This is a genomic window from Jatrophihabitans sp. sgz311053 (genome assembly GCF_056135305.1).
Window position 1 is genome coordinate 1699131 of the sequence record NZ_JBWAXP010000002.1, and the last position, 112372, is coordinate 1811502.

The 112372-nt window shown below is 71.4% G+C and carries 109 protein-coding genes and 1 tRNA gene (2 of these 110 only partly in view); 56 read left to right on the forward strand and 54 right to left on the reverse strand.

From position 1 onward, the window contains the following. The 4 genes from AC0NZQ_RS16940 to AC0NZQ_RS16955 all read left to right on the forward strand — a co-directional run. On the forward strand, positions 1 to 992 hold the 3' end of the coding sequence (locus tag AC0NZQ_RS16940) for a Pls/PosA family non-ribosomal peptide synthetase (RefSeq protein WP_474531149.1). It extends 2980 nt beyond the left edge of the window; only the last 992 of its 3972 coding nucleotides appear in the window; the start codon falls outside the window, past its left edge; the stop codon is at positions 990 to 992. A gap of 58 nt (positions 993 to 1050) precedes the next feature. Further along, entirely contained in the window at positions 1051 to 2301 is a 1251-nt protein-coding gene (gene ectB, locus AC0NZQ_RS16945; RefSeq protein ID WP_474531150.1) for a diaminobutyrate--2-oxoglutarate transaminase, read from the forward strand. Between the two features lie 126 nt (positions 2302 to 2427). Then, positions 2428 to 2940 (forward strand): hypothetical protein, encoded by a 513-nt coding sequence (locus AC0NZQ_RS16950; protein WP_474531151.1) that lies wholly within the window; start codon positions 2428 to 2430, stop codon positions 2938 to 2940. Positions 2941 to 3020: 80 nt separating this feature from the next. Continuing rightward, positions 3021 to 3527 (forward strand): phenolic acid decarboxylase, encoded by a 507-nt coding sequence (locus AC0NZQ_RS16955; RefSeq protein ID WP_474531153.1) that lies wholly within the window; start codon positions 3021 to 3023, stop codon positions 3525 to 3527. On the opposite strand, the gene AC0NZQ_RS16960 is transcribed toward AC0NZQ_RS16955, so the two are convergent. Genes AC0NZQ_RS16960 through AC0NZQ_RS16975 form a run of 4 tightly spaced genes read right to left on the reverse strand, consistent with a single transcriptional unit; the run spans position 3512 to position 6018 of the window. Then, positions 3512 to 4213 carry a GntR family transcriptional regulator gene (locus AC0NZQ_RS16960; protein WP_474531154.1) on the reverse strand — a complete coding sequence of 234 codons (702 nt, stop codon included), beginning with the start codon at positions 4211 to 4213 and terminating at the stop codon, positions 3512 to 3514. The genes AC0NZQ_RS16955 and AC0NZQ_RS16960 overlap by 16 nt on opposite strands. Beyond that, entirely contained in the window at positions 4194 to 5150 is a 957-nt protein-coding gene (locus AC0NZQ_RS16965; RefSeq protein WP_474531155.1) for a DMT family transporter, read from the reverse strand. The genes AC0NZQ_RS16960 and AC0NZQ_RS16965 overlap by 20 nt, the downstream gene beginning before the upstream one ends. Before the next feature lie 29 nt (positions 5151 to 5179). Continuing rightward, positions 5180 to 5512, reverse strand: a complete 333-nt coding sequence (locus AC0NZQ_RS16970) for a CHY zinc finger protein (RefSeq protein ID WP_474531156.1) — start codon at positions 5510 to 5512, stop codon at positions 5180 to 5182. After that, positions 5509 to 6018: a pyridoxamine 5'-phosphate oxidase family protein gene (locus AC0NZQ_RS16975; RefSeq protein WP_474531157.1), complete on the reverse strand. Its 510-nt coding sequence runs from the start codon at positions 6016 to 6018 to the stop codon at positions 5509 to 5511. The genes AC0NZQ_RS16970 and AC0NZQ_RS16975 overlap by 4 nt, the downstream gene beginning before the upstream one ends. Before the next feature lie 91 nt (positions 6019 to 6109). Between AC0NZQ_RS16975 and AC0NZQ_RS16980 the strand changes: the two genes are divergently transcribed. After that, on the forward strand, positions 6110 to 7582 hold the full coding sequence (locus AC0NZQ_RS16980; protein ID WP_474531158.1) for an NCS2 family permease: 1473 nt from the start codon (positions 6110 to 6112) through the stop codon (positions 7580 to 7582). Positions 7583 to 7607: 25 nt separating this feature from the next. Here AC0NZQ_RS16980 and AC0NZQ_RS16985 read toward each other — a convergent pair whose 3' ends face one another. Together AC0NZQ_RS16985 and AC0NZQ_RS16990 are read right to left on the reverse strand one after the other, a co-directional pair. Further along, positions 7608 to 8243, reverse strand: a complete 636-nt coding sequence (locus AC0NZQ_RS16985) for a pyridoxamine 5'-phosphate oxidase family protein (RefSeq protein ID WP_474531159.1) — start codon at positions 8241 to 8243, stop codon at positions 7608 to 7610. A gap of 41 nt (positions 8244 to 8284) precedes the next feature. After that, entirely contained in the window at positions 8285 to 9112 is an 828-nt protein-coding gene (locus AC0NZQ_RS16990) for a DNA-formamidopyrimidine glycosylase family protein (RefSeq protein ID WP_474531160.1), read from the reverse strand. Between the two features lie 374 nt (positions 9113 to 9486). Here AC0NZQ_RS16990 and AC0NZQ_RS16995 point away from each other — a divergent pair, with 374 nt between their 5' ends. From AC0NZQ_RS16995 to AC0NZQ_RS17020, 6 genes are all read left to right on the forward strand, one after another. Beyond that, the gene (locus AC0NZQ_RS16995) at positions 9487 to 10503 is read left to right on the forward strand and encodes a glycosyltransferase (protein ID WP_474531162.1); all 1017 of its coding nucleotides are present in this window, start codon (positions 9487 to 9489) and stop codon (positions 10501 to 10503) included. Between the two features lie 109 nt (positions 10504 to 10612). Continuing rightward, positions 10613 to 11038 carry a hypothetical protein gene (locus AC0NZQ_RS17000; protein ID WP_474531163.1) on the forward strand — a complete coding sequence of 142 codons (426 nt, stop codon included), beginning with the start codon at positions 10613 to 10615 and terminating at the stop codon, positions 11036 to 11038. 45 nt (positions 11039 to 11083) lie between these two features. Next, a complete protein-coding gene (locus AC0NZQ_RS17005) occupies positions 11084 to 12346 on the forward strand; it encodes a hypothetical protein (protein ID WP_474531166.1) in 1263 nt (420 codons plus the stop codon). Continuing rightward, positions 12343 to 14760, forward strand: coding sequence for a hypothetical protein (locus tag AC0NZQ_RS17010; RefSeq protein ID WP_474531167.1), 2418 nt, complete (start codon positions 12343 to 12345; stop codon positions 14758 to 14760). Before AC0NZQ_RS17005 ends, AC0NZQ_RS17010 begins: the two co-directional genes overlap by 4 nt. Beyond that, positions 14757 to 16055, forward strand: a complete 1299-nt coding sequence (locus AC0NZQ_RS17015) for a lipopolysaccharide biosynthesis protein (protein ID WP_474531168.1) — start codon at positions 14757 to 14759, stop codon at positions 16053 to 16055. The genes AC0NZQ_RS17010 and AC0NZQ_RS17015 overlap by 4 nt, the downstream gene beginning before the upstream one ends. Beyond that, positions 16052 to 18382: a glycosyltransferase family 4 protein gene (locus AC0NZQ_RS17020; RefSeq protein WP_474531171.1), complete on the forward strand. Its 2331-nt coding sequence runs from the start codon at positions 16052 to 16054 to the stop codon at positions 18380 to 18382. The genes AC0NZQ_RS17015 and AC0NZQ_RS17020 overlap by 4 nt, the downstream gene beginning before the upstream one ends. 20 nt (positions 18383 to 18402) lie before the next feature. Here AC0NZQ_RS17020 and AC0NZQ_RS17025 read toward each other — a convergent pair whose 3' ends face one another. After that, the gene (locus AC0NZQ_RS17025) at positions 18403 to 19656 is read right to left on the reverse strand and encodes a GH39 family glycosyl hydrolase (RefSeq protein ID WP_474531172.1); all 1254 of its coding nucleotides are present in this window, start codon (positions 19654 to 19656) and stop codon (positions 18403 to 18405) included. 154 nt (positions 19657 to 19810) lie between these two features. On the opposite strand from AC0NZQ_RS17025, the gene AC0NZQ_RS17030 reads away from it, so the two are divergent. Further along, positions 19811 to 22147 carry a LamG-like jellyroll fold domain-containing protein gene (locus AC0NZQ_RS17030; protein WP_474531173.1) on the forward strand — a complete coding sequence of 779 codons (2337 nt, stop codon included), beginning with the start codon at positions 19811 to 19813 and terminating at the stop codon, positions 22145 to 22147. 111 nt (positions 22148 to 22258) lie between these two features. Here the strand turns inward: AC0NZQ_RS17030 and AC0NZQ_RS17035 are convergent, their stop codons facing one another. After that, positions 22259 to 23068 carry an alpha/beta fold hydrolase gene (locus AC0NZQ_RS17035; protein WP_474531174.1) on the reverse strand — a complete coding sequence of 270 codons (810 nt, stop codon included), beginning with the start codon at positions 23066 to 23068 and terminating at the stop codon, positions 22259 to 22261. Between the two features lie 196 nt (positions 23069 to 23264). Between AC0NZQ_RS17035 and AC0NZQ_RS17040 the strand changes: the two genes are divergently transcribed. The 5 genes from AC0NZQ_RS17040 (at position 23265) to AC0NZQ_RS17060 (ending at position 28542) form a co-directional block, all read left to right on the forward strand. Continuing rightward, a complete protein-coding gene (locus AC0NZQ_RS17040; protein WP_474531437.1) occupies positions 23265 to 24260 on the forward strand; it encodes a glutathione S-transferase family protein in 996 nt (331 codons plus the stop codon). A 78-nt stretch (positions 24261 to 24338) separates the two neighbouring features. Then, positions 24339 to 24704: an STAS domain-containing protein gene (locus AC0NZQ_RS17045; RefSeq protein WP_474531176.1), complete on the forward strand. Its 366-nt coding sequence runs from the start codon at positions 24339 to 24341 to the stop codon at positions 24702 to 24704. 137 nt (positions 24705 to 24841) lie between these two features. Next, entirely contained in the window at positions 24842 to 26566 is a 1725-nt protein-coding gene (locus AC0NZQ_RS17050; RefSeq protein WP_474531177.1) for an SDR family oxidoreductase, read from the forward strand. Positions 26567 to 26576: 10 nt separating this feature from the next. Beyond that, entirely contained in the window at positions 26577 to 27479 is a 903-nt protein-coding gene (locus AC0NZQ_RS17055) for a metal-dependent hydrolase (RefSeq protein WP_474531178.1), read from the forward strand. 7 nt (positions 27480 to 27486) lie between these two features. After that, positions 27487 to 28542, forward strand: a complete 1056-nt coding sequence (locus AC0NZQ_RS17060; RefSeq protein WP_474531179.1) for a PDR/VanB family oxidoreductase — start codon at positions 27487 to 27489, stop codon at positions 28540 to 28542. A gap of 19 nt (positions 28543 to 28561) precedes the next feature. On the opposite strand, the gene AC0NZQ_RS17065 is transcribed toward AC0NZQ_RS17060, so the two are convergent. Beyond that, positions 28562 to 29932: a WS/DGAT/MGAT family O-acyltransferase gene (locus tag AC0NZQ_RS17065; protein ID WP_474531182.1), complete on the reverse strand. Its 1371-nt coding sequence runs from the start codon at positions 29930 to 29932 to the stop codon at positions 28562 to 28564. A 57-nt stretch (positions 29933 to 29989) separates the two neighbouring features. Further along, complete coding sequence (locus AC0NZQ_RS17070; protein ID WP_474531183.1) at positions 29990 to 31441, reverse strand: GuaB1 family IMP dehydrogenase-related protein; 1452 nt, start codon at positions 31439 to 31441, stop codon at positions 29990 to 29992. Between the two features lie 25 nt (positions 31442 to 31466). Between AC0NZQ_RS17070 and AC0NZQ_RS17075 the strand changes: the two genes are divergently transcribed. Together AC0NZQ_RS17075 and AC0NZQ_RS17080 are read left to right on the forward strand one after the other, a co-directional pair. Continuing rightward, positions 31467 to 31961 (forward strand): phosphatase domain-containing protein, encoded by a 495-nt coding sequence (locus AC0NZQ_RS17075; RefSeq protein WP_474531184.1) that lies wholly within the window; start codon positions 31467 to 31469, stop codon positions 31959 to 31961. 181 nt (positions 31962 to 32142) lie between these two features. Beyond that, positions 32143 to 32406, forward strand: a complete 264-nt coding sequence (locus AC0NZQ_RS17080; protein WP_474531185.1) for a DUF5999 family protein — start codon at positions 32143 to 32145, stop codon at positions 32404 to 32406. A gap of 55 nt (positions 32407 to 32461) precedes the next feature. Here AC0NZQ_RS17080 and AC0NZQ_RS17085 read toward each other — a convergent pair whose 3' ends face one another. Genes AC0NZQ_RS17085 through AC0NZQ_RS17095 form a run of 3 tightly spaced genes read right to left on the reverse strand, consistent with a single transcriptional unit; the run spans position 32462 to position 35726 of the window. Next, a complete protein-coding gene (locus AC0NZQ_RS17085) occupies positions 32462 to 33490 on the reverse strand; it encodes a crotonase/enoyl-CoA hydratase family protein (RefSeq protein ID WP_474531186.1) in 1029 nt (342 codons plus the stop codon). Beyond that, on the reverse strand, positions 33487 to 35127 hold the full coding sequence (locus AC0NZQ_RS17090) for an acyl-CoA dehydrogenase family protein (RefSeq protein ID WP_474531187.1): 1641 nt from the start codon (positions 35125 to 35127) through the stop codon (positions 33487 to 33489). The genes AC0NZQ_RS17085 and AC0NZQ_RS17090 overlap by 4 nt, the downstream gene beginning before the upstream one ends. Further along, a complete protein-coding gene (locus AC0NZQ_RS17095; protein WP_474531188.1) occupies positions 35124 to 35726 on the reverse strand; it encodes a TetR/AcrR family transcriptional regulator in 603 nt (200 codons plus the stop codon). Before AC0NZQ_RS17095 ends, AC0NZQ_RS17090 begins: the two co-directional genes overlap by 4 nt. Positions 35727 to 35786: 60 nt before the next feature. Between AC0NZQ_RS17095 and AC0NZQ_RS17100 the strand changes: the two genes are divergently transcribed. Further along, positions 35787 to 36266 carry a DinB family protein gene (locus AC0NZQ_RS17100; protein WP_474531189.1) on the forward strand — a complete coding sequence of 160 codons (480 nt, stop codon included), beginning with the start codon at positions 35787 to 35789 and terminating at the stop codon, positions 36264 to 36266. Between the two features lie 21 nt (positions 36267 to 36287). Here the strand turns inward: AC0NZQ_RS17100 and AC0NZQ_RS17105 are convergent, their stop codons facing one another. The 3 genes from AC0NZQ_RS17105 to AC0NZQ_RS17115 are packed head-to-tail and all read right to left on the reverse strand — an operon-like array spanning position 36288 to position 37856. After that, positions 36288 to 36707, reverse strand: a complete 420-nt coding sequence (locus AC0NZQ_RS17105; RefSeq protein ID WP_474531190.1) for a hypothetical protein — start codon at positions 36705 to 36707, stop codon at positions 36288 to 36290. Positions 36708 to 36720: 13 nt separating this feature from the next. After that, on the reverse strand, positions 36721 to 37188 hold the full coding sequence (locus tag AC0NZQ_RS17110; RefSeq protein WP_474531191.1) for an SRPBCC family protein: 468 nt from the start codon (positions 37186 to 37188) through the stop codon (positions 36721 to 36723). Further along, positions 37185 to 37856 (reverse strand): pyridoxamine 5'-phosphate oxidase family protein, encoded by a 672-nt coding sequence (locus AC0NZQ_RS17115; protein WP_474531192.1) that lies wholly within the window; start codon positions 37854 to 37856, stop codon positions 37185 to 37187. The genes AC0NZQ_RS17110 and AC0NZQ_RS17115 overlap by 4 nt, the downstream gene beginning before the upstream one ends. Before the next feature lie 111 nt (positions 37857 to 37967). Here AC0NZQ_RS17115 and AC0NZQ_RS17120 point away from each other — a divergent pair, with 111 nt between their 5' ends. Together AC0NZQ_RS17120 and AC0NZQ_RS17125 are read left to right on the forward strand one after the other, a co-directional pair. Next, positions 37968 to 39560, forward strand: a complete 1593-nt coding sequence (locus tag AC0NZQ_RS17120) for a globin domain-containing protein (protein WP_474531194.1) — start codon at positions 37968 to 37970, stop codon at positions 39558 to 39560. Positions 39561 to 39600: 40 nt separating this feature from the next. Then, a complete protein-coding gene (locus AC0NZQ_RS17125; RefSeq protein WP_474531195.1) occupies positions 39601 to 39873 on the forward strand; it encodes a DUF2277 domain-containing protein in 273 nt (90 codons plus the stop codon). 75 nt (positions 39874 to 39948) lie between these two features. Here AC0NZQ_RS17125 and AC0NZQ_RS17130 read toward each other — a convergent pair whose 3' ends face one another. Next, positions 39949 to 40230 carry a Fe-S cluster assembly protein HesB gene (locus AC0NZQ_RS17130; protein WP_474531196.1) on the reverse strand — a complete coding sequence of 94 codons (282 nt, stop codon included), beginning with the start codon at positions 40228 to 40230 and terminating at the stop codon, positions 39949 to 39951. 285 nt (positions 40231 to 40515) lie between these two features. Between AC0NZQ_RS17130 and AC0NZQ_RS17135 the strand changes: the two genes are divergently transcribed. Continuing rightward, positions 40516 to 41244 (forward strand): methyltransferase domain-containing protein, encoded by a 729-nt coding sequence (locus AC0NZQ_RS17135; protein ID WP_474531197.1) that lies wholly within the window; start codon positions 40516 to 40518, stop codon positions 41242 to 41244. A gap of 39 nt (positions 41245 to 41283) precedes the next feature. Here AC0NZQ_RS17135 and dop read toward each other — a convergent pair whose 3' ends face one another. Next, positions 41284 to 42825, reverse strand: a complete 1542-nt coding sequence (dop, locus tag AC0NZQ_RS17140) for a depupylase/deamidase Dop (protein ID WP_474531198.1) — start codon at positions 42823 to 42825, stop codon at positions 41284 to 41286. Positions 42826 to 42878: 53 nt separating this feature from the next. Here dop and AC0NZQ_RS17145 point away from each other — a divergent pair, with 53 nt between their 5' ends. After that, the gene (locus tag AC0NZQ_RS17145; protein WP_474531199.1) at positions 42879 to 44846 is read left to right on the forward strand and encodes a S9 family peptidase; all 1968 of its coding nucleotides are present in this window, start codon (positions 42879 to 42881) and stop codon (positions 44844 to 44846) included. 69 nt (positions 44847 to 44915) lie between these two features. On the opposite strand, the gene AC0NZQ_RS17150 is transcribed toward AC0NZQ_RS17145, so the two are convergent. Genes AC0NZQ_RS17150 through arc form a run of 6 tightly spaced genes read right to left on the reverse strand, consistent with a single transcriptional unit; the run spans position 44916 to position 50691 of the window. Beyond that, positions 44916 to 46823, reverse strand: coding sequence for a M48 family metallopeptidase (locus AC0NZQ_RS17150; protein WP_474531200.1), 1908 nt, complete (start codon positions 46821 to 46823; stop codon positions 44916 to 44918). A gap of 13 nt (positions 46824 to 46836) precedes the next feature. Further along, on the reverse strand, positions 46837 to 47439 hold the full coding sequence (locus AC0NZQ_RS17155) for a LemA family protein (RefSeq protein WP_474531201.1): 603 nt from the start codon (positions 47437 to 47439) through the stop codon (positions 46837 to 46839). A 53-nt stretch (positions 47440 to 47492) separates the two neighbouring features. Beyond that, on the reverse strand, positions 47493 to 48254 hold the full coding sequence (locus AC0NZQ_RS17160; protein WP_474531202.1) for a sulfite exporter TauE/SafE family protein: 762 nt from the start codon (positions 48252 to 48254) through the stop codon (positions 47493 to 47495). Positions 48255 to 48281: 27 nt separating this feature from the next. Further along, positions 48282 to 48572 carry a GNAT family N-acetyltransferase gene (locus AC0NZQ_RS17165; RefSeq protein WP_474531203.1) on the reverse strand — a complete coding sequence of 97 codons (291 nt, stop codon included), beginning with the start codon at positions 48570 to 48572 and terminating at the stop codon, positions 48282 to 48284. Next, entirely contained in the window at positions 48565 to 48924 is a 360-nt protein-coding gene (locus AC0NZQ_RS17170) for a VOC family protein (RefSeq protein ID WP_474531204.1), read from the reverse strand. Before AC0NZQ_RS17170 ends, AC0NZQ_RS17165 begins: the two co-directional genes overlap by 8 nt. 3 nt (positions 48925 to 48927) lie before the next feature. After that, positions 48928 to 50691 carry a proteasome ATPase gene (gene arc / locus AC0NZQ_RS17175; RefSeq protein ID WP_474531205.1) on the reverse strand — a complete coding sequence of 588 codons (1764 nt, stop codon included), beginning with the start codon at positions 50689 to 50691 and terminating at the stop codon, positions 48928 to 48930. Positions 50692 to 50875: 184 nt separating this feature from the next. On the opposite strand from arc, the gene AC0NZQ_RS17180 reads away from it, so the two are divergent. Further along, complete coding sequence (locus AC0NZQ_RS17180; RefSeq protein ID WP_474531206.1) at positions 50876 to 51151, forward strand: ferredoxin; 276 nt, start codon at positions 50876 to 50878, stop codon at positions 51149 to 51151. A 9-nt stretch (positions 51152 to 51160) separates the two neighbouring features. Here the strand turns inward: AC0NZQ_RS17180 and AC0NZQ_RS17185 are convergent, their stop codons facing one another. Both AC0NZQ_RS17185 and AC0NZQ_RS17190 read right to left on the reverse strand, forming a co-directional pair. Next, positions 51161 to 52060, reverse strand: coding sequence for a tRNA (adenine-N1)-methyltransferase (locus AC0NZQ_RS17185; RefSeq protein WP_474531207.1), 900 nt, complete (start codon positions 52058 to 52060; stop codon positions 51161 to 51163). Positions 52061 to 52067: 7 nt separating this feature from the next. Continuing rightward, the gene (locus tag AC0NZQ_RS17190) at positions 52068 to 53201 is read right to left on the reverse strand and encodes a site-2 protease family protein (protein ID WP_474531208.1); all 1134 of its coding nucleotides are present in this window, start codon (positions 53199 to 53201) and stop codon (positions 52068 to 52070) included. Between the two features lie 62 nt (positions 53202 to 53263). Between AC0NZQ_RS17190 and lepB the strand changes: the two genes are divergently transcribed. Next, complete coding sequence (lepB, locus tag AC0NZQ_RS17195) at positions 53264 to 55330, forward strand: signal peptidase I (protein WP_474531209.1); 2067 nt, start codon at positions 53264 to 53266, stop codon at positions 55328 to 55330. A gap of 51 nt (positions 55331 to 55381) precedes the next feature. Beyond that, a complete protein-coding gene (locus AC0NZQ_RS17200; RefSeq protein WP_474531210.1) occupies positions 55382 to 56281 on the forward strand; it encodes a RecB family exonuclease in 900 nt (299 codons plus the stop codon). A gap of 96 nt (positions 56282 to 56377) precedes the next feature. On the opposite strand, the gene AC0NZQ_RS17205 is transcribed toward AC0NZQ_RS17200, so the two are convergent. From AC0NZQ_RS17205 to AC0NZQ_RS17215, 3 genes are read right to left on the reverse strand one after another with little or no spacing between them, the layout of a single operon-like run. Further along, positions 56378 to 57013, reverse strand: coding sequence for an HAD family hydrolase (locus AC0NZQ_RS17205; RefSeq protein ID WP_474531211.1), 636 nt, complete (start codon positions 57011 to 57013; stop codon positions 56378 to 56380). A 19-nt stretch (positions 57014 to 57032) separates the two neighbouring features. Beyond that, positions 57033 to 57350, reverse strand: coding sequence for an STAS domain-containing protein (locus AC0NZQ_RS17210; RefSeq protein WP_474531212.1), 318 nt, complete (start codon positions 57348 to 57350; stop codon positions 57033 to 57035). A 38-nt stretch (positions 57351 to 57388) separates the two neighbouring features. Next, positions 57389 to 57841, reverse strand: a complete 453-nt coding sequence (locus tag AC0NZQ_RS17215) for a PGPGW domain-containing protein (RefSeq protein WP_474531213.1) — start codon at positions 57839 to 57841, stop codon at positions 57389 to 57391. A 537-nt stretch (positions 57842 to 58378) separates the two neighbouring features. Between AC0NZQ_RS17215 and AC0NZQ_RS17220 the strand changes: the two genes are divergently transcribed. Next, a complete protein-coding gene (locus AC0NZQ_RS17220) occupies positions 58379 to 60649 on the forward strand; it encodes an EAL domain-containing protein (RefSeq protein WP_474531214.1) in 2271 nt (756 codons plus the stop codon). On the opposite strand, the gene metH is transcribed toward AC0NZQ_RS17220, so the two are convergent. Further along, positions 60614 to 64438 carry a methionine synthase gene (gene metH, locus AC0NZQ_RS17225; protein ID WP_474531215.1) on the reverse strand — a complete coding sequence of 1275 codons (3825 nt, stop codon included), beginning with the start codon at positions 64436 to 64438 and terminating at the stop codon, positions 60614 to 60616. The two genes, AC0NZQ_RS17220 and metH, sit on opposite strands and share 36 nt — an antisense overlap. Positions 64439 to 64604: 166 nt before the next feature. Here metH and AC0NZQ_RS17230 point away from each other — a divergent pair, with 166 nt between their 5' ends. Next, complete coding sequence (locus AC0NZQ_RS17230) at positions 64605 to 65513, forward strand: PAC2 family protein (RefSeq protein ID WP_474531216.1); 909 nt, start codon at positions 64605 to 64607, stop codon at positions 65511 to 65513. Positions 65514 to 65533: 20 nt separating this feature from the next. Here AC0NZQ_RS17230 and AC0NZQ_RS17235 read toward each other — a convergent pair whose 3' ends face one another. The 7 genes from AC0NZQ_RS17235 to AC0NZQ_RS17265 all read right to left on the reverse strand — a co-directional run bounded on the left by AC0NZQ_RS17235 (position 65534) and on the right by AC0NZQ_RS17265 (position 71861). Further along, complete coding sequence (locus tag AC0NZQ_RS17235) at positions 65534 to 66091, reverse strand: helix-turn-helix transcriptional regulator (protein ID WP_474531217.1); 558 nt, start codon at positions 66089 to 66091, stop codon at positions 65534 to 65536. A gap of 460 nt (positions 66092 to 66551) precedes the next feature. Continuing rightward, a complete protein-coding gene (gene mshC, locus AC0NZQ_RS17240) occupies positions 66552 to 67859 on the reverse strand; it encodes a cysteine--1-D-myo-inosityl 2-amino-2-deoxy-alpha-D-glucopyranoside ligase (protein WP_474531218.1) in 1308 nt (435 codons plus the stop codon). Positions 67860 to 67883: 24 nt separating this feature from the next. Then, positions 67884 to 68663: an SCO1664 family protein gene (locus AC0NZQ_RS17245; RefSeq protein ID WP_474531219.1), complete on the reverse strand. Its 780-nt coding sequence runs from the start codon at positions 68661 to 68663 to the stop codon at positions 67884 to 67886. A 1-nt stretch (position 68664) separates the two neighbouring features. Next, positions 68665 to 69228 (reverse strand): DUF3090 domain-containing protein, encoded by a 564-nt coding sequence (locus tag AC0NZQ_RS17250; RefSeq protein WP_474531439.1) that lies wholly within the window; start codon positions 69226 to 69228, stop codon positions 68665 to 68667. Between the two features lie 20 nt (positions 69229 to 69248). Then, a complete protein-coding gene (locus AC0NZQ_RS17255; protein WP_474531220.1) occupies positions 69249 to 69959 on the reverse strand; it encodes a histidine phosphatase family protein in 711 nt (236 codons plus the stop codon). Between the two features lies 1 nt (position 69960). Then, positions 69961 to 70809 (reverse strand): undecaprenyl-diphosphate phosphatase, encoded by an 849-nt coding sequence (locus AC0NZQ_RS17260; protein ID WP_474531221.1) that lies wholly within the window; start codon positions 70807 to 70809, stop codon positions 69961 to 69963. Then, positions 70806 to 71861 carry an LLM class F420-dependent oxidoreductase gene (locus AC0NZQ_RS17265; protein ID WP_474531223.1) on the reverse strand — a complete coding sequence of 352 codons (1056 nt, stop codon included), beginning with the start codon at positions 71859 to 71861 and terminating at the stop codon, positions 70806 to 70808. Before AC0NZQ_RS17265 ends, AC0NZQ_RS17260 begins: the two co-directional genes overlap by 4 nt. Positions 71862 to 71959: 98 nt before the next feature. Between AC0NZQ_RS17265 and AC0NZQ_RS17270 the strand changes: the two genes are divergently transcribed. Genes AC0NZQ_RS17270 through AC0NZQ_RS17285 form a run of 4 tightly spaced genes read left to right on the forward strand, consistent with a single transcriptional unit; the run spans position 71960 to position 75776 of the window. Further along, entirely contained in the window at positions 71960 to 72928 is a 969-nt protein-coding gene (locus AC0NZQ_RS17270) for an aldo/keto reductase (RefSeq protein WP_474531225.1), read from the forward strand. Between the two features lie 8 nt (positions 72929 to 72936). Next, on the forward strand, positions 72937 to 74850 hold the full coding sequence (locus tag AC0NZQ_RS17275) for an AAA family ATPase (protein ID WP_474531227.1): 1914 nt from the start codon (positions 72937 to 72939) through the stop codon (positions 74848 to 74850). A gap of 28 nt (positions 74851 to 74878) precedes the next feature. Then, positions 74879 to 75547: an acetoacetate decarboxylase family protein gene (locus AC0NZQ_RS17280; protein ID WP_474531228.1), complete on the forward strand. Its 669-nt coding sequence runs from the start codon at positions 74879 to 74881 to the stop codon at positions 75545 to 75547. Between the two features lie 4 nt (positions 75548 to 75551). Continuing rightward, on the forward strand, positions 75552 to 75776 hold the full coding sequence (locus tag AC0NZQ_RS17285) for a DUF5703 family protein (protein ID WP_474531229.1): 225 nt from the start codon (positions 75552 to 75554) through the stop codon (positions 75774 to 75776). Between the two features lie 21 nt (positions 75777 to 75797). Here the strand turns inward: AC0NZQ_RS17285 and AC0NZQ_RS17290 are convergent, their stop codons facing one another. From AC0NZQ_RS17290 to AC0NZQ_RS17310, 5 genes are all read right to left on the reverse strand, one after another. Continuing rightward, complete coding sequence (locus AC0NZQ_RS17290; RefSeq protein ID WP_474531230.1) at positions 75798 to 76412, reverse strand: hypothetical protein; 615 nt, start codon at positions 76410 to 76412, stop codon at positions 75798 to 75800. A 634-nt stretch (positions 76413 to 77046) separates the two neighbouring features. Next, positions 77047 to 78570 (reverse strand): ATP-dependent DNA ligase, encoded by a 1524-nt coding sequence (locus AC0NZQ_RS17295; protein WP_474531231.1) that lies wholly within the window; start codon positions 78568 to 78570, stop codon positions 77047 to 77049. Positions 78571 to 78610: 40 nt separating this feature from the next. Beyond that, on the reverse strand, positions 78611 to 78976 hold the full coding sequence (locus AC0NZQ_RS17300) for a VOC family protein (protein WP_474531232.1): 366 nt from the start codon (positions 78974 to 78976) through the stop codon (positions 78611 to 78613). Further along, positions 78976 to 80274, reverse strand: coding sequence for a M20/M25/M40 family metallo-hydrolase (locus AC0NZQ_RS17305; protein ID WP_474531233.1), 1299 nt, complete (start codon positions 80272 to 80274; stop codon positions 78976 to 78978). The genes AC0NZQ_RS17300 and AC0NZQ_RS17305 overlap by 1 nt, the downstream gene beginning before the upstream one ends. 30 nt (positions 80275 to 80304) lie before the next feature. Then, positions 80305 to 80988, reverse strand: coding sequence for a hypothetical protein (locus AC0NZQ_RS17310; protein WP_474531234.1), 684 nt, complete (start codon positions 80986 to 80988; stop codon positions 80305 to 80307). A gap of 157 nt (positions 80989 to 81145) precedes the next feature. Between AC0NZQ_RS17310 and AC0NZQ_RS17315 the strand changes: the two genes are divergently transcribed. Continuing rightward, positions 81146 to 81230: transfer RNA gene (locus tag AC0NZQ_RS17315), tRNA-Leu, on the forward strand. A 71-nt stretch (positions 81231 to 81301) separates the two neighbouring features. On the opposite strand, the gene AC0NZQ_RS17320 is transcribed toward AC0NZQ_RS17315, so the two are convergent. The 3 genes from AC0NZQ_RS17320 to AC0NZQ_RS17330 are packed head-to-tail and all read right to left on the reverse strand — an operon-like array spanning position 81302 to position 83717. Continuing rightward, entirely contained in the window at positions 81302 to 81859 is a 558-nt protein-coding gene (locus tag AC0NZQ_RS17320) for a hypothetical protein (RefSeq protein WP_474531235.1), read from the reverse strand. Beyond that, positions 81856 to 83067, reverse strand: coding sequence for a tyrosine-type recombinase/integrase (locus tag AC0NZQ_RS17325; RefSeq protein ID WP_474531236.1), 1212 nt, complete (start codon positions 83065 to 83067; stop codon positions 81856 to 81858). Before AC0NZQ_RS17325 ends, AC0NZQ_RS17320 begins: the two co-directional genes overlap by 4 nt. Further along, positions 83064 to 83717 carry a DUF6214 family protein gene (locus tag AC0NZQ_RS17330; RefSeq protein ID WP_474531237.1) on the reverse strand — a complete coding sequence of 218 codons (654 nt, stop codon included), beginning with the start codon at positions 83715 to 83717 and terminating at the stop codon, positions 83064 to 83066. The genes AC0NZQ_RS17325 and AC0NZQ_RS17330 overlap by 4 nt, the downstream gene beginning before the upstream one ends. A gap of 146 nt (positions 83718 to 83863) precedes the next feature. Between AC0NZQ_RS17330 and AC0NZQ_RS17335 the strand changes: the two genes are divergently transcribed. From AC0NZQ_RS17335 to AC0NZQ_RS17345, 3 genes are all read left to right on the forward strand, one after another. After that, positions 83864 to 84109 (forward strand): helix-turn-helix domain-containing protein, encoded by a 246-nt coding sequence (locus AC0NZQ_RS17335; RefSeq protein ID WP_474531238.1) that lies wholly within the window; start codon positions 83864 to 83866, stop codon positions 84107 to 84109. A gap of 543 nt (positions 84110 to 84652) precedes the next feature. Beyond that, positions 84653 to 84814 (forward strand): hypothetical protein, encoded by a 162-nt coding sequence (locus AC0NZQ_RS17340; protein ID WP_474531239.1) that lies wholly within the window; start codon positions 84653 to 84655, stop codon positions 84812 to 84814. A gap of 131 nt (positions 84815 to 84945) precedes the next feature. After that, on the forward strand, positions 84946 to 86367 hold the full coding sequence (locus tag AC0NZQ_RS17345; RefSeq protein WP_474531240.1) for an ATP-binding protein: 1422 nt from the start codon (positions 84946 to 84948) through the stop codon (positions 86365 to 86367). 578 nt (positions 86368 to 86945) lie between these two features. Here the strand turns inward: AC0NZQ_RS17345 and AC0NZQ_RS17350 are convergent. Both AC0NZQ_RS17350 and AC0NZQ_RS17355 read right to left on the reverse strand, forming a co-directional pair. Continuing rightward, positions 86946 to 87482 (reverse strand): hypothetical protein, encoded by a 537-nt coding sequence (locus tag AC0NZQ_RS17350; RefSeq protein ID WP_474531241.1) that lies wholly within the window; start codon positions 87480 to 87482, stop codon positions 86946 to 86948. A gap of 3 nt (positions 87483 to 87485) precedes the next feature. Further along, positions 87486 to 87968, reverse strand: a complete 483-nt coding sequence (locus tag AC0NZQ_RS17355; protein WP_474531242.1) for a hypothetical protein — start codon at positions 87966 to 87968, stop codon at positions 87486 to 87488. A 62-nt stretch (positions 87969 to 88030) separates the two neighbouring features. On the opposite strand from AC0NZQ_RS17355, the gene AC0NZQ_RS17360 reads away from it, so the two are divergent. The 9 genes from AC0NZQ_RS17360 (at position 88031) to AC0NZQ_RS17400 (ending at position 96249) form a co-directional block, all read left to right on the forward strand. Then, positions 88031 to 88324 (forward strand): WhiB family transcriptional regulator, encoded by a 294-nt coding sequence (locus AC0NZQ_RS17360; protein ID WP_474531243.1) that lies wholly within the window; start codon positions 88031 to 88033, stop codon positions 88322 to 88324. Then, complete coding sequence (locus tag AC0NZQ_RS17365) at positions 88321 to 89106, forward strand: hypothetical protein (protein ID WP_474531244.1); 786 nt, start codon at positions 88321 to 88323, stop codon at positions 89104 to 89106. Before AC0NZQ_RS17360 ends, AC0NZQ_RS17365 begins: the two co-directional genes overlap by 4 nt. After that, positions 89103 to 89447 (forward strand): hypothetical protein, encoded by a 345-nt coding sequence (locus tag AC0NZQ_RS17370; RefSeq protein ID WP_474531245.1) that lies wholly within the window; start codon positions 89103 to 89105, stop codon positions 89445 to 89447. The genes AC0NZQ_RS17365 and AC0NZQ_RS17370 overlap by 4 nt, the downstream gene beginning before the upstream one ends. Next, positions 89444 to 89785 carry a hypothetical protein gene (locus tag AC0NZQ_RS17375; RefSeq protein WP_474531246.1) on the forward strand — a complete coding sequence of 114 codons (342 nt, stop codon included), beginning with the start codon at positions 89444 to 89446 and terminating at the stop codon, positions 89783 to 89785. The genes AC0NZQ_RS17370 and AC0NZQ_RS17375 overlap by 4 nt, the downstream gene beginning before the upstream one ends. Then, positions 89782 to 90180 carry a helix-turn-helix transcriptional regulator gene (locus AC0NZQ_RS17380; protein ID WP_474531247.1) on the forward strand — a complete coding sequence of 133 codons (399 nt, stop codon included), beginning with the start codon at positions 89782 to 89784 and terminating at the stop codon, positions 90178 to 90180. Before AC0NZQ_RS17375 ends, AC0NZQ_RS17380 begins: the two co-directional genes overlap by 4 nt. Continuing rightward, entirely contained in the window at positions 90177 to 90455 is a 279-nt protein-coding gene (locus AC0NZQ_RS17385; protein ID WP_474531248.1) for a hypothetical protein, read from the forward strand. Before AC0NZQ_RS17380 ends, AC0NZQ_RS17385 begins: the two co-directional genes overlap by 4 nt. Further along, positions 90452 to 91012 (forward strand): E3 binding domain-containing protein, encoded by a 561-nt coding sequence (locus tag AC0NZQ_RS17390; protein WP_474531249.1) that lies wholly within the window; start codon positions 90452 to 90454, stop codon positions 91010 to 91012. Before AC0NZQ_RS17385 ends, AC0NZQ_RS17390 begins: the two co-directional genes overlap by 4 nt. 131 nt (positions 91013 to 91143) lie before the next feature. Next, positions 91144 to 91473: a hypothetical protein gene (locus tag AC0NZQ_RS17395; RefSeq protein WP_474531250.1), complete on the forward strand. Its 330-nt coding sequence runs from the start codon at positions 91144 to 91146 to the stop codon at positions 91471 to 91473. Positions 91474 to 91476: 3 nt separating this feature from the next. After that, positions 91477 to 96249 carry a phage tail tape measure protein gene (locus AC0NZQ_RS17400; RefSeq protein ID WP_474531251.1) on the forward strand — a complete coding sequence of 1591 codons (4773 nt, stop codon included), beginning with the start codon at positions 91477 to 91479 and terminating at the stop codon, positions 96247 to 96249. A 5-nt stretch (positions 96250 to 96254) separates the two neighbouring features. On the opposite strand, the gene AC0NZQ_RS17405 is transcribed toward AC0NZQ_RS17400, so the two are convergent. Both AC0NZQ_RS17405 and AC0NZQ_RS17410 read right to left on the reverse strand, forming a co-directional pair. After that, positions 96255 to 96509 (reverse strand): hypothetical protein, encoded by a 255-nt coding sequence (locus tag AC0NZQ_RS17405; protein WP_474531252.1) that lies wholly within the window; start codon positions 96507 to 96509, stop codon positions 96255 to 96257. Positions 96510 to 96580: 71 nt separating this feature from the next. Then, the gene (locus AC0NZQ_RS17410) at positions 96581 to 97372 is read right to left on the reverse strand and encodes a hypothetical protein (protein WP_474531254.1); all 792 of its coding nucleotides are present in this window, start codon (positions 97370 to 97372) and stop codon (positions 96581 to 96583) included. 125 nt (positions 97373 to 97497) lie between these two features. On the opposite strand from AC0NZQ_RS17410, the gene AC0NZQ_RS17415 reads away from it, so the two are divergent. Continuing rightward, the gene (locus tag AC0NZQ_RS17415; RefSeq protein WP_474531255.1) at positions 97498 to 98007 is read left to right on the forward strand and encodes a hypothetical protein; all 510 of its coding nucleotides are present in this window, start codon (positions 97498 to 97500) and stop codon (positions 98005 to 98007) included. A gap of 86 nt (positions 98008 to 98093) precedes the next feature. On the opposite strand, the gene AC0NZQ_RS17420 is transcribed toward AC0NZQ_RS17415, so the two are convergent. From AC0NZQ_RS17420 to AC0NZQ_RS17430, 3 genes are all read right to left on the reverse strand, one after another. Continuing rightward, a complete protein-coding gene (locus tag AC0NZQ_RS17420) occupies positions 98094 to 98303 on the reverse strand; it encodes a helix-turn-helix domain-containing protein (protein ID WP_474531257.1) in 210 nt (69 codons plus the stop codon). Beyond that, on the reverse strand, positions 98300 to 98842 hold the full coding sequence (locus tag AC0NZQ_RS17425; protein ID WP_474531258.1) for a hypothetical protein: 543 nt from the start codon (positions 98840 to 98842) through the stop codon (positions 98300 to 98302). Before AC0NZQ_RS17425 ends, AC0NZQ_RS17420 begins: the two co-directional genes overlap by 4 nt. Positions 98843 to 99302: 460 nt before the next feature. Next, positions 99303 to 100742 carry a threonine/serine exporter family protein gene (locus tag AC0NZQ_RS17430; RefSeq protein ID WP_474531259.1) on the reverse strand — a complete coding sequence of 480 codons (1440 nt, stop codon included), beginning with the start codon at positions 100740 to 100742 and terminating at the stop codon, positions 99303 to 99305. A gap of 138 nt (positions 100743 to 100880) precedes the next feature. On the opposite strand from AC0NZQ_RS17430, the gene AC0NZQ_RS17435 reads away from it, so the two are divergent. From AC0NZQ_RS17435 to AC0NZQ_RS17445, 3 genes are all read left to right on the forward strand, one after another. Further along, entirely contained in the window at positions 100881 to 102311 is a 1431-nt protein-coding gene (locus AC0NZQ_RS17435; protein ID WP_474531260.1) for an MFS transporter, read from the forward strand. A gap of 204 nt (positions 102312 to 102515) precedes the next feature. Beyond that, positions 102516 to 103901 (forward strand): serine/threonine-protein kinase, encoded by a 1386-nt coding sequence (locus tag AC0NZQ_RS17440; protein ID WP_474531261.1) that lies wholly within the window; start codon positions 102516 to 102518, stop codon positions 103899 to 103901. Beyond that, on the forward strand, positions 103898 to 106387 hold the full coding sequence (locus tag AC0NZQ_RS17445) for a DEAD/DEAH box helicase (RefSeq protein ID WP_474531262.1): 2490 nt from the start codon (positions 103898 to 103900) through the stop codon (positions 106385 to 106387). The genes AC0NZQ_RS17440 and AC0NZQ_RS17445 overlap by 4 nt, the downstream gene beginning before the upstream one ends. 15 nt (positions 106388 to 106402) lie before the next feature. Here AC0NZQ_RS17445 and AC0NZQ_RS17450 read toward each other — a convergent pair whose 3' ends face one another. After that, complete coding sequence (locus AC0NZQ_RS17450; protein ID WP_474531263.1) at positions 106403 to 106843, reverse strand: GNAT family N-acetyltransferase; 441 nt, start codon at positions 106841 to 106843, stop codon at positions 106403 to 106405. 13 nt (positions 106844 to 106856) lie between these two features. After that, positions 106857 to 107918 (reverse strand): aldo/keto reductase, encoded by a 1062-nt coding sequence (locus AC0NZQ_RS17455; protein ID WP_474531265.1) that lies wholly within the window; start codon positions 107916 to 107918, stop codon positions 106857 to 106859. Between the two features lie 58 nt (positions 107919 to 107976). Here AC0NZQ_RS17455 and AC0NZQ_RS17460 point away from each other — a divergent pair, with 58 nt between their 5' ends. From AC0NZQ_RS17460 to AC0NZQ_RS17485, 6 genes are all read left to right on the forward strand, one after another. Continuing rightward, on the forward strand, positions 107977 to 108483 hold the full coding sequence (locus AC0NZQ_RS17460) for an SRPBCC family protein (protein ID WP_474531267.1): 507 nt from the start codon (positions 107977 to 107979) through the stop codon (positions 108481 to 108483). A gap of 56 nt (positions 108484 to 108539) precedes the next feature. Then, a complete protein-coding gene (locus AC0NZQ_RS17465) occupies positions 108540 to 110051 on the forward strand; it encodes a flavin-containing monooxygenase (RefSeq protein ID WP_474531270.1) in 1512 nt (503 codons plus the stop codon). Positions 110052 to 110116: 65 nt separating this feature from the next. Beyond that, complete coding sequence (locus tag AC0NZQ_RS17470) at positions 110117 to 110791, forward strand: sensor domain-containing protein (protein WP_474531271.1); 675 nt, start codon at positions 110117 to 110119, stop codon at positions 110789 to 110791. A gap of 96 nt (positions 110792 to 110887) precedes the next feature. Further along, the gene (locus tag AC0NZQ_RS17475) at positions 110888 to 111616 is read left to right on the forward strand and encodes a hypothetical protein (RefSeq protein WP_474531272.1); all 729 of its coding nucleotides are present in this window, start codon (positions 110888 to 110890) and stop codon (positions 111614 to 111616) included. A gap of 87 nt (positions 111617 to 111703) precedes the next feature. After that, entirely contained in the window at positions 111704 to 112126 is a 423-nt protein-coding gene (locus AC0NZQ_RS17480) for a PaaI family thioesterase (RefSeq protein WP_474531273.1), read from the forward strand. 96 nt (positions 112127 to 112222) lie between these two features. Further along, positions 112223 to 112372, forward strand: partial view of a citrate synthase gene (locus AC0NZQ_RS17485; protein WP_474531274.1) — the start only. 1143 nt of this gene lie beyond the right edge of the window; only the first 150 of its 1293 coding nucleotides appear in the window; the start codon lies at positions 112223 to 112225; its stop codon lies beyond the right edge, outside the window.

The window sequence follows — 112372 nt, forward strand, 5'->3', positions numbered from 1 at the left end:
CCACCCACCGGCACGACGTTCCCACCCTCACCGGTGTCGGCCGGGGAACCATGATCAGCGACGGCCTCTCGGTCGCCAACGTGCAGTGGTCCAGCACCGGTTTCCGCGTCGCGCACGTCGCCATCGGCGATCGCAACTTCCTCGGTAACAAGATCGTCTTCCCGGTCGGTGCGGCGGTCGGTGAGAACGTCCTGCTCGCGACGAAGGTGCTCGTGCCGGCCGACGGCGAGCTGCGTCGGGACACCGGCCTGCTGGGGTCCCCGGCCTTCGAGATCCCCCGCTCCACCGGCGCGCCGCACGTCCTCGACCTGCCGGCCGAGGAGCTGGCACGTCGGCTCCGGGCCAAGCGCCGGCACAACCTGGCGAGCATGGCGCTGCTGCTCGGTGTCCGGTGGCTGGAGCTCGTCCTGCTCGGGGCCCTCGCTGCCCTGGGTGTCCGGCTGTACCCGCTGCTGGGGTCGGGGGCGCTGGCGGTGGCGGCGTTGCTCGCCGTCCCGTCCAGCCTGCTCCTGCTCGCCCTCGCCGAGCGGTCGGTGCGGCGGTGGCGGCCGCTCGAACCGCGCACCTGCTCCATCACCGAGCCGGCGTTCTGGCGTCACGAGCGTCTGTGGAAACTGCTCACGCCCTACCTCGCCGTACTCGACGGCACTCCGTTCAAGGCCTGGGCACTGCGACTGGTCGGCGTTCGGGTGGGTCGTCGCCTCTTCGACGACGGTGCCGCCATGCCCGAGCACACCCTGGTCCGTCTCGGGGACGACTGCACCCTCGGCGCCGGTGCCGTGATCCAGTGTCACTCGCTCGAGGACGGCACCTTCACCTCCGACCGCACCACCCTCGGCGACGGGGTGACGCTCGGCGCCGGCGCCTTCGTCCACTACGGGGTGGAGCTCGCCGACGGCGTCACGATCGCCCCGGACTCCTTCGTCATGAAGGGCACCCGCGCGACCGCCGGCGCGCGCTGGCACGGCAATCCCGCCGTCCCCACCAGCTGAACTGCTCATTTCGCGCACCTCCGCGCAAACCCATGCCGTCATCATCGAAGGGACAGCCATGACCATCTACGACCAGCTCGAGTCCGAGGTCCGCAGCTACTGCCGGCAGTGGCCGGTGGAGTTCGACACTGCGCAGGGGAGCACCCTCGTCGATGTCGACGGCCGGGAGTACCTCGACTTCTTCGCCGGCGCCGGAGCGCTGAACTACGGGCACAACCCGGCCCGCCTCAAGCACGCGCTGCTCGCCCACATCGACCGGGACGGGGTGACCCATGGCCTGGACATGCACACGGCGGCCAAGCGTGAGTTCCTGGAGACCTTCCGCGATGTCGTCCTGGAGCCCCGCCACCTGCGCTACAAGGTGCAGTTCCCCGGCCCGACCGGCACCAACGCGGTGGAGGCGGCGCTGAAGCTCGCCCGCAAGGTGACCGGACGGCAGACCGTCGTCCACTTCACCCACTCGTTCCACGGCATGACCCTGGGAGCGCTGGCGGTCACCAGCAATCCCCGAAAGCGCAAGGGCGCCGGCGTCGCCCTCACCCACACTGTCCCCATGCCCTTCGATGGCTACCTCGGCGAGGGGCACCGGCCCTTTGCCTGGTTCGAGTCGCTGCTGTCCGACCGCGGTTCCGGCCTGGATCGCCCGGCCGCCGCCATCGTCGAGACGGTGCAGGGGGAGGGGGGTCTCACCGCCGCCAGCGTCGCGTGGCTGCAGGAGCTCGCCGCCATCTGCGCTCGTCACGACATCCTGCTCATCGTCGACGACGTCCAGATGGGCGTGGGACGGACCGGCCCGTTCCTTTCCTTCGAGGTCGCCGGGATCGAGCCCGACCTGGTCTGCCTGTCCAAGTCGATCTCGGGTTTCGGGCTGCCGATGTCGCTGCTGCTCATCAAGCCCGAACACGATCAGTGGACGCCCGGCGAGCACAACGGCACGTTCCGCGGCAACAACCACGCCTTCGTGACGGCCACCGCAGCGCTCGACGCCTTCTGGCGCGACGACGCCCTGCAGCAGGGGACGCTGCGCAAGGGCGAGCACGTCGCCGAGCGCCTCAGCCGGGTCATCGGCGACCGTCCCGGCCTTGCGGCTCGGTTGAAGGGCCGCGGCCTGGCCCGTGGCCTGGAGTTCGCCGACGCCCCGCTGGCGGACAAGATCTCGGCCGCTGTCTTCGAAGCCGGCCTGCTCATCGAGACGGCGGGGCCGGACGATCAGGTCCTCAAGCTCATGCCGCCGCTGGTCATCACCGACGACGAGCTCGATCGTGGCCTGGACATCGTCGTGGAGGCCATCGATCGCGTCACCGGGTGAGGATGCCCCTCACGTTATGTCAACTTCTCGGGTAGCGGCCCCGGGGAGCGGGGAGCGGGGAATCTCCACCCCGCCTCCACCCCGGGGCCGATGCGAGGTCCGCGTTCGCCGACGAGCATCGACGGCATGGTCAACACGCTCCTCGGGCTCGCCGTCCTGGTCCTGCTCGTCGTTCGGCAGACCGTCCCGCGCCGCGTCAAGGAGGACGGCTCGCTGCGACCCGCGCTGATCCTCGGCGGCATCGGCTTGGTGCAGACGATCGGCGCCGTCCGCGCGGCCGGCAGCGTCCCCGCGGCAGCCGTCGGCCTGCTCGTCCTCAGCCTCGCCGTCGGTGCCGGTTTCGGCGTGTGGCGCGCGACGACCGTCAGGCTGTGGCGCGACTCGGCGGGTGCACTGTGGCGACGCGGGACGACGTGGACGGCGACACTCTGGATCGTCGGAATGGCCGTACACCTTGCCGGCGATGTCGTGATCGACAGGATGGCCGGCGCGCCGCACCATCTCGCCGGGGCGACGGTCATGCTCTACCTGGGCGTCTCGCTCGGTGCGCAGGCCGAGGCCATCCGTGCTCGGGCCACCCGGGCGGAACCTCGTTCCCTTGCGCCGATAATGCACATTATGTCATTCCGAGAGGATTGATCCGGCACCGCGGGTGGCTCTGCCGGTGGGCGGCAATACCCGACCGAGGCCGTTCGTCCGCTTCGTGCCAGTCTGGCCTCATGGTCCAGAACCTCTTCCCCGCGCAGGATCTCTCCGGACTGGTGGGGCATCGTTTCGTCTACACCTACGCCAACGGCTGGCAGTACGAGATGTACGTCAAGAACGCGACGACCATCGACTACCGCATCCACTCCGGCCACGTCGGCGGCCGGTGGGTGAAGGACCAGACCGTCGACCTGGTGAGGCTGGACGACGACTGCTACAAGGTCTCCTGGACCGAACCCACCGGCACCTGCGTCGCCGTCAACGTCCTGCCGCACCGCGGGATCATCCACGGCGTGATTTTCTTCCCGCGGTGGATCGAACTGGACGGACAACGCACGGTGCTGTTCCAGAACGACCACCTGGAGCTGATGCATCGCTACCGCGATGCCGGCCCGACCTACCCGATCCACGTCGTCCCGGAGTTCGCGCAGATCACGCTGTTCGAGCAGGTCGGGGTCGACGACGACGAGGTGATCGCCTGCGCGCCGCAGGACCTGCCGGCCGGCTACTTCGACCGCTGAGGCGGCGACGGTGACGCTCGGTGAGCATCCGCCGCGCGCGCCTTCACGATGAGCGCGGTGCTGTGGTCGAGATGGTCCCGGACGGCGTCGGGGCCGCGGGACATCAGCTCGTCCAGGTAGCCCTCGTGCTCCGCGGCCAGCCCGGCGACCGTGTAGTCGGGCCGGACGTGCACCAGCAGCAGCAGCATCTCCGAGTGCAGGCGGCGGTAGGCGTCGGTGATGCGCGGACTGTCCGCGGCGGCGACGACGGCGGTGTGCACCGCGGCGTGGGCGGTGGCGACGGCGGGCCAGTCGTCGCCGGCCGTCCCCCGCATCGCGGCGATGGCTGCCAGGATCGGCGCCAGAACGGCGTCGGGCCAGTCGTCGCCGTGTCGTTGCCGCAGCAGCCGGACGGCCTCGCTCTCCAGCGCCCCGCGCAGCTCCTGCAGCGCGCGGACGTCGGCGTCACTGAAGCTGGTGACACGCACGCCCCGATACGCCTCGGCGAGGACGAGCCGCTCGTCGGCGAGACGAGCCAGCGCGGCGCGCACCGTGTGTCGCGAGACGTCATGAGCCGCAGCGAGTTCCTCCTCCCGCAACGGCGTCTCCGGCGGCATCTCGCCGGCGAGGATCTGCCGCCGCAGCTGGTCGGTCAGCAGCGCCGTGCCGGTGGGACCCGGCGGCGCGTCACGCCGGCGCGGGGACACCGGACTCCCCCGGTACGCGTCGACGGGCCCCGAGGACGGCCAGCCCGGCACCCAGGACGACGACTCCCAGTGCCGCCGGCGCGCTCACGTGCTCGTCGAGGACGACGACGCCGAGGACGGCGGCACAGAGCGGCTCGGCGAGCGTCAGCGTGGCGACGGTGCTCGCCGCCAGCGTGCGGAGCCCGAAGCCGAAGAGCAGGTAGGCGACGGTGGTGGTGACGATTCCGAGCCAGAGGACGAGGGCGATCCCGCGACCGGTGAGCAGCCAGCCGGGGCCCGAGGCCAGCAGCACCGGGACGGCGACGACGCCTGCCCAGCCGAAGAGCGCCGCCATCGCCCCCTCGGACGACCAGCCGCGGTCCACCAGTTCCTTGGCCGCGACCGCGTAGAGGGAGTACGAGATCCCGGCGGCCAGCGACCAGACGATCCCGGCGTGGACGTCGGCGAGCCCGCCGTCGGCCACGCCGGCCACGAGGGCCAACCCGACGAGGGCCAGGGCTGTGGCCAGATACCAGCGCGGCTGAGGCCGCTGACCACGCAACAGCGCATCCAGGACGCCGGTCGCCACTGGCGCGGAACCGAGTGCCACCACCGTGCCGATGGCCACGCCGTTGGACGACGTCCCGGCGAAGAAGGCGGGCTGGTATGCCAGCACCCCCAGCGCCCCGCCGACCACGACGAGACGGCTCGGCACCCGCGCCAACGCTCCGTATGCCGACGGTGGCGCTCCCCCGGCGACGATGCCGCCGACTCCGGCGACGGTCCTGTCGCTGCGAGCGCGCCGCAGCAGGACGAGGGCTGCGAGCAAGCCACCGCCCAGGGCGATGCGTCCCGCGCCGATCGACAGCGCCGACGCGCCGGTGTCGGCAAGGGCCTTGGACGTTCCCGTGGTGGCAAAGCACACCGCCGCCGCCAGCACAGCCAGGATCGATCTCACCGGAACATTGTTACACAATGCTCGGAGGATCAGAACTCGAAGTAGCGGTCGTGATGCAACCGGCAGCCGGGATTGAACCCCGCCCCGCACGCCGGACAACGGTCGTCGGCGGCCAGGTAGCCGGCCACCGTCATCACCTCGCCGCAGACCCCGCAGAGGACGGCCGGCTCGTCGCGTCGGGCCAGCGGCCACGGCCGGGAAGGGTGATCCGCCTCCCCGGCGTGGCAGGCGTCGCAGGGATAGAAGCGGTCGCAGCAGGCGAAGCGCAGCGCGATGACGTCCAGCGGCGAGTGCCAGTGGGCGCACCGTGTCTCATCGTCGAGGATGGCCCCGTGCACCGTCGGCCGTGGCGTGGACGTCACCGGCTCGGGAAGACGAAGCGAGTGCAGTCGGTCGGGAAGGTGAACCACGCTAGCGCCCGCGTGGGAACGATCACCCGCAGCCCGCCGCCCGCCTCGTCGGACCAGGCGTCGGCCGCCGGCGCATAGTCCGGGTGGTACTTGCCGAAGGCCACCGAGAGCCGCTCCCCCAGCTCGTCTGGCTCGGCCCGGGTCGGCCTCGACCGTCCCTCGACGATGACGACCTCGGTGCCGCTCTCCAGCGTCAGCGTCACCGCCGGGTTCTGCGCCACGTTCCGGGCGTGCCGGGTCGTCGGCGCCCCGTCGTAGTAGAAGCGGTCGTCCAGCCAGACACCCCAGCGCGGCACCGAGTGTGGCGTCCCGTCCGGCCGGACGGAGGCCAACCAGTAGTGCTTCGCCCGGATCAGCCGCGTCGCGACGACGTCCCAGGCGAGCAGACCGTCGCTCGTCTCGGGCAGGCCGTAACCCGCCGGCATCGCGGGACGGTCGGCATTCGGGACGGCGATCATGACCCCGAGATTAGGCAGCGGGTCCGACAACGCGCCCCCGGGCGAGCCCACGACATCCGCGCGCCCGGGGTGTCAGGCATGATTCCTGCCCGTGAGCGAGGTACGCACCGATGCGACATCCACCCCGGCCCCCCGCAACCGAGTCGATCGGTACTTCTCGATCACCGAGCGCGGCAGCACCGTCGCCCGCGAGCTGCGCGGCGGCCTGGTCACCTTCGTGGCGATGGTCTACATCGTCGTGCTGAACCCGATCATCCTGGGTAACGGCATCGACGCCAACGGCAACCACCTCGGCGGCGGCAGCAACGCCGCCAACGTCGCGGGCATCGCCGCCGTCACCGCGCTCGTCGCCGCCTTCTTCACCCTGCTCATGGGCATCGTCGGCCGGTACCCCTTCGCGCTCGCCACGGGGCTGGGCCTCAACGCCTTCGTCGCGTTCCAGGTCGCCGCGAAGATGTCCTGGCCCGCCGCGATGGGCATGGTGGTCCTCGAGGGCCTGGTCATCACCCTGCTGGTGATCACCGGGTTCCGGACGGCGGTCTTCCACGCCATCCCGCGCGAGCTGAAGTCGGCTATCGCCGTCGGCATCGGGCTCTTCATCGCCCTGATCGGTTTCGTGGACGCCGGGTTCGTCCGACCCGGCTCGCCGGTGCTGCAGATCGGTGGCCCGAAGGGGCTCGGCGGCTGGCCGCTGCTGGTCTTCGTGCTCACGCTCCTGCTCATCGCGGTGCTCATGATCCGCAAGGTCAGGGGCGCGCTGCTCATCGGCATCGCGGCCGCGACGGTCCTCTCGGTGATCATCGAGGCCATCGCCCACGTCGGACGCTTCGACACCAAGACGAACCCCTACGGCTGGCAGCTCAACGTCCCCAGCTTCGACGGAAAGCATTTCGGCGCACCCGACCTGAGCCTCTTCGGCACCTTCTCCCTCGGCGGTGGCGTCAGCGCCGTCGGCATCGTCTCGGCCATCGTCATCATCTTCTCGCTGGTGCTCTCGGACTTCTTCGACGTCATGGGGACGACGATCGGCCTCGGCAGCGAGGGCAAGTTGCTCGACGAGAAGGGCAACCTCCCCCGCATCGGACCGGTGCTCTTCGTCGACGGCGTCGCGGCCGTCGGCGGCGGTGTCGCCGGCGCCTCGTCGGCCACGACCTACGTCGAGTCCGCCGCCGGCATCGGCGACGGGGCCCGCACCGGGCTGGCCAGCGTCGCCACCGGGCTGCTCTTCGCGGTGACGATCTTCCTCTCCCCGCTCGCGCAGCTCGTGCCCTCGGAGGCCGCGACCCCGGCACTCGTCGTGGTCGGCGTGCTGCTCATGGGGCAGATCCGCGAGATCGACTTCCGCGACCTGTCGATCGCGATCCCCGCATTCCTCACCATCGTGCTGATGCCCTTCACCTACTCGATCACCAACGGCGTCGGCGCCGGCTTCATCAGCTGGGTGGTCATCCGGGTCGCCACCGGCAAGGCACGCTCGATCCACCCGCTGCTCTGGGTCGTCGCCGTCCTCTTCACCGTCTACTTCGCCATCGCGCCGATCAAGACGCTCTTCGGCATCAGCTGAGGCGGCTCGGCACGGCCAGACGGCGTCAGGCCGAGGGGTACAGCCCCTCGGTGTAGGACGGCCCGTAGTAGGCGTCGAGGTCGGCAAGGGTGTCGTCCTGCCGTTCGAGGGCCTTGGCCAGGACGGCGCGGCGGGGCACCGCGTCGGGCTCCCACGTCGTCGGGTCCCAGAGCGAGGAACGCAGGAAGGCCTTCGAGCAGTGGTGGAAGACCTCCTCGACCGTGACGACGAGGGCCAGCAGCGGACGGTGACCGCGCACCACCAGCTCGTCGAAGTAGGGGGCGTCTGCCACGATCCGGGCCCGGCCGTTGACCCGCAGCGTGTCGCCCCGGCCGGGAACGAGGAAGATCAGTCCGACCTGCGGGTTCTGCAGCAGGTTGCGGAAGCCGTCGGCGCGACGGTTGCCGGCACGCTCGGGGAGGACGATCGTCCGGTCGTCGAGGACGTGCGCGACGCCGCCGCGCGGTCCCACCGGATCGCCCTTGGGTGAGACGTCGCAGCGACCGGACGCATCGGCGGTCGCCACCAGGCACAGCGGCGACGCCGCCAGCCACTGCCGGTCCAGCTCGTGCAGCACCGGACGGTCCTTGGCCAGCACCCTCGGCGCGGGCCGGCCGAGCAGGGCCTCGAGCTGATCGACGTCGGTGATCTCGGTGCTCACCGCTCCACTCTGGCGCGTCGGTCAACCCGACCTGCGCCGGCTCACTGCTCCTTGCTGCAGCGCCAGGTGGTCCGTCCGCCGACGGTGTCCCGCGTCATCTCGGCCCCGCACCGGGGACAGTGGCCGCCCCGGACGCGGTGCTCGATGATCTCGCCGGTGTGGACGCCGCCCTTCGCGATCGCAGCGCGGATGCCCTTGCGCAGCTCGCGGTGCAGTCCGGTGAGCTCGTCCGCGCTCAGCTCGGCGGCGGACCGCCGGGGATCGACGGCGGCCTGCCACAACACCTCGTCGGCGAGGAGGTTCCCGACGCCGGCGATGGCGTGTTGGTCCATCAGCCGCGCCTTCACTGGTGCGGTGCTGCGACCGATGATGTCGCGGAACTCGCCGACACCCACCTCGCCGGCGTCGGGGCCGAGAGCATCGACGTCCGGATCGAGGTAGACGCGGCCGAGACGGCGCTTGTCGAAGAGCCGCAGCGTCCCGCCGTCGGCGAAGGTGAGGGTGAAGCGATCCCACTCCGGCTTGTGCGCCGATGATCGCACCGGCTTGCCGTTGCGTGCGTAGTCACCGCCCTCGCGGGTCTCGCCGGAGTCGCGACTGACGAAGATCCGTCCCGCCATCCCCAGATGGACGGCCAGCAGCGGCCCGGCTGCCCGCGACCGTCCCGACCCGGAGGTCTCGCACCACATCAGCTTGCCGCGCCGATGCGCGGCGACCAGGCGGCGGCCGACGAGGGCCCGGCCGATCTCCCCCGCGGCGTGCGGCCGACAGACATACGTGTCGTTGTCATCCACGTCGACAATGCGCCGCTGCAATGCGTGATCGGCGATGACCGTGCGCGCTGATTCGACCTCGGGGAGTTCTGGCACAGGCCCAGCCTGCCCCCGCCGGCGGCGGCTCTCACCGGCAGCAGAGGCCGGCGCCGAGTCCGCTGGACGCAGCCGGAGCCGCGTTTTCCGGCCCTCTGCAGCATTTGGATGTCGCCCTGCGGCATGCGTCCATGATCGACACCACAGCCTCGTTGATCAACATCGGGACCTTCGTCAGGGGGGTCTCGGGGACCTCGGACCCGGCCCGTTCTCCGTTAGCCCCGCGTTAGGCAATTGGGCGTGCGAATCGATGAATTGGGCGCAATAGTTCTCGATAACAAACACGAACCGAACAGGTTCCGGGTGCTCTCCCCCGCGGGGAGCCTGACCCGGGTGGGGCCTAGCGGTCACGAGCGAAGGGGCAGCGGCGAGACATGACGAACACCGACATCCAGCACCGGCCAGCCGAGCGCACCGGGGTCAGCTTCCCCGGCTACGCCATCGCCGCGATCGTCCCGTGCTTCAACGAGGAGGCCGCGATCGAGAAGGTCGTCCGCGACCTGCGCGCCAGCGTGCCGGGCATGGAGATCTACGTCTACGACAACAACAGCACCGACCGGACCGCCGAGGTCGCCCGCAGGGCCGGCGCGATCGTCCGCCGCGAGCTGACCAAGGGCAAGGGCAACGTCGTCCGCCGCGCCTTCGCCGACATCGACGCCGACATCTACCTCATGATCGACGGCGACGACACCTACGACGCCGCCGCGGCGCCGGCCATGATCCAGAAGCTCATCGACGGCCCCTACGACCACGTCCTCGGCGTCCGCGAGCCGGAGACCACCGGCGACTCCGCCGACAGCGCGTACCGCCCCGGCCACGAGCGCGGCAACCAGCTGCTCAACGCCGTCGTCGGCAAGGTCTTCGGCACCAACGTCGAGGACATGCTCTCCGGCTACCGCGTCTTCTCCCGTCGTTTCGTCAAGAGCTTCCCGGCGGCTTCGCGCGAGTTCGAGATCGAGACCGAGCTGACCGTGCACTACCTCTCGACCCGCGTCCCGGCCGCCTCGGTGAAGGTCGGCTTCCGCGACCGGCCCGCCGGCAGCGAGTCCAAGCTGCGCACCTACCGTGACGGCTTCAAGATCCTCAGCCTCATCGTCAACCTGGCCCGGCACGAGCGCCCGGTCCCCTTCTACGGGGCTATCGCCGCCTTCTTCGGACTGCTGCTGCTCGCCGACCTCCCGCTGGGGCTGCACGCCGTCGCCGCGACCTGCGCCGCCCTGGCCGGCATCTCCCTGATGCTGGGTCTCGTCCTCGACGGGACGCGCAAGAGCCGCTACGAGACGAGCCGGCTGAGCTACCTGGGCCACGCCGCGGTCGAGGTCCGGCCGGAGCTGCTCATGAACGACGCCGTCAACGACGCGCTGCTCCGTCCGGTCGCCGCTGCGGTCTGACCCCCTCCCCCCGGCTGCGGTCCGCCGCGTGTCGCGCCATGATCGACGGGTGACGACACGCGGCGGTTCCGTGGCCGGACGCCGTTCGGGCCGGCGACACGGTCTTCGCGTGCTGCCGACCCTGGCAGTGCTGCTGGCCGCCGGGGGCATCGCGACGGCGGTCTCGCCCGATCTGCGACAGCAACTCACTGACTCCGTCACCAGGCAGGACGCGGGATACCTCGAAATCTTCTTCGTCGACGAGCAGCGCGCCCGCGCCTGTCCGGTCGACGGGGACGGCCGGGTACAGGTCGATGTCGCTGTCCGCAGCCACTACGACGACGCCCGGACGCTCGACTGGACGGTGACCGTCACGCCCGATGGCGGCACCGTCCGGGCGCAGCGCGGCCGCGTGGAGCTGCCGGCCCGCGGCGATGCCGAGTTCACCGCCCGCGTGCCGGTACCGTCACCAAGCGCAACCGGAGGCACACCGCCGCCGTACACGGTATCGGTGGTCCTGGCCGGTTACCGGGAACGTCTTCTGCTGCACTGCTGACCACGACGAGTACGAACCAGCTCGACCAGGAAGGCCCGAGTCGTCATGAACGCCACCGCCCTGCGGCCGGTCGACGCGATCGATCGTGCCTGGGCCGGTGTCTGGTACTCGCGGTCGGTGCTCCGGGTCGACATGCCGGGCTTCGAGCAGCTGCGGGCGGCGCTGGGCTCGCTGGTGGCCTCGGCCTCGGGGCTGGCCCGGTGGACCACCGCCGACCAGCTGCGCTGGCAGCCGGTCACGCGCTTCGAGCTCGACGACTGGCTCGACGAGACGCTGGTGAGCCACCCGGCAGCCGACCCCACCCCCGACGCCGTGCTGCGCCATCACCCGCGGCAGCTGACGCGAACGCCCTTCCGACTGCTGGCCGGTGCGGATTGGCTCAGCATCCGCGCAACCCATGCCTTCGGCGACGGCTGGAGCAGCGATCACCTCTTCGGCGAACTGCTGCGGCGGGCCCGCATCCTCGCCGAGGGGGGCATCCTCGCCGACGACCCGCCGTGGCAGGTGCTCTCCGGACGGCAGCGGGACCGCCTCATCCGCGGTCAGGTGTGCCGGCACCTGCGTACCGTCGCGTGGGCGCTGCGGCATCGCGACGAGCTCGCCGGCGGCGTCTACGAGCCCGCCGGTCCGGACGTCGCCCCCGGCCGCGACGCGCTGCTGGAGATCAGCAGCGGTCCCGGCTTCCCGAAAGTGCTGCGACGGTTGCGCGACGAGCTCTTCCCCGGCATCTCGGCGGCTGCCGTCGGCATGGTCGGCCTCCGGGCCGCGATGGCCGCCGTCCTCCCCCCGCCCCGTCCCGGCTTCGAATGTCTCTTCAACACCCGCAGCGCCGAGGCGGGGACCGCAGACGCCTTCGGCAACTGGTCCGCCGGGGTTTTCGTGCGGCCGTCCGACGACTACGACCCGGCCGCGGTCTCGGCCGAAATTCAGCGGGTGCGGGCCTCGGGACTGCCGGAGCTGGCCCACGCCTCGCTGCGGCGACGCGGTGGCTCCGCCGCCGACGCCCCGGTCCTCATGCCGCGCGCCGAGGGTGCGCCGCGCCTGACGATGTCCTACATGCAGGCCCACACCATCGACCCGGTCATCCCGGGCCTGCGCCACAACGAGTCGGTGCTGAGCACCTCGACGCGACCCAACGGCGCCGACTCGGTCTCGGTGCAGCAGTTGGAGGCAGCGGGTCGATCCCACATCTCGGTGGCCTACTTCCCCCATGCGGTCTCCGGTGACGCGCTGCGGACGGCGGTGGAGAACTTCCTGACCGATCCCCGCGGCTGCCTTCTCGAGCGGCCGACGGCGCGGCTGCGATGACCGCGGTGGTCGACCGTCCGACAGCCGGGCAGCCCCGGCTGTCGTCCGGCAGGGCGGTCGCCACGCTCGCCGCCTGGCTGCTCGCGGTGGCGGTCGGGCAGACGCTGGTGTTGATCGACATCGGTGTCCCCGTGCTGCGGCAGGCCGCGGGTGCGGCCGTGCTGGTGGGCCTACCGGTCGCGCTGCTCACCCGACGCTGGCGCGAGCGGTTGGGCACTTTGCCTGCCTTCCTCTACGCCGTGGGGGCCACCTGCTTCGCGCTGCTCGCGGTACCGCTGGTGATCAACACGGCGCTGCCGTGGCTCGGCGTCGATCGGCCGCTGTCCCGGCCGGCCCTCGTCGCGGCCTGGACCGTGGTCGACCTCGCCCTCGTCGTGCGCTACCGGCCGGGACTGCCCCGGCGGCAGACACTGCGACGGGTCGGCGGCATCGTGTGGCGAGCGCGACTGCAGCCCGCCGTCACGCTCGCAGCGGTCGCGGTGCTCCTCGCCGTTACGGGGGCCGTCCGCCTCAACAACGGGCACGGCGGCGCCGTGGCCGTCCTCGCCCACGCCGCCGCCATCCTCGCGGCCGCCGCGGTGACGCTGCGCCGCGGCTCCCGAGCGCGCGACGTCACCGTCATCTATCTCAGCGGGCTCGCGCTGCTGCTGGGGACGTCGCTGCGCGGCTGGTACATCACCGGTCACGACATCCAGAACGAGTACCTGGCCTACCTGTACACCCACCGCGACGAGCACTGGGTGATGTCGGCCTACCCGACGCCGTACAACGCCTGCCTCAGCGTCAACATCCTGCCGCACACGCTCGGGGTGTACCTCGGCCTGGACGGCGTCGTGGTCTTCAAGGTCGTGCTGCAGGCGCTCTTCGCGCTCGTGCCCGTCTGCGTCTACGTCATCGCCCGTCGCGTGGTGCCCGCGCGGCTGGCGGCGCTGTCGGTCCTGCTCTTCATGGCCTTCCCGACCTTCTACACCGACATGCCGTTCCTGGTCCGGCAGGAGGTCGCCTACGTCTTCGTCGCGCTGGTGCTGCTGGCCGCGACCCAGGACGGCTGGAGCGTCCGCCGCTGCCGGATCGCCAGCTACGGCTTCGCCGTCGGCGTGATCATGTCGCACTACGCCACGACGTACCTGCTCGTCATCACGCTGGTCATCGGCCTGGCCGGCGTCGGGCTCGGCCGGATCAGGCGACGGTTCGGACGTCGGCGCGAGCGGCTGGCCGTCGCCCGCGCGCCCCGGCCAGACCGACCCCGCCACGCCCACCGCGGCGCGCAGATCCGGCGGCACGGTCCGCTGATCCTGCTGCACCCGCTGGTGGTGATCGCCGCCGCCGCGACGGCCTGGACCTGGAGCACGCCGCTGACGCACTCCGGCGGGCACCTCGCCGAGACCGTCAACACCCTCGCCTCGGCGCTGATCAAGGGCGACTCGCTCGCCGGTTCGTCGGACCTGAAGTACAGCGTGGTCTTCGGCAGCGGGCCGACCGAGGCCGAACGTCTCGCCGACTACGTCGCCGACGTCCGCGCCGAGCGGGACAAGGAGAAGGCCGCGGACTTCGTCTTCCCGCGGCCGACCGGGGACGTCGCCGAACCGCAGGTCGCCGAGCGCGAACCGCTCCCGCTGACACCCGTCGGCCGCGCGCTGGACGGCGCCGGCCTGCCGGTCGGCGCCCTCAACGCTCTGCTGCGGCTCGGCAGCGCCGCGGTGATCCAGCTGTCGCTGCTGCTGGGGCTGCTCGCCCTCGTCTTCTACTCCACGGTGACGCGGACCTTCTCCCGCGAGATGTTCTGGCTCGTGCTGGGCAGCATCGGCGCGCTCGCCAGCGTGGCGGTGGTGCCGGGACTGTCGGCCAGCTATGGCGTGCTGCGCGCGTTCCAGCAGACATTGATCTTCGCCGCGCCCGTCGTCGCGATCGGGCTGATGTCGGTGACCGCGCCGCTGCGACGGGTCCGTCCCGCCCTGCCGACGGTCGCTGCGACGGGCGTCGGGACGCTGGTCGGCGTCACCCTCACCGGTGCGCTGCCGGCGACCCTCGGCGACTACGACGCGGTGCTCTCGCAGAGCAACAGCGGCGCCTATTACGAGCAGCTCTACACCGCCGCACCCCAGCTGGCGACGGCCCGCTGGCTCGCCTCGGCCACCCGGGGCAAGGGACTGCAGTACGCCAACGCCTCCGACATCGTCGCTGTCACCCGGTTGCAGATGTACCTGCCCCGCTCGGTCACCGTGGACAGCCAGTTCCTGCCGCTGCAGCTGCGCAAGGGCGTCTACCTGGTGCTGGGGCCGCAGACCGTGGACGACGGCACCGCCGGCGTCTTCTACACCGGCGACGTCTTGACGTACCGCTACCCCACCGCGGCGGTGGAGCGGCGGCTCGACGTCGTCTACAGCACCCCCGGCAACCGGGTGCTGCGGTGATCGCGCGTGCCCGCGCGGCGCTGCGCGATCCGCTGATCCGCAACTCGGTGCTGATGCTGCTCACGACGCTGTCGATGGCCGGTGTCGGCGCGATCTTCTGGGTGGTGGCGGCGCGGGTGGCCTCCCGCACCGAGATCGGTCTGGCCAGCTCGCTGGTGGCGACGACGGAGGCCCTGGCCATCTTCGCCCAGCTCGGATTGAACGTCAGCCTGCTGCGGGTGCTCCCGCGAAGTGACGAGCGCGCCTCCGACGTGCTCGTGACCTGCAGCGTCGTCGGCGCCGTCGCGACCCTGCTCGGCCTCGGTTACGCCACCCTGCTGCCGGCGGTCGCCCCCGATCTCGCCGACGTCGTGACCTGGCCCTGGCTGGCACCGTTGTTCGCCGTCCTGGTCGCCGGCACGGCCTTGAACCAGCTGACCGACTCGATCTTCCTCGGCATCGACCGGGTGCTGTCGAACCTGTGGGTCAACGGCGTCATGCTCAGTGCGGTCCGGCTGGTCGTGCCCTTCCTGCTCGGCGGTGCCGGCGCCTTCATGATCTTCGGCGCCGTGGCCGGCTCGGCGCTGCTGGCGGCCGTGGTGAGTCTGGTGTCGATCCTGCGCCACCTGCCCGACCGGCCCCGCCGCAGGCTGTCGCGCGAGCTGCGGAGCTCGGCCCGACTCTCCGGAGCCAGCTACCTGTCCAACGTCCTGTACATCGCGCCGCAGCTCGTCTTCCCGGTGCTGATCATCAACGCGCAAGGCCCGGCCCAGAGCGCGGTCTTCTTCATCAGCTTCCAGATCGTCACGCTGCTCAACCACGCCGTCTACATGATCAGCAACTCGATGTACGCCGAGGTCTCGCGCGAGCCGCAGCGGGTCGCCGAGATCGTCGCGAAGGCCGGCCGGACCATCGCGGTCGCCTCCTTCGGCGGGATCGCGATCCTGCTGCTCGCCGCGCCGCTGGTCCTGGCGATCTTCGGCGGCGGCTACAGCAGCGCCGGCGCGACGACGCTGCGGGTCCTCGCGTTGGGGACCGTCGGCGTCGGCTTCAACTACTGGTCCGCGGTGCGGCTGCGGATCGCGCAACACGTCACGGCGATGGTGTCGGTGCAGCTCTTCGCCACCGTCGCGGTGATCGCCCTCGCCGCTGCCGCGGCGCCGCACGGCATCGCGTGGGTGGCCGCGGCCTGGGGCGCCGGCCAGCTCGCCGGTGGTGCGCTCGGCTATCTGGTGAGCCGCACCGTGGCGCCGATGACCGACGGCGCGGACCATCTGCCGCTCCCGAACCTCGACTCCCCCGAGGCGATCGCGTGACCGGGCCGTCCCGGCGCCGGACGGTGGCGATCGTCGCCCCGCGCTACACCGAGCTCGGCGGCATGCAGAACTACGCCCGCCGGGTCGCGGCGTGGCTGCGCGAGCGCGACGACGAGTTCGACATCGTCGTCATCTCCACCAAGGACGGCCTGCGCCGCGACGAGACCGTCCTCGACGGGGTGCGGGTGATCCGCCTCGGCACCTGGCTGACGCTGTCGAACACGCCGGTGAACCCGCTCTGGGCGCCGCAGCTGCGACGCCTCTTCCGGCGGCTCGACGTCGACATCGTCAACGCCCACTCCCCGGTCCCGTTCCTGGCCGACCTCGCCGTCCTCACAGCGGGCGGGCGACCCAGCGTCCTGACGTATCACGCCGGCTCCCTGGTCAAGGGCAGCGGCGGCCTCGTGGACGCCGTGCTGCGCGGCTACGAGCGGCTGGTGCTCCCCCGCGTCTTCGCCCGCGCCGACCGGCACATCGCCGTCTCGCCCGTCGCCGCCAACCTCGCCACCGGCCGCGCGGTGACGATCACCCCGGGCGTCGACACGTCGGTGTTCCGGCCGGGTGAGGGTCGGGGCCGGAGCGTGGTCTTCACCGGCCGCATCGAGCGGACGTCGCGCTGGAAGGGCGTCCACGTCCTGCTCGAGGCCTTCGCCGCGGCCGCGACCCGGCTCCCCGACGCCACGCTGGAGCTCGTCGGGGACGGCGACGACGTGCCGCAGCTGCGGCGTCGCGCCGTCGAGCTCGGCATCGCCGACCGCATGCGGTGGCACGGCGCGCTGCCGCCGGCGGAGGTGGCGGCCGTCCTCGCCGATGCCGGCGTGGCGGTGCTGCCCTCGCTCACCGAGGCCGAGTCGTTCGGGATGACGCTGATCGAGGCGATGGCGGCGGGGCGGCCCGTCATCGGCTCCGACGTCGGCGGCATCCCGCATGTCGTCCGCGACGGGGTGGACGGGCTGCTGGTGCCGCCCGGTGACGTCCCCGCCCTGGCCGACGCCCTCGTCCGGGTGCTGGACGAGCCGGGGCTCGCCGAACGGCTCGGCGCCGCCGGCCGCCGCGCGGCCGAAGAGACCTGGGACTGGCGACGACAGGAGGAGCGGACCATGGCGCAGCTGCGGGGCGGGGCAACCGACGGAGCGACCACCGAGGCGACACCCGCCCGAACGCGGCCGCGGCTGGCCGTGGTGACCGATAGCGTCGCGCCCTGGCACACCGGCGGCAAGGAGCAGCGGCAGCACGAGCTCTACACCAGGCTCGCCGCGCGCGGCTACGAGGTCGACATCTACACGATGCCGTGGTGGCGTGACGATCCCGAGCTGGCCGGCCGCCGCACCGTCGAACGGGAAGGGGTCCGGTTCCACGCCCTCTCCCCGTTCGTCCCGCTCTACACCAAGGGCCGCCGCAGCATCCTGCAGGCACTGGTCTTCGCCGTCGCGACGCTGCGGATGATCACCCGCCGCTTCGACGTCCTCGAGGTGGACTCCATCCCGTTCCTGCCGGTCTTCCCCACCCGGCTGGTGGCGTGGCTGCGGCGCAAGCCGATGACCATGACCTCGCACGAGTACTGGGGATCGCAGTACTGGGCGGACTACCTCGGCGGGTCGGGACCGATCGGCCGCCTCGCCGGCCTGGTCGAGCGCACCGCGGTGCGGCTGCCGGACCGCGTCGTCGCGGCGTCGGAGGGCACGGCCGAGCGGCTGCGAGCCGAGGGGGTTCGTGACGTCCGGGTCGTGACGCCCGGCATCGGGGCGGACGTCCTCGCGGCACCGCTCGGGGCCGAGCCGCATGACGCGGCCGGCACGCTGCGGCTGGTCTGCGCCGGACGGCTGCTGGACCACAAGCGGGTGGACGTCGCGATCCGGGCGGTCGACGTCCTCGGCCGCCGCGGCGTCCCCGTCGTCCTCACCGTCATCGGCCAGGGGCCGGCGGCCGACGAGCTGCAGCAGCTCAGCACCTCCCTCGGCGTGGCCGACCGGGTCAGCTTCGCGCCCTTCCTCCCGGAGCACCGTGATGTCCTGGCCCGCTTCGCCGAGGCCGACCTGCTGCTCTTCCCCTCGGTGCGGGAGGGATTCGGGATGGTGGCGATCGAGGCGATGGCCGTGGGCACGCCGGTCATCACCAGCGACCACCCCGACAACTTCGCGCGGCACCTCGTCACCACCGGCCGCAACGGGGCCGTCTGCGCAGCCGACCCCGACGCCGTCGCCGACGCCGTCCTGGCCTGCCGGGAGCGGCTGCCGGAGCTGGCCGAGGGTGCGCGCGTCACCGCCGCCGGCTTCGACTGGGACGTCATCGCCGAGCACGCCGATGCGGCGCTGCGAGACCTCTGAGCGCGCGGTGAGGTGCCGGCTCAGCGCAGCACGGCACGCAGCGCGGCGAACGCCGGCTTGCGGCTGCCGTCGCTGCGGAGCAGGCCGAAGTGGCCGGCCACGGTGCCGAGGGCGGGGATGTCGCGGTAGGTGTCGACGAAGAAGGCGCCGATCGTCGCCGGTGACGCGCCGGCCAGCCGGGCCCCCTCGACCAGGATGCGGGCCTGCGTCGCCTCGCTGACCAGCCGTGCCGAGGCGGCGCCGGCGGCAGTGGGGGCGCCGAAGGCGGTGATCCACACCGGCGTCCGGCCGAGCCCGACCGCGGCGAGGGCACGCCGGAGCTGCCGGTCGCCGGCGGCCGGGTTCGCGATGAGCTGCCAGGCGTTCAGCGGGACGGCCCTGCTGCCCGGCCGGCGGGGATAGGTGTACGGGTCGTAACCGACGGCGTCGACGCGGCACCGTCCATCGGCGCAGGCGCGTCGCACGAAGGCGGCGGCGTCGACGTTGTCGCGGGTCGGGTCGCCGACAAAGGCCAGCCCACCGAGGATCACCCGGAGCCGGCTGCTCACCCCGCGCATCGCCCGGACCGTCGCCTCGAGCAGCCGGCCGTAGGCGGCGGGATCCGGGGAGGTCCAGAACTTGTCGATGTTGGGCTCGTTCCACACCTGGTAGGTCCGCACTCCCCGCGGCTCGTACCGGGCCACGACCCGGCCGGCGAAGGCAGCGAATTCGGCGACGCGCCGGGGCGGGCAGGCGAAGCTCCGGCAACCCGGTCGACGCGCCCATGACGGGGTGTAGCTCAGCAGCGCCAGCACGTCGATCTTCTCGGCGCGGGCTGCGCTGACGACCCGGTCCACGTCGGCCCACCGGAAAGCCTCCCGGGACACCGGCTGCACCGCGGCCCAGGAGACGTCGATGCGGATCCAGCGCATCCCGAGCGACCGGAGGTCGGCCATGGCGCGGGCCAGGCGGGCGTCGGACATCGCGTAGAGGGCCGCGCCGACGGTGAGGCCGGCACGCCGCGGCGGCTGCGGCTGTGGCGGTGACGACGTCGTCGAGCTACCGCTCGGGGTCGGTGTGGTCGAGCCGTCGCTGCGGCTCGGCGCGACGCTCGCGGCCGGGGCGGAGGGTGTCGCGGAGGCAACCGGGTCGGCGCTGCCCCGATCGGGACTGCCGTCGCGAGCGGCCAGGGCGACGACGCCGGCCACGGTCACGACCACCAGCAGGCCGACGAGCAGGACGAGCCACCCGGGGCGACGCCGCTCCCCGTCGGCCTCAGCGGATCCCTCGCGCACGACCGAATTTTACGGGCTTCTCGGACTAACGCTAAATCCGTGTTAGGCGTGAGGGACTTTAGGCCTTACAGTGGGAGCTGACGGGGGGTCGTCGGGGGACGTTGGTCCCGGATCGTCGGCCTCGCGGCCGGCGGTGATCGAAAGAGATGCCCCAGTGTCGCTTCGTCCCTCCCCGCGGCTGCGCCCCATCGTGCGCCGGCTGCTCGCCACCACGGTCGGTGCGGCCCTGCTCATCGGTGCCGCCACGACGCTGGCGACACCGGCCGCGGCGGCCGTCGCGACACCGAGCGAGCGCCCGGTGATGACCGCGAACGGGTTCATCGGCACCGTGGGCGTCAACATCCACAGCTACTACAACGACACCTCCTACGGCGACACCGACCGCATGATCTCGCTACTGCGGGGCCTAGGCGTGCGCCACGTCCGGGACGGCCTGGTGGCCAACCGTCCCGACGAGGTGGCGGCGCTGCGCAGCCTCGGCAGCAACGGCATCCGGTCGCTGCTCATCCTCGGCGGGACCACGAACGGCTCGACCCAGAGTGTCGACCCGGCCCAGCTGTCGGCGCTGTCGCAGGTCAGGCCCTACGTCGACGCCGTCGAGTCCAGCAACGAGTACGACTGCTCCGGCGACAGCTCCTGGGCCTCGCACCAGCGCAGCTACGCCCAGCAGCTGGTGCAGGCGCTGCAGGCCCGCGACGACTTCCGCTCCCTCGGCATCGTCGCCCCCTCCTTCTGCCGACCGGAGTCCGTGGCCGCCTTCGGCTCGGTGGCGGGACTCGCCTCCGTCGGCAATGCGCACGACTACGCCAACGGACAGGCCCCCGAGCTCGCGCTCGACTCGCGGCTGCCCGCCTGGTCGGCCACGCAGGGCGCCGCGCTGCCGCTGGTGATGACCGAGACCGGCTACCACAACGCGCTCAACTCGCCCTTCCCCAGCGTCGGCGTCACCGAGCGGACCGCCGCGGACTACACCGTCCGGACACTGCTCGAGGCGGCCCGGCTCGGCGTCGCCCGGACCTACCTCTACGAGCTGCTGGACGAGAAGCCGGAGCCCGGCCTGCGCGACCCCGAGCAGCACTACGGCCTGGTCCGGCAGGACGGCACCCCCAAACCCGCCTACACCGCGGTGCGCAACCTGCTCGCCGACATCGCGCTCGGCTCCCCGGCCGCGGTGACCCCGTCGGCGGCGACGCCGTCGGACGTCGTCTCCGTCCGGGGCGGCGGCAGCCTGCTGCGGACGATGTCCATCACGGATCCGAACGGCGGCGGCGAGACCCTCGCGCTCTGGCTGGCGACTCCGCTCGAGGACGCGGCGCACCAGCCGCTGGCCGACCCGGCACGGGCGGTGCAGGTCACGGTCAACGGCACCCATACCGCCACCGTCCGCCAGCCCTCGCGGGGCAACCAGACCACCACGGTGGGGACAGGCACGGGCTTCACTGTCCCGGTCGACGGCGGCGTGACACTGCTGCACCTCGCCCCGGTCGCCGCAGCCACCGCGGCGACGACGTCCTGCACCAGCCAGGCCGGGTACCCCGAGCTGGCGGCCCGGCTCGGCGCGCTGACCACCGACACCCTGGCGCCGTCGGAGTGGAGCGGCTCCCCCGCCGCCGCCACGCTGCTCCCGGACGGCGTCGCCGGCGGCAGCCGGGTCACCACCGACAGCCAGCGCATTCGTGTCGCGGTGCCGGCCGCGCCGACCTCGTGGACGATCTCGCTCTGGGCGCGCACCGATGCGGCGTCGGCGGACTTCGCCACCTTCGTCCGGGCCGTCGGCACCGGCGGTCCGGCCGCCGGCGGGCTGCTGCGAACCTACGACCTCCGCTCGGATGTCCCTTCCCACATGCAGCTCAGCGGCTACGGCCTGCCCGCGGCCGGCTCCGGTTACGGCACCGAGACCTGGGGGCACTCACTCACCGGCAGCTGGCAGCTGCTGTCGCTCTCCGTCGGCGACGGCAAGGCCACCGTCGCCGTCGACGGCGTCCCCGCCGGCACCGTCGCCAGCGGTGCCGGGGCGCTCACCGGTGTCGACGTCGGGGCCGTCGCAGGCTCGTTCCGGGGTTCGCTGGCCGGGCTGGCCGTCTTCGGCCGCGCACTGAGCGCCGACGAGCTGGGACGGCTCGCCACCACCTCGCCGGGTGCCTGCGCGCTCGATGCAGGGAGCGCACCGACCACCGACAGCGCGACGGCCCTGCCGCCGACGTCGGGCGCTACGACACCGACCAACTCGACCCCTCCGGCGACGACGTCCACGCCGACGAAGACCTCCGCGCCGACGAAGACCTCCGCGCCGACGAAGACCTCCGCGCCGACGAAGACGAACCCCACGGCGGCGGCTCGGGCGAAGGCGGCCGCGCAGGCGAAGGCAATCGCCAAGGCGAAGTCAGCGGCAAAGGCCAAGGCCCGTGCCAAGGCGAAGGCCAAAGCGAAGGCCAAGGCAATAGCCAAGGCAAAGGCCAAGGCGAAGGCAAAGCGAAGGCCAAGGCAATAGCCAAGGCAAAGGCCAAGGCGAAGGCAAAGACCAAGCCCAAGACCAAGGCGAAGAGCCGAGCGTCCCGCTGAGGCAACTGCCGGTGGCGGCCTGTGGCGATCGCGACGGGTACTACCGGCGCGGCGTGCCTGTCGGCTCGTCACACGTGGCGGACCGGGACCGGACCGCCGTGATCCGCGCCAGCCGCGCCGCGACCACCTCGACGACCGCCGGATCGGTGGCCATCCCCACGTGCCCCGCGTCGAGCTCCACCAGCTCCGCGGCGGGATCGAGGCAGGCGCGCCAGTCCAGGATGGCGTCGCTGCGGGAGTAGACGGAGGTGAACGGGACCTCGGCGGGGAACGGCGTGGCCAGCTCGGCGACGACCCTCGCCGCGCAGTCGCCGGTGGCGCAGTCGGCCGCGAGTACCCGCCGCAGGCCACGCTCGTGCAGCCGGAAGAGCAGCTCCAGCTGCTTGCGGACGTGCGAGGCCACCGCCAGGCGACCCGTGATCGGCGCGCTGAGCACGACGGCGCCGGCGACCAGTTCCGGACGCCGACGCGCGGCGAGAGCCGTCACCATCCCGCCCCGGCTGTGACCGATCAGCGTCACCGGCCGGCCCTCGGCGGCGACGACGCTCTCGAGCCGCGCGATCAGCCGGGTCACCATCGCCTCGGTGCAGCCGATGTTGGCGCCCAGTTCGCTGCGGAAGGTGCGGTGGCCCCGCCGCCGCAGCTCCCGGAAGAGCAAGGTCAGCGAGACGTCGCCGGAGAGGAACCCCGGCACGAGGAGCACGGGCGTCGCCTCGCTCGGTGCTGGCTGTGGCACCGGCCGGCCGACCATGCGCAGCATGCGGCGGTAGGCCCGCAGCTCGGTGGCCCGGGCGCCGGCGGCGGGGACGTAGTCGCCGGTGAGGCCCACGGCGGGAAGGACGGCGGTCATGCGGACGACCCCTCGGACGTGATGCTGGTGATGCCCGGAGGACGCCGGACGTTCGACCAACATTAACCCGTCGTGGCCCAGAGCACGCTGTACGTCACCAGCACCACCCCCGCGGCGAGTGAACCGGGGCTAGAGAGCCGGCCGGCACGGGCAGGCTGTCGAGGTGAGCGACGAGACGGCAGCAGCGACCAAGGACATCGACGCCGACGGCGGCTTCGAGCGCGACCAGAACTACCTCAGCGACCGCATCACCGCCGACGGCCGCGACGGCTGGCCGGTCGAGTCCGGGCGTTACCGGCTCGTGGTGGCGCGAGCCTGCCCGTGGGCGAACCGGGCCATCATCGTCCGGCGACTGCTCGGGCTGGAGGACGCCCTGTCGATGGGGGTCTGCGGTCCCACCCACGACGAGCGCAGCTGGACCTTCGACCTCGACCCGGGCGGCAAGGACCCCGTCCTCGGCTACGAGCGACTGCAGCAGGCCTTCTTCGCCCGCGACCCCGACTACCCGCGGGGCATCACCGTGCCGGCCATCGTCGACATCCCCACCGGGGCGGTCGTCACCAACGACTTCAAGCAGATGACGATCGACCTGTCGCTGGAATGGCGGCAGTTCCACCGCGAGGGTGCTCCGGACCTCTACCCCGAGCCGCTGCGCGACGAGATCGACGAGGTCATCGACTCCTTCTTCGAAGACGTCAACAACGGCGTCTACAAGTGCGGCTTCGCCACCGGCCAGGAGGCGTACGAGAAGGCCTACGACGCGCTCTTCGCCCGGCTCGACGCCCTGGACGAGCGGCTCTCGGAGCGCCGCTACCTGGTCGGCGACACCATCACCGAGGCCGACATCCGGCTCTTCACCACGCTCGCGCGCTTCGACGCCGTCTACCACAACCACTTCAAGTGCAACCGGAACAAGCTCATCGAGTTCCCGGCGCTCTGGGGTTACGCCCGCGACCTCTTCCAGACCCCCGGCTTCGGCGACACCACCGACTTCGTCCAGATCAAGCAGCACTACTACCTGGTCCACAAGGAGATCAACCCGACCGGCGTCGTCCCGAAGGGTCCGGACCTAGCCAACTGGCTGACCCCGCACGGCCGCGAAGAGCTCGGCGGGCGTCCGTTCGGGGACGGGACTCCGCCCGGGCCGGTGCGCGAGGGCGAGCGGGTGCCCGCCGGCCACGGCGCCGACTGAGCGGGCGCGCCGCCGGGGCGGTGTCGTAGCATCCGTGCGCGGTTACGCAGCCAGCCGCGCCGAGCTGGAGAGCGACGCATGCCGCCGCCAGACCATTCGACCGACCCGCCGTACCGCCTCGACACCGAGACGGCCGTGGGCGGGGTCGTCGTCGCGCGCGTGGCCGGGGACCTGGACTACCTCGGCACGCCGATGCTGCGCCGCCGGCTGCTCGACCAAGTCGAGGGCGAGCTGAGCGTCCTGGTCCTGGACCTGGCCGAGGTCACGCTGCTCTCGGCCGCCGCCATGGAGATGCTGCTGGCGGTGGACGTCCTCGCCGCGGCGCACGGCTGTCAGCTGCGGGTGGTGGCCACCACGCGCGCCGTCCGGCGGCCCCTCACGCTGACGGGACTCGTCGAACGCCTCCGGGTCTTCGACTCCGTGGCCGGTGCGCTCGGAGCCTGAGCGCTCGGGGGCTGAGCGCGCGGCGCATTGACACCGTGGTTACCCCTGGCCATAGTCGGGGCATACCTGTCACGCCTTGTTGCACCTACCGATGTGTGCAACGTCCGCGGGCGTACCCCGAACGTGAGGACGGCTCGATGACGACGCCCCGACGCGTGACCAGTGCCGACGGCGTCAGCCTGGCCGTCTACGAGACCGGGGACGGCGACAAGCCCACGCTGCTGGCCGTCCACGGCTACCCGGACAACCACACCGTCTGGGACGGCGTCGTCGCCGAGCTCGCCGACCGGTTCCGGGTCGTCACCTACGACGTGCGGGGCACCGGCGAATCGGACAAGCCCGGCGCCCGCAGCGCGTACCGGATGGCGCGCCTCACCGACGACCTGCTCGCCGTCCTCGACGCCGTCAGCCCGGATGCGCCGGTGCACCTGCTCGCCCACGACTGGGGCTCGATCCAGTGCTGGCCCGCCCTCGTCGACGACCGGCTCGCCGGCCGCGTCGCGAGCTTCACCTCGATCTCCGGACCGTCCCTGGACTACGCCGGCAGCTGGCTGCGCAGCGTCCATCGCCACCCGGTCGCCGCCGCGCGGCAGCTCGCGCACTCGTACTACATGGGGCTGTTCCAGTTGCCGGGGCTGCCCGAGCTGGCGGCGCGGCGTGGCGTGTTGGACCGGCTGATCGCCTTCGGCTCGGCACGGACCCGGAGCGCCGCCGCCCGTCCCGACACCACGCAGCGCGGCGAGGCCGACAAGGTCAACGGCCTGTCGCTGTACCGCGCCAACGTCCCCGGCATCCTCGCCGCGCCGCGACCGCAGCGCCTGGACCTGCCCGTGCAGGTGATCGTCCCGGAGCAGGACTCGTACGTGACGGCGGCGCTGGCCGCGGGCGCCCCGCACGGCTGGGTCTCCCCCCTCACCGTCACCCACGTCGCCGGCGGCCACTGGGTGGTGAGCGAGCGGCCCGACGTCATCGCCCGCCTCACCGCGGAGTTCGTCGACTCGCTGGCCGACCCCGAACCGGCTCCGCGGCAGCAGGGGCACGGCGAATTCGCCGGCCGCCTGGCGGTCGTGACGGGCGGCGCCCGTGGCATCGGCCGTGCCACCGCGCTGGAGCTGGCGCGCCGGGGCGCGAACGTCGTCGTCGCCGACATCAACGACGTCGCGGCGAAGGAGACGGTCTCCGAGCTGCTCGAGCTCGGCGTCCGGGCGTGGGCCGAGCACCTGGACGTCAGCAGCACCGAGGAGTGGGAGGCCTTCGCCACCACGGTGCGCGACGAGCACGGCGTCCCCGACATCGTCGTCAACAACGCCGGGATCGGCATGGGTGGCCCCTTCCTCGGCACCTCCGTGGCGAACTGGTCGACCATCATCGGCGTCAACGTCTGGTCCGTCATCCACGGCTGCCGCCTCTTCGCCGCGCAGATGGTCGAGCGGGGACAGGGCGGTCACATCGCCAATGTCGCCTCCGCCGCGGCGTACTCGCCCTCGATCGTCTATCCCGCCTACGCCACCTCGAAGGCCGCCGTCCTCATGCTCACCGAGTGCCTGCGCGCCGAGCTGGGACGGGAGGGGATCGGCGTCACCGCCGTCTGCCCCGGCTTCATCGACACCGACATCTCCAAGACCACCGTCCACGTCGGGGTCGACGACGCCGAGGCCGAGCGGCTCTCGGCGCACCAGGTCGCCTCCTACGCGCGGCGGGGCTACGGCCCGGAGAAGGTCGCCAAGCAGCTCGTCGCGGCCATCGCCGAGGACAAGCCGGTCGCCATCATCACCCCGGAGGCCAAGTTCTTCCGCGCCGTCAGCCGGGTCTCCCCCGCACTCGGCCGCCGCATCGCCAAGCTCGACCTGAACAAGCTGTAGGAGAGCGTCGATGACTGCATCCCGCACCACCACCGGCGAGGAGATCGACCGGGTCGCGCTGCACGCCCGCGACGTGGACTTCGACTGGACGGGCCTACCGCTGCGCTGGATCCCCGACGAGAGCTTCGCCTCGCACATGCTCAACGTGCTGCACCTGCTGCTGCCCGAGGGAGAGCGGTGGTTCGTCCGGGTCTTCGGCGAGGCGCTGCCGCTGATCAAGGACGAGCAGCTGCGCGAGGACGTCCTCGGCTTCATCGGCCAGGAGGGCATGCACGCCGGTGCGCATCAGGCCGTGCAGGACTACTTCACCGCGCAGGGCCTGGACACCGCCAAGTACGTCCGCGAGCTGGAGACCCTCTTCCGGGTGCTGCTCGGCCCACGTCGCCTCACCGGCCGGCGCCGCGAGGAATGGCTGGTCGAGCGGGTCGCGCTCGTCGCCGCCATCGAGCACGTGACGGCCTTCCTCGGGCACTGGGTCCTCAACACCCCCGCCCTCGACGAGGTCGGGGCGGACGAGCAGATGCTGGATCTGCTGCGCTGGCACGGGGCGGAGGAGGTGGAGCACCGCGCCGTGGCCTACGACGTCTACCAGCACCTGGACGGCCGCTACGTCCGTCGGGTGCGCACCTACGCCGTCGGCGCGACGGCGCTGTGCTACCTCTGGGCCCGAGGCGTCGGCCAGCTCATGGCCAACGACCCGACGCTGCTGGCGCGGACGCGACCCCGCTGGGGCGATCTGGTCCGCAGCGCACGCAAGGGCCTCACCCCCGGTTACGGCGACATCCTCAACTGCGCCTGGCGCTACCTGCGCCCCGGCTACGACCCGCGGCGCGAGGGCTCGACCAGCCAGGCCGTCGAGTACCTGGCGCAGTCGCCGGCGGCCCGCGCCGCCGACGCCCGGCTCTCGGCCTGAGGGGCGCATGACCACGGTGCAGCCCCGGTCCTGGACCCTGCGCGGGTTCGGTGTGCTGGCGGCTGCCTACGAGCGGGTCTCCGGGGTGAGCGGCCTGCTGCGCCCGGCGACCGCCGAGGTGAACCGGCGGCTGCCGCTGCGGGTCGCCGCCCGCGTCGTCGAGAGCGAGGACGTCGTCTCGCTGCGGCTGGAGCCGCTGGGGCCCGGGCCGCTGCCGCCGTGGGCCCCCGGCGCCCATCTGGACGTCGAGCTGCCCGGCGGCCGGCTGCGGCAGTACTCCCTCTGCGGCGATCCCGCTCTGCGCGACCACTATCGGATCGCGATCCGCCGTATCGCCGACGGTGGCGGCGGTTCGGTCGCCGCGCACCGGCTCCGCGTCGGTGACGGCGTGGTCGTGCGGGGGCCGCGCAACGCCTTCCCGCTCATCGCCCGCGACCGCTACCTCTTCGTGGCCGGCGGTATCGGCATCACGCCCATCCTCCCCATGCTCCGCGCCGCCGAGCGGCGGGGCGCGCAGTGGCGCTTCGTCTACACCGGTCGCAGCCGGGATTCGATGCCGTTCCTGGCCGAGATCGCCGCGCTGGCCGGAGCCCATCCCGGCCGGGTGACGATTTGGCCGGACGACGAGTGCGGCGAGCCGGACGCCGCCGCCATCGCGGCCATCGTCGCGCTCGCGCCGGTGGGCACGACCCTCTACACCTGCGGGCCGCCGCCGATGGTGGACGCGATCCGCGGCTGCATCCCCGCGGCCAACGTCTCGTCACTGCACTACGAGCGGTTCTCCGCGCCGCCGGTCGTGAACGGGGCGCCGTTCGAGATCGAGCTGGCCCGTACCGGCGAGGTGCTGCCGGTGGCTGCCGACGAGACCGCCCTGGCGGCCCTGCTCCGTGCCCGCCCGACGGTCCCCTACAGCTGCAAGCAGGGCTTCTGCGGGACGTGTCCCGCGACCGTCCTGGCCGGGGAGGTCGAGCACCTGGACCGCTGCCTCACCCCCGACGAGCGGAGCACGTCGATGGCGATCTGCGTCTCGCGCGCGACCGGACGGGTCGTGCTGGACCTCTGAGGTCCGGCTCCGACGGGCGCTACAGACCCGCCGACTCCTCGAGGGCCTTCAGCTCGTCGTCGAGGTAGGTCAGCAGGTGCTGCAGGTGCGGCACCGAGCGGCGGCAGCCGGTCAGGCCGAAGGCCACCTCGCTGGCGTAGCTGGTGCAGGTGATGTTGAGCGCCTGCCCGTCGAGCGGGATGGAGAGCGGGTACAGCCCGTCCAGGCGCGCACCGTTCCAGTACAGCGGCTGCCGGGGGCCGGGCACGTTGGAGATGATGAGGTTGAAGGGCGGCCGCAGCGTGTCGACCAGGTTGAGCGCCGGCCAGATCCCCAGCGGTGCGATGCCGACGCCGCTGGCGGCGAGGATCTGCAGCTGGCTCATCCCCGCCATTGACTCCTTGCCCTCGATCATCGACTGCCGGACGGTCGCCAGCCGGTCCCCGGCCTCCTCGAGGTCGGTGCCGAGCCGGCAGGTCACCATGCCCACCGCGTTGCCGCCGCCGTCGACGGAGCCCTCGCCCGAACCGTGCAGCGACACCGGCACCATCGCGATCAGGGAGGACTCCGGCAGCGCGTCCATGGCGACCATGTACTGCCGCAGCGCGCCCGAGCACATGGCCAGGATGACGTCGTTGAGCGTGCTGTCGGTGGCCTTGCCCACCGCCTTGAGCCGGTCGATGGGCCACGACTGGGCGGCGAAGCGGCGGGCGCCGGTGATCTTGACGTTGAACATCGACCGCGGCGCCGAGAACGACATCGCCGCGCCCTCGCTGCGGGCCGCCCGCGCCACCGTCCGCGCCAGCGCCGGGGCGACCCCGGCGGCGCTGCCCGCCGTCTGCGTCAGCGTCGTCAGCGGCGAGCGCGAGGCCCGCGAGCGCTTGGACTGCCGCTGCTTGGGCGCCCACGGCGCCGGCATCCCGCGCTCGTCGGCGTCGGGGCTGAGCTGGCGCGAGAGCATCCGCAGCGCCGACACCCCGTCGACCACGGAGTGGTGGACCTTGGTGTAGACGGCGAAGCGTCCGTCCTCGAGTCCCTCGATGAGGTGGCACTCCCACAGCGGCCGGTGCCGGTCGAGCAGCGTCGAGTGCAGCCGCGACACCAGCTCCAACAGGTCCCGGACGCGGCCGGGCCGCGGCAGGGCGCTGCGACGGACGTGGTGTTCCAGGTCGAACTCACGGTCGACCTCCCAGCCCCACTGCCCCAGCGAGGTGAGCGACCGGCGCGGCCGCTTCAGGAACAGCGGCGCCACCTCCTCGTCGGCGATGGCCGCCTCGAAGAGCCCTCGGATGTCCAGGGCGGTGGCGCCGGGCGGGGGCTCGAAGAGCTGCAGCCCGCCGACGTGCATCGGGTGCTCGCGCGTCTCCGCCAGCAGGAACATCGAGCTGGTCGGCGACATCGGCAGCAGCATGTGCACGATCCTGCCACCGCGAAGGCGATCCCGCCCCCGGGCGCGGGGCCGGTTCGGCTACCAGCCGGCGTGCAGCGGGCGACCCTCGGCGAAGCCGGCCGTGCTCTGCACGCCGACGACCGCTCGCTCGTGCAGCTCGGCCAGCGTCCGCGCGCCGGCATAGGTGCAGGCCGACCGGACGCCGGCGGTGATGGCGTCGATGAGGTCCTCGACACCGGGACGCTGCGGGTCGAGGAACATCCGTCCGGTCGAGATGCCCTCCTCGTAGAGAGCCTTGCGGGCCCGCTCGAAGCTGCTCTCGGTACTGGTGCGCCGGGCCACGGCGCGGGCCGACGCCATGCCGAAGCTGTCCTTGTAGGGACGTCCGTCGGCGGCGACGTGCAGGTCGCCGGGCGACTCGTAGGTGCCGGCGAACCACGAGCCGACCATCACCGACGAGGCGCCTGCGGCCAGCGCGAGGGCGACGTCGCGCGGGTGCCGGACGCCGCCGTCGGCCCAGACGTGCCTGCCGAGCTCGCGTGCGGTCGCGGCGCACTCCAGGACGGCGGAGAACTGCGGCCGGCCGACGCCGGTCATCATCCGCGTGGTGCACATGGCACCGGGACCGACGCCGACCTTGACGATGTCCGCGCCGGCCTCGATCAGCTCGCGGGTGCCTTCGGCGGAGACGATGTTGCCGGCGACCACCGGCACCCGGGGGTCCAGGGCGCGGACGGCGCCGAGCGCCTCGATCATCCGCTGCTGGTGACCGTGGGCGGTGTCCAGCACGAGCACGTCGATGCCGGTGTCGAGCAGTTCGGCGGCGCGCTGCTTGACGTCGCCGTTGACGCCCATGGCCGCGGCGATGCGCAGCCGCCCCCGGTCGTCGAGGGCCGGCTGGTAGATCGTGGAGCGCAGCATGCCGGTCCGCGTCACCAGGCCGACCAGGGCGCCGTCGGCGTCGACGACGGGCGCGGACTTGCGGCGCTCGGCGTCGAGCCGGTCGAAGGCGGCCACCGGGTCGACCGGCTCGGTGAGGCAGAGCGGGTGAGGGGTCATCACCTCGTGCAGCTGCGCGAAGCGCTCGGCTCCGGTGCAGTCGGCCTCGGTGACGATGCCGACCGGACGGCCCTCGGCCACCACCACGACAGCACCGTGCGCCCGCTTGGGCAGCAGCGCGAGCGCCTCACCCACCGTCGAGTGCGGGGCCAGGGTCAGCGCGGTCTCGACGACCAGGTGCCGCGACTTGATCCACTGCACCACCTCCGCCACCACCGGGACCGGGATGTCCTGGGGCAGCACGGTGAGGCCGCCGCGGCGGGCGACCGTCTCGGCCATGCGACGACCTGCGACCGCCGTCATGTTGGCCACGACGAGCGGCAGGGTCGCGCCGCTGCCGTCGCTGGTGGTGAGGTCGACGTCGAAGCGGGAGCCGATGTCCGATCGGGCCGGGACCATGAAGACGTCGTCGTAGGTCAGGTCGTGTCCGACACCGGCGGGACGGGCAGCGGTCGGGTCGAGGAAGCGCACGAGGCCGTAACTCTACGCTGATCCGGTGAGTGATCCCGTCGACCCGACCGTTCTCGACGGGATCGCGGTCTTCGACGTCGACGGGGTCGTCGCCGACGTCCGGCACCGCCTGCACCATCTGGACCGCGGCGCGTGGCATCGGTTCTTCGACTCCGCCGACCGCGATCCGCTGCTGGCCGAGGGGGCACGCCTCGTCGCCGACCTCGCCGGCCGTCACGACATCGTCTGGCTCACCGGGCGGCCGGAGTGGCTACGCTCGGTGACCGAGGCCTGGTTCGACGAGCACTCTCTGCCGAGCACTGAGCTGATCATGCGACCCGACGGCGACTACCGTCCGGCACCGGTCTACAAGCTCGCCGCGCTGCGTCGACTCGCGCCGCGCGGGGTGCGGGCGGTCATCGACGACGACGACGAGGTGGTGCGCGTCGCTGTGAAGGCGGGGTTTCCTGCGGTGTTGGCGGACTGGGTTCCCCGCAACCGGGCACTGCGACGGGCCCAGGATCGAGAGGGTCGGACGTGATGTCCGGTTCGCCGGAAGTCAGGTCACGAACGGATAACGAACCACACACTCGCCTTACATGTGGCGCAGGTCACGGTGTTGACTCATTTGTAGCGGGCCCGAGCAAGTGTGCTGGACTTCTCGTTTATTCGGTGCACACTGGGGCCTGACTCCCAACCCGGAAGCGATTACAGGAACGATCATGATCGACACCCAGATCGAGCGCAGCACCGAGGCCCACAGCGACGTCCACCCGTGCGTCCACGTGCCCTGCTGCCCCTCCGCCGATGCCGTCGACCACCACGCCGCGCACGTCGTCTCGGCTCACCCCGAGCAGGGCTGGAGCCTGCTGTGCAACGGGGTGGTGGCTTTCGAGGACTTCGGCGAGCTCCTCCCCAACGGCACCAGCGTCGCCTCGCGTCGCGCGGAGCTCACGCTCTGCTCGCCGCACCGTCGCGCCAGCTGATAACCCTCGCGGCGCACGGTCGGCGCGCCACTGCCGCGGGTGGCCCCCGCGGCGGTCAGCCGCGAAAGACGGTGCGCCCGGCGTCGCCGAACGGCTCGTCCCGCCGCCGGACGGCGGCACGGAACCCCTCCTCGGCCGCCGTGCGGACGAAGGAGTGCCCCTCGCGGGTGTGACGGCTGACCCCGTCGAAGACAGTGCTGACGAGCTGACTCGTCGCCACCCCCTGCGCCAGCAGGGCGGAGTTCAAGGCCAGCTTGGTCATGATCAGCTGGTTCAGCGGCATCCGCGCGATCCGCTCCAGCAGGATCTCCGTCCGCGTATCCAGCTCCTCGGCAGGCGGCGCCTCGACCGCCAGGCCCCACTCGCAGGCCTCGGCCCCGGTGATGGTGTCGCCGGTGAAGAGCAACCGCTTGGCCCGCTGGTCCCCCAGCCGGTGCGCCCACATCCCCGCCGCCGGGACGCCCCACACCCGCGTCGGCGGATAGCCGATCTTGGTGTCGGCGGCGGCGATGATCTGATCGGCGTAGAGGGCGATGTCCGAGCCGCCGGCGACACAGAAGCCGTGCAGCTTGGCCACCGTCGGCTTGTCGGCGTGCAGCAGGCTGGCGAAGCCGCGGTTGTAGCGGCTCATCATGGCGTAGTCGATCATGGGATCCCACGTCCGGGACGGATCGTGGTTGCGCGCCTGAACGACCGGATCGAGCACGGTCCCCTCGCGGGCCTGCTGCTCCGGCTCGTCACTGCCGCGCTCGGCGAACATCTCCAGGTCGTAACCGCCGCAGAAGCCGGTCCCCCGCCCCGACAGCACGATCACGTGCACCCGCGGGTCGAGGTCGGCGCGCTCGACGGCGTGGGCGAGGTCGAGGGGCGTCTCCGGCGTGATCGCGTTGCCGCGCTCGGGGCGGTTGAGGACGAGACGGGCAATGCGTCCGGTGACCTCGTAGGTCAGGGTCGGGTAGGTCGCAGCGTCCACCGGCTCGGGCCGGCCGTCGAAGAGCGAGTCCGCCCCGTCGCGCAGCCCGTCGCGCCAGTCGCTCGGCCTGCTTTCTGAATCCCAGGAACTCCCTGCGCTGCCTGCGCTCACCCCGCGACCGCCGCCCGCTCCAGGATGCGCGCGGTGTCGACGCCAGCGGGGAGCGTCCCGTAGGCGACCCCCCAGTCGCCGCCGAGGCGCGACGCGGCGAAGGCCGACGCCACGGCGGGATCGCCGTGGCGCAGCAGCAGCGAGCCCTGCAGCAGCACCGCCATCCGCTCCACGATCCGTCGGGCCCGGAACTGCAGGTCGGCCGGGTCGCTGATGTCGCTGATGTCCTTGCGCAGCACGGCGAGGGCGTCGTCGTAGCGTGCGTCGGTGCCGGCGGCGAGCTCCAGCTCGGCGAAGAACGCCTCGACGGCCTCGGGCTGCTTCACCATCGCACGGAGCGTGTCGAGCGCGGCGACATTGCCCGACCCCTCCCAGATCGAGATCAGCGGCGCCTCGCGCAGCAGCCGCGGCATCCCGGAGTCCTCGATGTAGCCGTTGCCGCCGAGACACTCCAGCGCCTCCACGGTGTGCGACGTCAGCCGCTTGCAGAGGAAGTACTTCGTCACCGACAGGGCTACCCGCCGGAACGCCCGCTCGCCCTCGTCACCGCGCACGGAGCGGTCGACCGCGCCGGCGACGCGCATCACCACCGCCATGGCGGCCTCGGCGTCGACGGCGAGGTCGGCCAGCACGTTGGTCATGGCGGGCTGGTCCACGAGCTTGGCGCCGAAGGCCGAGCGGTGGGTGGTGTGGTGCAGGGCGTGGGCGGTGTTGATCCGCATGCCGCCGGCGGCCATCAGCGAGCAGTCCAGCCGCGTCATGTTGACCATCTCGATGATGGTGGCGACGCCGCGGCCCTCCTCGCCGACGAGCCAGCCGAGTGCGCCGTCGTACTCGACCTCACTGGAGGCGTTGGACTTGTTGCCGAGCTTGTCCTTCAGCCGCTGCAGGAAGAAGGCGTTGCGGCTGCCGTCGGGCAGCACCCGTGGCACGAGGAAGCACGAGAGCCCGGACGGCGTCTGCGCGAGCGTGAGGAAGAGGTCGGACATCGGCGCGGAGGTGAACCACTTGTGCCCGGTCAGCGACCAGCTGCCGTCGGAGTTGCGGATGGCCGTCGTGGTGTTGGCGCGGACGTCCGAGCCACCCTGCTTCTCCGTCATCGACATCCCGGCGATGAGACCGCTCTTGCTCAGCGGTGCGCGAAGTCCGAAGTCGTAGCTGGAGTTGCTCAGCAGCGGCTCGTAGGCCGCGGCGAGGTCCGGGGTGGTGCGCAGCGCGGGGACGACGGCGTAGGTCATCGAGATAGGGCAGAGGTGGCCGGCGTCCACGACGCCCCACGCGATCATCTTGGCCGCGCGGGCGACGTGGGCGCCGGGGCGGGCGTCGGCCCACGGAGCGCCGTGGAGGCCGTGACCGACGGCGGTGCGCATCAGGTCGTGGTACTGCGGCAGGTAGTCGACCTCGTCCACCCGGTTGCCGTAGCGGTCGTGGGTCCGCAGCACCGGCGGGTGCTCGTTGGCCAGGCGTCCCGCCTCCTGCCAACGGTCGCTGTTGCCGAGCCTGGCGAGTTCACTGACCTCGGTCAGCGCCCAGCCGGCGCCCTCCCGCTCCAGTGCCTCGGCGAGTGCCGGGGTGGTCGTCAGATCGTGACCGACGATCGGCGGAACCTGGTTGGTGACGGTGTGGGTCGGGCTCACGACGGACTACCTCCGATGGCGCGGTGGGCGAAGCGGATCAGGGTGGGGACGACGTCGGGATCGGGTCGGCCGTCGGCCAGCGGTCCGACCAGCGCCTCCCCCGCCGCGCCGACGAGGGCGGCGGCAACGACGGACGGGTTCTGCGGCGGCAGCTCGCCGGTCGCGATGCCGGCGGCGATCGCCGCGGCGATGACGTCGCGGTAGGCACGACGGAACTCCAGCCGCAGCTCGTCCACGCCGGGGTCGACGGGCTCGGCCAGCAGGGCGTAGGCCCGCCGCGGCTGCTTCATGGCCCGGCCGGCGAAGGTCTCGAGGACGGCGGTGACCTGCTCGGTCGCGCTGCCGGCCAGCGCGGCGGCCTCGCGGACGGCTGCGACCTCGCGCGAGACGACGCTGCGGAAGACCTCGGCGACCAGCTCGGCCTTGCTGGCGAAGTGGTTGTAGACGGTGCCGCTGGCGACCCCGGTGCGGGCGGCGACGGCCGCGACCGAACAGGCGCCGTAACCACGTTCGGCGAGCAGGTCGGCTGCGGCCGCGCAGAGCGCGGCACGCTGCTCGTCCAGTCGCGCCTGGACCGCCGGGGTCCGCCGGTAGGGCATGTGAAGCAGTGAATCACTGCTTCATTTCTTCGGCAACTGCCGCGGCGGCAAGATGGGTCCATGCCGACGCTGCGCGACGACGTGCTGGAGCTCTGCGACTACGCCTGGGCGCGGCTGCGTCACCGGCTGATCGGGCTCAGCGACGACGAGTGGTCCTGGCTGCCGACCTCCGACCCGGACCTCGGGCTGCGCTGGCGGCTGGCCCACCTGGAGGAGATGCTGCGCGAGCCCCGCAACGCACAGTGGCTCGGCCGGGCCCCGGGCACCGTCGAGCTCAAGCCGGCCGGGAGCGCCGAGGAGGCCGTGGCCCAGCTGGAGGCGGCGTATGCGGAGTGGCGCGGCCACCTCGCCGGCATGGACGACGCCGGCCTGCGGCAGGCGGTGGGGCCGGTCGGGGGTCCGTACGCGACGTCGACCCGACACGCCTTCGTGCTGCACGTGCTCGACGAGCTGGTCCATCACGGCGCCGAGGCCGCGCTGCTGCGCGACCTCTACCGGGAGCGCTACGGGACGGTCGAGACCGACCTCGTCATCCCCTGACCGCCGCGGCGCGGACCGCCGTCACCGGTAGAGCGCGCGAGCCCCGCACTCGGCGCAGACCCGCACCCCGTCCGTGGCCGCCATCGCGCCATGCGCCGTGCAGGTCGGGACGTCACCGTCGGCGAGGACCACGTTGCCGAGCCCCACATCCCAGCCGCCCTCGACGTCGCGGAGGGTCGCGGCGTCGGGGGCCAGCGCCCGGCGGGCCCGGTGCAGGGCCGCGACGGCCTCGACCGTCGCCTGTGCGGCGGCGGAGCCGGTGGTCCAGCCCGGCGGCAGCGCCGACTCCGCGATGGCGACCGCGGCGACGGTCTCGTCGTCGAAGCGCGTGGCGTCCACCTGGGCGACGGCGGCCTGCTCGCTGCCGTCGCCGCGGCGGAAGGTCAGCGCGTAGCGGCCGTCGCCGGCGAGGGCCTCGATGCGATGCAAGAGCGCGTCCACGCCGACGATTGTGTCAGCGGCGTTCCGCCCGTTCCCGCAACCGCGCCAGGGTCTGCTCGATGTGACGCGCGCTGGCCTCGGCCCGGTCGCGGACGCCGGTGACGAGCTCGGCCGGCTTGCGGAACCATCCCGGACGCTGGTCCAGGGTGCTCTCGGTGACCCGGCAGCCGCCGTCGGTGGCGGTGATCTCGTAGCGCCAGTGCGCCACCGGGACCGGCGGGAAGGAGCACCGGACGTCGAAGCCGAAGACCTCCTCCGGACGGGCGTCGGTGACCGTGCAGGTGGTCGTCCACGCGCGTCGGCCGTTGCGGTTGCGGCCGACGAAGCGGTTGCCGGGGGCGGCCCGATCTCCCCTGGTCCAGTGCATCGCCTCGGTCTCGGCGGCGAGCTCGGCGAGGATGTCCAGATCGGTGACGAGGGCGTACACCGCCGCCGGATCGGCGGCGATCTCGATGCTGCGGGTGACGGTCGGTTCGGTCACGGGTGCTCCCGTCCGGGTCGCGGCGCCCACGGCGCCGGCGTGTCCTTGGCGCCGAAGTAGTCGCCGCCCTTGGCGCGGACGTCGTCGGTGCCCCACTCAATCGGGGCGTCGCTGCGGGGGAAGTGCTTGCGGCAGTGGATGTAACTGCTGCCCAGCTCGAGGACGACCCAGCGCTCCGGTGGCCGCCCGCTCATCGGCACGGCGACGACCGCCGGGTGGCGTGCCGCCATCTCGTCGGTCTCGACGATGCGCGCGTCACCGCGCAGGTGCAGACCGATCCGCTCACCCTCGTCGAGGAACATCAGGTGCACCGCCGGGTTCTTGGCGATGTTGCCGAGGGTGGTGAGAACGCCGTTGCCGCGCAACTCGGGCCAACAGAGGGTCTGCCGGTCGATCATCTGCACGAAGCCGGGTTCGCCGAAGCGCACCGAGACGTCGGGCCGGCCGTCGACGTCGGCGGTCGCGACGATCATCTGGGTCTGGGTGGCGACGAACTCGGCCATCCGCGGTGTCAGCGTGTCGAGCATCTGCTCGCGGTAGAAGCGATCGGCACGCTCGCGGGTGCCGTAGAGCTCCTGCAGCAGATGCTCGCCGTCCGAACCCGGCGGGGGGACGGCGGGCGCGTCCGAGGGAGCAGCGACCCTGTCTGATGCGCCCTTCTTGGCCATTTTCGCCCCTGCGTCTCGCATCGGATGCCGGAATGACTGCGCGACAAACGCTACCCCCGGAGCAGGGTCCGCAGACTATGGTGAAGCTGAAGTTGACCTGGAGGCGCTGTCATGGGCTTGCGTCAGGCATTCGGTCGGTGGCGAGCTGCGCCCGCCGACCCTTCGGCACGCCGCGAAGCCCGGCCGATCCCGCCGCCGTCCCGTCACCAGGCCGATCCGGCCACCGGCGAGCTCATCCGCCTCACCGGGGATCCCGACAGCCCGGGCGGCTCACGAGACAGCAGCGTCGCCGACGAGCCGGGCCACGACACCCCGGCGGTCGCGACCCCGGCACCCGCACCGGCGACGACCCCCCACGCGGGCTTCGGTCCCTCGACCGCCTACGGTCCCCGCCCCGAGGGACGCCCCGACGGACGCCCCGAGGGACGCCCCGAGCCGCGGCCCCAGCCCACGCCGGTTGCGGCGCCGACCCCGGCGCCGGCACCCCCCGGTGGCCTGGTGGTGGGCCGTGCCGATCTGCGTCAGGGCGATGTCGAGCTGCCGGCGAGCTACTCACGTACCCCGCTGCCCTACGACCGCACCGCCGTGCGACGGGCCTTCGACCTGCTCGGCGACCGCACCGAGAAGCTGGTGGTGAACTTCTACGCCGAGCTCTTCCTGCGCCTGGGCAGCGACGCGCTGACCATGTTCCCGGCCGGGATGAGCGCGCAGCGACACGACTTCGGCAAGGCGCTGGTGCAGTGGGTCGTCACCGACGACCCGGAGGCGATGTCGGCGCACCTGGCTCAGCTGGGCTCGGACCATCGCAAGTACGAGGTGGCGCCGGCCCACTACGACGTGGCAGCCGAGGCCCTGATCAGCGCGTGGAGTGCGCTGCTCGGCGAGCAGTGGACGCCCGAGATCGAGCGCGCCGTCGTCGGCAGCTACACGCGCCTCGCGAGCACGATGATCGACGGTGCGCTCGCCGCACGCGACGAACCGAAGACCTGGGGCGCCACCGTCGTGGCCCACGAGCGGCTCGGCCGCGACTTCGCCGTCGTCACGCTGCAGCCGGACAACCCGTACCTGTTCCGGCCCGGCCAGTACCTGAGCGTCGAGCTCGCCCAGCGTCCGCGGGAGTGGCGCCGGATGTCCGTGGCGAGTGCGCCCCGGCCGGACAACACGCTCGACCTGCAGGTGCGCGCGGTGAACGCCACCGGCGTCGGCGCGGCGCTGGTCATGCACACCGGGGTGGGCGACCGGGTGCGGCTGGGTCCGCCGCGCGGCAACAACCTCGTCGTCGAGCCGGGCACCCTCGGACCCGGTGGTCTGCTCTGCGTCTCGTCGGGGACGGGGACGGCACCCATGATCGCCGTGGTCGAGTCCATGCTGGGCTGGCCGCAGTGCCCGCCGGTCTACCTCTTCACCGGCGCCCGGACGGCCGCCGACCTGCACCCGGCCGAGCGGCTGGCTCGCGCGGTGCAGGCCGCGGGGCGGACCGACCAGATCCAGATCTACGGCGTCGTCTCCCGCGATCCCGGTTACACCGGACTGCGGGGGCGGGTCGAGGACGTCGTCCCCACCCTCAAGGACTGGGCGCAGCTGGACGTCGACGTCCTCGTCGCCGGCCCGGACACCATGATCGAGACGACCGTCTTCGGCCTGGTGGGGCGCGGCGTGCGCGCCGACCGCATCCGCTTCGACCAGTACGACACCTCCGAATAGCCCCTCGTTACGGCCCGTGTCGCGTGGCACAGTGGCGGGCATGTGCCGCAACATCCGGACCCTGCACAACTTCGCGCCGCCCGCCACCGAGGACGAGGTGCACGCCGCCGCGCTGCAGTTCGTGCGCAAGGTCAGCGGCACCGCCAAGCCGTCCGGGGCCAACCAGCAGGCCTTCGACGACGCGGTGCACGAGATCGCTCACGTGACCCGGCATCTGCTCGATGCGCTGGTGACCTCCGCCCCGCCGAAGGACCGTGAGGTGGAGGCGGCCAAGGCGAGGGCGCGCGCGGCCGAACGCTACGCCCGCAGCTGAGCCCTGCTCCCGGACGACGACGCCCGCCCCCGATGTCGGGGACGGGCGTCGATGGTCGTGCGTCGTGGGTGGCGGTCAGCCCTGCTGCGCCAGCGAGAACTGCAGCTGACCCTGCGGGTCGACGGCCGCGTCGAGCAGCTTGTCGTCGAGCAGCTCGTCGAGCTCGGACTCGAGGAAGACCCGGGCGCCCTGCTCGGTGATCACGGTGTCGCCGGTGGACGGCACCGCCTGCAGAGACAGTTCCAGTGCGCCGTCGCCGGTGCCGGCGATCCGCACCCCGCTCTCGTCGGGGATCTCGGGCTGTGCCACCAGGTTGCGGATCTCGGTGGCGGCGTTGTCGGTCAAGGTCAAGGTCACGGTCGGATTCCTTTCGTCGTATGTCGGTCGCCCGCTGGTTCGTCGCAGGTGATCCCGGCCGTCTTCCCACCGTGCCGAGCGCCTCGGGGGGCTGTCAAACCACACGGCCGCGTGGCGTGTCCCCCCGGTCCGTCACTTCAGGAATGAAGCACAACTGAAGGCGGTAGGTAGTGTGACTGAAACCGGCTGACCGACGAGACGGTCCGCCGGGACACTGCGGAAGGATCTGTCATCCCCGTCTCCGAGCCCGCGCACGCCGAGCCCCCGCTCGCGCCGGCGCTGACCGTGACCCTGCCCGACGCTGCCGACCTGGACCAGGACGAGGAGTACTGCGACGTCGTCGTCGACGGCCGGGCACAGCGCATCCGCTTCCACGACTACGCCCGGATCTTCTCGATCCCCGGCCTGTACGAACAGCTCTTCGCCGAGATGCTGCAGTGCCGCTCCCCCGAGGTGGTCGTCGGGCTGCTGGGGGACGCGGTGCGCCGTGCCGGCCAGGATCCGAGCGAGCTGCGCGTCCTCGACTTCGGTGCCGGCAACGGGATGGTGGGCGAGCAGATCAGAGCGCTCGGGGCGCACGTCGTCCTCGGTGCCGATCTGCTCCCCGAGGCCCGGACGGCGGCGCTGCGCGACCGCCCCGAGGTCTACCGGGACTACCTCACGGGCGACATCACCGCCCTCGACGAGTCGCGGCGGGAGCGGTTGCGCAGCGCCGAGCTCAACGCGATGACCTGTGTCGCGGCGCTCGGCTTCGACGACATCCCGCCCGCCGCCTTCGCCGCCGCCTTCAACGCCATCGCCGAGACCGGCTGGGTGGCCTTCAACCTGCGCGACCGCTACGTCGACCTCCCCGGCGCCTTCGCCCGGCTGCTGCAGCGCATGACCGCCGAGCAGGTGCTGACCGATGTCGTCCAGCAGCGCTACCGGCACCGTCTCAGCGTCGCCGGCCGGCCGCTGGAGTACGTCGCGCTGGTGGCGCGCAAGCGCGCCCACCTGCCGGCCGACTGGGTCTGACCCGTCGCGGCTGACCCGTCGCGGCTGACCCAACGCCGGTCAGCGGGCGGCGTTGAGTTCGGCGATGAGCTCCTCGGCGGTGCCGCAGCGCTCCAGCAGGTCGCCGACGTGGCTGCGGGTGCCCCGCAGCGGCTCCAGCATCGGTACCCGCACCAGCGACTCTCGTCCGACGTCGAAGATGACCGAGTCCCAGGACGCCGCGGCGACGGCCTGGCCGTAGCGGCGCAGGCACTCGCCGCGGAAGAAGGCGCGGGTGTCCGGTGGCGGGGTGGCGACAGCCGACTCGGCGTCGCCGGCGTCCAGCAGGGTCTCCATGGCGCCGCGGGAGACCAGCCGGTTGTAGAGACCCTTCTCCGGCCGGATGTCGGAGTACTGCAGATCGACCAGCTGCAGCTGGGGTGAGTCCCACGCCAAGCCGTCGCGCTCGCGGTACCCCTGCAGCAGTCGCAGCTTGGCGACCCAGTCCAGCTCGCGGGCCAGCTGCATCGCGTCCTGTTTGAGCCGGGTGAGGACCGACTCCCACCGGTCGAGGATGTCGCGGGTCTGCGCGGCGGCGCGCTCGTCGCCCGATCGTTCGCCGCGGTCGGCGACGAAGGCCCGCGCCCGCGCCAGGTACTCGCCCTGCAGGTCGAGGGCGGTGATCGTCCGACCGTCGACCAGCGTGATCGCGTGCTGCAGCGAGGCGTCGTGCGAGACGGCATGCAGCTCGCGCACCGGAGCGGCGATGCCGAGGTCGTCGGGCAGGTAGTTCGCCTCGATCATGTCGAGCACCAGCGCGGTGGTGCCAACCTTGAGATAGGTGCTGATCTCCGACAGGTTCGCGTCGCCGATGATGACGTGCAGCCGCCGGTAGCGGTCGGCATCGGCGTGCGGCTCGTCGCGGGTGTTGACGATCGGCCGCTTGAGGGTGGTCTCCAGCCCCACCTCGACTTCGAAGAAGTCAGCGCGCTGCGAGATCTGGAAACCGGTGGTGCGGCCGTCCTGGCCGCGGCCGACCCGTCCGGCGCCGCAGAAGACCTGCCGGGTGACGAAGAAGGGCACCAGGTGACGCACGAGGGCCGCGAAGGGCGTCTCGCGGCGGCAGAGGTAGTTCTCGTGCGCGCCGTAGGAGGCGCCCTTGTTGTCGGTGTTGTTCTTGTAGAGGTTGATCACGGGATTGACGCCGGGGATGGTCGGCAACCGCCGGATCGCCTCCAGCATGACGAGCTCACCGGCCTTGTCCCAGCGGACGATGTCCAGCGGCGTGGTGACCTCGGGCGTCGAGTACTCCGGGTGGGCGTGGTCGACGTAGAGCCGGGCGCCGTTGGGGAGGATGACGTTGGCCATCCCGGCGTCCTCCTCGGCCTCGATGAACTCCGGGGCCACGGTGCCGCTGCCACCGCCGAGGTCGAAGCCACGGGCGTCGCGCAGCGGCGACTCCTCCTCGAAGTCCCAGCTGGCGCGGCGGGCCCGGCCCGCCGGCAAGAGGCTGGCGTAGGCGTTGACGACCTGCGCGGAGAGCAGCATGGCGTTGGCGCCGGGCTGGCCGGGCAGGCTCACGCCGTACTCGACCTCGGTGCCCATCACGCGTTTCACGGTCACCGGTCCAACTTACGTGGCCCGCCGAGACGGATGCGCGCTATAGGGTCGCCGCTATGACCGGATTCGCCAGCTTCGACGAGTACCTCTCCCACGCCCGGGTCTCCGCACTGGTCGCCTCCCCCGACGGCAGCCGGCTGGTGGCGACGATCGCCGAGCTCGCCGAGGACGGCTCCCGCTTCGTCACCGCCCTCTGGGACGTGGACCCGGCCGGTGAGCGTCCGGCACAGCGGCTGACCCGGTCGGAGAAGGGCGAGAGCGGCGCCGTGCTCGCCCCGGACGGCTCGGTGCTCTTCGTCTCGGGCCGGGGTGGGGACGACGACCCGGCGGCGCTGTGGCGGCTGCCGGCCCGCGGCGAGGCCGAGCGGGTGCTGACCCGCCCCGGCGGTGTCGACGGTGTCCGGGTCGCCGCCGAGGCCGGGACGACCGTGATCGCCTCGGCGACGCTGCCACGCACGTCGGGTGCCGACGGCGACGAGGCGGCCCGCAAGGCGCGCAAGGACGTCGCCACCAGCGCGATCCTGCACTCGGCCTCGCCGGTGCGGTACTGGGACCACGACCTCGGCCCGGACGAGACCCGGCTGCTGGCCCTCACCGACGGCGATCCGCTCGACCTCACCCCCGAACCCGGCCGCGCGCTGGACGAGGTCGGCTGGACGATCACCCCCGACGGCAGCACGGTGATCACCACCTGGGAACGGTGGGAGACGGCAGGCTTCCCCAAGGCGGCGCTGGTCGCCATCGACACCGCCACCGGGCAACGGCGCACGCTGGCCGAGGACGCCGCCGCGTACTTCGACTCGCCCGCGGTCTCGGCCGACGGGCGCTACGTCGTCGCGGTCCGCAACGGCGACTGCAGCGACGAGGAACCGTGGACGACCTCGCTCTGGCTCGTCGACCTCGCCTCCGGTGCAGGGCGGGAGCTGGTGGCAGACCCGGACATCCAGCCGTCCGCCCCCTGCTTCGGCGCCGACAACGACACGATCTTCTTCGTCGCCGACGAGCAGGGCCACGCCCCGGTCTTCCGGCTGGACGTCGGCAGCGGCGAGATCAGCCGGGTGACCGCGTCCGGCCACCACACCTCGATCACGGTCACCGCCGACGGCGCCACGCTCTTCGCGCTGCGCGACGCCTGGGACACCCCACCCCGGCCGGTCCGCTACGACGCCACCGGCGTCGACGGCGAGGCCGTGGAACTGCCGGCACCCGGCGCCGTCGAGGTGCCGGGCACGCTGCACCGGATCGCGACCACCGCGGCGGACGGCACCGAGATCGGCTCGTGGCTGGTGCTGCCCGAGGGTGCCTCCGAGGCCGCCCCGGCGCCGCTGCTGCTCTTCGTCCACGGCGGACCGTTCTCGTCGTGGAACGCCTGGACCTGGCGATGGAACCCCTGGCTGATGGCGGCCCGCGGCTACGCGGTGGTGCTGCCGGATCCGGCACTGTCGACCGGATACGGCGTCCACATGCGTCGTCGTGGGTGGCGGCAGTGGGGCGGGACGCCCTTCACCGATCTGATGAGCGTGGTGGACGACGTCGTCGCCCGCGCCGACATCGACGAGACCCGGACGGCGGCTCTCGGCGGCTCCTACGGCGGGTACATGGCCAACTGGATCGCCGGCCACACCGATCGGTTCCGCGCCATCGTCACCCACGCGAGCCTCTGGGACATGGGTGCCTTCCACGGCACCACGGACTTCCCCGGCGACTGGGCCCTGGAGTGGGGCTTCCCGGCCGAGGACCCCGAGCACTACGCCCGCTGGTCGCCGCGGACCTACGCCGACGACATCACCACGCCGATGCTGGTGATCCACGGCGACAAGGACTACCGCGTCCCCGTCGGCGAGGCGCTCAGCCTCTGGTACGACCTGCAGCGCCGCGGCGTCGAGTCGCGGTACCTCTACTACCCCGACGAGGGGCACTGGATCCTCAAGCCCGGCAACGCCCGGGTCTGGTACGAGACGGTGTGGGCGTGGCTGGCGCAGCACGTCCTGGACCAGGAGTGGGTGCAGCCCGAGCTGGTGTGACCGCGGGGGGTGCAGCCCGGCAGGCTCCGTCCCCGACGAGGGGCCCGAGCTGACGAGGGTGCCCGAGGCTCACGCCACCAGCGGCGGCAGCGGACAGTGCAGGACGGCGCAGGCGGTGCGCACCAGCTCGGCCTCGGTCGGGCGCAGCACACCGTCGGCGAGGACAGCCACCACCAGTGCCTCGACGAGCCGCTGCTTCTCCGGTGGCGGCAACGCGTCGAGCACCGGCCACGCGGCGTCCAGGGTGGCCCACGGATCCGGCGGCGGGGCGAAGGCGGCGACGACCCCGCTGGCGTTGACGTGCGCGGCAGCAGCCAGGTACGCCCGCTCGGCGGAGCCGGCGTCGTCGTGCCCGACCGCGGCGAGCACCGCCAGCAAAGCCTGCGTCGCCGAGTCCACCGCCGCCGCCGTCTGTCGGCGGCGAGGGGACGGCTGGCGCGCGGCGTCGGCGAGGTAGGTCGCCACGACCCGCATCAGGGCGTACTCGAAGACGACGACCCGGCCGTCGACGAGGGCCAGGTGTCGCAGCGTGGTGAGCACCGCCTGCTGCTCGGCGACCGGACGGGCTGCCAGCGCCGGCACCGCCAGCCCGGCCAGCGGCAGGGCGAGCAGCGGATCGAGCCCCGCGACCAACTCGACGCACCCGACGGTGGCGTTGGCTGCCGACGGTCCCAGCCGGGCGGCGACGTGGTCCAGCTGGCGGGTGCGCAGCTCGACTCGCCGGTCCAGGACCAGGGCGAGCAGCAGCGGCACCGCGGTGCCGCTCTGCCCGGCGAGCAGGCGGACCTCGGCGGGAATCCGGGAGCTGAGCCGGGCGCCCCGCGCCAGGTCGTCCGGGGTCATGGTGCCGACCCTGGCGCTGACGTCGGACGGCGTGAGCCGAGCCGGGTGCGGGGTGGTCAGCGGCGGGACAGGCGGCGGCGGGCCCGATGCCAGCCCGAGCGCGACGTCCTCGGCGGCGCCGTCCGGGGGCTGCACCGCGTACTGCCGCTGCAGGTCAGCCAGCTGCTGTTCGAGCTGTGCCGGGGTCACGCCGGGTTCGAGCGCGGCGATCCGCTCGGTCAGCGGCGGGTGGGTGGCGGCCAGTGACTGCGGCCTGCCCGCGCCGAAGAGCATGTGGTTGATCTGCTTCTCGGCGTGCGCGTCGCGCAGCGTCGACCCCTCGGGCAGGCCGGCGATCTTGCGCAGCGCGCCGGCCAGTCCGGTCGTCTGCCGGGTGAACTGGACCGCGGAGGCGTCGGCCAGCCACTCGCGCTGCCGGCTGACCGCCGCCTTGATCAGCCCGGCGAAGAACTGCCCGACGAAGCCGAGCACGATCAGGACGACCGCCACGAGCGCGAGCGGGTTGCCCTTCTCGTTGCGGGAGCGACCGCCGCCGAACTGCAGGAAGCGCAGCCCGACCAGGCCCAGCAGCAGGATGCCGTTGAGCAGGCCGAGGAGGCGGACGTTGAGCCGCATGTCGCCGTTGAGGACGTGGCTGAACTCGTGACCGATCACGCCCTGCAGCTCGTCGCGGTTGAGCCGGTCCAGGGCGCCGGCGGTCACGGCGATCGCGGCGTCGGCGGGGGTGTAGCCGGCGGCGAAGGCGTTGATGCCGTCCTCGTTCGGCATGACGAACAACCGCGGCATCGGGACGCCGGAGGCGATCGACATCTCCTCGACGACGTTGACGACGCGGCGCAGCCGCGGGTCCCGGGTCGTGAGGTCGATCGGCTCGGCCCCCACCGACTGCGCGACCACCGCTCCCCCGCCGCGCAGCGCGATGAGCTTGGTCGCCGTGCCGCCGCCGATGACGGCAAGGGTGAAGAGGGTCGCCACCACGAGCCACTGCAGCTGCACGGTCGCCGGACTCTGCCGCGTCAGGTACCACGCGACGGCGTCGACGATCGCGACGATGCTGAGCACGGCGAGCGCGAAGAGCAGCACCAGCCGCAGGCTCGTGCCGCGGGCGCGCTGCTGTCGCTCGAAGAAGTTCACGTCGCGGCGTGGGTCAGAACTGGACCTTCGGCGCCTGACGGGTCTCGGGCGGCGCGTCCGGCGCGATCTGCCACTGCGCGGCCTCGCCGAAGTGGAAGCGGCCGGCGATGACGGAGCCGGGGAAGGCCTCGCGCCTGTTCTCGTAGCTCATCACCGAGTCGTTGTAGGCCTGCCGAGCAAAGGCCACCTTGTTCTCGGTGGAGGTGAGCTCCTCGGTCAGCTGCATCATGTTCTGGTTGGCCTTGAGGTCGGGGTACTGCTCGGCGACGGCCGTGAAACGGCCCAGCGCACCGGCGAGCGCACCCTGCGTCCCGGCCAGCTGCTCCATGGCCCGGGGGTCACCGGGGCTGGCCTGCGCCGCGCCGAGGCCGGTGATGGCGGCGGCGCGGGCCTGCGTGACCGCCTCCAACGTCTCACGCTCGTGAGCCATGTAGGCCTTCGCCGTCTCGACGAGGTTGGGGATGAGATCGAAGCGTCGCTGCAGTTGCACGTCGATCTGCGCGAACGCGTTCCGGAAGGCGTTGCGGGCCCGCACCAGTCCGTTGTAGGTGACGATCACCCACACCACGAGCAGGACGACGACCACGGCGACGACGATCCCGATGATCAGGCCCACCCGATTCCCCTTCGTCGGACGACAGGTCCGCCGAGCCTAGAGCACGGCCGGGGTCAGGACGGGAAGGCGAGGAGCTTCACGACGGCGACGAGCCCGATCACGACGATGGTCGCGCGCAGCACGGTCGGTGAGAGCCGTCGGCCGATGGAGGCCCCGAGCAGACCGCCGATGATGGAGCCCGCGGCGATGAGTCCCGCGGCGGCCCAGTCGATGTGCGTCGTCAGCACGAAGACGACGGCGGCGACGAGGTTGACCAGGCCGGCGAGGATGTTCTTCAGGGCGTTCTGCCGCTGCAGCGACTCGGCGAGCATGAGGCCGAGGAAGGCCATCAGCAGGATGCCCTGCGCGGCGCCGAAGTAGCCGCCGTAGATGCCGGTGAAGAGGGTCATGAGCCAGAGCGCGGGGGTCACCCGCGCCGTGGCACCGCGGCCGCGCGCCTGCAGCCACCCGGTGAGTCGCTTGCCGAAGACCACGAGCAGCAGAGCCAGGATGATGAGCACCGGGACGATCGCGTTGAAGGCGTCGGCCGGCAGCGTCAGCAGCAGGATCGCGCCGCCGATGGCACCGAGCACCGACGCCGCCCCGAGCAGCACGGCCCGGCGGCCCTGTCCGGCGAGCTCGCGCCGGTAGCCGTAGGCGCCGACGAACGAGCCGGGGAAGAGGCCGACGGTGTTCGAGACGTTCGCCGTCACCGGCGGGATGCCGATGCTGACCAGCACCGGGAAGGACACCAGCGTCCCCGACCCCACCACGGTGTTGATCGTCCCGGCCCAGACGCCGGCGACGAAGACGAGCACGCCCTGCCAGAAACTCACCGGTCCATCCTCGCAAAGGCGAGGGGGTCAGCCGAGGAGGTCGGCGTACTCCGGGTGACGTCGGACATAGGCGGCGACGAAGGGGCACTGCGCGACGATCGACTCCCCCCGCGCGCGGACGTCGTCCAACGCGGCCTTGATCAGGCGCGACGCCAGACCCTGGCCGGCGAAGGCGTCGTCGACCTCGGTGTGGGTGAAGGTGACGGTCGTGCCGTCCACCCGGACGAAGGCAGCCCCGACCCGTTCGCCGTCGAGGTCGAGCACGTAGGCGTCCGGCTGGCGGCGGACGGTGATCTCAGGAGACTCGGCGTCAGACATTGGCCACCACGTTGACGATGTTGCCATCGGGGTCGCGGAAGAAGAAGCGGCGCACGCCCCACTCCTCGTCCACCGGGCCGTGCACGATCTCGAGACCGGCGGCGCGGACCCGGGCGCATACCTCGTCCACCTCGGCCACGGCGGCGACGCCGATCGACACCGCTGGGTTGAGCGGTGCGGCCGCGTCGGTGGACATGACCTGCAGCTGCACGCCGGGGTCGTCCGGCGGCGTGAGACAGGCGACCCAGCCGTGGTCCATGACGACCTGCGCCCCGAAGAGCCCGGCATACAGATCGCGGGCCGTGCCGACGTCGCTGACGACGAGATTCGGCACGACCCGCGTGATCGGCATCGCCTAGAGGTACTGGCCCGTGTTGCCGACGGTGTCGATGGAGCGGCCGGCCTCGGTGCCCTTCGCCCCGGAGACCAGCGTGCGGATGTAGACGATCCGCTCGCCCTTCTTGCCGGAGATCCGCGCCCAGTCGTCGGGGTTGGTGGTGTTGGGCAGGTCCTCATTCTCCTTGAACTCGTCCACGCAGGCGGCGAGCAGATGGGAGACCCGCAGCCCCCGCTGGGCGCTGGTGATGAGGTCCTTGATCGCCATCTTCTTCGCCCGGTCGACGATGTTCTGGATCATCGCGCCCGAGTTGAAGTCCTTGAAGTACAAGGTCTCCTTGTCACCGTTGGCGTAGGTGACCTCCAGGAAGCGGTTCTCGTCGGTCTCGGTGTACATCCGCTCGACCGTGCGCTGGATCATCGCGTCCAGCGTCGCCGTGGCGTCGCCGCCGTTCTCGGCCAGGTCGTCGGCGTGGATGGGCAGGCCGTCAATGAGGTACTTGGAGAAGATGTCCTTCGCCGCCTCGGCGTCCGGCCGCTCGATCTTGATCTTCACGTCCAGCCGACCCGGCCGCAGGATGGCGGGGTCGATCATGTCCTCGCGGTTGGAGGCGCCGATGACGATGACGTTCTTGAGCCCCTCGACGCCGTCGATCTCGCTGAGCAGCTGCGGGACGATGGTGTTCTCGACGTCCGAGCTCACGCCCGAGCCGCGGGTGCGGAAGATGGAGTCCATCTCGTCGAAGAAGACGATCACCGGGGTGCCGTCCGACGCCTTCTCCCGGGCCCGCTGGAAGACGAGCCGGATGTGCCGCTCGGTCTCGCCGACGTACTTGTTGAGCAGCTCCGGGCCCTTGATGTTGAGGAAGAACGCCGTGGCCTTCTCGTCCCCGCCGTGGACCTTCTGCACCTGCTTGGCGAGCGAATTCGCGACCGCCTTGGCGATCAGCGTCTTGCCACAGCCGGGCGGGCCGTAGAGCAGGATGCCCTTCGGCGGGCGCAGCTGGTGCTCCCGGAAGAGGTCCGCGTGCAGGAACGGCAGCTCCACCGCGTCCCGGATGGCCTCGATCTGGCCGGCGAGACCGCCGATGTCGGCGTAGTCGATGTCCGGGACCTCTTCGAGGATGAGCTCCTCGACCTCGCTCTTGGGCACCCGCTCGTAGGCGTAGGACGAGCGCGTCTCCAGCAGCAGAGAGTCACCGGCGCGCAGCGGCTTGTCGCGCAGCAGGTCGGCGAGGTAGACGACACGCTCCTCATCGGTGTGGCCCACCACGAGCGCCCGGTCGCCGCCGTCGAGGACCTCCTTGAGCATGACGACCTCGCCGGAGCGCTCGAAGCCCCGGGCGGCGACGACGTTCATCGCCTCGTTGAGCATGACCTCCTGGCCGTGCTTCAGCTCGTCGAGGTCCACCTCGGGCGAGACGGCGACGCGCAGCTTGCGGCCGGCGGTGAAGATGTCGACGGTCTTGTCCTCGAAGCGCTCGAGGAAGACGCCGTAGCCGGACGGCGGCTGCGCCAGCCGGTCGATCTCCTCCTTGAGCTGCACCATCTGGTCGCGTGCCTCACGCAGCGTGTCGGCGAGGCGGTCGTTGCGATCGCTCAGCGCGGCGACACGGGCCTGGGACTCGGTGAGCCGATCCTCCAGCAGCCGCATGTGACGGGGGGACTCGGAGACTTTGGCGCGGAGCAGTTCGAGCTCCTGCTCGAGGAACGCCGTGCGCCGGCGCAGGTCGGCGTCGCCGGCCGAGCTCGCGCTCGGCTCGTGCCCCGAATCGTGAACCATGAGGTCTACCTCCCGGTTGAACCTCGCCGACCATGCGGTGCGGCGACTCGCGGAGTGTTCCCGAAAACTCACCCTACACACGCGCGGGTCGACTTCCCGGCGCTCTACCCTGGGTGTCGGGACAGCCTCGATCGGGCCTGTTCCAACGGTGTTGACGAGTCGTGTCGAAGGAGTGTCCGGGTCCGTGGCTGAGCCGCTCAAGGTATGGATCGATCAGGACCTCTGCACCGGGGACGGGCTCTGTGTCCAGTACGCCCCGGAGGTCTTCGAGTTCGACGTGGACGGCCTCGCCTACGTCAAGGACAGCTCGGACGAACTGCTCACCGAGTCCGGCGCGCGCGCCGACGTCCCCGCCTCGCTGCGGCTGGACGTCATCAACTCCGCCAAGGAGTGCCCCGGCGACTGCATCCACGTCGTCCGTGAGGCCGACGGCGTCGAGGTGGCCGGCCCCGACGCCTGAGCCGACCGGCTAGGGCAGCTTCGGGCGGAACGGGACGTCGGGGTCCCGCTCCGGCAGCGCCGGCTTCTCCGACGCGGTGGGACGCCGCTGACGGGGCGGCGCGACGACCCCCGGCGCGAGCCGTCGGGCCGTGACCAGGAAGGCGGTGTGGCCGATCATGCGGTGCTCGGGGCGGACGGCGAGGTCGACGACGTGCCAGCCGCGGACGAAGGTCTCCCAGGCGTAGGGCTCGGTGAAACCGCCGTGCGTGCGCAGCGCCTCGATCAGCCGCGACAGCTGCGTCGTCGTCGCCACGTAACCGATGAGGACGCCGCCGGGCCGTAGCGCGGGCACGACGGCGGGCAGGACGTCCCAGGGACTGAGCATGTCCAGGATCACCCGGTCCACGGTCTCCTCGGGCGGGTGCTCGGCGATGTCCTTGCGCCGCAGCGACCAGTTCTCCGGCAGCTCGCCGAAGAAGGTCTCCACGTTGCCGACGGCGACATCGGCGTGGTCGTCGCGGACCTCGTAGGAGATCACCTGGCCCTGCGGCCCCACCGAACGCAGCAGCGAGCAGGTCAGCGCCCCGGAGCCCGCGCCGGCCTCGAGCACGGTCAGGCCGGGAGCGATGTCCCCCATCGCCACGATCTGGGCGGCGTCCTTGGGATAGATCACGGCGGCGCCGCGCGGCATGGAGAGGACGAAGTCCGACAGCAGCGGCCGCAACGCCAGGTACAGCGTGCCGGAAGTCGAGGTGACGACGGTCCCCTCGTCGGCACCGATGAGGTGGTCGTGCTCGATCGCGCCACGATGCGTGTGGAACTGCTTGCCCGCCGCCAGCGTCACGGTGTGCAGCCGGCCCTTCGGGTCGCTGAGCTGCACCCGCTCCCCCGGCTCGAAGGGTCCCGCTCCGGGTGCCTTGCTTCCCACTACCTGCTCACCTGCTGTGCTCCCTCAAGATCTCTGCGAAATCCGCTGCGGCGATGATGCCTGCCGGCGCGCCGTCGCCGGTGACGACCAGGTACTCCCGGGCCGGGTGCCGCTGCATGTGCTCCAGCAGCTCGCTGGCGCCGGTGCCGGCCGGGATCGTGGTGCCGTCGACCAGGGGCCGCGCGACCTCGCTCACCGGTGTCCAGGCCTGGCGCTGGGGCGGCACGGCGGCGATCAGGGACTCGTCCACGATGGCGGTCGGGCGCTGCCCGGCGTCGACCAGCACGAGCCCCCGGGCGCCGGTGTCCCACGCCCGGTGCAGCGCCTCGGCCACCGACAGATCGTCGGGGACGAGCAGCCCCGGTCGCAGCAGTCGGGCGACGTCCACGCCCGGCAGCCGACTGCGCAGCCGGGCCACCGCCAGCGACGCCGACGCGCTCACCCAGAGGTAGAGGGCGAGGAAGAAGGTCAGGACGGTGGCGGGGATGGCGCCGGGGCCGCGGACGAAGATCGCCGCCGCCGCTGCGAGCAGGATCGCGAAGATCCGGCCGGCCCACCCGGCCACCCGGGTGCCCGTGATGGCCGAGGCGCCGAGGCCCCAGACCGTGGCCCGCAGGATGCGGCCGCCGTCCAGCGGCAGTCCGGGGAGCAGGTTGAAGGCGGCGAGCACCAGGTTGCTCCAGGCCAGCAGCGCGAAGAGCGCGGCGGCCACCGAGCCGGCCGGCGAGGCGGCGTAACCACCGAAGGTGGCGGCGGCGATGAGGATCGAGACCAGCGGTCCGGCGGCGGCGATGGCGAGCTCGTGCCGTGCCCGCACCGGCTCCCCGTCGATCTCGGAGACCCCGCCCAGGGCGAAGAGGACGACCCGCTTCACCGGATAGCCGAGGGCCTTGCTGACCAGGGTGTGGCCGAGCTCGTGGGCGAGCACGCAGGCGGCGAAGAGCAGGCTGAAGCCGAAGGCGACGGCGTAGGCGCCACCCGGGCCGACGTCCGGGACGGCGTCGTCCACGACCGGGCCGTAGACGTAGGTCAGCAGCAGGCCGATGAGTAACCAGGACGGTGACACCATCACCGGGACGCCCGATACCCGCGCGACCGTCATCATCGGCGCCGCCCGCCGTGCCGGCGGCTGATTGCTCACTCCGGCAATGCTACGGCCCGGTCTCAGGCCGGTTGTGCCGCCGAACGGTTACGGTACGGACCGTGAGCGACGGGCCGGACGAGGCGCACGAGGCAGAGCTGCGTGCCCGCATCGAGGCCCGGATCGCCGCAAGGCGGGCGACGTCGGCGAACTCCGCGCGTCGCGCGGACCAGGACGACGACGAGCGCGCCGGCGAGGTGCTGCGTCCGGCCCGGCCCTGGGCCGATGGCGCCGGCTCCGCACCCGCGCCGCCGCAACTGCCCTCCGGTGACGCGGCAGCCACCGGCGACGGCGCGGCTGACGGGTCACTGCGTCCGAACCGGCCGTGGCAGCGTCGGCCCATCGAACCGCCGCGACCGCCGGGCAGCAGTGGTGGCGCCGCGCCCCGCGGCAATCCCGAGACGGTGCTCGGTCCGCTCGCCGGAGAACTCGCCGGCCGACGCGCGTCCGAGACGGACCTCGAGCCCGCAGCCGAGACGGCAGGCGTGCCCGAAGCCGGGGTTAATGCCGGGGTTGCAGCCGAGGTTGTCGCCGAGCCCGACGCCGGGACGGATGGCCGAGCGCCCGCCCGGGAGGCCACCCGGACACCGCCCGTCGTCACCACCGGACCTGCCGCCGATCCCCCGCCCTGGCTCACCGAGCCGATCGACCTGGACATCAAGGGCGCGGCGACCTGGGATCCGAACGAGGCGCCGAGCGACGACACCGCGACCGACGCGGACTCCTCGTCCGACGGCGCCGTCACAGGCGTTCCGGTGCCGGATCCGGCAGCGGACGGACCGGCGGCGAAGGGGTCCTCGCCCCGGCGCCCCGGCCGGTTCTTCGGCCGCAAGAGCCGGAACGAGAGCCGCGCTGACAGCACCACCGACACCGACACCGCCACCGCGATCGCCAGCACCACCGCCGTCCCGTCCGGATCGGACTCCGCCGAGCCGCAGCCACCGCTCGACGCCGAGCACGAGCGAGAGCCCGAGACCACCTCCGTGTCGAACGACCCGACTCCCGCCCGCCCCACCCACCGGCCTCGTCCCCGCCCGCGAAGCACCACGGCTGAGTCGCCGGCTCCGCCCGGCGCCGACACCGCTGCCGCTGCGACCGCCCCCGGTGCGACGCCCCCCGCCACGGCTCCTGCGCCGGTTGAAGTCCCCGCGACGAGTGCTGCTCCGGCACGTGCTGCCTCGGAACCGACCTCCGCCGCCTCACCACGGCCCGCGCCACGGCCCCGCCCGGTCGGTGACCCGGCGACGTCCGCGCCGGAGGCGGGAGGCGACGGCGCAGCAGCCGGCCGTCCCGCCGGCCAGGACCCGGACCTCAGCCGCTTCCTCGCCGCCTCCGAGCCCCAACCGGGCGACGACGAACCCGAGCGCCGGTCGCGGCGGGAGCGCCGCGGCCGGAAGGCCGTGACGTCCGGGACCGCGGCCGCGGCCGTCACCCCTGCCACCCCGGCCACGTCGGCCAGCACCCCGCACGGCACCGCTGGCCCGGACGGCACCGCTGCATCCGGCAGCTCCGCGGAGACGGCTCGGCCGGCGAAGCCGGCACGGACCGGACCGGCGCCGGCGGTGGCGTTCCTGCGCCGCCGCGGCCGGGGCCTGCTGCGCCTGGCCGTCATCGCCCTCATCGCCCTGCTCGCCGCCGTGGGGCTGCGCGAGTTCGTCGTCGCGCCGTACTACATCCCGTCGGCCTCCATGGAGCCGACGCTGCACGGCTGCCCGGGTTGCAACGACGACCGGATCCTCGTGGACAAGGTCAGCTACCGCCTGCACGATCCGCGCACGAGCGACATCGTGGTCTTCTCCAAGCCGCCGACCGCCGCCGTGGCCGACGACGTGCTGATCAAGCGCGTCATCGCCGTCGGCGGTGACACCGTCGCACTGCGCAACGGCGCCGTCTTCGTCAACAACCTCAAGCTCACCGAGGACTACCTGAACCCCGCCTGCGGCGCCAACCCGACGCGGCCGCTGACGCGGACCAGCCGCTGGACCGTCCCCGACGGGGATCTGTTCGTCATGGGCGACAACCGCTGCAACTCCGAGGACAGCCGCGCCTTCGGGCCGATCAAGGTCTCCTCCGTCATCGGTCGGGCGTGGCTCATCTTCTGGCCGCTGAAGCGCTTCGGCACCATCTGAGCAGCCGCCGGGGACGTCAACCGTGTCGGACCTCGCGCCTACGGTGACGCCATGACAGTCGGTGCGATCCCCGGCGCCCTCCCCGGCGCCGAGCCCCGCGAGCGGGTCGCGCCACTGCCCGTCCTGGGCTCGCTGTCGCCGTCCCGGGCGGCCGACTTCAAGTCCTGCCCACTGCAGTACCGGCTGCGGACGATCGACCGGCTCCCCGAGAAGCCGTCACCGGCCGCGGTGCGCGGCACGCTCGTTCACGCCGTGCTGGAGAACCTCTTCGATCTCCCCGCCGCCGAGCGGACACCGGCGGCCGCCATCGCGATGATCCCCGCGGCCTGGTCCCGGTTGCGCCTCGACGAGCCCGCACTCGACCAGCTCTTCGCGGCGTCGACCACCACCGGGCAGCAGGACGAGACGACGTGGCTGGCCAGCGCCGAGGCCCTGCTGGACAACTACTTCCGGCTGGAGGATCCGGCTCGGCTGGAGCCCGTCCGCCGTGAGCAGTACGTCGAGGTCGTCGTCGGCGACGTGCGGCTGCGCGGCGTCCTCGATCGGCTGGACGGCGCCACCGACGGCGCGCTGCGCATCGTGGACTACAAGACCGGCTCCTCCCCCGGGCAGGCGGGCGAGGGGGCGGCGCTGTTCCAGCTGAAGTTCTACGCGCTGCTACTGTGGCGGACCCGCGGCGTCGTGCCCCGGCAGCTGCGGCTCATCTACCTCACCGACGCCGAGACGCTGAGCTACCGTCCCGAGCCGGACGAGCTGGCGCGTTTCGAGGGGACGGTGCTGGCGATCTGGGCGGCGATCAAGCGGGCGCTGCCCGACGGGGATTTCCCCCCGAGCCCGGGCCGGGCGTGCGACTGGTGCAGCTTTGCCGCGCTCTGTCCGGCCTTCGGCGGGACCCCGCCGCCGTACCGGCCCCCCGCCGTCGTGACCGATCCGCGGGACCCCCCGGCGTAGACCAGCGGCGACACCGCCGACTCGACCGCGTCCAGATCTCCGGCGACGCCGACCGCGGCGGTTCCGAGCCCGAGCGAGCACGCCCGGCCACCGGGCTCAGGCCGGCAGCAGCGCGGCCAGGTCAGCGACCGTGAGCCCGACCAGCGACTCGCGAATCGTCCGCCCCGGCGCTGGCTCCAGCGGCACCTCACTCGGCACGGCGAGCACGGCGCAGCCCGCGGCCTGCGCCGCAGCGACACCCGTCGGTGAGTCCTCCACGGCGACGCAGGCGCCGATCGGGACCCCGAGCAGCTCCGCCGCCCGCAGGTAGGACTCCGGCGCCGGTTTCGGCTCGCGCACCTCGTCGCCGCAGACGGTGGCCGCGAAGTTCTCCCGGCCGAGTGTGTCGAGGGCCCGTTCGACCAGGGTCCGCTGGGTGGAGGTCACCAGCGCGGCCGGCAACCCCGCGGCCCGGACGGCGGCCAACAGCTCCGGGGCACCGGGGCGCCACGTCAGCTCGGTGCCGAAGAGCTCGAAGGTCCGGCTGTTGAGGAAGCGTGCGCTGGTGACCGGGTCTGCCTCGACCCCGACGTCGCGGTGCAGCAGGGCGACCGAGTGGGCCATGTTGGACCCGACCATGGCGATACGCGTCTCGGGCGAGAGTGTGCCGCCGAGGGACGCCGCCAGCTCGTGGAGCGCGATGTCCCAGATCTTCTCGGAGTCCAGCAGCGTGCCGTCCATGTCGAACAGCACCGCCGCGAGACGGCATTGATCAGGCAGCGGGACCCGCGCTCCACTGCTCGGAGAGGCCGGAGACCTCCAGCAGTCGCGCCACCGGGCGGGACGGCCGGGTCACCCGGAAGGTGCCGTCCACGTCGTCGAGGGCACCGGCGATCTCCACGAGCGCTCCGATGCCGGTGGAGTCCATGAAGGTCACGCCGGAGAGGTCGGCGACCACCGTGGTGATGCCGTCGGCGAGCACGATCTGGACAGCGTCGGTGAGCCGGCTACGACTGGCGACATCGACCGACCCCTCGACGAGCACCGTCGCGGTGTCGCCCGCGACCTCCGACGTGACGTTCAGGTTCATGGCACTGACCGTACTGGCGACACATGTGACACCGCAGATCAGGGCGTCGGGTCGGTGGCTTTGATCTCGCGGAAGTTCCGGACGCTGTAGATGATCAGCGCACCGGCGACGAGGCCGGAGATGATCAGCGACGTCCCGGTGCCCCAACCGCCCGGCAGCCACCAGGACTCCGCGAACGGCCACCAGCCGGGGACGTCCGGCTGCAGACCCCACAGCACACCCAGCGCGATGAGGATCGCCGCACCGAGGCTCGAGCCGAGGATGCGCGGCCAGGTCTCGACGCCGTCCGCCGCGGTCTGCAGGGCCCGGCGCTTCACCGGCTCCAAGCGGCGCTGCGCCCAGTCGTACTGCTGGGACAGCAGCGCCAACCCGCCGACGATCATCAGCAGTCCCGGCCCCGGCAGGATCAACGCGGCGATGCCGCCGAGGACGAGCAACCAGCCGAGCACTTCCAGGCCGATGCGCTTCAAGGCCGACGACGCCGCGTTCATGGCTGGGATTCTGCCCGTCGCGGCCCCGGTCGTCGCTGTGCGAATCCCCGGTTGCGGGTCGCGTCGTGAGTCGGTTCACACGCGTGCACCGCCCCGGGCACGGTGCGTGATCATGCTCGGCGTCCGATCTAAGCGCTATGTCGCGAACATGGCCTGAACACGGTGTCCCCGGTAACAGTGCCTTCGTCGACCGTCACCCAACAGAGCCGACCGTGCGCACAGCGTGAAACTCGGGCTACGGCCTTCACACGGCTGCTCGGGTAGACATGACCTATCGCAGCTGACACTGCGAACGAGGCGCTCCGCATACGGGGGTAGTGAAGCGCCCGCGGAGTCGCGGTTCCGGGGGGACCCTTCTCCGAGACTCAGGGCCCGGCCGGACGATGTCCGGCCGGGCCCACTCTCATTGCGCAACACTTGCTTCGTATCGCGCGTCCGAGGGAGACGCAGGCCGATCTTTGCGTCACACTCCTGTGAAGCGTCGGTCAAGTTCGCAGGCCTGGGGAGCCGCGCGGGTCGAGGAAGGGCCCCGTAGCCATGCTCGAAACCTGGGAAGTGCTGGTCATCATCGACAGCGCGCTGGGCGGCGTCATCCTCTTCGGGGCCGCGGCCTGTCTCGGCATCTGGCTCTTCGATCGCTCGATGCGGTCGTTCTTCTGGCTGGGCCTGCTCGGTCTGGCCATGACCGTGACCCTCGGCTCGGGCGCAGTCGTGCTCGGACGGCCGTCCGACGACTGGACCGTGGTCGCCGCTTACGCCCGCAGCGCGGCCTACGGCCTGGCCACCCTCACCGCCGTCCAGGCCGCGGCCCGGGTCATGCCGGAACTGCGGGTGCGGTGGCTGCGATGGACCCTGGTCGGTGTGCTGCTCGGGCAGACGGTGGTGAGCTGGACCACCGGCCTGATCGTGGACGGCACCGACGCCGACGGGTTCCCCCACTACGGTCCGCTGGCCTTCGTGACGGCGGCCTACAGCCTCGGCGTCCTCGCCCTCGGCGTGATCGTGCACCGGCAGGCGAAGCGCCGGCCCAGGCTGCGCGGCGCCGTCGCCGCCACGGGCCTGGTCCTCGCCGCCGTGGAGATCTTCACCCTCGTCAACCACGACGCGCTCGTGGACCAGCAGCTCTTCACCGTCAGCGTGCTGCCCGGCGGCACGGCCACCCTGGTGCTGGCCGGCCGCGCCCTGCTGCGGACCGCCCGCAGCCGCGACGTCTTCGCCCGCCGCCAGGAGACCATCGTCACGATCAGTCAGGCCGCGGTGAGCGACTCGGTGGACGCGCTGCGCCAGCGCGTCCAGCGCACGCTGCGGGCCGAATTCTCCGGCGGGGTCTCCGGCGGGGTCTCGGGTGACATCGTCGTCGCCGTCGGCGAGCGTGACCGGCTGCACCCGCAGCCCACCTCGACCGAACCTGCGGTCCGGGTCTCCGGTCGACGGTTCCGTGCGGTGGCCCTCGGCGTCCCGCAGGATCGGGCAGCCCGGCAGTTCACCGAGTCCCTGCTGCGGCTGCTCATCACCGCGGCCGACCGGGCCGGCAGCGAGGCCAAGGCCGCCCGCGGTGCGCGCTACGACGAGATCACCGGACTGCTCGGTGCGCCCGGCCTGCTCGACCGTATGGCCGACGACCTCGCCGCCTCACCGCGGCCGACGCTGGTGCTCCAGCTGTGCCGGCTCGACGGTCTGGGTGCCCTCGTCGCCGTCGACGGACCGGACGGCATGCGCGGCATCCTCGGCGGCGCGGCGACCGCCATGGACCGGCTGCGCCGACCACGCACGATCTTGGCCCGCTCGTCGGACGACACCCTCGCCGTAGCCGACCACGTCCCGGCCGGGGTGGACCCGGAGGGTTTCCTGCGCAATCGCATGGCCGAGGTGCGCCGCACGCTGCGGGACGCGGTCAGCGACGACGCGATCCGGTTGAAGCTGGGGGGCATCGTCGCCCGGCCGGGAGCGACGGCCGACTCGCTGCTACGCGACGCCTCGGCCGCCCTGCAGCGCGCCCCGCGGGACGGCAGCACGATCTACGTGGGCAACGAGGCCGAGGAGGTCCGCTCGCTCGTCGCCCTCAGCCGCGAGCTCGCCCACGCCGTCGAGCGGGACGAGATCGAGCTGCGCTACCAGCCCATCGTCTCACCCGGCACCCGCCGCGTGATCAGCGTCGAGGCACTCGCCCGGTGGCGCCGCCACGGTGTCATCGTCGCGCCGTCGGCGTGGATTCCGGCCGCCGAGCAGCACGGCCACATCATCGACGTGGGGCGCCGCGTCCTGCAGCTGGCAGCGGCCGACCAGGAACGCCTCGGGGTGCCGGTGGCGGTGAACGTCTCCCCGCTGCAGCTGGCCGACGAGGGGGTCGTCACCGACATCCTCACCGCCGTGGCGAGCCGCCCACCGGGCTGCATCACCCTCGAGATCACCGAGACCGCGGTGATGGCTGATCTCGGACGGGCCGTCGCGGTGCTGCAGGAGCTGCGCGACCACGGCCTGCGCATCGCACTGGACGACTTCGGCAGCTCCTACAGCTCGCTCGGCGCGCTGGCCGACCTGCCGGTCGACGTCCTCAAGCTCGACCAGTCCTTCGTCCGCCGCATCGAGACCCCGAACGGGCTGACGGTGGTCCGCTCGATCGTGTCGCTGGCCCGATCGCTGGGCAAGCCGCTCATCGCCGAGGGTGTGGAGACCGAGGAGCAGCTGGCCCTGCTCATGGCGCTCGGCGTCGAGCGGGTGCAGGGCTTCCTCCTCGGACGCCCCACCACCTTCGACCTGCTCGCCGAGCGTCTACTCGTCGTCGGTGCGGTAGCCGAGGTTGGGTGAGAGCCAGCGCTCGGCCTCACCCACGGTCCAGCCCTTGCGCTTGGCGTAGTCCTCGACCTGGTCGCGGCCGACCCGGCCGAGGACGAAGTACTGCGACTGCGGGTGCGAGAAGTACCAGCCGCTGACCGAGGCGCCGGGCCACATGGCCATGCTCTCGGTGAGCTCGATGCCGACGTTGGCCTCGACGTCCAGCAGCCGCCACAGCGTCTGCTTCTCAGTGTGCTCGGGGCAGGCGGGATAACCCGGCGCCGGGCGGATGCCCTGGTACTTCTCGGCGATGAGCTCGTCGTTGCTGAGCTTCTCGCCGGCGGCGTAACCCCAGAACTCGTGGCGCACCCGCTGGTGCATCCGCTCGGCGAAGGCCTCGGCGAGCCGATCGGCCAGTGATTCGAGCAGGATTGCGCTGTAGTCGTCCAGCGCGGCCTTGAACTCCTCGACCTTGGCCTGGCTGCCCAACCCGGCCGTGACGGCGAAGGCGCCGACATAGTCCTTGATCCCGGTCGAGGCCGGGGCGACGAAGTCGGCCAGGGACCGATGCGGGACGCCCGGCCGGTGCTCGGTCTGCTGCCGCAGCATGTGCAGGGTGGTGAGCACCTCGTCGCGCTTCTCGGTCGTGTAGACCTCGATGTCGTCGAAGTCGACGGCATTGGCGGGGAAGAGCCCGATGACGCCGCTGGCGGTGAGCCAGCGTTCGGCCACGATGCGGTCGAGCATCTGCTGCGCGTCGTCCCAGAGCTTGCGGGCCGTCTCCCCGGTGGTGGGGTTGTTGAGGATGTCGGGGTACTTGCCCTTCATCTCCCAGGCGTTGAAGAAGGGCTGCCAGTCGATGTATTTGCGCAGTTCTGCGAGGTCGTAGTCCTTGAAGACCCGGACGAACTGCGTGGGCGTCCCCGACGGGTGACGGTCGTCGGTGTGCAGGTCACGGGCCTGCTGCACGATCAGATGCGGCCGGGTCGGCCGGTAACCCTCCCACTCGATGGGCGTCCGGTCGTCGCGGACCGTCCCGATCGGCAGGATGACCTTCTGGTTCTGCCGCGCCTCGTGCCGCTCCCGCAGCGAGTCGTAGTCGGCCTGCAGGTCCTCGAGCAGCTGGGGGCGCCGCTCGTCCGACAGCAGCGAGGCGACCACCGGCACCGATCGCGAGGCGTCCTTCACCCAGACGACGGGGCCGTGGTACTTCCGGTCCACCTTCACCGCGGTGTGCGCGCGGGACGTGGTGGCGCCGCCGATGAGCAGCGGGATGTCGAAGCCCTGCCGCTCCATCTCCGTGGCGAAGTTGACCATCTCGTCCAGCGACGGCGTGATGAGCCCGGAGAGTCCGATGACGTCGGCGTCGTGCTCCTTGGCCGCGTCGATGATCTTCTGCGCCGGCACCATGACGCCGAGGTCCACGACGTCGTAGTTGTTGCACTGCAGCACCACGCCGACGATGTTCTTGCCGATGTCGTGGACGTCGCCCTTGACGGTGGCCATGATGACCTTGCCGTTGCTGCGCCCCTGGTCGTCGGGTGACTTCTCGGCCTCGATGAACGGGATCAGGTAGGCCACGGCCTTCTTCATCACCCGGGCGGACTTCACCACCTGCGGCAGGAACATCTTGCCGGCGCCGAAGAGGTCGCCGACGACGTTCATGCCGTCCATCAGGGGGCCCTCGATGACCTCCAGCGGGCGACCGCCGCGGTCGGCGATCTCCTGCCGCAGCTCCTCGGTGTCGTCCTCGACGTGAGCGTCGATGCCCTTGACCAGCGCGTGCGTGATCCGCTCGCCGACGGGCAGCTCGCGCCACTCCTCGCTCGCGGCCTCCCGCTGCTGGCCGCTGCCGGCGAACTCGGCGGCGATCTCCAGCAGCCGCTCGCCGGCGTCCTCGCGGCGGTTGAGGATGACGTCCTCGATGCGCTCGCGCAGCCGCTCGTCCACCTGGTCGTAGACCACGAGGGCACCGGCGTTGACGATGCCCATGGTCAGCCCGGCCTTGATGGCGTGGAAGAGGAAGACGGCGTGGATGGCCTCGCGGACGGCGTTGTTGCCGCGGAAGGAGAAGGAGACGTTGGAGATGCCGCCCGAGGTCTTGGCGTGCGGCAGGTTCTCGGTGATCCACCGGACGCCCTCGATGAAGTCGACGCCGTAGTTGGCGTGCTCCTCGATGCCGGTGGCGACGGCGAAGACGTTCGGGTCGAAGATGATGTCCTCGGCCGGGAAGCCGACCTCGTCGACGAGGATGTCGTAGGCCCGCTGGCAGATGTCCTTGCGCCGCTGCAGGTTGTCGGCCTGGCCGTCCTCGTCGAAGGCCATGACGACCACGGCCGCGCCGTACTTGCGGCAGAGCCGGGCGTGCTCGACGAAGGGCTCCTTGCCCTCCTTCAGCGAGATCGAATTGACGATCGACTTGCCCTGGACGTTCTTCAGGCCCTCCTCGATCACGTCCCACTTCGACGAGTCGATCATGATCGGGACCCGGCAGATGTCGGGCTCGGAGCCGACAAGACGCAGGAAGCGCTGCATCGCGGCGAAGCCGTCGATCATGCCCTCGTCCATGTTGATGTCGATGACCTGGGCGCCGTTCTCGACCTGCTGCCGCGCCACCGACAGGGCGGTGTTGTAGTCGCCGTCCTTGATCAGGTTGCGGAACTTCGCCGAACCGGTGATGTTGGTGCGCTCGCCGACGTTGACGAAGAGCGAGTCGGCGTCGATCGTCAGCGGCTCGAGACCCGAGAGCCGCAGCGCCGGCGCGATCGCCGGTGGCACTCGCGGCGCCAGCCCCTCGATGCGCCGAGCGATCGCGGCGATGTGCGCGGGGGTGGTGCCGCAGCAGCCCCCGGCCATGTTGATCAGTCCGGCCTCGGCGAACTCGGCCACGAACCCCGCGGTCTGGTCGGGCTCCTCGTCGTACTCGCCGAAGGCGTTGGGCAGGCCGGCGTTGGGGTAGGCGTGGACGAAGCAGTCGGCGATGCGGGAGAGCTCGGCGACGTAGGGCCGCAGCTCCTCGGCGCCGAGGGAGCAGTTGAGGCCGACGATGAGGGGGCGCACGTGGCGCACCGAGTTCCAAAACGCCTCGGTGACCTGGCCGGTGAGGGTACGTCCGGAGGCGTCGGTGATGGTGCCGGAGATGACGACCGGCCAGCGGCGGCCCTGCTCTTCGAAGAGCGTCTCGACGGCGAAGATCGCGGCCTTGCAGTTCAGCGTGTCGAAGATCGTCTCGATCATGATGATGTCGGCGCCGCCGTCGACCAGGCCCTGGGCCTGCTCCTTGTAGGCGGCGACCATCGTGTCGAAGTCGATGTTGCGGGCGCCGGGGTCGTTGACGTCCGGGGAGATCGACCCGGTGCGGTTGAGGGGGCCGATGGCACCGGCGACGTAACGCGGCCGGTCGGGGGTGCGCGCGGTCATCTCGTCGGCGGCGTCGCGAGCCAGCCGGGCCGAGGCGACGTTGAGCTCGTAGGCGAGCTCCTGCATGCCGTAGTCGGCCAGCGAGATGACCTGCGCGTTGAAGGTGTTGGTCTCGATGATGTCCGCGCCGGCCTCGAGATACTCCAGGTGGATGTCGCGGATGATCTGCGGCTGCGTCAGCGACAGCAGGTCGTTGTTGCCCTGGACGTCGCTGGGCCAGTCGGCGAAGCGTTCGCCGCGGTAGCCGGCCTCGTCGGGACGGTCGCGCTGGATCGCCGTGCCCATGGCGCCGTCGAGGACGACCAGGCGCTGCCGCAGCACCTCGGTGAGCGCCGCGGTCGCGTCAGGGCGATGCTGCGGCGGGTTCGTCGACGGGGCTGCCTGCTGGGTGGTGTCCGGCACTAAGTCGTCCTCTGTCTTTTCGGGCTGTGTCGCGGGGTCGAGCCGTCATCCAGTGTGTCACTTGGGCGCACATCGGGCCTGTCTAAACCGGCTCGATGTGGCCCGGTCGTAGGGTGGAACGCATGACCGATCGCTTTGGCCGAGCCGACCGCAGCGGGTGCGCGTGGTGACTCCCCCGGATCCGGCCGGTTGGCCGGAGCTCGTCGATCCGGTCCTGGTCGCGGCCTTCGAGGGCTGGAACGACGCGGGCGACGCCGCCAGCGGGGCCATCGAGCACCTGCAGCTCGTCTGGGACGCGGTGCCGCTCGCCGAGCTGGATCCCGACGAGTACTACGACTTCCAGGTGAATCGCCCCACAATGTCGATGGTGGACGGGCTCTCGCGCCGCGTCGACTGGCCCACGACCCGGCTCTCGTACTGTCGCCCGCCGGGGGCCGCCTTCGATCTCGTGCTCATGCACGGCATCGAACCGAACATGCGGTGGCGCGCCTTCTGCGCCGAGCTGCTCGAGGTGATCACGGAGCTGGACATTCGGATGGTGGTGACCCTCGGCGCGCTGCTGTCGGACACACCCCACACCAGACCGACCTCGGTGACCGGCAGTGCCTACGACCCGGAGTCCGCAGCCCGTTACGGCCTGGAACGTTCCCGCTACGAGGGGCCGACGGGCATCGTCGGGGTGCTGCAGGACGCCTGTGTCCGTGCGGGGATCCCGTCCATCTCGTACTGGGCCGGCGTGCCGCACTACGTGTCGCAGCCCCCGAACCCGAAGGCGACGCTCGCGCTGCTGAACGGGGTCGAGGAGGTGCTCGACGTCCCGATCCCCCTCGCCCAGCTGCCGGAGCAGGCCGACGAATGGCAGAAGCTGGTGGACGAGATGGCCGCCGAGGACGACGAGGTCGTCGAGTACATCCGCAACCTCGAGGAACGCGACGACGAGATCGATCGCGACGAGATGACCCAAGCCTCCGGCGACGCCATCGCCCGCGAGTTCGAGCGCTACCTGCGCCGCCGGGATCGGGGCGGTGGTCACGCCGGCGGTGGCTCCGGCGGTCCCTCGCTGGGTCGCGACTGATCGGTGGTCCGCACCGCCGTTCACACCGCAGTCTCTGGCGGCGTAATCAGGTCCGGCGGGGTCGGGTCCGGCGCGGTCGGGTCCGGCGTGGGCCGCACACGGGCCTGGTAGTCGCCCCGCCACGGGTGCTCACGCCACTCCCCCTCACGGGGCGGACGGAGACGCTGCCAGTAGACATGGCTGGGGAGTTCCACCGTGCCCGGGACCTCCCACCGCAGGTGCTCCCAGCCCCACCAGTTCGGCCCTCGGACCGTCAGATACGGCGGCAACGTGCTCCACTTCAAGTGCGCGGGGAAATGGCGGGCGCCGCGATCACGGATGCGGTCGTGCGCATCGTCGAGCTCCAGCGGGCTCCCGTCACTATCCACGACCACGAGCCGGAGCCCGGCCGATCGGGCGATTCGTTCGAACAGCACGAGGCCCGGCACCCGCCGGCCCGCCTCGACCGCCGCGATCGTAGAGACCGCCACGCTGCTCGCGGCCGCCAGCTCGCGCTGGCTCAGCCCGGCGTGACGCCGGAACGCGCGCAGCCACCGTCCCGCCGGGTAGGGCGTCTCCTCGGACGGCTTCTTCAGCATTCGGGCAGCCTGCCGCATCCGGCCCCGACCCGGCGGTCTCGCGATGGACCTGTGGACAACGCGATCGACCGGTACCGGCCGTCCTTTTTCCTTCCCGTGTTCTGCACCCGAATCCGGGTGCAGAACACGGGGGGCGAGAGAGGGGTGGGCGGCCCGGCATGACGCCGCGCAGCGATCGTCCCGCCGGAAGGACGTCTTCTCGGACGGCTTCTTCGGCATTCGGGCAGCCTGCCGCATCCGGCCCCGTCCCGGCGGTGTCGCGATGGACCTGTGGACAACGCGACCGACCGGTACCGTCGTCCCTTTTTCCTTCCCGTGTTCTGCACCCGAATCCGGGTGCAGAACACGGGGACGAAAAGAGGGTGGGTGGCCCGGCTCGGACCAGCTGCAATCGCCGGAGTCGCGGCTGAGCCGACCGGTCAGCCCGCAGGCGCTCCCGCTCGGAGCGCGGTGCCCCCGGTTAGAGCGCGATGCCCAGCAACGCGTCGACCACGTCGCGCACCAGGCCCGGCGCGAGCGGGTCACCGGCGTCCGCTGCCGCGCCACCGCCGACCGCCGCGCCACTGCCGACCGCCGCTCCGCCGGTCGCTGCCGCGCCGCCGGTAGCAGCCGCAGCCGCCTCGACCCAGCGGTCGACGGCGGCGACCGCGCTCACCGTGTCCAGGTCGTCGGCCAGGGCGGCGCGGACCTCGGCGAGCAGCTTGTCGGCCGACGGGGCCGAGTCGGCGGCGACGGCCAGACGCCAGCGGGCGAGTCGTGCCTCGGCGGCGGGCAGCCGGCCGCCGGTCCACTCACGGTCTGCGCGGTAGTGGCCGTCCAGCAGCGCGAGCCGCACCGCCATCGGGTCGATGTGGGCGGCGCGGAGCTTCGAGACGAGCACCAGGTTGCCGCGCGACTTGCTCATCTTCTCGCCGTCGAGCCCGATCATGCCGGCGTGCACGTAGTGCCGGGCGAACGGCGCCTCGCCGGTCAGCGCCTCGGCGTGGGCCGCCGAATGCTCGTGATGCGGGAAGACCAGGTCCGAGCCGCCACCCTGGACGTCGATCCCCATGCCGAGGCGATCAAGCGCGATGACGCTGCACTCGATGTGCCAGCCGGGCCGGCCCCGGCCCAGCGGACTCTCCCAGGCGGGCTCGCCGGGCCGTTCACCACGCCACAGCAGCGAGTCGAGAGCGTCCTTCTTGCCGGGCCGCTCGGGATCGCCGCCGCGCTCGGCGAAGAGCCGCAGCATCGTCTCGCGGTCGTAGTTCGACTCGTCACCGAAACCGGGCGCGGCGGCGACCGGGAAGTAGACGTCGCCGGTACCGTCCTCGAGGCGGTAGGCGAGGCCACGGTCGAGCAGTGACGCGATGGCCTTCGCGATGTCCGGGATGGCCTCGACGGCCCCGATGTACTGATCCGGCGGCAGCACGCGCAGCGCGGTCATGTCGTCGCGGAACAGCTGGGTCTCGCGAGCCGCGAGTCCTTCCCAGGACTCCCCCGTCTGTCCGGCGCGCTCCAGCAGCGGGTCGTCGATGTCGGTGACGTTCTGGACGTAGTGCACCCGGTGGCCGGCATCACGCCACACCCGCTGCACCAGGTCGAACGCCAGGTACGTGGCGGCGTGGCCGAGGTGGGTGGCGTCGTACGGGGTGATCCCGCAGACGTACATGCGCGCCGTCTCGCCGGGTGAGGTCTCCCTCACGGTGCCGGTCGCGGTGTCGTGCAGCCGCAGCGCCGGGCCGGTGCCGGGGAGCTCGGGAACGGCAGGGCTCGGCCAGGCATCCATGCCTGCCACGGTATCGCTGCCGGATCAGACCGGCGGCCAGGGGACGGCCGGCCAGTCCCCCGACGGTTCGGGGTGGCGTCCCGAACCGAGCAGCCGACGGACCCGCTGCCGGGTCTGGCGTACCTCCCGCTGCGTGAGTAGCTCGCCCAGCCGCTCCCCCAGCGGACCGTCCAGCGCCTCCTGCAGCCGGCCGAGGACGTCGCGGCAGGGCGTGGGCAACCGGGCCCCGGCCCACTGCCACAGCACGGTGCGCAGCTTGTCCTCGACGGAGAAGGAGACGCCGTGGTCGATGCCGAAGACACGGCCGTCCGGGGTCGGCAGGAGGTGGCTGCCCTTGCGGTCGGAGTTGTTGATCACCGCGTCGAAGACCGCGATCTCGCGGAGTCGCTCGAGATCGCGCCGCCGCATGAAGCGGGCGATGTTGACCTCGTCGTCGACGTCCACCCAGAGCTGCACCATGCCCGGACCGGCCGGACCCTCTCGGTACACCGTCGGCGGCACGATCCCCCAGCCGGTCGCGGCCGAGACCTCGTAAGCCGCGACCTCCCGCTCGGCGAGCGTGCCGTCCGGATAGTCCCAGAGCGGCCGCTCCCCGGCCTCGGGCTTGTAGACGCAGGCTCCGCGTAGGCCACCGGCCTCGACGCCGCAGTAGAGCGTGGCGTTGGAGGCGTCCATCACCCGACCCTCGATCGTCAGCTCGCCGACGGTCAGCAGCTCGATCGCCGCCTCGACGCTCACGCCGGGGCAGCCGTCACCGGCCAGCAGCAGGGCGGGCGTCAGCTCGCCGGTGTCGTCGCCGGACACGTCACGAGTTCAGCGACGCGCCACGGCGGTAGCCGTTGAGACGGGCACAGATGTGCCCGGAGGCACCCAGCGGCTGCCCACAGAGCGGGCACGGCGGACGTCCGGCCGAGACCAGCGCCCGGGCGCGAGCGACGAAGGCCCGCGCCGACGGCGGCTCGATCAGCACCCGCAGCGCGTCCGGACCGTCCTCGACGTCCTCCAGCAGGGTCTCCTCGGCCACCTCGGGCTCGTCCACGGGAGCTTGGGCCTCGATGACGACCAGGCCGCTGTCGCCGTCCCACGCCAGCCCCATCGCGGCGACGCGGAACTCCTCGTCCACCGGCTGGTCCAACGCCTCGTTGTCCGTCTCACCGGCCGGGAGCGCAGTCCCCGTGCGCTCGACGATCTCGTCGAGCAGCTGCTCCAGCCGGTCGGCCAGCACCACGACCTGCTGTTTCTCCAGCGCCACGGAGACCACCCGCGCGCCGTCGACGGCCTGCAGGTAGAAGGTCCGGTCGCCGGGCGAGCCGACGGTGCCGGCCACGAAGCGGGTCGGTCGGTCGAAGAGGTGCAGCTGACGCATGATGCCTCCAGCCTAATGACTGATCAGACCGAGCCGCCGCCCGCGCCGCCGCCGACGGTGGCGTCGGCATCGGCGGCCTTGCGACGGCGCCGTCGCTTCGGCGGCGCGAAGACGCTCAAGTCGCCACCGGTGTCGTTGGTGCGGACCACGTACGGACGGGTCGCGGTGTAGCGGATCACCGACACCGAGGCCGGATCCGGGACGATGCGCTGGTACTGGTCGAGATGCAGACCGAGCGCGTCGGCCACGATCGCCTTGATCACGTCACCGTGGGAGCAGGCCACCCAGACAGCGTCCTCGCCGACCTCGGTGGTGAAGTGCTCGTCCCACTTGCGGATCGTCGCGACCGCACGGGCGGACATGTCGGCAAGCGCCTCGCCGTTGGGGAAGCGGACCGCCGAGGGCTGGCTTTGGACCGTCTTCCAGAGCGGCTCCTTCAGCAGCTCCTTGATGGGCCGGCCGGTCCAGTCCCCGTACCCGCACTCGATGAGGCCCTCGTCCACGTGCCACTGCGGCTCGCCGGGCTGGGCCTCGCGGATCGCGGTGGCGGTCTCGACGCAGCGTTCCAGCGGGCTGGTGACGATCGCGGTCAGCGGCAGACCGGCCGCCCGCTGCGCCAGCGCCTCGACCTGCTTCACGCCCCGCTCGTCCAGACTGATGCCGGGGGTCCGGCCGGTCAGTACCGGACCGGTCATCTTGGTCAGCCCGTGGCGGACCAGCAGCACCGTCGTCACGTCAGGTGGCCTGCAAGACGCCGGTGCCCAGCAGGATCATCAGCAGCACGCCCAGGCCGATCCGGTAGTAGATGAAGACGAAGGTGCTGTGCTTGGCCAGCCATTTCATCAGCCAGGCGATGGAGGCCAGCCCGGAGAGGAACGCGAAGACCAGGGCCAGTCCGGTGAGGCCCAGCCCCGGACCGTCGCTGCTGTTGACGTCCTTGAGCTCGTAGAGCCCCGAGAGCACGACCGCCGGGATGGACAGCAGGAACGAGAACCGCGCCGCCGCCTCGCGGGTGAGGCCGCGGAACAGCCCGGCGGTGATCGTGGTGCCCGACCGCGAGGCTCCGGGGATGAGCGAGAGCGCCTGGGCCGAGCCGACGACGATGGCGTCCTTGGTGGTGATCTGCTCCTCGCCGCGGTCGCGCGTGCTCACCTTCTCGGCCACGAGCAGCACCAGGGCCAGCGCGATCAGCGTCGAGGCGATCACCCACAGATTCCGAGCGCCGGTGCGGATCTGGTCCTGGAAGATCAGCCCCAGCAACCCGATCGGGACCGTGGCCAGCACGAGGTACCAGCCCATCTTGTACTCCAGGCCGCCCCGGACGCTGCGGTCCCAGAAGCCACGGACCCAGGCCACGGTGATGTGCAGCAGCTCGCGCCAGAAGTACGCGACGATGGCCAGCATCGTGCCGAGCTGGATGACCGCGGTGAAGGCCGTGCCCGGGTCGTCGGTCGTCTTGCCGCCGTAGTGGAACTCCATGCCGAACAGCGCGGGCACGATGCGCAGGTGGGCGGTCGAGGAGATCGGCAGGAATTCCGTCAGCCCCTGCACCAGACCGAGGATGATCGACTGGAAGATGTTCATGCCGTGGCCAAGCCCGCTTTCTCCAATGCCTCGACGGTGCCCCGCAGGGCGGTGATCTGGTCGTCGGGGGTCTCGCCGTAGGCGGCGACGCTGAGGGTGGTGACGCCGGCCTCGTCGAAGGCGTGCATCCGGTCGGCGATCCGCTCCACCGGCCCGAGCAGCGACGTCGCGTCGATGAACTCGAGCGGGACGGCCGCGGCTGCCTCCTGGTACCGGCGGGCCAGGTAGAGGTCCTGGACCGTCGCCGCGGCCTGCTCGAAGCCCATCCGGCAGGCGAGCGCGTTGTAGAAGTTCTGCTCCCGGCTCCCCATCCCGCCGAGGTAGAGGGCGGCGTAGTTGCGCACCGGCGCCGCGCACGCCTCCAGGTCGTCACCGATCACCACGGGCACCGTGGCCGAGACGTCGAAACCGGCCATCTCCTTGCCCGCCTTGGCCCGACCGGCGCGGACGTGGTCCAGGGAGGCGTCGGCGTGGCCGGGTGCGAAGAAGACCGGCAGCCAGCCGTCGGCGATCTCGCCGGTGAGCTCGAGGTTCTTGGGGCCGATGCTGGCCAGGTACAGCGGCAGGTGCTCGCGGACCGGGTGCAGCATCAGGTGCAGCGCCTTGCCCGGCCCGTCCGGCAGCGGCAGCTCGTAGGTGTCGCCGTGGTACTCGACGCGCTGGCGGTCCAGGGCGAGCCGGACGATGTCGACGTACTCACGGGTGCGTGCCAACGGCTTCGCGAACCGGACGCCGTGCCAGCCCTCGGAGACCTGCGGACCCGAGACCCCCAGGCCGAGCCGGAACCGCCCCTGCGACAGGGTGTCGATGGTGGCGGCGGTCATCGCCGTCATGGTCGGCGTCCGGGCGGGGATCTGCATGATCGCGCTGCCGACGTCGATGGAGGTCGTCTGCGCCGCCAGCCAGGCCAGGACGCTCACCGCATCCGACCCGTAGGCCTCTGCGACCCAGACCACCGAGTACCCCAGCCGCTCGGCCTCGCGGACGAGGGCCAGGTCGTCGGAGCTGTCGCCGCGAAGACCCCAGTACCCGATGTTCAGTCCCAGCCGCACCGCGCAACCATAGCGAGGCACGCGTCGTCACCGGTGACGCCGCACGCAGCGCCCCTCAGGTCGGTCGCGAACCGTGGCAAGCGGTAGTTTCACCCCCCGTGAAGCAACGCAGCGTGGGCGCCAGCGGGCTCAAGGTCAGTGACCTGGCCCTGGGGACGATGACCTGGGGTGTCGAGACCGACGCCGACGAGGCCGCCGCCCAGCTCGTGGCCTTCCACGACGCCGGCGGCACCCTCGTCGACACGGCGGCGTCCTACGGCTACGGCGAGACCGAGACCATCCTCGGCCAGCTCATGGCCGACGTCGTCCCGCGGGTGGACCTCACCATCGCCACCAAGGCCGGCATCACCCGCACCCCCACCGACCGGCGCGTCGACGCCTCGCGCGGGGCGCTGCTGCGGCAGCTGGACGACTCGCTGCGCAAGCTCGGCACCGACTGGATCGACCTCTGGTACGTCCACACCGTCGACCCCGACGTCCCCTTCGACGAGACGCTGGCGGCGCTGGATCACGCCGTCGCCAGCGGCCGGGTCCGCTACGCCGGGGTGTCGAACTACTGCGGCTGGCAGCTCGGCCGGGCCGCGGCGTGGCAGGCAGCCGTCCCCGGCCGGGCACCGATCGTGGCCAATCAGATGAAGTACTCGCTGGTCGAGCGCGGCATCGAGCGGGAGGTCGTGCCGGCGGCGCAGGCGCTGGGGGTCGGCATCTTCCCGTGGTCCCCGCTGGGCGGTGGCGTACTCACCGGCAAGTACCGCAACGGGGTGCCGACCGACTCCCGCGCCGCCGTCGGCCACCGGCCCGACCTGCTCACCGACGGGGTCACCACGGCCGGGATCGTCGAGGCCGTCGCCACCGCCGCCGAGGGGCTGGCGACGGCGCCGGTCTGCATCGCGCTGGCCTGGCTGCGTGACCGTCCCGGCGTGGTGGCGCCCGTCCTGGGGGCGCGGACCCTCGGCCAGCTGACGGCGGCCCTGGCCAGCGCGGACGTCGAGCTCCCCCGCGAGATCGCCACCGCGCTGGACGACGTCTCCGCCCCGGTCCTGGACTATCCCGAGACTGTCGGCTGACCCGACCCGTGCCCGACACCGCCGACGCCTTCGCCGCCTTCTGCGCCGCCGGACTCTGGCCCGGACTCGGCGTCCGGCTCGCCGGCGAGCTCGCCGGCGCCGGCATCCGCGGTCCCGAGGACGTCACGGCCGCCAAGCTGACGGCGCTGCCCAAGGTCGGTCCGCAACGGGCGGGACGGCTGTTGTCGGCCTTCATCGCCGCACAACCGGCCTACGAGGTCACGCAGCTGCTGGCCCCGGCCGGGGTGGACGCCCGGCTCGCCGGCCGGGTGGTGGACCGCTTCGGTCCGCCCGCGCCGCGGCTGCTGCGCGACGATCCGTGGCGGTTGCTCGCCGTCACCGGCGTCACCCCCGACGACGCCGACCGGCTCGCCCGTGCCGTCATCCCCGGCGTCAGCCGCGACGATCCGCGCCGGGCACGCGCGCTGGTCGGCTGGGTGCTGGCCGGGCAGGCCCGCGACGGCCACACCGTCGACGCCCGCGAGGACGTGGTCCGAGCCCTGGGCGCCTTCGGGGTGGGTGATGCCGAGGCGGCGGTCGAGGCCGCCGTCGAGGAAGCCTCGGTCGTCGAGGCCGACCCCGTCACCGAGGACGAGGAACCGACGCTGGGTCTGGCCCGCTACGCCGAGGCCGAGGACGGCATCGCGCAGGGCATCGCCCGGCTGCTGGCGACCGCCGAGCCGATCGAGGCGACGGTGCCGAAGAAGGTCGCGCTGGACGCGGTGCAGCTCTCGGCGGTGACCGCGGCGCTGGCCGGCGGCGTCACCGTCCTCACCGGCGGGCCCGGCACGGGCAAGAGCCGCACCGTCGCGACCCTGGTGACCCTGGCCGAGGGAGCCGGCAAGACCGTGGCCCTCGCCGCCCCCACCGGGCGCGCCGCCAAGCGGCTGGAGGAGCTCTGCGGCACCACCGCCTCGACGCTGCACCGGCTGCTCGGGGCGCAGCCGCGTACCTCGGGCGACGGCGTCAGCTTCGACGGCGGCTTCAGCCGCGGCGAGGACTGGCCGCTGGACGAGGACCTCGTCGTGGTGGACGAGGCCTCCATGCTCGATGTCGAGCTCGCCGACGCGCTGCTCACCGCCTGTGCCGACGGCACCCACCTCGTCCTCGTCGGCGACGCCGCGCAGCTGCCCTCCATCGGGCCGGGACGGGTGCTGGGCGACCTGATCGACTCCGGCACCGTGCCCGTCACCGAGCTGGTCACGCTCTACCGGCAGGCCGAGGGCGGCACTATCGCGCGGCTGGCGACGGCGGTCCGGGCCGGGACGCTCGACGCGGTGGACGATCCCACGCACGAGGTCGTGATCGTCCCCACCCGCGGCTCGGCGGAGGCCGCGCACCGGGTGGTGCAGCTGGTCACCGACTCGATCCCGCGGGCGCTCTCCATCCCGGCCGACTCGGTCCAGGTGGTGACGCCCGTCCACCGCGGCGGCGCCGGGACGCAGGCCCTGAACGCGGCGCTGAAGGCCGCGCTCAATCCCGGCAGCGGCAAGCGTCGGTTCGACCCCGGCGACCGGGTCGTCGCCACCGCCAACCACCTCGAGGCCGAGCCGAACGGCTACGCCAACGGCGAGGTGGGAACGGTGTCGGCGGTCGGCGACGACGGTGGCGTCACGGTCGCCTTCGCCTCCGGCCCGGCCGAGGTCAAGGGCAAGGCCCTCGGGGACCTCACGCACGGCTGGGCGATCACCGTCCACCGGGCGCAGGGGTCGGAGTTCCCCGCCGTCGTGGTGGTGCTGCCGCCGGAGGCGGGACGGCTGATGTCCCGGCCGCTGGTCTACACCGCGCTCACCCGCGCGCAGCGTCATCTCTCCGTGGTCCACGCCGCCGGACCGGCCGTCTCCCGGGCGGTGCGGATGGTCGGCGCCGTCCCACGCCGGACCCGACTCGTCCCGCTGCTGCGCGAGTACTGCACCCCGTGACCCGGCCGGGCCTCGTAGGGTGCCTGGCATGAGCGTCGAGTACCCGTCCGAGCCCTGGGACCTCCGCGGCCAGCTGCACGCCTCGGTATTCCTCGTCCCGCTGCGCCGGATCCCGGCCGACCTGCCGGCGGACTGCCGGCCCATCCGGCTGGGGCGGCACGCCATCGTCGGCGTGGCCTGGGTCGAATACGAGCCCGGCGGCGTCCTGGACTACCGCGAGGTGATGGCGACGGTGCTGCTGCGGCGCGGGCTGCGGCCGCTGCCGCACATCGTCCGGATCTGGGTCGACAGCCCCGCCTCGCGCGACGGCGGACGGGCACTCTGGGGCATTCCCAAGGAGCTTGCCTCCTTCGCCTTCGAGGCGGCCGGCTCGACGGTCCGTTTCCACGCGTGGGACGACGCCGGCGGCATCGCGCTCGGCTCGGTGCGCAGCGTGCTGCGGCTGCCCGGCCGGTGGCCGGTCGGCTTCCGGGTGGTGCAGCAGCTGGCCGGTGCCACCAAGATCAGTCCGGTGCGGGCCAAGGCGGGCCTGGAGCTGGCATCAGCCACCTTCGACCCGGATCCGACCGGGCCGCTCGGCTTCCTCGCCGGTCACCGTCCGTGGTTGACGGTGACACTGCGTGACTTCTCGATGAAGTTCGGTGACCGTGGTCGCACCGCCCGGTCGGCCGACAGTGCGTCGGTGACGCACAATTGAGGCGATGAGGAACGCGCCGAAGGCCGACGAGCCCGACTACGAGTACGCGCCGCTGCGCATCGGGCCGGACGTCTCGCGCGCCAACGCCGCCGCGCAGCTCTCGCTGCAGGCCGAGTTCGGCGGCTGGGAGCTCGCGCGCGTCGTCAAGTACATGGACGGCACCCGCCGCGTCGTGCTGCGGCGCCGCCGGACCAAGACCTCGGTCCCGCTGCCGGGTCTCTCGCACTAACTGCCGCACGTCGATTCACGTCTACGGCGAAGGAGCCGTAATACACCGGCCCTCCAAAGCTGCGCCCACCTTGGTGTCGACCGTGACAGCAGCTTCGTTGAGCGGGCGGTAGTACACCTGAATGCCACTGGCTGACGGCTTTGTTGCCGGCTTGTCGCATAGCAAAGCTTGAACATCGGTATCGGTCATGTAGAACCATAGCTTGACCGTCTGCATGGGAAAGATTGCGTACGGACTTGGACATACGGCGTAGTCAGTACTTTTAGTTACATTCATGCAGTATGCATCTTCCGATGCGACTGGTATACGGTTGCTGCCGGTCTTCAACCCGAACTGGTCGATTGCCGCCGAGCCACGCCCCACATTCGTCACAGTGATCTCAGCCGCGACACCGGCCTCGAATTGCTCAGATGCCAAGCGTGTACCCGGCCTGATGTTTCGCCAGAGATCGTGCACGTCGTCGTGAACTTGGATAGTTACAACCTGCTGGCTCAGCACCCCGCCATTCTGCTTGAACTCAGATTTCGCTTCGTCAAGCGCTGGACCTCCGCGCTCGTATGTGTAGATGCTGAAGCCGAGCGCAGGAAGCGAGATGACCGCTGCTGCGACCGTAGCGGCACCCTGTCCCGACGGCATGTTCCTGTTATACCGAACTACCTCGACGCAAGGAACTCTAAGTCGCCGACACGGCGATGTCTGCCAAGGAGCGCAAGTGCTTCTGGCGTTGGCTCAGACTTCCCGCAGTCTAAGCCGGGGCCGCCGAAAAGGGCACATTGAGCAGTCTTGGTCGCGGTCGAACGATGACCTCTTCTGGCCGAAGAAGGTCTCACCATAAGCGGTTCAAGATTCGGCCATCACGAGGAGCCGAGCGGCCCATTGTCGGCTCGCTCGTGACGTAGCAGTCGATAGAGCAGCACTGAATGACGCCTGCGGCCTTCACCCGACTACCACACATCGGGCGCGATCCAGCCGAGACTTACCAAGCTGCGCTGGGTCGACCGGAACGTAGGCGACCTTTTTCACCATCGCAGCAGACTGCCACTCTGTAACACCGGTGGAGTGAGAACCGCGCGGCGCCATCCGGCCTGCGCTCGCCGCCAGCGTCCCCGGGCCAACCTGGGAGACCGAACACCTGCACCCACGCCGTGAACGTGTTGACCTAGCCCGCATCTCTCGTAGCGACGAGGACCGGCTGGCGGAGTTTGGTCACTGTCCCCAGGCTCAAGCGGGCACCCACCAACGGGCCGCATTCCCTCTTCGGGTTAGACAGCTAATCTGTGCCGTAAAATTCCCGCACCGTGGCGATGGTGTCCGCCTCCCCCGCCGTCTTGTCGTCCCGATAGCGCAGCACTCGCGCAAATCGCAGGGCCAGGCCACCCGGGTAGCGGGTGGAGCGTTGCAGACCGTCGAAGGCGATCTCGACGACCTGCTCGGGACGGACCCGCACGACATAGCCGTCGGTCGGACCCTCGGCCAGGGCCAGGAAGCGCTCCGTCTGCCAGGCGAGCATCTCGTCGGTCATGCCCTTGAAGGTCTTGCCGAGCATCACGAAGCCGCCGCTGTCGGGGTCGCGGGCGCCGAGGTGGATGTTCGACAGCTTGCCGGTGCGGCGTCCCGAACCCCATTCGACGGCGAGGACGACGAGGTCGAGGGTGCGGACCGGCTTGACCTTCAACCAGCCGGCGCCGCGCCGACCGGCCTCGTAGGGGGCCAGCAGCGACTTGGCCATGACGCCCTCGTGCCCCGCGGCGAGGGTGCGGTCGAGGAAGGCCTGCGCCTCACCGGCGTCGGAGCTGACGAGCCGATCGACGCGGTGCTCGGCGGGCACGGCCCGGGCCAAGATCTCCGCGCGCTGCTCGCCGGGAAGGTCGAGGACGTCCTCGCCGTCGACGTGCAGGACGTCGAAGACGAAGACCGAGAGCTCGCGCGACGTCCGACCGGAGGCGTCCCGGCCGAAGCGGGAGGCGGTGTCCTGGAACTTCGCCGGCCGCCCGTCCGGTCGGAGCGAGATCGCCTCGCCGTCGGCGATCAGGGTCCGCACCGGGAAGCGCAGCACGGCCTCGACCACCTCGGGCAGCCGTGTGGTGACGTCGTCGAGCGAGCGCGTGTAGAGCGTGACCTCGTCGCCGTCCCGGTGGATCTGGACCCGGGCGCCGTCCAGCTTGGCCTCGAAGACGGCCGTGCCGCCGAGCCGTTCCAGCGCGTCGGCCACCCCCGTGGCGGTCTGGGCGAGCATCGGTCCGACGGGACGCCCGACGTGCAGCGAGAAGGACGCAAGACCCGCCTCCCCTGAGGTGAGCGCGGCGGCGGCAACAGCCGGCAGGGCCCCGCCGAGCATGGCCGCCCGGCGCACCGTCGGCGCCGGGACGCCGGCTGCCTCGGCCACCGCGTCGGCCATCACGCCCGCGAGCGCACCCTGCCGCAGCTCGCCGCCGAGCAGCCGCCGCAGGAAGGTCTGCTCGACCTCGGTGGCAGCGCCGAAGAGCCCCGCGAGCAGCTCGGCGCGGCGCGCCTGCGAGCCCTTGCCGGTCGTCGCCTTGATCTCGTCGAAGACGCCGTGGACCCCGGCCACCTGCAGCGTGGGCTCGTCCTGCGGGGCCGGCACGGAGCGCAGCGACGCCCAGCCGACGCCGATCTGGCGCTGCGGCAGCTCTCCGGAGAGCCAGGCCACCACGATCGGGACGTCGGCGACCTCGGCCGAGGACAACACCCCGGCAATCAGCGCACGTTTGCGCAAACGGGAACTGGTGGCGCCGACCTCGGCGGAGGCCTGCGCGACGTCGACGAGCAGCACGCCGTCATCCTGCCCCGAGGCACCGACGACGAAGCGCGGCTCAGCCTGCCTGCTCGACCGTCCGGGAAAGAAGGCAGAACTCGTTGCCCTCGGGGTCGGCGAGGACGGCCCAGGTCACGCCGCCCTGCCCCACGTCCACGCGGGTCGCTCCGAGGCCGATCAGCCGGGCGAGCTCGTCGTCGGTCGTACCACCCTCTGCCCGCAGATCGAGGTGGAGCCGGTTCTTGATTGTCTTCGCCTCCGGTACCCGCACGATGTCGATGCGCGCCGGTCCACCCGCGGGGCCGATCGTCACCACGTCGCCGTCACGTTCGAGCTCGACGAAACCGAGCACGTCCTGCCAGAACCGGCTGATGCGGTCGAGGTCGACGGCATCGATCACGAGGACCGAGATCGCGCTGACCATCAGCAGTTCGAGAGGAAGCGGTCGAGGACGCGGACGCCGAACTGCAGACCCTCGATCGGCACCCGCTCGTCGATGCCGTGGAAGAGCGCGGTGAAGTCCAGGTCGGCCGGCAGCAGCAGCGGCGAGAAGCCGAAGCAGCGCATGCCCAGGGTCGAGAACGACTTGGCGTCGGTGCCGCCACTCATCAGGTACGGCAGCGGGACGGCGATCGGGTCCTCGGCCTTGAGGGCGGCCGACATCGCCTCGACGAGGTCACCCTCGAACCCGGTCTCCACGGCGATGTCGCTGACCTCGGTCTCGTAGCTGACGTGCTCGCCGACCAGCTCGTCGATGGTGGCGAGCAGTGCCTCCTCCTGCCCCGGCAAGAAGCGGCAGTCCACGGTCGCCTCGGCCGTTCCCGGGATGACGTTGGCCTTGTAGCCGGCCTGCAGCATCGTCGGGTTGGCCGTGTTGCGGACGGTCGCGCCGATCATGCGTGCCGCTCCCCCGATGACCGGCAGCCATTCCTGCGGCTTCTCCGGGTCGAGGTCACGTCCGAGGGTCTCGCCCAGCCCGGTGACCAGCGCGCGGACGGTGTCGGTGATGACGATGGGCCACTCGTGGTTGCCGATGCGGCTGACGGCCTCGGCGAGCCGGGTGACCGCGTTCTGGTCGTGGACCATCGACCCGTGCCCCGGCCGGCTGGTGGCCTTGAGCCGGAGCCACTGGATGCCCTTCTCGGCCGTCTGGATCGCGTAGACGCGTGCCTGCTCGTTGAGCGAGATCGAGTACCCGCCGACCTCGCTGATCGCCTCGGTGCAGTCGGCGAAGAGATCGGCGTGGTGGTCGACGAGATAGTGGGCGCCCTTGCGACCGCCGGCCTCCTCGTCGGAGACGAAGGCCAGCACGATGTCACGCGGTGGCTTCCTGCCGGTCCGTGCCCACTCCCGCACGAGCGCGAGCGTCATCGCGTCCATGTCCTTCATGTCGACCGCGCCGCGGCCCCAGACGTAGCCGTCCTTCACCTCTCCGGCGAAGGGGTCGACGCTCCACTCGCGCGCGTCGGCGGGGACGACGTCGAGGTGGCCGTGGATCAGGAGCGGCGCCCGCGACGGGTCGCTGCCCTCGATCCGCGCGATGGTGGAGGCGCGCCCCGGTTCGGCCTCGATGATCTGCGACTCGATCCCGACCTCGTCCAGCTTCTCGGCCACCCATTCAGCGGCCGGACGTTCGGGATGGGTGGGGTTGGAGGTGTTGAAGCGGATGAGGTCCACCAGCAGGTCGGTGACCTCGTCCTGCGCGGTGCGGGGGCTGCTCATCCCCTGTGTCTACCAAACCGGGCTGACGCGCTACCGGCTCCGGTGCTGTCCCTGCGAGCGGTGACCGGCAGAACGGACGACGACGACCGTGCCGGCGACGAGCGTGCCGATCACGGCGGCGAAGAGCCAGACGGGGGCCTTCTCGCGGAGCATCCGCTGGAACTGGACCGCCTCGGGACGAGTCGGCGCGGTGCGCTCCGGCTTCGGTGCAGCGGTGCGGGCCTGCTGCCGGGTCGGCTGCTGGCGACTCGGATTCGCGGCGACGGCGGCACGGTCCGCGCTGTCGAGCTGCGCGGTGCGGGCCCGCTCGACGGTGCGGGCCGGAGCGGGCCGCGCGGGTGCCGTCTGCGGCCGGGGGGCCGTCGAGCTCCGGGTGGTCGATCGTGACGCGGGCCGGGAGGGCGGGGCGGTCACCACCTTCTCGGGCGCAGGCGGCGCGGTGGTGGGCCGGCCACCGAGCACGCGACCGAGGTCGGGCAGGGTGACGTGGACGTCGACCAGGCCCGGCACCGTCAGCCGCAGGCCCGGAGGTGGCGGGGTCTTGGTCGCCGCTGCCGGCGTGGCGCGCGCGGCAGTGCTCTTGTGGCCGGGTGCGCCGGGCTTACCGGGAGCGGCCCCGGCTGTCGCCGGGAAGAGAACGCTGACCAGCAGGACGCCGAGCAGAACGAGGGCTGCGGCCACCGCAGCGGCCGAGTGACGAGCACGCAGCGTCACCATCGTCACCCTTCGTGGTCACAGACTCGCCCTGACGAGACCGAGGTTAGATTTTCGTGAGGCGACTGTCCAGCCGAACGGTCGCAGGCGGGCTCCCGGTAGCCACCCCGGGTCGCGAATCGTCTCGACCGCATCGGCTAGAGTTGCACCCGCACTCGTCCGGGTGGCGGAATGGCAGACGCGCTAGCTTGAGGTGCTAGTGCCCTTTATCGGGCGTGGGGGTTCAAGTCCCCCCTCGGACACGCTGTGTTGAGACAGTCCTCGGCCTCTGGGCCCTGAGAAATCGGGGTTCGGAGGCCGTTGTCGTTCCTGGTCACGTAGTGCCCGCCGGCGAAGTGGTCACATCCTGGTCACTGACCGGGACCGGGACCTCGCCGTAGATCTCGCGGATGCGCTCTCCGATCAAGCGCTGCGCCTTTTCGGTCGCGTCGCCCGCTTGTCGCCAAGCCGAGCCGCCCGCCTTGTCGGACTGACGAGATGCCCCGAGCGCGCCGATCTTCGTCGTAGCCAAACGCACCGCCTCGCGGACGTCGCGTCGAAGCAGCATCGACGAAAGGCGGTCGGATGCCTGCCAGTAGCCTCGCGCGGCGTCGGTCCACTCCTTCTCCTGAGGGTGAGGCCCGCTCAGCCCGTGCAGCGCGACAGCGGTCGTCATGAAGTCGTCGAGCACAGTCGTGACGGCTTGGAGGTTGGCGAGGTCGAAAGCGTCCCGTTGCCGTTCATGTTCCTCGGCCCGTGACTCCGCTTCACGCGCAGCGGCGCGCTTGTCTCGAAACGTCTCACCGAACAAGGTTGCTGCGTAGCCAAACGCCGCGCCGGCTAAGCCGGTTGCGGCCGGAATGATGATCGGAGCGAGCGCGGGACCGGTCATGCGTCACCGCCGCTGATGAGGCGCGCGACCCGCTCGGCGGCGTCGTTCTGCATGGCCGGCGAGACGTGCGAGTAGACGTCCAGCGTGATGGAGATGTTGGCGTGCCCGAGGCGCTCCTGCACGACCTTGGGGTGGACGCCGGCCTCGAGGGCGAGCGTCGCCCACGTGTGGCGAAGGTCGTGCAGGCGGATCTTCGACAGGCCGTGCCGCTTGATCCGCTGGCCGAACACTCGAGACGTGCGCTCCGGGTGGTATGGCCGGCCGTCAGCCCAGCACAGCACCAGATCGTGGTCGCGGTAGGCGGGGCCCAGCATGAGCCGCTCTTGGGCTTGCTGGGCTCGCAGCGCGCGAAGGACCGCCACGGTGCCGGCGTCGAGCTTGATGCTGCGCTTGCCGCTTCGGGTCTTCGGGTCGGACCACACCGGAGCGTCGTCGTTGCGGTCCTCGACGTCGACAAGAGTGCGTCGGACGAGCGCTGTGCCCTTCTCGAAGTCGACGTGGCGCCATCCGAGTCCCAGCGCCTCGCCGCGACGCATCCCGGTCATCGCCAGGAGGTACCAGACGGCGTGGTAGCGGTCGCCGCGCTCGACCGTCAGGAACTGTGCGAGCTCGGCGGCCGACCAAGTGACGAACGGGTCCGAGCCGTCTGCAGCGGCGGAGGCCTTCGGCGGCTTCGCGAGCTTCGCCGGGTTGGACTGCAGAAGGCCGTGCTCGACGGCGGATCCGAGGGCTGCACCGACGATGGTGTGGACGTACCGGACCGTGCGGACGCTCAGGCCTCGTTCGCCGCCGTCGGGGATCTTCCCGGAGTCCTTCATGCCGCGAGCGCGCAGGTCGACGTAGAGCGCGGTCAGCATGCCGCCGGTGATGGACTGCAGCGGCCGGGAGCCGAGCGCGGGCAGAACGTGAAGGCGAAGGTATCGGGCATAGGACTTGTGAGTGCTGGGGCGCAGCTGCGACTCGACCTCGGGCAGCCACGTGTTCTCGACGAACTCCGCCAGTGTCGTCTTGGCCGGCTGAACGAAAGCGCCGCGGTGCAGGTCGGCCAGCACCTCACGGAGGGTGGCATTTGCCTCCTGGCGCGTGCGGAACCGGCGCTTGAGCTGGCGCCGCGGCTCGCCGGGAGCGGCGGTGTCGATGACGAAGTAGTACCGGCCGGTCGCGATGTCCTTCTTGACCTCTGGTCCGCCAGCGCGGCGGGTACTCATCGCGATGCCTCTTTCCGGATCTTCTTTAGGGTCGGGCCAGCTTGCGCACCGCCGCGCCCGTGGCTCGAGGCGGGCGTGAGCAGCCCCGCTTCTTTCGTCCTGCAGCGGCTGATCCACTTCGCTGCGGCAGACCGCGACACACCGAACTCGTCGGCGACTGCCTGAGTCGGGTTGTCACCCCGCTGCCACGCTGCAAGGTACGCCTCTGCGACGCGAGCGAAGTGCTCCGCGCCGTAACGCCTCGGAGCGCCAACTCGCCCGCGGTGAGGCTCCTCGAACACGTCGAAGTGAGCGCGCCGCGCGTCGTCCTCCGCCCAATGCGGGAACAAGCGCTCAACGTCGGCGGCATTCTGTCGCCACTGCTCACGGGCAGCGTCCCGGAGCTTGTCGATGACGGTCGCGACCGGCAGGCCGGCCATGCCGCTCGCCGTGATCGGTCGGACCGTGTCGACCCCATGCGGGACGTACTCCATTGGCGAGTACAGCCCTTGGTCCGCACCTCGCCAGATTGCGAGCCCTACGCATTCTGGCCTGCCGTCGATCGTGACCCAGTTCGCGCGGATTCCCCAGGGCCCGCCCTCGTCGTCGGGAAACCGGATCATCGAGAAGCTTGCGTCTGCGGCGACGGCACCGCGCTGTTTCGTTGGCATGCTCCAAGAGTGACACTTGCGGGACAGACTCGCAAGCAGTGTCCCGGAAAACTTACGGGACATGTGTCCCGGAATTCCTGAAAGCTGTCGGCCGGGAATGTGGGACAGTGCTACCGAATCCGTCCCGCAACCGTCACTGTCGTTGCATGGACATCGAACAGACGCGCGAAGTGGCTTGGGTTCGGGCCCTCTGCGCGAGTGGCCAGGCTCGAGCCCTACGCGAACAGCAGAGGCTGTCACTCCGCGAGGTCGCGGAACCATGCGACACCACCAGCTCGACGGTGCACCGGTGGGAGACAAACATTGCCCGCCCAAGCGGCCGCCGGGCGATCGCGTACGCCCGGCTGCTGCGGTCGCTTCAGCGATCAGGGAGGCGCCATGCCGCTTCCTGATCCGATCGTCGAACCTCTGCTGACGGCATCTCGTCTCGCTGAATGCTCGCCCCTCGGCCGTAGCGCGGTATACGAGGGCATCCGCCGCGGCGACATCCCATCGCTCACCATCAACGGCCGCCTCTTCGTGCCTACCGGCGAACTCCGCCGCCGCTGGGGCGTTGATCCCGCGGCGCCTCCCCCGACTGCCGAACCAGACCTGAGGTCCGTCTGATGCACCCCTCAGAAAAGCGAGAAGGCCGGGCCTCCGACCGCCCGGCCTCCCCCAAAGACATCGACCTCGACGCCGACACGAACGAGTGTGACCCCTTGAGTACCCCTTTGCCAACAGACGTCCTCGGCTACGTCCACCACGACGCGGGCAGACGGCCCATCCCGATCCTCCCGGCTTACCGCTGCTCAGACGGCTGGCAGCTGGCCGTCTGGTGCGTCCACGAACACCGCTGGCACTACCACGGGCGTACCTGCGGCGGCTCATGCCGCCGCGCGGGTGTCTGCACCTGCCCGACCGGCACCGGAGACGGCGACCGCGGCGCACACTGCGTGTGCAAGTCCGGGCTCTTCGGCCCGGGTTACGAGCTTCGCGAGGTCGGGGAGCTCACCGACGAGCTTCGCGCGGCCTACAAGGCGTTGCCGTACCGGCGCTCCTGTCGCTTCGACGCTTGCCGCTTCGACTTCGCCGCGTCGACTGCGGCTCTGGTGTGAGCGGTCAGCCGGGCGCGATCTCGGCGGCCGCGGTTGCGAAGCCCAGCCCGGCACGCGTGCTCTATAGCCACTTCGCGTCGATGTACACACTCACCCAGGCCGGCGGAAGGGCCTACGCGATACCTGGTCGAATGCCGGAGTACTACCGCCCGGAGATGGGACCGCTCGGCGTCGCCCAGCCGATCGATGGACACTTCAGGTACAAGATCATCAGGATGGGACGTCGCCTTCCCGACGTGCCGAATATGCCCGGCAAGGCCGAGGTCGAGAAGGTCGTCGACCAATTGAAGGCCGATGCCTTCGATGCGCCTCCGATCGAGCTGGCTCTGCGCACCGCGCACGTGGTAGACGGGGCCACTCCCGAAACGGTCGTCGTGGACTTGGCGCGGGGACAGGCCAGCTTGAGCGGAGCCGGCGGTCCAGCGCTGATCATCACCGAAGGCGGCTGGCGTCTCGGCGTGCCGGACGGCGTCACGTTCCGCAGATCGCACGCGACGCGCCCCCTGCCCGAACCGCTTCCCGGCGGTCGCCTCGATCTCCTCGCGCACATCCTCGCGCTCGATCCCGCCGCGGAACAGTTCCGCATGCTCGTCGGCTGGCTGGTCGGCCTCGCGTTTTCGGCAGCTGTCCGCCCCGGCGCGCTACTGGTAGGGCCGCCCGGCACTGGCAAGAGCACGCGACTGCGGCTCGTCGCCTCCGTCGTCGAGCCCTCCGGCACCGACGCGCTTGGCTCAAGCTTCGGCCACAACTTCGGCGACGACCACGTCCGAGCCCTGCACCGCGCCGTCCCCCTCTGGGACAACCTCACCAGCATCAGCGGTGCCGGCTCCGACGCAATCTGCACCATGATTACCGGCACCGCCCGTGAAACTCGGCAGCTCTACAGCGACAGCGAGCTCCACAGCGAGCGCATCCGCCGGCCGCTCGGCATGACCGCTGTCGGCGTCCCCGCCGGCCTACGACCGGACGCACTCGACCGCCTACTCGTTATCGACGCCCCCCGAATCGAGCGGCGGGCCGGCGACACCGTCGTCCAGGCGGCATTCGACGCCGCACACCCCCACCTGCTCGGCGCGTGGGCCGACTGCGTGTCAGCCGTCCTGCGATGGCGGAGCAGCGTGCGCCCACCGAGCCAGCACCGCCTCGCCGAGCACGCCCACGCCTTGGCCGCACTCGACGCCGCCGTCGCAGCCGGCGAAGTGTCCGGCGTCCCAACGGGCCTACTCGACGCCTTCGCCGACGGGCAGCGCCGCAGCCGCGAACGCACCGTCAGCGACGACGTCTTCGGCGGCGCCCTCCTTGCCATGCTCGACGCCCGCGGCGGCAGCTTCCGCGGCAAAGCCTCCGAGCTGCTTACCGCCGTCTCGATGGCGTCGCAGGCCAGCTGGAGCGATCAACGCGGGCCCGGCTGGCCCTCATCGCCGCGCAAGGTCCCCGAGGTGCTCGGCCACCTCCAGGCCGGCCTCGAAGACCTCGGTGTCTTCTGCCGGAAAACCACCGTCCGCGGCTCCGCCATCTACGACATCGCCACCAACCCGGAGGTCCGACCGTGACACCAACAAGCCCACCCCAAAGCCCACCCCCAAGGGCAGAAGCCCACCCCAAAGCCCACCCCCTCGCCGACGCTGCGTCCCCAACAACACCGGGGGTTCACGCCAAAGGGGTCGGGATGGTGGGAAGGGTGGGCTTCTACCGGGGTACTCCTCTGTTCAGCAATCACCAAACAAGAAGAGAACAGGGAGAGTGGCCGGGCAAAGCCCACCCCGCCCACCACACCCTCGACACGGCCCCGCCCACACCTGCGAAACCGACGAGCTTTCGTTGCCCGCGCAGAAGCGCGGCGGGCCGTCGAGACTCCGAGATGCGATCGGCGCGCGCTCTCAAACGCCCGGCCTCCTCAGGGCATACGGTGGGGCCCCCGTCCGGGCGGGGCGGCGAGATGCGCAGCGAGACGGCCGCACCGTCTCAGTCGGAGGAGTGCTCGGCGTTCGGCGCGGCAGACCCGACCGCTTGTGACCAGAACCGTGACTTTCCGTCCCGGCGGAGCCCCGTTATCCCTGCGGGATCCCGGTATCTAGCCGCCTTCGACGCCGCGCCAGCGCGGGAGCAGTTGTCCCCCCTCGCCCATCGGCTACGTGTCTTCTTGCTGCAGGGGATCGGCGTCCAGCAGCGAGATCCACGCGGTACGGAGGTGAAGGGAACGCGTCGCCCCCCGAAGGTTCAGGCTGAGCTGGTCGAGTTGCTCGTTAGTCCACTCGCGCTGCTGCGGCGGCTTGAAGCGCCGACTCAGGCTCGTCGTCGCCAGACCTCCAGGTTCGCGCGCAGTCAGCCAGTACCCGTGCACGACCGCGGCCCGCTCGCGCATCAGGATGTCGGCGTTCCGCAGCTCCTCGCGGATCTTGGTCCAGTGCGGCAGTTGCCAGCGCTCGTCCGCGGCGTCAGCCGCCGAGGCTTCGTGCACAGCGATCAATGCCTGGCAGGACTGCAATACGGTGGCCCAGGTCTGGCCTTTCGCAACGGTCGGCGCGAGCGGGCTCTGCAGCAGGATCGCGTAGAGCCAGGCGGCCGCGTTCTCAAGACGCGCGGCGTCGATAGCGACCCAGCCGACTCGCTGTGCGATGTCGTCCCAGGCGGCGGCCTCCTGCTCGGCGGGGCCCCAGTCGTCCACGGGCTACGCGCCGAGCTGATGGGTCAGGTATGCGGTGACGACTGCGGTGCCGACGTTCTTGCCGACGCCGGCCAGCGACTCAGCGGCCCGGCGAAGGCGGCTACGATCGTCGGGGTCGTCGGTGTCCTCGGCGGCCTGGCGAAGTGTCTCGATGAGCGCGAGCAGCGCGTCGTCGCCCCCGGGATGCAGCCCGGTCATGGGGTAAACCTCGCCGGCCACGTCGTTCACGACGAGGATGTGGCCGCCCCGGGATCCGAGGGACTTAGACGCAAGGACGTCGATCAGGCCTCGGCGGCGCAGGGCGTGCAGGGCTGCCTGCAGTTGCTCGTCGTCGACGTCCGGGACGGCCAGCTCGTGGACATGGACCGCGCCGTGGTTCGCGTCAAAGCGCCGTGCAAGCTCAAGCAGGACCGGGTAGTCGCGGGTTGCCCAGACGTCGGCCAGCCGCGCGGGCCGGCCCTCGGTGCTGTCGGTGTCGTCGCTCATGGCCGCGAGCGTGCCGCATGATTACGACAACGGCCAGGCCGCAGGGCGCCAAGCCAGCACGGGTGGACGCCACCCTGTTCGTACCGGACGCGGCGGTCCGTGAATGGGCTGCGCTGGGCCGGGCGCTCGTGGCCGCCGGCGCGCTGCCGCCGTGCGCGACCGGACCGGATCCGGAGTTGTGGTTCGGGGCGCCGGAGTCGGCTGCTGCCTGGGCGGCCCGGGCCGTCTGTGGGGGCTGCCTGGTGAGGGTGGAGTGCGCCGCGTACGCCGTCGCGGCGCGGGAGCGGTACGGGGTGTGGGGCGGGATGTCGGGCACGGAGCGGTCGGGCACGGAGCGGAAGGGAGCACGCGCATGACGGGCAACGAGGCGGCGGCGGAGGTGAAGCTGCCGACGTCGGACTGCAGCATCTGCCGTCACGCGGAGGTGGACGACATCGACGCGGCGCTGATGGCCGGCACCTCCTACAGCAAGATCGGGGAGGCGTTCGGGGTGCATCGTTCAGCGGTCGGCCGGCACCGGCTGAACCACCTGCAGGTCGCGGACATCGTCGCGCCCAGCGCAGACGGTGCCGCGCCTCAGTCCATCGAGCTCGTCGACGCGCACAAACGTCTGTCGGCGCTGGTGACGGAGCTTGAGCGCGTCGTGACAACGGCTGTCCGCACGCGTAAGGCCACGGCCGCGGTGCAGGCCATGCGGGAGCAGCGCCAGGTCCTCGAAGCGATCGTCAAGATCCAGGCCGACCCGCAGCTGCTGGCGGCGGCGAAGCTCGAGGTGCTGCAGAAGGAGCTGCAGGGGGCGACGGCTGACGCGGTCGTGCGGCTGCTGAGTGGGGTGCTGCACGCGTTCGGGATCGGTGTGGATCGGAACGCGTCGAAGGCGAGCAACCGTGACCGGGTCGTGACGGCGTTGGTGGCGCAGAGCTTGCGGTCGCTCGGCGAGCACGGTGTGGCGTCGACGTTCACGGACGTGGATTACGCGCCGGCGCGGGAGCTGGTCGAACAGGAGGAGCTGGCGGCGACGCAGCGGATGGAGGCTGAGGTGCAGCGGCGGGTCGCGGCGGAGTTGGAGCGGCGGGCGCGGGTATTGGCGATTGAGGCCGGCCCGGGTGTGCGTGTGATTGAGGGTGTGTCGTCGTGACGGCGCCGTTGGATTTTCAGGTGCGGGAGTTGGCGGCGCGCGGGTTCAGGCCGGACAGGATCGCGACGCTGCTGGGCGTGCCGAAGTTCGAGGTTGAGACGTTGTTGCGGCCGGCGCGCGAGGTTTCGGATGAGCCATCTCCCGCCTGCGAGGCGGATACCGGCGGGGCGCTGGTGGATCGTGAAGCGGCGCATAGGCAGTTGCGCGCTCACATGGGTGCGATCCGCCACGAGCGGCGGGTGGCAACGCGGCGCGACGAGCTGGCGACGAAGCACAATCTCCGCTCGAGCAGACCGCCGAAGCCTGGCCGGGAAGTGGACTTCATGCGGGTGCCGTGGTGAGCGCCGAGCGGTGGCTCTTGCCGCGTTTGGGCGAGCCGAGCGTCGTGGCCGAGTCGCTGGATTTCGTGCGGTTCGTGCTGACCGAACAGCCCAAGGCCGCGTCGGTGTCGAGCGAGACACTGGCGGCAGCGACGGCAGGCGATGCTGAAGCGGTAGCTCACCTGATCGACCTTGTCAGCGCTCTGGTGAACTTGTCCGCGTTGCTCGCGACCGCGGCCGGCCGCCGGCCAGGCGGATGGGCCGGCGTGCTGGACACGATCGCGACGCATCAGCGGGCGCGGGCCGATCTCGCGAGCTTGGACGACGCGCCGCCGTTCGGCGGAGACCCGCGGCGATGAGCCGGCACGTGGCCGTCATGGGTGCCGGCGAGACGCTGCTGGTGTCGGCTGAGGCGCGAGGCCTGGTGCTCGGTGTGATGCGCACGCTGACGCGCACGGCGGGAGTTGCTCCGTCGCCGCTCGCGCGTGAAGTGATGGCCGCGCTGGAGGAAGCGGGTCGCCGGTCGACTGCCGTCGCGGCAGTCGCGGCAGTCAATCTCGTGCCTCTTGATGCATCGTCGGCGGCAGACCTGATCGACACCACGGAGGTAGCCCGCATGACCGGATCCAAACCCCGCAACGCGCGAGACCTCTGCGCGCGCGGCGTCTTCGCCAGCGCCGTGCGTCTCGGCAGCTCGTGGCGCGTCAGCCGCGCCGAGGTGGTCGGCTACATGGCGGCGAGGGGCGTGGCATGAGCGTCACGCGCGCGGAGCGCGTCCACGACCTTCTGCAGCAGGCCGTCGACGCCCAGCAGGACGATTTCGCCCGCACAGATGCCATTCGGCGCCGTAACGCCCAGGTGCAGAAGCAGCTCGACGCCCGAGACGACTCGGCTGGCCGCCTCGCCGACACCGCCGCGGCGGCTGTGGCTTCGCTGACCGGTTCCAAGATCGAGAACGTCCGCGTCAACGGGCGCCTCTACGGCGACATCCTGACCGAACGCGAGCTCGCGAAGGCAGGTGCGCGATGACGGCGGCGGAGCCGTACGTGACGCCTGGGGTGCGCGCGCTCGCTGACCGGCTCGGTGTCGCGCTCGCGAGTGTGAAGGGCACTGGCGTGGGCGGTCGTGTTCGGAAGAGCGACGTCCTCGCCGCGGCCGGCGCGACCGCGCCTGCCCCTTCTGCACGCGGCGGCGCGTCATCATTCGCCTCGAACCCTCTGGTGGAACGTGCCCGCGCCGCGGGGAACGGCGGAGCCTCGGCCGCGCCGACCCTGTTTCCGACCGGGGATCTGCCGCCGTGGACCGCGTCCGGTATCGAACCGACCCAGCTGCTGCAGGTGCCGGCCGCCGCCCGGCATCCGATGGCGTCAGCGACGACGATGGCCGAGGCATACGCGATCCTCAACGCCTACCAGGGACCGACCGCCGAAGCCGCCGCAGCAGACGACTTCCGGTATCACGACGGCAATCTCGACTACGAGACCCGCGTGCTGCAGTGGCAGCAGCCACGCACAGCCGGGTTCGCGGCCAATCCGGGCGGCCTGTCGACCGAGGCCAACCCCTGGGCCCCGAAAGCAGGCTGCTGAAGCATGCGCACGCTCCGCGGCGTCAACGTCACCCCGGCGGCACGTCCGACGCCGGTCCGGGGATCGATGGCCGGCGAGGTGCACGGCCCTTCTCCTGCACCCGAGACCCGACCAGCGCCGGGGGCGTGCGCATGAGCAAGCGACCGTCCGGCCGCGGCAAGCAGTCCGGCCGCCCGCCGCTGGGCCGAGTCGTGCGGGTACCGGATCTGCTCAACACCGTCTTCGGGGTGCGCGCGCCCGATGTGACGACCGGGCCGCCGGTGGCCGCGGTAGCCGAAGACGGTCACGTTCTGACGCGTGCCGAGGCCGCGGCGATGCTCGAGAACGTTGCCCGCATCGCTTACGACACGTTCGCGCTGCTCGGCGCCGAGGAGCAGGAGCTGCTGCGGAGCTCGTGGCAGCAGATGGCTGCGAACGTCCAGTTCGATGACATCGTCGCCGCCATAGCGGCTGAGGGCTGACCCATGGCCCTGGACCTGGGCGCGGTCGTCGCCCGAGTGCTGCTCGACACCGCCCAATTCGACAGTCGGCTTCCACTCGCGCAGCGCAAGCTTGCCCTCTTCGCGCAGATGGCCGGTAGGACCTCCGGCGGGGTGCGTCGACTGGACACGACTCTCTCGGGCGCCGGCACGGCGGCTGGCCGCGCGGCGGTGAGCCTGGACAAGACCGCGGCGTCCGCACGTCGCGCCGCGACAGCGTCCGCGCAGGCGGCAGGGGCGGCTGAGCGCCAGGCCGCGGCCGCCAATCGCCTGTCAATCGCGCAGGCGCGTGTCGCCGCGCTGATGGGGCGCACCCAGGGTCAGTCGCTGCGTCAGCGGGTCCTGGCGTTGCAGAACATGGCTGCGCAGGAGCGTCTCGCCGCCGCTCACGCGCAGGCCGGTTCTGCGGCCCAACGACAGTCGCTGATGGTCGCGCGGCTCGCCGAGGCTGAGGCGCGCGCGCTGGCAGTGTCGAAGCGGTTTGCCGCGGCCCAGGCGCTGAGCTCGGCGAGCTTGGTCACGGCCGGCCGCAAGATGTCCCACGCTATGACTCTCCCGATCGCCGCGGCTGTGGCCTACGGCGCCAAGCAGGCCGCCGACTTCGAGCGGCAGATGATGCTGCTGCACACCGCCGCCGGCACTCCGGAGCGTGACCTGAAGGGCATCGCCTCCGGCATCAAGGCAATCTCCCGCGAGACCTCGACCGACATCGAGAAACTCGGTGAGGGCGAATACGTCATCGCGAAGGCTGCGAAATCCCGAGGCTGGGGTGTCGCCGATCAAATGACGATCTTGAAGGCCGCCGCGCAAGGCGCGCGGGCCGAGCTGGTCCCAATGACAGAGGCGACCGACGCCTTGACCACGGTCATGACGGACTACCACTCCAAGGCGTCCGACGCCGTCAGCGTCCAGAATCAGCTCGTCCGCGCATCTGGCCTCGCCAAGACAGATTTCGCCACCTTCTCGCGGTCCCTGGCCAACGTCACCCCGATCGCGGCCGCTCTCGGGATCAGCTTCGCCGAGGTCGGCGGCACCCTCGCGACCATGACGCAGCACGGCGTCTCCGCGCAGCGGGCGACGCAGAACATGCGCAACCTCATGTTCAACCTGGCCGGCCAGAACAACGTCGCCAGCGCGGCGATGCAGCAGCTCGGCATCGACACCGTCGACCTGGCCAAGAACCTCGGCAAGCGCGGCCTCACCGGCACGCTGGCGATCGTCGACAAAGCGCTGAAGGACCACACCAAGGACGGCATGGTCGTCGTCGACGTGCACAAGGCCGCGGCGCTGGCCACCCGCTCGCTCGACACCATGATCGGGTCGATGACCGGCAAGCTGAAGAGGCAATCTGAGGGCCTCAACACGGGACGCATCGGGATCAAGGACTACACCGCTTTCGCCAAGTCCCTCGGGGGCGCCCAGGGCGCGTCCGCGCTGCAGTTCCTCGCCCTCACCAAGAACGCCCTCGGCTTCTCCAACCAGCTGCGTTCCGGCAAGGGGACGCTCACCACGTCGGTGCAGCAGTACCAGAAGATGCTCGGCGGAATGACCGGCGCCGCGGTCACGATGCAATCGGCCGGGAAGTACGCCCGCGACAACGCGAAGAACGTCGCCGCGGTCGGCGAGGCCGCCGGTCACGCCGGCAAGAACGTCCACGGTTTCGAGAAGACCCAGCAGACGCTCGCCTACAAGCTCAGCGACGCCGGCAATAAGGCGAAACTGCTCGCAGTCTCCATGGGCACGGCGTTGATTCCGACCCTGGGCCGGGTCGCCAACGGCGCCTCGCACGCGTTCGAGTCCTTCAACGAGCTCACCGACACACAGAAGTCCGTCATCGGGTGGAGCCTCGGCATCGCCGCGGCGCTCGGCCCCCTGATGTTCCTGGGCGGAAAACTCGTCGGTCTCGGCGGGAGGTTTCGCGCCTTCGCCACCATGGTCAGCGGCTCCTCGATGACCGCGAGTCGCGCCGTGCGGGGTCTCGGCGTCGCCATGGCGGCTGGTGCCATTGGCTACGGCATTGGCACGATGACTCAGAACGCCAGCGGCGCAACGAAGGCCATCGGCGCGTTGGGATCGACCGCTGCCGGGGCTCTGATCGGCTTCGGTGCCGGCGGCCCCGTGGGTGCCGCCGTCGGCGCCGGCGTTGGCCTGCTCAGCAACCTTGCCACCGGTTTCTCCAACGCCGGAGTGGCCGCCAAGACGAACGCCTCCTCGATCGACGAATTCACCGAGGCGATCAAGCGCGATAACGATGCCCTGGGCGAGAACGTCCGGAACCTCGTCGCCACCGACCTGAACAAGGGCGGCAAGGGAGGCAAGACAGCCTTCGACTTCGCCCGCCGGCTCGGCATCGACCCGAAGACGCTGACCGACGCGGTCGTCGGCGTGAAGAGCGCAAAGGACAAGGTCGACGCCATCCTCAGCAAGGCGGAGGCTAGAAGCGCCACCGCCCTCGGGGTCGCATCGGACAGGTCGAGCCCGTTCTTCGGGAAGCTCACCCAGGACTCCGCCAAGCTCCTCGGCGTCAAGTACGACGGCCTGCCAGGCGGCGCCGGGCGCGACCTCACAGGCGCAGAGATCTCCCGTCTCCACAAGTACGCGGAGGCCCAGAAAGGCTTGGTCGATGCGGCGAAGCAGGTTCGCGACGCCGTGGGAGCCGAATCTGGCGCCGTGAAGGACGGCAAGAAGAAGGCAGACGACTACGCCGCGGCCACCACCTTGGCCGGGAAGAACGACACGGCCCGCGCGAAGGCGCTCAGGGCCATCACGGCACAGCAGATTGCTGCCGGCAAGGCCGCCGCGAAATTGACGACGCAGGTTGCGGTGCACGGTGCGTCGCTGAACGCCAAGGGCATAGACGGTAAGGCCAACAAGGACGGTCAGTCGAACATCGCCTCGCTGTCTGCGGTGTTGAGCAAGTACCAGGACATCTCGAAGGCGCAGAGCCAAGCAGGCGTGTCGGTCACCCAGGTTGGCAAGAACTACGACGCCACGACCGGGGCGCTTCGTCGACAGGCGACGGCGCTCGGCTTCAATGGCGCGCGGGTCGACGCGTTGATCGCCAAGTATCGCGTCACGCCGAAGCGGCTGGTGACGAACATGGTCGCCAACATCAGCAGTGCGACCGCGTCAGCGGATCAGCTTCAGCGCGTCCTCGACTCGGTCAAGCAGGGCAAAATTCCTGGCCTCTCCGCCGATTCGAAGCGGGGCCGAGCCGTCATCGCCGCGCTGCAGAACCGCATCAACGCGCTCCAGCAGAGCCGGATCCCGGTTATCACTGCGAGAGACCAGGCCTCGGCAACCCTCGCGGTGCTCAAGGCCCGTCTCGACGCGCTGCACGACAAGACCATCACGGTCAGCACCAACACAATCACGCACTCCGGCGACGTCCGGCAGAAGCAGGGCGCGGTCGGGAAGGTTGCCCGGGCCGCGGGCGGTCCGGTCGTCGGCCCGGGCACGGCCACCAGCGACGATGTACCGGCCGTGCTGATGTCCCGCGGCCGCCGTGTGCGGGAGTACGCCCTGTCCGCCGGCGAGTGGATCGCCAACGCCGCGGCGACCCGCCGCAACCGCGCTGAGCTGCACGCCGCCAACCTCGGCGCAAAGCTCGCCGTCGTCCACCGGGCGCGCGGCGGCGGCATCACGCACAGCGGGAAGGACTGGATCTACGACGGCACCAAGTACGCCTCACGCCGTGCCGCAGAGAATGCCCAGCAGCGCGCCGGGAAGCGAGACGTCGAGCAGGCCGCGTCCACAGTGCAGTCGGCCATCGGCGGCATCGGCCAGGCTCCGAGCCGTCAGATCGACCTCTCCCAGACCGGCTACCGCCGTGTCGATGCCCAGATCCGGCACGCCCTCGACGTGCTGAACCAGCAGATCCGGCGGGGCCTCTCGGCGAAGGCCGAGAAGAGCGCCCGAGCACAGCTCAAGGCGCTGCGCGCCGACGCCGAGAAGCAGCTGGCCAACCTGCGCGTGAAGATCAAGACCAGCGACGTCGCGGCCATCCGCAACGCCATGAAGGGCACCGCCGACGACGTCCGGGCCGCCTTCGCCCAGATCGTCGCCGACGCCAGAAACGCCGGCGCCTCGGCCCGCACCGTCGCGATCCTGCAGTCCGGGCAGCAGCGCCTCATCGCCAAGCAGACCCAGATCGCCAATGCCCGTGAGCGGCTCGACCAGATCAAGGAGTACCGGTCGAGCATCACCGACACCCTCGGCCAGGGCGTGGATCTCGGCAAGTTCGGCTCCGCCGCCGACTTCGTCACCGGCCTGCGCTCGGGTGCCGACACCAACAACGGGTACGCGAAGCAGGTCGCCGCCCTCACCAACCGGGTGAAGGGCAACGCCGGGCTGACCGACCTCGTCCGCAAGCTCGCCGCCGAGGGCAACACGACGTCGCTGCAGACCCTGTTCGGGTCCAGCAAGGCCGAGCTCAGCCAGATCTCGAAGGCCTACTCCGCCTACAGCGGGTCCCTCTCGGCCGGAGGGGACGCCGCGTCCAAGCTGATGTACGGAACCACGGTCGCCGGCCAGGAGTCCAGCATCAAGACCCTCGTCGGTCAGCAGAGCGACCTCGTCGGCGCGATGGCGGATCTGGCCACGATCCTGCCTGCGCTCGCCCGACGGCCTCAGAACCTGACCTTGCCGAACGGGGTCCAGCTCGCATCGACGCGCGTTTCCGACGAGCAGTTGGAGCACGCGCTCGCCGGCCTGGCCCGCAAGCTGACCAACATCCACAAGCACGGACGGAAAAGGTGAGCAGGTTAGGCGTCGGGCGCTTCCAGGGCCGCCAGGCGCATCGCGTGCAGCACGTCGGCGGCGGTTTCAGGCGCCTCGTGCGCGAGGGCCTTGAAGGCGACGCAGAGCGCTTGGATCAGCTGACCCACTTCGGCGCCTGTCGGGTCCCAGTCCTCGAAGAGGGCACGGACGCGGGTCTGAAGTTCGCCGTCCGAGAAGCTTCCTGTCGAAGCTTCGAGCAGGGCGACCGCGGTCAGACGAATGTCGCGCAGGTCCGGCATATTGCGCACAGTAGCGCGGACTTGAAGGCCGGGAAGTCCTGATGGCCGGCCGTGCTTGGGCAGCACGCGGATCAGTCCAGTCGCCTCCAAGGCCCGCGTTCGACCTCGGACGCGGCCTGCGAGAACGAACCAGGCATAGGTGTGTCCGCGGGGGCCATGAAGACAGAAACCTCGGTCACGATCGTGGTTTCTGTGACCACTACCGCCCGCTCAAACAGCTCGGGCGACAGCTCCAGATGCCCTTCGCGGACGAGCTCGCGGACGGCGTTCAAGGTGGCAATGGCCGTGACGGCAATGCGCGCGACGAGCGGTACGGCAGCTTCGTACCTGGCCTCGACGCCTACCTTCTCGGTCTCGGCCAGCCTGGCCTGATCTGCGTGGATTGTGTCGCCATAGATCCATGCGTATCCCAGAACGGTGTCGCTTAGCTCGACCGAGTCACCCGTCGCAGGATTGACTTGGTGCAGTTCGTAACCCCTCAGCTCGCGGCTACTGCTGTCAAAGCTCTTCCAATCGCCGCGGAGGCTGTCCAAGCCAGCGCGTAGGTCGTCTGAAACGCCGTCGGCAAAATAGTTGAGGGCACCCATGACACGGAGCCCGTGGACGCGGTCACCTTGCAAGATTAACGGCCGGACACGGGCGGCCATCGACTCGACGACCTCTTCGTCCGGGAGCTGCACGTGCATCGCCCAGTTACCAGTTTCCGGGTCGCGCTTGAACTCCATGGGCTTCTGCGAATCCCTTAGCAGCGTGTCCCTGCCTTCGGCCCAGGAATGCGCTTCGACGCGGCGAGCGCGCAGCACGAACGCCGCGATGGTGTCTAGGTGCTTCGCACGGATATCTGAAGGTGAAAGAGGCGGCACGCCATGGAGCGTATGCATGCCCCCGACGGCTGGGGCTGGCAGCGGCAAACCCCCGCGCAAAGCCCAGCGCCTGCCTGGCACACTATCTGCGCATGTGGGGGGACTTTGCCAGTTGGGCGGCTGTCGTGATCGCGCTGGCTACCGCTGGCTACGCATGGAAGCGCGACCGTGACCTGGACCGCCGGGCCAGCGCCGTCGAAGCGCGAGCGGAGGAAGCGCGCGCCGGCGCGGACAGCCTCGAAGTGTCGCTTCAGCGCATGGCGGGCAACATCGAGCAATTCCTAGGGGGCCTGCCGCGCGCTCTGGACCCGCTTCATGCCCGACCGGAAACTGCAGGGCCTCTCGGACGTGGCGTGCCGACGCCTCAGTTCGTCTTGGAATGGGTGGGTGGATCGGCTTACCGTCTGCGCAACGTTGGCGTCGGCAGCGCCACTGATGTCACCGTCACCGTTCCCGACGGCTACGACCCGGGGCTTAGTCGCGGACTGCCCAGCGGTGTCGATCTTCCCAGCGGCGCCTCGATCGCCGGCATCCTCCTCGTCAAGACGATGCAGTCGCGAACCCCTGGGGAGCTTGTCGTGACCTGCGAGCAGTTTTCCTCGCCGGTCTTGGTGCCGGTGCCGGCAGCGCCGTAGACGGGCGAGTCGCTTCACGACACAACCGCCCGCCCCTCGGCATGAGAGGCGGGCGGTTGTGTCGTTCGGCGTGTTCTGGGGCTTCGTCAGCCGAAGGCGGACACGTCCACCGGCCGGCGGGATCGGCACCGGACGACCGTCCGGGCGCTGATGCCGAGCACCTCGGCCACCTGACGAGCGCTCATGCCGCGGGCCGTGAGCCGCTGGGCCGCCGCGACGCGCTCTGCCGGCCGTAGACGAACCCGGTCACCCCAGCAGGCGCGCTCGACGGCGACGGGGTCAACGTAGCCGCTCACTGAACGTCCACCAGATCACCGGCGGCGCGCAGCGCAGTTGCGAGCGCGTCGGCCTCGTCGACGGTGAGCAAGGTCGGCCCGTCGGCGAGCAGGTGCACGAGCTCCCGGCCGTGGTCGACACCGCCCCAAACTCCTGCAGTGAGGGTGACGACGGCGAGCCGGTCCAGCACCACCTCGAGCTGGCCGTGGCCGTCGGCGCGGGCCACCGCGGCGACGGCGCGGCGGCACAGCTTGCTCGCCGAGCCGTCGCGGGCGGCGTCGGCCGGTTGCCTGGACCAGCCCGCCGGCGGGTGCTGCTCGGTGCACCACGCCGGGCAGGGCGGGGCGGGAGGAATCCGGCGGCCGCGGATGATCGCGGCGGCCGTCAGGGCGGCGGCGCGGGCCCGGGAACGGACCTCGCGGAGCTGGGCGGCGGTGAGGCCGTCGAGCTCGGCCGCCAGTTCGGCGTCGACCACGACGGTCGCGCTGCTCAGGTCGGGGCCGGCGGTATAGATGGTGGGGGACGGAGAGCGTCCGGGGTTCTCGGTACGTTCGTGCATGGGTCGTGCTCCTCTGTCGCATAGGGGATTGCGATCAAGGCCTCGGCTCGGTGCTGGAACACCGGCCGGGGCCGCCTTTGCTTGGTCACGCGATTGGTCACAGACGAAGCCGGACGTGGCCGGACGGGGGCGCCCGCGCGGGCCGGCGCGTGGGGTCACTACCCCTGGAAGTGCGGGAGAAGCGGACGGAGCCGGGCACGGCCGGACGGTCGCGCTCGGAGTTCAAGTCCCCCCTCGGACACGCTGTGTTGAGACAGTCCTCGGGCCCCGCCCGGCGCATTGCCGCCGAGCCGGGCCCGTTGTCGTCTCCGCCCGGCGTACGACCGCGCGACTCGACGGGGTTGGCCCCATCCCAGCGCGCCTCTGGCCCCGGCTGTGCCGCGCTGGCATAGGGCCAACCGCGCTGGAATAGGGCCAGCCGCACGAGCACGGGACGACACGTCCGAGCGCCGCCGTGGGGTCAGCGCCGTCGCCACGGGGTGAGACGGCCCCGGTAGAGCTGGGTCGAGGTCCAGGTTCGACCGCCGGCCGTGGTCGTGCTGCCGCCGCCCTGCGGGTCCTGCGCATCCGGGGCAGGTGCCTCGGCGCGGGTGCGACGCCGCACCTGACGTACAGAGAGCGGGCCCACCAGGCGGGGTCCGGCGAGACGGTTCTCCAGTCGGCGCGCCTCGCGCTGCAGCGGCTGGGCGATGTACTCCCCCAGGATCGCTCCCGAGCTGAGACCGATGGCGATGGTGCCGGCGGTGAAGAGCGCCACCAGCCCGGCCGCCGCGTTCTGCCCGATCGTGGCCAGACCGCGGTAGATGGACAGACCCGGCAGCAGCGGCACCAGCGTGCAGGTCACGATCACCAGGGCCGGCACCCGGAAGCGACCGGCCGCGGCGAAGGAGACCAGGCCGATGACCACGGCGGCGATCGCGGAGCCGAAGGCCGTCCCGAAGCCGCGCTCGCTGACCACGAAGTACACCGCCGCGGCACCCCCGGCGATCACCCCGATCGGTGCCAGCGCCCGGAGCGGCGCGTAGGAGGCATAGGCGTAGGCGGCCGAGGCGATCGCCGCCCCGGCGACCATCAGCGGCAGGCCGGCGTAGCCGCTGCTGCCGGCCGCCGCCGTCCCCAGCGGCGCGCCGATCACCCGGGCTACGGTGAGGCCGCCACTGACACCGGCGATGGCACCGATCGTCGCGATGGTGGCCTCCAGCAGCCGCGCCGCGCTGGTGAGCGGGAAGCCGGTGAGGGCGTCCTGGATCGCGCCGAGGAAGCTGACGCCGGCCAGCAGCAGGATGATGCTGGCGGTGATGACCCGTCCCGGCGCGATCTCGAGACCGACCTTGGCGACGCCGGCGGCCAGCAGCGTGGCCGTGAGACCGCCGGCCGCCTGCTGGTAGAAGACGGGCCAGCGACCCCGGCTGAGCAGACGCTGCACCCGGTCGATGAGGCAGGCGGCGACGAAGGCGATCGTCACCATGAGCAGGTTGCCGCCCAGCACCATGCCCACCCCGGCGCCCAGCGCGCCGTAGCCGAGCGTCACGGCCCACCGGGGCCGGGCGTGCCCGGTCGAGGTGATGCGGTTGAGCCGGGTGGTGGCCTCGTCGCGGTCGATCCGTCCCGCCACGAGATCGCGGACGAGATGGTCGACGAGGGTGAGGTCCTCGTAGTCCGTCTCCCGCTGCCGCACCTGCCGCAGCTGGATCAGCGCCGGCTCCTCCGGCGAGGGCTGGTGGCTCATGGCCAGCTCGGTGAAGGTGACGTCCGCAGTGAATCTGCGCAGGCCGCAAGCCCGGCCGACGTTGTCCATCTGGGCACCGACGTCCGAGGCACCGGCACCGGCGGAGAGCAGCAGCTCGCCGATGCGCAGCGCGAGATTCATCGTCTTGTAGACGTCGGCGTTGTCGACCATCGCCGCCAGTCTCCCGAACCGCCGCTCCGCGCCACCAGCCACCCGGGACCTACACCACCGGTCCGTGGCCGTGATGTTCGGCGGCTGTGGATCTGGGTAGGAGGGACAGCTGGTACCCGACAGAGAGGTGTTCGAACCGTGACCGTCCTGGAGCCGAGAGAACGGCCCCGTCACTGGACCCTGGACGACGTCGTCGTCACCGACCCGCCGATCATCCGCAAGGCCATCGGCGCAGCGGCGATCGGCAACATCACGGAGTGGTACGACTTCGGCGTCTACGCCTACCTCGAGCCCACGATCAGGAAGATCTTCTTCTCCGGCCTGAGCGACTCACTCGGCACCATCGCCACCTTCGGCACGTTTGCCGTCGCCTTCCTGGTCCGGCCCTTCGGCGGCATGTTCTTCGGGCCGCTCGCCGACCGGATCGGCCGCAACAAGGTCCTCGCCATCACGATGATCATGATGGCCCTCGGCACCTTCGCCATCGGCTGCCTGCCCTCGCAGGCCGCGGTCGGTTTCTGGGCCCCGGCGCTGCTGCTGCTCTGCCGCCTCGTCCAGGGCTTCTCCACCGGTGGTGAGTACGGCAACGCCATGACCTTCATCGCCGAGTACGCCCCGGACCGCCGGCGCGGCTTCCTCGGCAGCTGGCTGGAGTTCGGCACCTTCACCGGCTACCTCGGCGGTGCCATCGTCGCGACGATCATCCAGGACGTCGTCGGCGACCCGGCGCTACACGACTGGGCCTGGCGCCTGCCGTTCTTCCTCGCCCTGCCGCTGGGCATCGCCGGCGTGTACCTGCGGTCCCGGCTGGCCGACACCCCCGCCTACGCCGCCCTGGAGAAGGAGGCCGAGGAGAAGGAGAAGGCCAACAAGGCGGGCGACGAAGCCAGGGTACTGGCGCGGCTCTGGCCCTTCGTCCTGGTCTGCATGGGGCTGGTGATCGTCTGGAACGTCACCAACTACATGCTCACCTCCTACATGCCGACCTACATCTCTGAGACGCTGCCGGGCGAGGACAAGGTCACCACCCTGACCTCGAGCATCCTGCAGATCGTCGTCATGGCCATCGCGCTGGTCACCATCCCGTTCGTCGGGCTGCTCTCGGACCGCATCGGACGCAAGCCGATCATCGTCACGGGGTCGGTGGGACTGGTCGTCCTCGCGCTGCCCATGATCTTGCTGATCCGGGCCGGCAGCGGGGTGTCGATCTTCTTCGGCCTCCTGCTGATGGGCCTGGCGTTGATCACCTTCAGCGCCACGATGCCGTCCACGCTGCCGGCGCTCTTCCCGACCAAGGTCCGCGGCGCCGGCCTCTCGATCGCCTTCAACGTCGCCATCTCGCTCTTCGCCGGCACCACCTCCTTCGTCGTGGGATCGCTGGTGAGCGCCACCGGTGATCTGAACTGGCCGGCCTACTACCTCATCGCCGCCGGCGTCGTCGGCTTGGTGGCGGTGCGCTTCCTGCAGGAGCCCAACGGCAGGCGCATGTGGGGATCGGCACCGGCGGCCGAGTCCGAGGCCGAGGCTCGCAAGCTCGTGGCAGAGCAGGCCGCGGAATCGCGTAATTGACCGGTCGCGGCGCGTGACGGAAGCAACACGCCCTGCACACCGGCGTCTTTGTAGGTTGGGGTTCGGCTGCGGGGCTCGGCCCCGCCGAGAGCCTCCCTCACCACGGGGGATGAGGGAGTGCGGCACCGGCGTACGGAAACGGGCGCCGGTGCCGCGTCTTTTGTCGGCCGCGCGGATGCCCGCCACATGGGTAGGTTGGGCTCGATGCCCGACCAGCCGACCATGCCCTCCGAACCCGTGCGCTACCGCGTCGGGGATCGAGTCGACGGCCGCTACCAGCTGCGCGACGTCCTCGGCAGCGGCGGGATGGCCACCGTCTATCGCGCCCACGACCCCGTGCTCTCCCGCGATGTCGCGGTCAAGGTCTTCGGCGGCGCAGGGCTCGCCAACGACCCCGCCGCAGCGGCGCGCGCGACCGCCGAGGTCCGCATCCTCGCCGGCCTGAGCCACCCGAACATCGTCAGCATCTTCGACGCCTCCGGCGCGATTCCCGGCGCCTTCGATCACCTCGTGATGGAGCTCGTGCCGGGTCGGACGCTGCGCCAGCGTCTGGACGAGGGCCCGATGAGCTCGCAGCAGGCGGCCGTCCTGGGCGCTGAGCTGGCCGCCGGGCTGGAGTACGTGCACGAGCGGGGGGTGGTGCATCGCGACATCAAGCCGGCCAACGTCCTGCTCGCGCGCACCGGCAAGGGCGACCGGGCCAAGCTCGCCGACTTCGGTGTCGCCCGACTGCTCGAAGCCTCCCCCATGACGATGGCCGGCACCACGGTCGGCACCGCCAACTACCTGAGCCCGGAGCAGGCCACGGGATCGGAGGTCGGTCCGCCCAGCGACGTCTACTCGCTGGGCCTGATGCTGATCGAGTGCCTCACCGGTGTGATGGCCTACCCCGGCACCGGCGTGGCCGCCGCCGCGGCCCGGCTGCACCGTCCGCCGGACTTCCCGGTCGGGACTCCTGCCGGCGACGACGCACGATGGCGCTCGCTGCTGGGCGACATGACGGCCTCGAGTCCCGCCGACCGCCCCAACGCCGGTCAGGTGGCCGCCGCCCTGGACGACATCGCCCACCGTCCGGACGCCGCGCACGCCGTGACGCAGGTCGTCGCCACCGGCGGCCGTCCCGGTGACACGGCGGTCATGGCACCCGCCGCCGCGGGCACGGCCGCCCTCCCCGCCCCGGGTGCCGCGGCCTTCGTCCCTGCCGCCGCACCGGCTGAGGAGGAGCGTCGCCGGCGCCGCGGTGGTCTGATCTGGGCCGCGGCCGGCGGCTTCGCCGTCGTGCTCGCGGTGGTCCTGGGGCTGATCCTCTCCGGCGGCGACGACGCGACCGCCCCCATCTCGCCGACGACACCCCCGGCCGTCGCCACGCCGAGCAGCACCCCCCGTCCCACCACGACGGCGCCGAGCACGTCGGCCCGGCCGACGACCTCGGCAGCCACGACGGCCCGCCGCACCAGCGCACCCGTCACCACCCGGCGCCAGCAGCAGCCGGCGCCAGCGCCGGGCAAGGACAAGAACAAGGACAACGGCCCCGGTCGGGGTGGTCCCGGCGGCGGTCCCGGCAAGGACAAGGGCAAGCCCGGGCCGTGACCTCGCCGCTCGTACCACCCGAGACCACCGACCCCGACGAGCTCTACACCGCCTTCGCCGCTTGGACGAGCAGCCAGGGAATCACGCTCTACCCGGCGCAGGAGGAGGCCGTCCTGGAGCTGGTCACCGGCGCCAACGTCGTCCTCGCCACGCCGACCGGCTCGGGCAAGTCCCTGGTCGCCGTCGCCGCGCACTACTTCGCCCTCGCCCGCGGCGTCCGCTCGGTCTACACCGCCCCGATCAAGGCGCTGGTAAGCGAGAAGTTCTTCGCGCTCTGCGCCGTCTTCGGCTCCGACAACGTCGGCATGATGACCGGCGACGCGGCCGTCAACGCCGACGCGCCGATCCTCTGCTGCACCGCGGAGGTGCTGGCCAACATCGCGTTGCGCACCGGCAGCGGCAGCGATCTCGAGGTGGTGATCCTCGACGAGTTCCACTTCTACGCCGACCCGGACCGTGGCTGGGCCTGGCAGGTGCCGCTGCTGGAGCTCAGCCGCGCGCAGTTCCTGTTGATGTCCGCGACGCTCGGCGACACCACCGACCTCGCCGCCGACCTGACCAGACGGACCGGACGGGAGACCAGCACCGTCGCCGCGGGCGAACGGCCGGTGCCGCTGCACCACTACTACGAGACCACCGCCCTGCACGAGACGATCAGCGATTTGCTCGCCAGTGGTCAGGCGCCGATCTACGTCGTCCACTTCACCCAGGCCGCGGCGCTGGAACACGCGCAGGCCCTGACCAGCATCAACGTGGCCTCGCGCGCCGAGCGCGACACCATCGGCGAGACCATCGCCGGGTTCCGCTTCACGGCAGGTTTCGGCAAGGTCCTCAACCGCCTCGTCCGCCACGGCATCGGCGTCCACCACGCCGGCATGCTGCCGAAGTACCGGCGACTGGTGGAGCAGCTCGCGCAGGCCGGGCTGCTCAAGGTCATCTGCGGCACCGACACCCTCGGCGTCGGCATCAACGTGCCGATCCGGACGGTCGTCTTCGCGGCGCTGAGCAAATTCGACGGGGAACGGCAGCGGCACCTGCAGGTGCGCGAGTTCCACCAGATCGCCGGCCGGGCCGGCCGGGCCGGCTTCGACACCGCCGGCACCGTGGTAGTGCAGGCCCCCGAGCACGAGGTGGAGAACGCCCGGCTCGTCGCGAAGGCCGGTGACGACGCCAAGAAGCTCAAGCGGATCGTCCGCAAGAAGCCGCCGGAGGGCTTCGTCTCGTGGGGCAAGAACACCCACGATCGGCTGCTGACCTCCCAACCGGAGGCGCTGACGGCCCGCTTCACCGTCACCCCCGCCATGGTTCTCAACGTGATCGCGCGCCCTGGCGATGCCTTCGTCGCCATGCGGGATCTCATCCGGAACAACCACACCGGACCGAAGCAGCAGCGTGAGCAGATCCGGGCCGCGATCCGCGCGTACCGCGCACTGCTCGCCGCGGGGGTGATCGAACGGCTCGAGGAGCCCGACGCCGAGGGCCGGACGGTGCGCCTCACCGCTGACCTGCCGCTGAACTTCGCGCTCAACCAGCCGCTCTCCACCTTCGCACTCGCCGCGCTGGACCTGCTCGACCCGGAATCGGACAGCTACGCCCTGGACGTCGTCTCGGTCTACGAGGCGACGCTGGAGGACCCGCGCCAGATCGTGCGGGCGCAGCAGAACCTGGCCCGCGGCGAGGCCGTGGCGCAGCTCAAGGCCGAGGGGGTCGAATACGAGGAGCGGATGGAGCTGCTCGCCGACATCACCCACCCCAAGCCGCTGCGGGAGCTGCTCGAAGGCGCCTTCATGATCTACCGGCAGTCCCACCCCTGGCTGTCCGAGGACGACCTGCGGCCGAAGTCCATCGTGCGGGACATGTGGGAACGCGCGATGACCTTCACCGAGTACGTCGCGTTCTACGGCCTGAGCCGCAGCGAGGGACTGGTGCTGCGCTACCTCACCGACGCGTACCGGGCGCTGCGCTCCTCGGTGCCGGATTCCGCGGTCACCGAGGGCGTCACCGACATTGTCGAGTGGCTGGGTGCGCTGGTCCGGCAGGTCGACTCCAGCCTGCTGGACGAGTGGGAGGCGCTGGCCGCCGGCGTCGACCCGACGACCGAGGAGGCTGTCGAGGTCCGCCGCCCCGCCTCGCTCACCGAGAATGTCCGGGCCTTCACCGTGCTCGTCCGCAACGCCATGTTCCGGCGGGTCGAGCTCTTCGCACTGCGCCGTCTCGACCAGCTCACCGACCTCGACCCGGACGTCGACTGGACCGCCGCCCTGGAGGGCTACTTCGCCGAGTACCCGCGTGTCGGCACCGGTCCGGACGCCCGCAACCCCCGACTACTGAGCGTAACCGTCGGTGACGGAGTGTGGTCGGTGCGGCAGGTGCTGGACGACCCGGAGGGCGACCACGACTGGGCCATCAGCGCCGAGATCGACCTCGCCGCCTCCGACGAGGCCGGCGAGCCCGTGCTCACCGTCATCCACGTCGGACCGATGTGACCGCAGGCGGCAGGCTCAGTCGTCGGCGATCGCCCGGGCGTAGCGCAGCGTCTCTGCGTCCAGCGTCGGCACCCGCCGGTACCCGTGCCGTTCGAGGAAGCGCATGGCGTCCTGCTGGCGGGAACCGAGCTGCAGCGTCACCAGGGTGAGGCCGGCGCTCCGGGCCCGGTTCTCCAGGGCGCGCAACAGGATCCGCGCCGTCCCCGAGCCCCGCGCCTCCGGGGCGACGTAGAGCTGGACGATCTGCGCCTCGGCCGCCCCGAGGCGCTGCAGCGCGCCACAGCCGACGGGCGTCCCGTCAGCCGCCCTGGCGACGACGAAGACCACGATCGGGTCGGTGGGGTCGGCCGAGGTGACCCCGTCGTAGCGCTCGTCGAGCTCGGCGTAGAGCTCGGCGCGGAGGTTCTGACTGTCCGGGGCGTCCCACGGCTCCTCGGCGACGGAGACGACGACCATCACGACGCGCCCGTCACAGGTAGGGCTCGAGCAGCACGCGGTCCGCGGCGCTGAGCCGGTCGGCCGCGGTGTTGCGCTGGTGCCAGTACGGATAGAGCAGCGGCGGTCGACTCACCGCCTCGAGCCGGTCGACCTCGTCGGGCGTGAGCGTCAGCTCGGCGGCGGCGAGGTTGTCGGCGAGCTGGTCGGTCGTCCGGGCGCCGATGATCAGCGACGTGATCGCCGGTCGGGTGAGCAGCCAGGCCAGCGCGACCTGCGCGGCCGAGACCCGGTGCGCCTTGCCGATCGACACCAGGACGTCGATGGTGGCGAAGAGGCGGTCGGGGAAGTCGATGGGCGGCTCGTCCCACTCCGAGGCCAGCCGCGAACCCTTCGGCGACTTCAGCTTGCCGTCGCGGCCGCGGCTGTACTTGCCGGAGAGCAGGCCACCGGCCAGTGGGCTCCACACCAGCACGCCGAGGCCCTGGTCGACGGCGGCGGGGAGCAGCTCGTTCTCGGCGTCCCGCGCCTGCAGCGAGTAGTAGATCTGCTCGGCGGCGAAGCGTGGCAACCCGTCGCGCTCGCTCACGCCGAGCGCCTTGAGCAGCTGCCAGCCGCTGTAGTTGCTGACACCGACGTAGCGGACCTTGCCCTGCTCGACGAGGGTCTGCAGGGCGCCGAGCGTCTCCTCCAGCGGCGTCGCGCCGTCCCACTCGTGGAGCTGGTACAGGTCGATGTGGTCGGTCCGCAGCCGCCGCAACGACTCCTCGCAGCCGCGCAGCACGTGATGCCGCGACAGCCCGGCGTCGTTGGGACCGTCGCCCATCGGGAAGCGCACCTTGGTGGCGACGAGCCAGTCGTCCCGGCTGCGTCCCAGCGCCTCGCCGACGATCTCCTCCGAGGCGCCGGCGGAGTAGACGTCGGCGGTGTCGACGAGGTTGACGCCGTGATCCCGGCAGAGATCGAGCTGGCGACGGGCCTGCTTGACGTCGGTGTTGCCGACGCTGGCGAAGTTCCCGCCCCCACCGAAGCTCATCGTGCCCATGGTCAGCGTCGAGATGCGCAGTCCGCTGCGGCCCAGCTGGCGATAGTCCATCCCGTCTGTATATCCGGCCCACGGCTACACGACACCGAAGTTGGGCACGCTGGCAGGCATGAACCGCTTCTCCGCGACGACGACGTCCACGGCCGTCGTGACGGCACCGCGCGCCGAGGTGTGGGCCGCGATCTCCGATCCCGCCCTGCTGCCGAAGCTGACGCCGCTGCTGCGCAGTATCGACGCCGACGGCGACCACTGGACCTGGCGGATGGTCGAGATCAAGGCACTCGGCGTCGGCATCAGCCCCACCTTCACCGAACGCATGGACTTCGACGAGGGCGAGACGGTGAGCCGCATCGACTTTCGCCACGATCCGCCGGCCGGGAGCAGGGAACGGACCGGCGCGACGGGCTGGTACCGCCTGGAGGACACCACCGTCGACGGTGAGCCCGCGACGACGCTCGCCATCGAGATGACGCTCACCGTGGAGCTTCCGTTGCCGCGGGCCTCCGGTGGCGCCGTGCGCAAGGTGATGAGCTCGACCATCAATCGGACCGGTGACAAGTTCGCCGCCAACCTGCTGGCGCACCTCGGTGCGCGTGAGGTGCAGCCCAGCGCCTGACCACAGTTGGCGGTACGGTCTGTAACAGTTACCCGCTCGGACCCCGGAGGCTTGCCGTGCCCGTCCAGACCGCCGACGTCGACGTCCTCATCATCGGTGCCGGGATCTCCGGCATCGGCATGGCCTGCCACCTCGAACGCGAGTGTCCGGACCGGACCTACGCCGTCCTCGAGCGGCGACAGGCCATCGGCGGCACCTGGGATCTGTTCCGCTACCCCGGCATCCGCTCGGACTCGGACATGATGACCTTCGCCTACGGCTTCCGGCCCTGGACGAACCCCCGCATCCTCGCCGACGGCGAGTCGATCCGGAACTACCTGCGCGACACCGCCGAGGAGTACGGCGTCACGGACAAGATCCGCTTCGGCACCCGCGTGGTCTCGGCCGACTTCTCCCACGACACCGGCCTCTGGAGCGTCGACGTGGTCGCCGAGGGGACCGGCGAGGCCAGCACCATCACGGCGAGTTTCGTGGTGGCGGGCACCGGCTACTACAACTACGACGAGGGCTACCGTCCCGAGTTCCCCGGCGAGCAGGACTTCACCGGGACGATCGTCCACCCGCAGCACTGGCCCGAGGATCTCGACTATCGCGGCAAGAAGGTCGTCATCATCGGCAGCGGCGCCACCGCGGTCACCCTGGTCCCGGCCATGGCGCCGGAGGCCTCGCACGTCACGATGCTGCAGCGCTCCCCCACGTACATTATGTCGCTGCCCGTGGTCGACCACCTCACCGCGACGCTGCAGAAGGTGCTTCCGGACACGCTCGTCTACAAGACCACCAGGGCTCGCAACATCGCCGTGCAGCGCGGCCTCTACGCGCTGGCCAAGGCCCGCCCCGGCGTGCTGAAGGCGATCGTGCGCAAGGGCATCGAGTCGCAGCTCAAGGGCGCGTCCGACATGAAGAACTTCACCCCCACCTACGAGCCCTGGGATCAGCGCCTCTGCTTCGTCCCCTCCGGCGACCTCTTCAAGACCATCCGCTCGGGCAAGGCCGACGTCGTCACCGCCGGCATCGACACCTTCACCGAGCGGGGCATCCGCCTCGACACCGGCGAGGAGCTCGAGGCCGATGTGATCGTCACGGCGACCGGCCTGTCGGTGCAGATGCTCGGCGGTGCGCACTTCACCGTCGACGGCCGCGAGGTGCCGGTCACCGAGTCCGTGTTCTACAAGGGCGTCATGCTCGAAGGCGTGCCGAACGCCGCGATGGTGCTGGGCTACATCAACTCCTCCTGGACGCTCAAGGCCGACATCGCCGCGACCTACGTCTGCCGGCTGCTGAACCACATGAGCTCGCGGGGCGTCGACCAGGTCGAAGTGCACGCGCAGCCCGCCGACCGCGACTCCGCCTCGGCCATGAGCGCCCTCAACGCCGGCTACGTGCGCCGCGGCGAGAAGCAGTTGCCGCGCCAGGGCACCCACGGCGTCTGGAAGATCACCAACAACTTCCTGCGCGACGCCCCGCTGCTGCGCTACGGCGCCATCGACGACGGCCTGCTTGAGTTCTCCCGCACCGAGGCCCGGGCGGTCTCGACGGCGGCAGACGGCGAGCGCGCCAGCGCCTGACCCGCCGGGGAGACGGGGGGTCTAGCCCCCCTGTGCGGGGACGACCGCGACGGCAGGCTCGGGGCATGACCTTCCTCGACGAGCGCCGGCCGACTGAGCACCCGAGCGTGACGAGGCCGAACGGGCTGGTGACGCGTTTGCGGCTCACCGGCCGCGCCGCCGTCGTCGGCATCGTCGCCTTCGTGCCCTGCGCGCTGCTGCCGCTCTGGGCGACGGCGGCCGCGCTGACCCCGCTCACGGTGGTCGCGCCGCTGCTCATCCCGGCGACCTGGCTGGTTCGCCGCTACGCCGACGCGCACCGTCGCTCGGCCGCCCGCGTGCTCGGCGAGCCGGTGGGCGTCCCCTACGCCGAACTCGACCGACCCGGAACGATGGGCCGCGTCGTGGCCATCCTGCGCGACCCGGCGAGCTGGCGCGACGCGCTCTGGCTCATGGTCCACGCCGTCGTCGCGAGCGCGCTGTCGCTGCTGTCGGTGACGCTGCTGCTGAGCGCCGTCTTCTACCTGATCTTCCCCTTCCTGTGGGCGGTGACGCCCCCGGCGGCCTTCGGCGAAGCCTTCGGCGTCATCACCGTCGACAGCCTGGGCACCGCCTTCGCCCTCGTGCCGCTCGCCGCCGTCGCCTTCGGGCTGTGGTGGGTGTCGGTGCTGCCATGCGCGCGAGTCGTGGCGAGGGTCGACCGCTCGCTGCTGCGGCCCCGGGTCCCGCAGTCGCAGCAGGGCCCGCGGTACCCCGCCTGATTCTGCGACCGGCTCGCCGCTGTGGCGACATGATCCACAGCGGATCGCTCCCGGCGCGTCGCCGCGGCGCGGCGGTGGATCTGCCTATCGTCGGCCATGCGCTTCGGCACGGCGAGCAGGACGGCACGGACTACCGCGGCGGTCGCCACCGCGATGGCGGCGGCGACACTGGTCGCGAGCTGCAGCGCCGAACCCAAGGGCGGCCGCACGGTGACCGTCACGGTGCCGCCGAGCACCGCGGCCACCGCGTCGCCCACGTCACCCACGGCGACGGGCAGCAGCTCGGTCACGGGCACGCCGTCGCCGACAGCCACGCCGCAGGCCACCAGCCTGCCCGGCACCTGCGACTCGACGCTCAGCGAGTACTACGTCGAGCAGGCCCTGGACAACACCCAGCTGGGCGGTCGCACCGCCTTCGTCGTCGGCGTCGCCGACACGAGCATCGGCCGGCTCGCCACCATCAACTGCCGCTACGGCGTCACTGGTTCCGGCAGCACCGTGAAGAGCAAGGTGGAGATCGGCGTCAGCCTCTACGCCACGGCGGCGCAGGCGCAGGCCCGGGTCACCGCGACGGCCACCGACTACACCGCCCACGGGGCCACCGGCACCGCCGTCACCGTCCCGGCCGAGGGCTCCTCCCCCGCCGTCGGCGGGACCTATCTGAGCGGCGGCACGGGCAGCGGCTACACGCTGCCGCTGCTCGTGGTGGCCGACGACCGGCGCACCGTCGCAGTCACCATCGACCCGACGGCGGTGACCTCCCCGCCGGCGCAGCAGGCCGCGCTCGCCGTGGCGCGGGTCGCCCTGACGCGGACCGCGGGCTGATCCGCCGGCGCTGAAGCGGGCCCGCCGAGTCTCGACCGCCGCGAGACGGAGCACGGGGCCGTCAGCCATGCTCTAGCGTCCGGAGGCATGAACGACACCTCAGGCGACCTCGCCACCGACATCTCGGCCGCCGTCGACACCGGCTTGAACAAGACCCTCGGCATCTCGCTGGACGAGGCGACGCCCGACCGCGTGGTCATGAGCTTCACCGTCGGACCGGAGCACCTGCAGCCGTACGGCATCGTCCACGGCGGGGTCTACTGCTCGGTCGTCGAGTCCAGCGCCTCCATCGCCGGTGCGCTCTGGTTCGGCGACCGCGGCCAGGTGGTGGGGGTCTCGAACCAGACCGACTTCCTGCGTTCGGCGCGGGAGGGGCGGCTCACCGCGACGGCCACCCCGATCCACCGCGGCCGCAGCCAGCAGCTCTGGCTCGTCGAGATCGCCGGCGAGGACGGCAAGGCCGTCGCGCGTGGGCAGGTGCGGCTGCAGAACCTCACCACTTCGACGTGACGGAGCAGGCAGCCCTGCCCACCCTGCCCGCCGAGAGGCTGCCGGCGGCGGTGGGTAGGTTCAGAACCGATCAGTAGTCGCGAGAGGGGAACATTCTTGTCCGAGCAGCCCGCCGTCCTCACCACGCCCGGCAACGATCCCCTCGAGCTGGCGCCCCACCCGGCCAAGGAGGGCGCGTCGGGCGTCGACATCAGCAAGCTGCTGGCCAAGACCGGGCTGGTCACCTACGACCCCGGCTTCGCCAAC

Coding starts and splice junctions, on each gene's coding strand:
- AC0NZQ_RS16950 (WP_474531151.1), top strand. CDS start 2,428: ATGGTCAACACGCTCCTCGGGCTCGCCGTCCTGGTCCTGCTCGTCGTT.
- AC0NZQ_RS17080 (WP_474531185.1), top strand. CDS start 32,143: ATGATCGACACCCAGATCGAGCGCAGCACCGAGGCCCACAGCGACGTC.
- AC0NZQ_RS17300 (WP_474531232.1), bottom strand. CDS start 78,976: ATGGTCAGCGCGATCTCGGTCCTCGTGATCGATGCCGTCGACCTCGAC.
- AC0NZQ_RS17045 (WP_474531176.1), top strand. CDS start 24,339: ATGCCGCCGCCAGACCATTCGACCGACCCGCCGTACCGCCTCGACACC.
- AC0NZQ_RS17450 (WP_474531263.1), bottom strand. CDS start 106,843: ATGGTCGTCGTCTCCGTCGCCGAGGAGCCGTGGGACGCCCCGGACAGT.
- AC0NZQ_RS16955 (WP_474531153.1), top strand. CDS start 3,021: ATGGTCCAGAACCTCTTCCCCGCGCAGGATCTCTCCGGACTGGTGGGG.
- AC0NZQ_RS17475 (WP_474531272.1), top strand. CDS start 110,888: ATGCGCTTCGGCACGGCGAGCAGGACGGCACGGACTACCGCGGCGGTC.
- AC0NZQ_RS17430 (WP_474531259.1), bottom strand. CDS start 100,742: ATGGTCGACAACGCCGACGTCTACAAGACGATGAATCTCGCGCTGCGC.
- mshC (WP_474531218.1), bottom strand. CDS start 67,859: ATGGATGCCTGGCCGAGCCCTGCCGTTCCCGAGCTCCCCGGCACCGGC.
- AC0NZQ_RS17385 (WP_474531248.1), top strand. CDS start 90,177: ATGAGCGTCACGCGCGCGGAGCGCGTCCACGACCTTCTGCAGCAGGCC.
- AC0NZQ_RS17390 (WP_474531249.1), top strand. CDS start 90,452: ATGACGGCGGCGGAGCCGTACGTGACGCCTGGGGTGCGCGCGCTCGCT.
- AC0NZQ_RS17290 (WP_474531230.1), bottom strand. CDS start 76,412: ATGCCGTCGGGACAGGGTGCCGCTACGGTCGCAGCAGCGGTCATCTCG.
- AC0NZQ_RS17330 (WP_474531237.1), bottom strand. CDS start 83,717: ATGCCAACGAAACAGCGCGGTGCCGTCGCCGCAGACGCAAGCTTCTCG.
- AC0NZQ_RS17100 (WP_474531189.1), top strand. CDS start 35,787: ATGCCGACGCTGCGCGACGACGTGCTGGAGCTCTGCGACTACGCCTGG.
- AC0NZQ_RS17065 (WP_474531182.1), bottom strand. CDS start 29,932: ATGCTGCTGCCGATGTCGCCGACCAGCTCGATGTTCCTGCTGGCGGAG.
- AC0NZQ_RS16975 (WP_474531157.1), bottom strand. CDS start 6,018: ATGATCGCCGTCCCGAATGCCGACCGTCCCGCGATGCCGGCGGGTTAC.
- AC0NZQ_RS17320 (WP_474531235.1), bottom strand. CDS start 81,859: ATGACCGGTCCCGCGCTCGCTCCGATCATCATTCCGGCCGCAACCGGC.
- AC0NZQ_RS17425 (WP_474531258.1), bottom strand. CDS start 98,842: ATGCACGAACGTACCGAGAACCCCGGACGCTCTCCGTCCCCCACCATC.
- AC0NZQ_RS17400 (WP_474531251.1), top strand. CDS start 91,477: ATGGCCCTGGACCTGGGCGCGGTCGTCGCCCGAGTGCTGCTCGACACC.
- AC0NZQ_RS17010 (WP_474531167.1), top strand. CDS start 12,343: ATGACCGCGGTGGTCGACCGTCCGACAGCCGGGCAGCCCCGGCTGTCG.
- AC0NZQ_RS17005 (WP_474531166.1), top strand. CDS start 11,084: ATGAACGCCACCGCCCTGCGGCCGGTCGACGCGATCGATCGTGCCTGG.
- AC0NZQ_RS17115 (WP_474531192.1), bottom strand. CDS start 37,856: ATGGCCAAGAAGGGCGCATCAGACAGGGTCGCTGCTCCCTCGGACGCG.
- AC0NZQ_RS17125 (WP_474531195.1), top strand. CDS start 39,601: ATGTGCCGCAACATCCGGACCCTGCACAACTTCGCGCCGCCCGCCACC.
- AC0NZQ_RS17210 (WP_474531212.1), bottom strand. CDS start 57,350: ATGAACCTGAACGTCACGTCGGAGGTCGCGGGCGACACCGCGACGGTG.
- AC0NZQ_RS17220 (WP_474531214.1), top strand. CDS start 58,379: ATGCTCGAAACCTGGGAAGTGCTGGTCATCATCGACAGCGCGCTGGGC.
- AC0NZQ_RS17395 (WP_474531250.1), top strand. CDS start 91,144: ATGAGCAAGCGACCGTCCGGCCGCGGCAAGCAGTCCGGCCGCCCGCCG.
- AC0NZQ_RS17335 (WP_474531238.1), top strand. CDS start 83,864: ATGGACATCGAACAGACGCGCGAAGTGGCTTGGGTTCGGGCCCTCTGC.
- AC0NZQ_RS17035 (WP_474531174.1), bottom strand. CDS start 23,068: ATGACCGCCGTCCTTCCCGCCGTGGGCCTCACCGGCGACTACGTCCCC.
- AC0NZQ_RS17345 (WP_474531240.1), top strand. CDS start 84,946: ATGCCGGAGTACTACCGCCCGGAGATGGGACCGCTCGGCGTCGCCCAG.
- AC0NZQ_RS17365 (WP_474531244.1), top strand. CDS start 88,321: ATGACGGGCAACGAGGCGGCGGCGGAGGTGAAGCTGCCGACGTCGGAC.
- AC0NZQ_RS17215 (WP_474531213.1), bottom strand. CDS start 57,841: ATGAACGCGGCGTCGTCGGCCTTGAAGCGCATCGGCCTGGAAGTGCTC.
- AC0NZQ_RS17355 (WP_474531242.1), bottom strand. CDS start 87,968: ATGAGCGACGACACCGACAGCACCGAGGGCCGGCCCGCGCGGCTGGCC.
- AC0NZQ_RS17325 (WP_474531236.1), bottom strand. CDS start 83,067: ATGAGTACCCGCCGCGCTGGCGGACCAGAGGTCAAGAAGGACATCGCG.
- AC0NZQ_RS17095 (WP_474531188.1), bottom strand. CDS start 35,726: ATGCCCTACCGGCGGACCCCGGCGGTCCAGGCGCGACTGGACGAGCAG.
- AC0NZQ_RS17280 (WP_474531228.1), top strand. CDS start 74,879: ATGAGCGTCGAGTACCCGTCCGAGCCCTGGGACCTCCGCGGCCAGCTG.
- ectB (WP_474531150.1), top strand. CDS start 1,051: ATGACCATCTACGACCAGCTCGAGTCCGAGGTCCGCAGCTACTGCCGG.
- AC0NZQ_RS17170 (WP_474531204.1), bottom strand. CDS start 48,924: ATGCCGATCACGCGGGTCGTGCCGAATCTCGTCGTCAGCGACGTCGGC.
- AC0NZQ_RS17200 (WP_474531210.1), top strand. CDS start 55,382: ATGACAGTCGGTGCGATCCCCGGCGCCCTCCCCGGCGCCGAGCCCCGC.
- AC0NZQ_RS17440 (WP_474531261.1), top strand. CDS start 102,516: ATGCCCGACCAGCCGACCATGCCCTCCGAACCCGTGCGCTACCGCGTC.
- AC0NZQ_RS17260 (WP_474531221.1), bottom strand. CDS start 70,809: ATGAACATCTTCCAGTCGATCATCCTCGGTCTGGTGCAGGGGCTGACG.
- AC0NZQ_RS17120 (WP_474531194.1), top strand. CDS start 37,968: ATGGGCTTGCGTCAGGCATTCGGTCGGTGGCGAGCTGCGCCCGCCGAC.
- AC0NZQ_RS17455 (WP_474531265.1), bottom strand. CDS start 107,918: ATGGACTATCGCCAGCTGGGCCGCAGCGGACTGCGCATCTCGACGCTG.
- AC0NZQ_RS17470 (WP_474531271.1), top strand. CDS start 110,117: ATGACCTTCCTCGACGAGCGCCGGCCGACTGAGCACCCGAGCGTGACG.
- AC0NZQ_RS17055 (WP_474531178.1), top strand. CDS start 26,577: ATGACTGCATCCCGCACCACCACCGGCGAGGAGATCGACCGGGTCGCG.
- AC0NZQ_RS17380 (WP_474531247.1), top strand. CDS start 89,782: ATGAGCCGGCACGTGGCCGTCATGGGTGCCGGCGAGACGCTGCTGGTG.
- AC0NZQ_RS17460 (WP_474531267.1), top strand. CDS start 107,977: ATGAACCGCTTCTCCGCGACGACGACGTCCACGGCCGTCGTGACGGCA.
- AC0NZQ_RS17480 (WP_474531273.1), top strand. CDS start 111,704: ATGAACGACACCTCAGGCGACCTCGCCACCGACATCTCGGCCGCCGTC.
- AC0NZQ_RS17405 (WP_474531252.1), bottom strand. CDS start 96,509: ATGCCGGACCTGCGCGACATTCGTCTGACCGCGGTCGCCCTGCTCGAA.
- AC0NZQ_RS17305 (WP_474531233.1), bottom strand. CDS start 80,274: ATGAGCAGCCCCCGCACCGCGCAGGACGAGGTCACCGACCTGCTGGTG.
- AC0NZQ_RS17165 (WP_474531203.1), bottom strand. CDS start 48,572: ATGTCTGACGCCGAGTCTCCTGAGATCACCGTCCGCCGCCAGCCGGAC.
- AC0NZQ_RS17235 (WP_474531217.1), bottom strand. CDS start 66,091: ATGCTGAAGAAGCCGTCCGAGGAGACGCCCTACCCGGCGGGACGGTGG.
- AC0NZQ_RS17285 (WP_474531229.1), top strand. CDS start 75,552: ATGAGGAACGCGCCGAAGGCCGACGAGCCCGACTACGAGTACGCGCCG.
- AC0NZQ_RS17050 (WP_474531177.1), top strand. CDS start 24,842: ATGACGACGCCCCGACGCGTGACCAGTGCCGACGGCGTCAGCCTGGCC.
- AC0NZQ_RS17145 (WP_474531199.1), top strand. CDS start 42,879: ATGACCGGATTCGCCAGCTTCGACGAGTACCTCTCCCACGCCCGGGTC.
- AC0NZQ_RS16995 (WP_474531162.1), top strand. CDS start 9,487: ATGACGAACACCGACATCCAGCACCGGCCAGCCGAGCGCACCGGGGTC.
- arc (WP_474531205.1), bottom strand. CDS start 50,691: ATGGTTCACGATTCGGGGCACGAGCCGAGCGCGAGCTCGGCCGGCGAC.
- AC0NZQ_RS17060 (WP_474531179.1), top strand. CDS start 27,487: ATGACCACGGTGCAGCCCCGGTCCTGGACCCTGCGCGGGTTCGGTGTG.